Consider the following 112,650-nt stretch of genomic DNA (forward strand, 5'->3'; position numbering starts at 1 on the left):
CCCGATCACGCCGCCGAGGTCGGAGGCGGCCTGGAACACCGAGACCGGCTTGCCCCCGCGCTCGCCCGCCGCGTCGCCGACCAGCGCGCCCGGGGCCGTGCCCATGAAGGCGGCCGCCGCTCCGTAGACGCACAGCAGCACGACGAGCAGCCACAGCTCCGAGACGAACGGCATCGCCACCGCCGCGACGGAGAACCCGCCGATCAGCGCCGGGCGCCGGCCGACCGTGTCGACGAAGCGGCCGGCCGGAGCGAGCGCGATCGTCTGCACCACCGCGGCGATCGCGAAGGCGATGCCCGTCCAGGCGGGCTGCCCGCCCAGGCCCTCGACGACCAGCACGGGCACGAGCGTCGCGCGGACTCCCATCGCCGACCAGCCGAGGGCGAAGTTCGCCAGTACCGCGCTCTGGTAGCGGCGGTCGCGGGCGACCTCGCGCAGCGGCTTCGTCCTCGCCGCGGCGGACGGCGCCGCGTCGCGCTCCGGCCGCTGCAGCAGGATCAGCCCGACGAGCCCCGCGATCGCGAGCGTGCCGGCGTAGAAGAAGAAGGGTGCCGTGAGTGAGATCGCCGTGAGCACGCCGCCCACCGCGGGGCCCGCCATGCCGCCGAGCAGGAAGCCGCCCTGGTAGAAGCCGATCGAGCGGCCGCGCCGCTCCGGGCTCGCGGTGCGCAGGAGGAGCGTCATCGCGGCGACGGAGAACATCGCGGAGCCGATGCCGCCGGCTCCGCGCAGCAGCAGGAGGTGCGGGTAGTCGGAGGCGAAGCCGACCAGCGCCGAGGAGAGCGCGACGATGCCGATGCCGACGGCGAGGACGACCCGCTCGCCGAACCGGTCGACCAGCGGCCCCACGAACGGGTTCGCGACCAGCCGCATCAGCGCGAACGCCGAGACGACCGCGCCGACCGCCGTGTAGTCGACACCGAAGCTGCGCACGTAGGTCGGCAGCACCGGCACGACCACGCCGAAGCCGAGCATCACGAAGAAGGCGACGACCCCCAGCACGAGCACGTCCCGCGGCAGTCGCTCGCTGTCTCGGGAACGCCACGGGAATCGCACCTGTCGACGCTACCCCCTGCCGGGGGCCCCACCCGACGCTGGGCGGGAACCCGTCGGGCAGCACGCCGGACGCGCCGGGCGGACCCGTTCCGCGCCGCGTGCCCGGTCGGCGAGCCCGGGCCGGTTACGGTCCTCGGATCCACTGCGGAGGAACCCGGCGGACCCGGGAGCGGACCGCCTCCGGGACCGGCCCTCGACCGACGGGAGACCCGTGAGACGCACCACCGCCGTGCCGGCCCTGCTGGCGACCACGCTCCTCCTCACCGGGTGCGGGGAGCCGGGCGGCGTGCAGGATCCCGCCCCGTGCCATCCGCTCGAGGACGCCTGGAACGCGTACGCGACGGAGTTCGATCCCGGACTCCGCGACACGTTCCGCGAGGCCCTCCTCCGCTTCGACGACGGCTCCTCGACCAGCACGGCGGCCCACGCAGCAGGCCTCGCCACCGTGAACCTCCTGCAGGCGATCTCCGGTGATCGACGCGCGAGCGAGTACTTCTGGAACGCGCTCGACCTGATCGGCCGGGAGTGCGCCGAGGCGGGAGCGCCGCTGTCGTTCGACCACCACGGCGAGCAGCTGACGACGGGGAGCGGCGCCGACCACGGCCGGTCGCCCTGGGTCGTCGACGCCCCCGATCAGCCGGCGAGCGGCACGATCGAGCCGACGATCCCCGGGTAGCTGACGTAGTAGAGGACGCCGTCGCGGTGGAGGACGCCGCGGCCGGGGTAGCTCTCGTCCGGTCCGTCGGGTCCGTCGAGGAAGCCCGGAGCCGCGGCGTCGTCGGCGGTGAAGCCGTCGGCGAGGAGCGCGGCGCTCCGGTCCGGCCACTCCGCGTCAGGGACCGCCAGCTGCCCGACCACGACCGACACGTCGCCCTGGCCGGTCCACCGGCAGAGCACCCCGTCCTCGGCGATCTCCTGCACGACGGGGTAGTCGAAGTCGTAGGCCGTCGCCTCGGGCGCGAGGGCGAGACCGTCGTCGGCGAGCGACGCCTGCTCGTCGGCGGTGAGCAGGTCCTCGCAGGGGAGCAGGGCGGTGGCCGGGGTCGCCGTGGGCAGCGGGGTCGCGCTGCCGGCGCTCGCGGTCGGCACGGCACTGCTCGTCGCCGGAGCGCTCGAGACCTGCGGTGGAGCGCTCGACGCGGGCGCCGGGGCCGTCTCGCCGGCGCTCCCGGTGCAGCCGCTCAGCGCGAGCAGCCCCGCCGTGCAGGCGAGGAGCGCACCGGCTCCCCTCGTGGTCGTCGTCCGGATCATCGCGAGCCCCCTCGTCCGCGGCGGCCGCGTCGCCGCCCCCTCGATCCTCTCCTCCGCTCTCGCCGGCTGTCCACCGCCCCCGGCGGGTGCGGAGGCGACCACCGCTTCGGCCCGGCGCCGATGGCACGACCCGCGGCGGCACGGCGCCGTTGACCGCGTGGTCGCCGACGATCCGCGCCGTGAACACCCCAGGGGTTGTGGCTCGCGGCCGTGCGGGCGTTGCGCCAGTGCCGGTCGAGGCTCTTCGGGGAGCTCACTCCGGAGGCGCTCAGCGCGCGGCCGCCGAGACCTGCCCCACCACCTGCAGGATCTGCGGATCCGCCGCGAACGACTCGGCGTTCCCGTGCGAGAAGATCCGCGTCCGCGCCCGCACCTCGCGTGACGCCCGGGGTCCCTCCGTGACCTCCGGGGTCCCTCCGTGACGCCCGGATCGGGGAATGCCTCGCGCCCGGGGCTGTTGGCCCAGGGGATGTCCTCCACCACTCCCGTCCCCCCGTCCGACTCCCGCAGCGCCCTCGTCGTCGGTGCGACCGGCATCGGCGGCTCCGCCCTCGTCGACCTGCTCACCGCGCAGGGGTGGCCGGTGACCGCCCTCTCCCGCCGCCCGATCGACGCGCGCCCCGGCGTCGCTCCGCTCGCCGCCGACCTGCGCTCGGCCGAGGACCTGGCGCGCGTGCTCGCCGACCATCGCCCCACCCACGTCTTCTTCACCGCCTGGTCGCGCCAGGCGACGGAGGAGGAGAACATCGCGGTCAACGGCGGCATGGTCCGCGACCTCCTCGCGGCCCTCGCGCACGCTCCCGTCGAGCACGTCGCGCTGGTGACCGGCCTCAAGCACTACCTCGGGCCGTTCGAGGCGTACGGGCAGGGCGCGATGCCCGACACCCCGTTCCACGAGGAGGAGGAGCGCCTGGACGCCCCGAACTTCTACTACGCGCAGGAGGACGAGCTCTTCGCCGCGGCCGAGCGCGCCGGGTTCACCTGGTCGGTGCACCGCTCGCACACGGTCATCGGGCACGCCGTCGGCAACGCGATGAACATGGGGCTGACCCTCGCGGTCGCGGCGTCGATCCACCGTGCCGAGGGCACCCCGTTCGTCTTCCCCGGCTCGCTCACGCAGTGGAACGGCCTCACCGACATGACCGACGCGACGATCCTCGCCGAGCAGATGCTCTGGGCGTCGACGTCGGAGGCGGGCCGCGACCAGGCCTTCAACGTGGTCAACGGCGACGTCTTCCGCTGGCGCTGGATGTGGACCCGGATCGCGGAGTACTTCGGAGTCGAGCCGGTCGGCCCGGGGGAGGAGCCGCAGCCGCTCGAGCAGCAGATGGCGGGGGCCGAGCCGGTCTGGCGGCGCCTCGTCGACGAGCGCGGGCTGATCGAGCCCGATCTCTCCCGAGTGGCCTCCTGGTGGCACACCGACGCAGACCTCGGCCGGAACCTCGAGGTCGTCACCGACATCGGCAAGTCCCGCCTCGCGGGCTTCACGGCGTTCCACCGGACGGTCGACTCGTTCACGGCGCTCTTCGACCGCTACCGCGCGGAGCGCCTGATCCCCTAGCCCGTCGGCGCTCATCCGTCGCCGCTCCGTCGTCCGCCGGACACCCGGCCGACACCCCTCGTCTCCCCGCCGTGCCTAGCGTCACGGCATGGTGGCGAGCGGATGATCGAGCGGGTGGACCCGTTCCTGGGCACGGAGGCGACCGCGCTCCCGGAGCCGACCGGGCTCGCTGCGACGTGGTGGTCGCCGAAGCCGCAGATCGGCAACACGCACCCCGGAGCCACCTACCCCCTCGGCATGGTGTCCGCGTGCTCGTACTCCGGCGCCTACCCCACGGGCTACGGCCGCTACGACCTCGCGCTCGAGGGAGTCCCGCCGACGCTCCACGACGGCCTCGAGGCGAGCGGGTTCACCCACTTCCAGCAGTCGGGCACCGGGGCGATCCGCAAGTACTACAACTACCTGCGGGTCACCCCGATGCTCGAGCCGCTCGACGAGCTCGGACGCAGCTGGGCACTCGAGGACGAGGTGGCGGAGCCCGGCTACTACGCGGCGACCCTGTCCTCCGGCGTGCGGGCCGAGCTCACCGTCGGTCCCGCCTCCGTCGTCCACCGCTACACCTTCCCCGAGCACCGCAGCGCCCGCGTCGTCGTCGATCTCTCCCTCGGCGGCCTGGCGATCCCGAGCGGAGCGACCGTGCCCCTCCGCGCCCGGCTGCACTCGATCTCGCCCGGGGTCGCCGCGGGTGAGGTCGTGATGGAGGGCGCTCCGCTCGCCGTGCACCTCGAGTGCGACGCCCTGCAGTGGCGGCAGATGCTCTGGTACGACCGCCGGCTGATGCCGGGCGGCACCCGGCTCGACTTCGACCACATCCGCCCGACCACGCTCCGCCCCTTCGGGCTGATGTGGGCGGGGCCCAGCACGGCCGGTCGGACCGTCGAGCTCCGGATGGGCTTCTCGCTGCGGGGCACCGACCGCGCCCGCGAGAACCTGCACCGCGACGTCCCTCCGGCGGGCACCGGGTTCGACCAGCGCCGCGATCGCACCCGCAAGACGTGGCGGAAGCGCCTGCGCACGATCGCCGTCGACACCCCGTCCGCCGAGCGCGAGACGGTCTTCTCGACCGCGCTCTACCACTCGCTGATCAAGCCGTGCCTCGCCCCCTCCGAGAGCCCGTTCTGGCCGACGGACGGACCCTTCGTCTTCGACATCAGCACGATGTGGGACATCTACCGCACTCAGCTCCCGTTGCTCACGATGCTCCTGCCCGACCGGGCGGTCGAGATCGCGGCGGCGCTCCTCACCATCTGCGAGGAGGAGGGCAACTTCCCGATCGGCTACCGGATGGCCAAGGGCAGCGACCGCTTCTCGCGCCAGGGCAGCGCCCTCGCGCACACCTTCCTCGCCGACCTCTGCCGGCTGGGGCTGCCCGGGATCGACTGGGACGCCGCTCTCGTGCACATGAGCGAGGACCTCAAGCGGATGTACGGCGAGGAGTTCCTCGCCGCGGGGGAGGCGCACCCGATCAGCCACACGCTCGACCTGGCGCACGGCTACTGGTGCACAGCGGTCGTGGCCCGCCACGTCGGGGACCTCGAGCTCGCCGAGCAGCTCGAGGAGCGCGCCGCGCAGTGGGTGAACGCGTTCGACCTCCGCTCCGGCCTGCTCAAGGACTCGACGTACTACGAGGGCACCCGGCACAACTACTCCTTCCGGCTGCTGCACGACATGGCCGGGCGCATCGCCCTCAGCGGAGGGGACGAGGGCTTCGTCGCCCAGCTGGACGAGTTCTTCGGCTTCGGAGCCGAGGCGGTCGTCCAGCCCGGGCTGCGCCCCGAGCGGAGCGAGATGCTCGCGGGAGCCGAGCTCGGGCGCTTCGAGGGGCTCAACAACGAGCCCGACATGGACTCGCCGTGGGCGTACCACTACGCGGGACGGCCCGACCGGACCGCCGAGATCGTGCACGGCGTGCTGCACCAGCGGTTCGGAGCGGACCGGGGCGGCCTGCCCGGGAACGACGACTCCGGGGGCCTCAGCTCCTGGTACGTGTGGGCGAGCCTCGGGCTGTTCCCCGTCGCCGGGCAGGGCCTGGTGCTGGTCAACGCGCCGAGCTTCGCGCGCGCGTCGGTGGCGATCGGAGGGGCCGACCTCGAGATCCGGACCACCGGCTTCGTCGAGCCCGAGCCGGGCGGGCCGGTCCAGTACGTGCAGTCGGCCGAGTTCGACGGCGCGCCTCTCCTGGCGAGCGTCCTGACCGCAGCCGCCCTCCATCGCGGCGGCGAGCTGCTCCTGCACCTCGGTCCGGAGCCCTCCGTCTGGGGGACCCTGCCCGAGCACCGCCCGCCCTCATGGCCGGCGCGACGGCGCTGACCCCGCTCGCCCTCGCTCCCGCCACCACCGACCCCCCGCGTCCGGCTCCGCCGCCGCACCCGACCGACGACCCCTGAAGGAGACCCATGGACCAGAGCACGCACGCGAACACCGTGCAGAACAGACTCGTGATCGTCGTCCGCGCCGATCCGGTGATCTGCGGGCACTCCGTCGAGGCGCGCAATCTCGCCGAAACCGCCCGCGAGCGCGGGTTCGACGAGGTCCGGATCGTCACGTGGCCGATCGACCGGCTCGAGGCCGCGGGCCTCCCGCTCAAGCCGCTCGACGCCGTGCTGCCCTACAGCGACGGCATCGTCGTGGAGCGGCCGGAGCCCGTGGGCGACTACAAGGTCCCGGACGGCCGCTGGCTGGCCGGGATGACCGGACGCCTGATCGAGCTGTTCACCGACGGCGTCCCGACCGTCTGCCTCTCGCTCTACCTGAGCCCGCACACGCTCGTCGTGGCCGACGCCCTCCGCGCCGCCTGGAGCACCGGCCTTCCCGTCGAGGTCACCACGATCGCCGAGGCCGTCGGCTCGGACGTCACCAACGTGGTCCGCCGGGCGGTGGAGGAGGGCAGGCTGGGCGCCGCCGCGCACATCCTCTCCTCCTACCTCTCGCAGGACCACTGCGTCGCGGTGTCGGAGTACACCCGCGACCTGATCATCGAGGAGGCGGAGCGCGTCGACGCCGCGCACGGGACGCGCTTCGCCCCGCAGTGCCGGGAGCGCATCGCGGTCTCCTACCCGGCGATCGACGCGGACGCCTACCTCGACCTCGACGCCGGAGTCGTCGAGGAGGTCGTGCGGGCCCGCGGACTGCGGACCGACGGCTACGTCCTCTTCCTCTCCCGCCTGACCGAGGCGAAGGGCGTGGAGGACCTCATCACCGGCTACGAGCGCAGTGCCGTCCACGAGCACCACGAGCTCGTCATCGCGGGTCGCGGTCCGCAGGAGGCGGAGCTGCGCCGGATCGCGGCAGCGTCGCCGCTGGCGCACCGCATCCGCTTCCTCGACGACGTCGGCGATGCGGAGAAGCCCTACCTGATGGCGGGCTGCGCGGCGTTCGTGCTCCCGAGCAAGCCGCGGCCCGAGTTCGTCGAGACCTTCGGCATCGCGCTGGCCGAGAAGATGCTCGCCGGAGGCGGGCCGATCATCACCACGCTGACCGGCGGCATCGGAGAGGCGATCGGCCGGCACGCCTTCGTGACCCCGGTCGACAGCCCGGACACGATCGCCGCGCTCCTCGACCACGCCGTCCTCGAGCTCAGCGCCGACGATCGCGCACGCCGCGCGGCGGCCGCCCGGGAGTACGCCCTGCAGTTCGATCGGCGGGTCGTGTTCGACCGCCTCTTCGCCCGTCTGGCGCGGCCCGCCGTGGCGACGGCGGCGCTCTAGCGGCGGGATTCCGGAGAGGCCGCCGCCGCGGCGCCCCTCGCGATGAGCACATCGGGCGAGAGCTGGTGGCGCACGAAGCGGAGGGTGAAGCTGCGGCGGTCTCCTCCGGAGACCCGCTCGGCGAGGACGCGGATGCCGAGGACGGCGACGACGCGCCACTGCTCCGTCTCGTGGGCGACGACGGCGCAGAAGAGGTCGCCCGGGCGCACCTCGTCGACGGTGGTGAGGCTGTTCGTGCCGTGGGTCATCTGGCCGCTCCTGGTTCCGGCGGACCTCGCGGACGGCGCTTCGGGTGCACCGCGCAGCCGTCCGCCGGTCGCTCGAGAGGGGGGCCCGAGCGGCCGGCGGCCGGTCATGCGTGCGGCAGCAGGGACGAGCCCGCCGGAACGACCCCGTGCCGCAGGAGCAGTGTAGGACTGCGACCCTGACCGTGGCGCGGAATGTCAACCACGTGCGAGCGCGCTCCCGGGGTTCTCAGACCCGGAGACGACGGAACCCGCCTCCCGGGCGGGGAGGCGGGTCGGGTCGGTGGTGCGGCGGCGGAGCCTGATCGGGGGCGGCTCCGGCGCGGAGGGTCAGGCTGCGGGCTCGGCGCGGCGCAGCGGGACGGCGGCGTTGCTCGTCGGCTCGGGCACGATGCGGAGGCCGGCGCCGCTGTTGGCGCGCTCCATGAGGGCCTCGACCCACTCCGGGTTGATCGTGGGCTGGCGGCTGCCCTTGAACTCGAACTGGATCGGGATGGTCGGGTGCATCCACACGCCGCGGCGGCCGGTGCCGGCCTGGGGGCTCGCGTCGAGGGTGAGCAGGAAGCGCTCGTCGCGGCGGAACTTGTTGATGATGACGATCTGGAGGTGGGCGAGGGCGCGGTCCTCGACCTCGATGGCGGCGGGGGGAGTGCCGTACAGGATGTTGCCCATGGTGTGCTCCGATCTGACGTGCGAGTGGCTGACGTCCGTCACTCTATATCGCTAGAAAGGCTTCCTACTAGTTGAGCTAGCTACTTACGTCGCGGAGTGCGTTTTCTGTCCATCACCGTGCGACGGCTCGATTGTGCGCCCGATCGGGGGCGCGGCAGAAGACCCTCGGAGTGAACTCTCGGGGAAGCACGGCCCGGGCCGAGGGGACGCCGGTCAGGCGCGGCGCTGCTCCCGCACGCCGTCGGCGTACTCGCCGATCGGCTCGCCCGCGAGCTCCTGCGCGGCGTCGACAGTCTCGGAACCGGCCGGGCGCTCGACGATATCGCGCATCGTCTGCAGGAAGCGGATGACGGTCCCGGCCTCGGAGGGGTTGAGCGTCTCGGCGGCCTCGAGCATGCGGCGGTGCATCTCGTCGAGCGTCTCGCGCACCTCGCGGTGGGAGGTCGGGGTGGCGACGATGCGGATGGCGCGCCGGTCGCTCGGGTGCGGCTCCCGGACGACGTGGCCGCTCTTGACCAGGCGGTCGATGAGCACAGTCGTGGAGGCGGAGGAGATGCCGAGGTAGGAGGCCAGGTCCTTCGGGCTGACGTGCACGCCCTTCTGCTGGCGACGCATGAGGAACTGCACGGCCAGCAGGTCGTTCTCACCCATGCCCATGGATCCACGGGTGCGGCGGCGCATCGCGGCCTCCGCCGTGCGGAAGGCGCGCATCGCGGCGAGGACCTCCACCGCTCCGGGCTCGGTCGCCTCGCCCGAGTACCAGAAGGCCCCGGGTCGCTGCAGCGTGACCTCATCCATGCCGAACAGTCTAGACAGTCTCGTAGCAAGAACATCTAGTTAAGCCAACCTCCCTCCGGACGGTTGCCGGAGTGGGTGACCGACCACTACGAAGGAACTACTAGCTAGACGAGCTAGAGACTCGATCGCGAAGGGAGCTGCCCGTGCTGGACGAACTCGACCGCCTGCGGCCGTTCCCCGCCGCCGTCGTGGATCCGCTGGTCGGCTCCACCCTGGCCGGCCGCTACCTCGTGCTCGAGAGGGTGGGGGAGGGCGGCAGTGCCACCGTCTACCGCGCCCGCGACCTCCGCCTCGCGCGCCAGGTCGCCGTCAAGGTCCACCGCGACGTCCCGGACACCCCCAACGAGCGGGCGCGCCGCGAGCGCGAGATCCGCTTCCTGATCGACTCGCGTCACGCCTCCGTGGTCGACGTCCTCGACCAGGGCGAGATCGCCGGCGAGGAGGGCGCCCTCGCGTTCCTCGTCCTCGAGTACTTCGACCGCGGCGACCCGGCGGCCGCCTGGTTCGGCTCCGGCGACCAGCGGCTCATCGCGGAGGTCGGAGCCCAGGTGGCCGATGCTCTCGGGCACCTGCACGCGCAGGGCGTCCTCCACCGCGACGTGAAGCCCGAGAACGTCCTCGTCCGCTCGCGCGCCACCGCGTCCGGCTTCTCGGCGCACGAGGCCAAGCTCAGCGACTTCGGGATCGCCCGCTCGATCGACGACGCCCGGCTCACCCGCTCCGACGTGCTGGTGGGCACCGCCGCGTACCTCAGCCCCGAGAGCCTCGGCTCCGGCCCGGTCGGACCGGCCTCCGACGTCTACTCGCTCGGGCTGGTCCTGCTCGAGGCCGTCTCGGGCCGCAGGGCGTACACCGGCACGACGCTCGAGATCTCCATCCAGCGCCTCCACCACGCGCCCGTCGTCCCCGAGTCGGTCCCGGCGGAGTGGCGCGGGCTGCTGACAGCGATGACCGCTCTCGACCCCGCCGACCGCCCCTCCGCCGAGGAGGTGGCACGCCGGCTCTGGGCCCGCCTCGCCGGCGGTCCTGCGGCCGCCCCCTCCCGCAGCGGAGTCACGGGCACGATCGCCCTCGTCGTCGCGGGCCTGGTCGGCGCGGTGTCTGCCCTGTCGCTCACGGGTTGGCCCGCATGAGCGCCCTGAGCGGCCCCCGTCCGCTCAGCTTCCTCGCGAGCGTCCTCCCGTAGGCTCCGGGCGACCCTCGACCGACCCCGAGCCGCGTCGCCGCGGACCGAACGGAGCCGATCCCATGAGCCCGCGCCGCCTCTTCCGCCTGCTGTCGATCGTCGAGGCGGTGACCTGGACGCTCCTGATCGTCGGGATGCTGCTGAAGTACGCGGCCGGAGCCGGCGACTGGCCGGTGAGCGTCGCCGGTCCGATCCACGGGTTCGCGTTCCTCGCCTACGGAGCCGCGGCTCTGGTGCTCGCGGTCAACCAGCGGTGGTCGGCGGGCGCGACGGCGCTCGCGGTCGTCAGCGCGGTCGTGCCCTACGCGACGGTCCCGCTGGAGCGCGGCTTCGAGCGCCGCGGTCTGCTGGAGGGGCCCTGGCGGACGCACGCCACGGACGACCCTCGCGACCGGCGCGTGACGAGCCGGCTCCTCCGCTGGGCGCTCGCGCGGCCCGTGCTCGCCGGGGCGCTGGTGCTGGCGCTGGTCGCCGTGGTCTTCGCGGCGCTGCTGGTGGTCGGCCCGCCCGGGGGCGGTGAGGCCTGATCCTTCGCGCGAGGCGCCTCAGACGGGGCGCGTCTCCGCATCGATGAGGATCTCGGCGGCGCGGCGCGCGTGCAGGGCGGCCTCGGGTGTTCCGGCGATGGCCGCGGTGGTCTGGGCGCCCTCGGCGAGGATCGCCAGCTGCGCGGCGAGCTCGGCACCGCCTCCCGCCTCCTCCGCGAGGGTCGCGAGGAAGCGCTGGAACGTCTCCTTGTGGTCGCGCGCCATCTCGGCGACCATCGGGTTCGACGAGCCGAGCTCCCCGAAGGCGTTGATGAAGCCGCAGCCGCGGAACGAGTCCTCGGAGAACCAGTCGAAGAGGAAGTCGTAGATCGCGAGCAGCTTGCCGCGAGGTCCGTCCGCCGCGGAGACCCGGGTGGTCACGCCGAGGGTCCACTGCTCGTGCCGGCCGTGCAGGACGGCGACCACCACCGACTCCTTGCTCGGGAACTCCGAGTAGAGGCGCTTCAGCGAGACGCCCGCGGCCGTGCGGAGCTCGTCCATCCCCACGGACTGGATGCCGCGCTCGTAGTAGAGCCGGTCGGCGGCCGCGAGGATCGCCTCGCGGGGAGGGCGCTCGTCGAGGATCGGGGACATCCCTCCATGGTAGGCGGTACCAGAACGGGCGTTCTCGGTCGGCTGCCGCGCTCGCCGCAGGGGGTCCGGGGGTCGGACGCTGCTGCTAGCGTCGCGCTCGGGTGCGCAGGCGCCCGGGGACGGGAGGCGGACGCATGGTCGTCGCGATGCAGGCCGAGGGATTCGACGGGCCGGAGGCGCTGCGCGCCGTCGAGGTCGATCCGGGGGAGCCGACGCCCGGCAGGGTGCGGATCGCGGTACGCGCCGCGGGCGTGAACCCGGCCGATGCGAAGCTCCTGCGCGGGATGTTCGGGCGCGGACGGGTGCCGGTCCGGCCGGGCAGCGAGGTCTCCGGAGTCGTGACCGCGGTCGGCGAGGGGGCCGAGGGGCCGCTCGGCCCGATCCGGGTGGGCGACGAGGTCGTGGCGTTCCGGGTCTCCGGCGGCTACTCCGCCGAGCTGGTCGCGCCCGCGAGCGCGGTCCTGCCCAAGCCCGCCGGGCTCGGCTGGGCGGCGGCCGCGGGCCTGCTGCTGGCCGGGACGACCGCCGAGCACCTCGTCGAGGCCACCCGCGTCTCCTCCGGGGACACCGTCCTGGTGCACGGGGCGAGCGGGGCCGTCGGCTCGCTCGCGGTGCAGCTCGCGGTCGCCCGCGGAGCACGGGTGCTGGGCACCACGAGCGAGCGCGGCGAGGAGGTCGTCCGTCGCTTCGGCGCGGAGCCGGTCCGCTACGGCGCCGGGCTGGAGGAGCGCGTGCGCGCCCTGGCCCCCGGCGGCGTCGACGTCGCGCTGGACACGGCGGGCACCGACGAGGCGCTGGACGCCTCGGTGGCTCTCGTCGCCGACCGCTCGCGCATCGCCACCGTCGCCGGCTTCGAGCACGCCGCCCGCCTCGGCGGGATCCTGCTGCTCGGCGGCGGACCGGGAGCCGATCCCGGAACCGCCCTCCGCGACGCCGCCCGGCCCGGCCTCCTCGAGCGCGCCGGTCGCGGGGAGCTCGAGGTCGTGCTCGGGCCCTCCTTCCCGCTGACCGAGGCGGCGGCCGCGCTCGCCCTCGTCGAGTCGGGCCGCGCGCGCGGCAAGACGGTGCTGCTCCCCTGAACGAGACGTCCTCCCTCGACCTGCCGGCCCTCGGGCCCTTCGACTCCGCCGGTGCCGCGAGCCTCCTCCGCAACCACGCCCTCCCCGGGGTGGAGCGGGTCTCGGCCGACGGCCGCCGACTGGAGCGACTGCTCACCCTCGACGGGACGCCGCGGCCGATCGCGCTCGAGGTGACGGAGACCGGGCTGCGAGTGGAGGCGGAGCCGGACGCGCTGACGCCGGCGGCCGAGGTCGTCCGCGCCTGGTTCGACCTCGACTCCGACGTGGTGGCGATCGGCGCCGAGCTCTCTCGGGATCCGCTGCTCGCCCGCTCCGTCGCGGCCCGGCCGGGGCTGCGCGCGACGCAGTACCCGGAGGCGTTCGAGGCGGCGGTGATGGCGGTCCTCGGCCAGCAGGTGTCCGTCGCCGCGGCCCGGACCTTCGGCGGGCGCACCGCTTCCGCCTTCGGCTCCCCCGGCGAGCGCGGTCTGCTGGCGTTCCCGGCACCCGCCGCCCTGCTCGCCCCGGAGTTCGAAGCGCTGCGCTCGGCGATCGGGATCACCAACGCCCGGGCGCGGACGGTCCGGGCCGTCGCCGAGGCCTTCGCCGCGGGCCCCGTGCTCGACCGCGCGGGCGACCTGCCGGAGCAGCGCCGGGCGCTCCTCGCGATCCCGGGCATCGGGCCGTGGACGGCCGACTACCTCGCGCTCCGGTTCCTCGGCGATCCGGACGCGTTCCCCGCCGGCGACCTGGTGCTGCGGAAGGCGCTCGGCCGCGTGAGCACGGCGGAGGCCGAGGCCGCGTCTCAGGCGTGGCGGCCGCACCGGGCGCACGCGGCGTTCCACCTGTGGGCGAGCACCGGGGCGGTCTGAGGGAGAAGGACGACCGGAGCCGGGAGGCCGCGCCGATCCCCGCGGCCGCGACCGGTCGCGGACGGATCAGGTCAGGTACTCGACGTCGTCGTACAGGATCGGCGCGTCCTCGGCGTCCGGATCCTCGAGCGGGACGTCCTCGTGCTCGAGGATGACCGCGACGCCCGGGGAGACCAGCACGCAGACCTCGCGATCGCCGGCGACCGTGAAGCTGACCATGTCGCCGCGGTTGCGCACGGCCTCGACCAGGCGCTTCTCGAGCTCCTCGGTGTCGAGCGAGACGGCGAGGAGGAAGCGGCGGCCGTCGATGCTGAGCGTGGTGCGCCGCATCGTGGCCTCTGGCTCGGGAGGCGTGCCGCGTCCGCCGCGGCCCGGCGTGACCGCCTTGACCCGCAGCGACGAGGCGTGCATCCGGATGACGGCGTTCACGAGCCCGCCTCCGGGCGCGACTCGTGGTGGCGGCGGCCGCCGGAGCGGCGGTCCTCCTTCATCTCGGACTCGAAGAGGTGGCGGCGTCCACCGGCGAGCTCGTCGCGCGCGGCGCGCTCCTGCTCGCGGAACGCGGCGTAGTAGGTGTCGTCGTAGTCCTCGACGATCTGGAAGGTCCAGCGCCCCTCGATGACGTTGCGGCCGACGAGCTCGGCCTCGATCCGCTCGGCGGTCGCGGCGTGGCCGGCCTCGCGCAGCAATTCGACGGCCTCGCCCAGAGCGAGGTCGGCCGCGCCGGTGAGCCGGTGGAAGCCGTAGAGCAGACCGCGGGCGTGCTCGACCGTCTCGAGCGCCTCCGAGAGCTTCCCTAGCGCCGCCACGGTGGCGTCGTCGAGACCCTCCGGGCGCAGGTGCGCGGAGTCGGGGTGGTCGTGTGAGCTGCTCATCCAGGTGAGCTTAGGCCGACCTAAATGCTCTGTGACCCCCTTGCGCCGCCGCCGGGAATGGTTCGTGCCCGGAGCGGCAGGGCGGTCAGGCGCACGTCGCGGAGCACTCCGTCGTCGGCGACGGCGGTCAGGAACGTGCAGGCCGGCTGGCGCCTCCGATCCGTGGGAGAGCCGGGGTTGAGCAGGCGGAGACCCGCCGGGGAGACGGTGTCCCAGGGGATGTGGCTGTGCCCGAAGACGAGCACGTCGGCGCCCGGGTGGGCGGTGTCGGCGCGGGTCCCGCGGCCGGTCGCCGCTCCGGTCTCGTGCACCACGCGGACGTCGAGGCCGGCGATGCGCGCGCGCGCGACCTCGGGCAGACGGGCGCGCAGCGGCTCCGGATCGTTGTTGCCCCACACGGCGAGCAGGAGCGCCGCCCGCTCCTCGAGCGCGTCCAGCGTCGCCTCGTCGACCCAGTCGCCCGCGTGCACGACCAGGTCGGCCTCGTCGACCGCGCGCCACACCTCGTCCGGGAGGGCCTTCGCCCTCTTCGGGAGGTGCGTGTCGGCGAGCAGGAGGAGGCGGACCGGACCGTCGACCTCGGGCGGAGCGCCGTCGGGGCCGGGCTGGAGCAGGGGCATCAGCGGGCGGGGCCGGGCGTCGGCTCCACTCCGCCGTCGGCGCCGGGCTCGGTCGCGGTGCCGGAGCTGCGGAGGCGGGCGTCGAGCGCCTCGAGGTCGGCGGCGAACCAGAGGTGGTCGCCGCGGTTCGACTCGACGACGAAGGCCTGCAGCGCGCTCGACTCCGCGACCGGCCCGCTGACGTCGCCGAGGATCACCAGGCGCTTGCCGTACGAGACGAACTTCTGCACGAACTCCCCGGCGATGCCGGAGCGCAGGCGGAGGAACTCGGGGTCGAGCCGGCCGACGGGCACCACGATCGTCTCGACGTCGCCGCCGTAGGTCTCGCCGATCAGCGCGATCGCGTCGTCCGGGGTCGAGAGCGCGCCTCCGTCGTCGTCGACGAGCAGGAGGGGGACGCCCTGGCGGGTCTGGGTTCTCATCGGGCCAGCCAATCACGTCGGCCGGGGAGAGGCGAGCGGTGCCGTCCCGGGCTCCGCTGAGGCCGCCCCCTCCTAGGCTGGCCCGCGTGAGCCCCGCTATGCCGCCCCGTCCGCCGGTCGGGATCGCCCGGATCGCTGTCGGCGCTGCCGCGCTCGCGGTGATCGGGTACGCCTACGGCCTGAGCATCGCGGCCGGCGACCCGAATCCGTTCGACTACTTCGGCTACTTCACGAACCAGACCGGCCTCCTCGCGAGCGCGGTGCTGATCGTCGCCGGATCCCTCGCTCTCACCCGCCGCCCGCCCCCCTCCTGGCTCGGGTACCTGCGGGGCACCGTGACCGCGTACCTGATCGTCGTCGCCGTGATCTACAACACCCTCGTGCCCGGCACCGGCTCGGCTCCGCCCTGGGTCAGCGCCTTCCTGCACGGCGTGCTGCCGGTGCTCGTCCTCCTCGACTGGGCGGTCCTGGGGGAGCGCGCACCGCTCGCCTGGCGGCGGCTGTGGGTGGTCCTGCCCTACCCGGTCGTCTGGGTCGTGGTGGTGCTCGTACGCGGAGCGACGGACGGGTGGGTGCCGTACGGCTTCCTGCTGCCGGAGAACGGGACGCTGTCGCTCGTCCTGCACGTCGTCGGGCTGACCTGCGCGGTCGTCCTCGCGGGTGCGACCGCGTGGGCGCTGAGCCGACGCCGCCGGAGGGCCGCGCCGGACCGGACCGCCGCGACCTGACCGTCGGCGTCGCGCGGCGGTCCAGCGGACCCGTGTCCGCGCTACCGTCGGGCCATGGATCGAGCGCCGCACCCCGTTCCCGCCGTCACAGCCGAGGAGTGGGCGGAGCTGCGCGAGCGCGTGCGGCGGACGCGGTGGGCGACGGAGTGGCCGCTCGAGGGCTGGGACGCCGGCACCGATCAGGCGCTGCTGCGGCGGCTCGCTCGGAGGTGGGCGGAGGAGTTCGACTGGCCGGCCGAGGAACGGCGGATGCGCGAGCTGCCCTGGGCGCAGGCCGATCTCGACGGGACGCCGCTGGCGTACCTCCGCTTCGAGGCGGAGGCTCCCGGCCGCCTGCCGATCGTGCTGACGAACGGCTGGCCGAGCTCCGCGCTCGAGCTGGTGGCGCTCGCCGAGCGGCTCGCCGTCCCGTCGCGCTCCGGCGGCGACCCGGCGGACGCGGCGACCGTGATCGTCCCTGCGCTCCCCGGCTTCCCGTTCTCGCCGCAGCGGCCCCGGCTCGGCGAGCAGACCCACGAGCTCTGGCACCGCCTGATGACGGAGGAGCTCGGCTTCTCCCGCTACGCCGCGCACGGCGGCGATCTGGGCGCGGGCATCACCTCGCGTCTCGCCGAGAGCCACCCGGAGGCGGTCGCCGGCATCCACCTGCTCGCCGTCTCCTCGCCCCGGCAGTGGGACGAGGGGACGCTCTCGGCGGAGGAGCGCGCGCACCTCGAGGAGCAGCGGACCTGGTTCCAGGACGAGGGCGCCTACGAGCACCAGCAGCAGACGCGTCCGCTGACCCTCACTCCGGCGCTCTCCGACTCCCCGGTCGGACTGCTCGCATGGATCCTCGAGAAGCACCGCGCCTGGAGCGACTGCGGGGGAGACGTGTCGACCCGCTTCGCCGCCGACGACCTCCTGACCCTCGCCTCGCTCTACTGGTTCACGGACTCGATCTCCACGTCGTTCCGCCCCTACTGGGAGTACGCGACCGGGCGCACGACACCCGTCGGGCGCGTCGACGTCCCGACCGCCGTCGCCGTCTTCCCGTTCGACCTGGTCCACCCGCCGCGCAGCTGGGCGGAGCGCAGCTACGACGTGGTCCGCTACACCCGCATGCCGCGCGGCGGCCACTTCGCCCCGCACGAGGAGCCGGACCTGCTCGCCGCCGACATCCGGGAGCTGCTGCGGCTCGTGCAGTGAGACGGGGCTACGACTCGACCGAGGCCAGCCACGCGCGCGGGGACACGCCGACCCGCTGCGAGAAGGCGCGGGAGAAGGCCGGAGCGCTGGCGTAGCCGAGCCGTGACGCGGTGAGGCCGACCGGCGCGCCCGTGCGGAGCATGCTCTGCGCGAGAGTCACCCGCCACTGCGTGAGGTACTCGACGGGAGGCACCCCGACCACCGCGGCGAAGCGGGAGGCGAACGTGCTGCGCGACAGCCGTGCCGCCGCCGCGAGGGAGCCGAGCGACCACGGCTCCCCGGGCGCCTCGTGCACCGCCACGAGCGCTCGGGCGAGCGCCGGGTCCGCCAGGCCGGTGAGCAGGCCCGCGGGCAGCCCCACCCGGCCGGGGTGGTCGAGGATCCAGCGGAAGAGCTGCATGAGCACCACCTCGAACAGGCGGTCGACGATCACCCGCTGACCGCAGCGCGCGGCGTCGACCTCCGAGAAGAGCAGGTCCAGTGCGGGCCCGAGGGTCGGCACCGACTCGAGCGGAACGATCACCACGGGCGGCAGGGCCGTGAAGAGCGGATGCGTCGCTCCGTCCTCGACGTCGAGGGTCGCGCAGGCGAAGTCGGACTCCTCCGTCGGGGCGTTGTGGAAGGAGTGCTCGAGGGGGCGGGGGTAGAAGAGCAGGGTCGGCCGGTCGATGCGGAGGGTGACGGGCCTGCCGTCGGCTCCCTGGTGGCTCACGGTCATCGCGCCCTCGCGGAGGACGTGGAGGAAGCCGCGCCCCGGTGCCGCGGCGAAGGATGTGACGCCGCAGAGCGGTCCGGCATGGAACAGCCGGGCGCGGACGCGGAACCGGTCGAGCAGGGCGGAGAGGCGGTCGACCGGGTCCATGGCCCCACTGTGCCGGACGATCTGCACCGAAGTCCAGACGTCTCGCACCGAATCGTCCGAGTGCTCGATCGACGATGGAGGCGTGCCCGGAGGAACCGGGCGCGTGATCAGAACAGGAGCCTCCCATGGCACTCATCCCCCTCGTCGACCCCGACGCCGCGACCGGACGCACGAAGGAGCAGCTCGACGAGATCCGCGCCGCCTTCGGCACGGTCCCCGCCATGTTCCGGACGGTCGCCCAGTCGCCGGCCGCGCTGACGAGCATGTGGACCGCGTTCGGCGCCTTCGGCTCCAGCAGCGCGCTCGGGGCTGCGGTCGGCGAGCAGATCGCCGTCGCCGTCGCGAACCGCAACTCGTGCGAGTACTGCCTCGCCGCCCACTCCGCCCTCGGACGCAGGGCGGGCGTCAGCCGCGAGGCGATGGCCGCCGCCCAGACGGGCCGCTCCGACGATCCGATCATCGCCGCGATCCTCGCCTTCGCCCTGAAGCTCGTCGAGGAGCGGGGGAGCATCGGGCCGTCGGACGTCGAGGAGCTGCGGGCCCACGGCGTGACGGACGAGCAGATCGTCGAGATCGTGGCGCAGGTCGCCCTCAACCTGTTCACGAACTACCTGAACGTCGCTCTCGACGTCCCGGTCGACTTCCCGACCGTCCCGCTCCGCCGGAAGGCCTGAGCCGTGACCGCGATCCTCGACTCCGGCGCCTTCGTCCTCGACGTCTCCGAGTGGATCGGCGGCACGGCTCCGGCCGACGCGGAGCTCCGGGGGAGGGTCGTGGTGATCGAGGCCTTCCAGATGCTGTGCCCCGGGTGCGTCGCCCACGGACTTCCGCTGGCCCGGCGCATCCGGCGCGCCTTCGATCCCGACGAGGTGGTGGTGCTCGGCCTCCACACCGTGTTCGAGCACCACGCCGTCATGGGCCGGGACGCCCTCGAGGTGTTCCTCGCGGAGTACCGGATCGACTTCCCCGTCGCCGTCGACCGCCCGGTCCCGGGGCGGTCCGTCCCCGCCACGATGGACCGCTACCGCTTCCCCGGAACCCCCTCGACCCTCGTCGTCGGCCGCGACGGCGTGCTCCGGAGCACGTTCTTCGGCGCTGTCGACGACCTCGAGATCGGGGCGCTCCTCGGGCGGCTCCTCGCTGAGCCGCGCCCTTCCGAGCCGCACCCCGTGACCGCCGCGGAAGCGGCCGCGGCGCCCCTCCCTACGTCGTCGGGCGCCTCCGCGGCGGCCGTCTGCCGGATCGACGGATCCTGCTCCTGACGCGCCGGCGCCCGCCCGACCACGACTCTCCTCCCGCCTCTCTCCACAGAAAGCAGACCGACCATGACCGCTACCTGGCTCCCCACCCTCCTGACCGACACCCCGGAGGAGGGCTACTCCCTCGCCATGAGACTGTCGCGGACCGGTGTCAAGCTCACCCAGCCCGACGCCGCTGTCCGCGAGCGCCTGCGTGCCGCGTACGCGGAGAACGCGGACAGCCTGATGGGCGCCTCCCAGGTCATCGCCCTCGACTTCCAGACCGTCGCCGCGGCGAACGGCTACTGGCGGTGACGGCGGCGGAGGGGCGGAGTGCCGATCCCGCGGCGGCGCAGATGCCCGCCGGGGTGTCGGAGATCCGCGGCGGAGCCCGGTCGCGGCCACTCAGCAGCGCTCCGGCAGCACGCGGCTGAGAGCGGCCGGAGGGTCCTGGCGCCCGGTCCGCACGTCCACGCGCCGCGTGCCGCAGTCGGCGCACCGGACGTACACGACGACGCCCTCGCTGGTCCGGTGGGACGACTCGGTCGTCCAGCCGTGCTCGTGCGGATCGACGGCGGAGGCGAGCGACTCGGAGGGGTGCGGGGAGGGTGATGAGGTGCGCATGGGAGCCACTGTGCTGTCATGGTCTTATGCAGCTCAACCCTTACGGCGAGTACGCGGTCCTGCTCGCCGCCTCCCTCGCGAACGAGTGGCCGTCCGACCGCGCGGGCATCGAGGCGCGCACGCGGGAGTTCGGCATGACGATGGCCTTCGAGTCCGGCCCGGACGACCACGCCCGGACGCGCGACGTGATCGTCGAGTGGCTGGAGGTGGTCGACGCGCCGACTCCGAGCGACCGGGCGACGTCGCTGAACCGCCAGATGGCGGCGATCGCCGCGTACCCGCGCTTGACCGATCACGACGACGAGGGCTGGCACCTGCACTACCGCGACCAGGACCAGTCCCTGGCGCACGTCCTCCACGCCGTCATCTCGGTGGGCACGGCGCTGCACCTGACGACCCGGGGGATGAGCCGCCTGCTGCGCTGCGAGGCCGGTCGGGAACCGGGCGACCACTGCAGGAACGTCGTCGTCGACGTGACGCGGAACGGCCGGCAGCGGTACTGCTCCGTCCGCTGCGCGAACCGGGCCGCGGTCCGGCGGCACCGCCGGCGGCACGCGGGGTGAGTCCGCGCGGCCCCGTCACTCCGCCGCGTCGGCGCCCGGCTTCATCCAGAACGGGGAGTAGTGGTAGCCGTCGAGGTCGTCGAACTGGCGCTGGTACAGGAACGGGTAGTCGTCCGTGTCGCCGATCCGGCCGCCCGCGGCGGCGGCCCGCTCGACGAGCTCGTCGACGGCCTCGCGGCTGTCGAGGTCGAACGAGACGGTCACCTTCGAGGGGGTGCCGGGGGAGCCGATCAGCTCCTCGGTGGCGCCGACGCTCTCGTACATCGCGCGGCTCGCGAGCATGACGGACGTGTCGGGACCGATGCCGAAGCAGGAGACGTCCTCGCGGGACATCCCCTCGTTCAGCGTCCAGCCGAGCGCGGTGTAGAAGGCGGTGGCGCGCTCGACGTCGTCGACCGGGCAGGTGATGAAGAGGCTCATGCGCTCACCCTCGCCACCCGCGGGCGGGCCGTCAAGAGCTCCGCGGGGGAACTCCGGACGGCCCGCCGGGAGTCAGCGGAACGACCGCAGCCGCAGGCTGTTCAGCACCACGAAGACGCTCGAGAAGGCCATCGCGGCGCCGGCCACGAGCGGCCCCAGGAGCCCGGCCATCGCGAGCGGGATCGCGGCCACGTTGTAGGCGAAGGCCCAGAAGAGGTTGCCCCGGATGACCGCGAGAGTGCGGCGCCCGAGGCGCAGCGCGTCGGGCACCCGGCCGAGGTCGTCGCCGACGAGCGTGATGTCGCTCGCCTCGATCGCCGCATCCGATCCGGCGCCCATCGCGATCCCCACGTCGGCAGCGGCCAGGGCGGCGGCGTCGTTCACGCCGTCGCCGACGAAGGCGACGTGGCGGCCCTCCGCGCGCAGCCGCTCGATCACGGCGAGCTTCTCCTCCGGCAGCACCTCGGCGACGACCTCGTCGATACCGACGGCCGAGGCGACGGCCTGCGCCGCCCGCGGGTTGTCGCCGGTCAGCACCATCACCCTCAGGCCCCGCTCGCGCAGAGCGCGGACGGTGCGGGATGCCTCCGGCCTCGGCTCGTCGCGGAGGACCGCGAAGCCGCGGAGCGCGCCCTCCCAGCCGACGCCGACGACGGTGCCGCCCTCGGCGGTCGCGCGCTCGGCGCGCTCGGCGAGACCGCCCGGCGCAAAGCCCCACTGCTCCTCCAGCCAGCGCAGCCTGCCGGCGACGACCAGGCGGCCCTCGACCCGGGCGCGCACGCCGAACCCGGTGCTGGAGCGGAATCCGGTCGCCTCGGGGACGTCGAGGTGCGCGGCCCCGGCCACGATCGCCGCGGCGAGCGGATGCTCCGACCCGCGCTCGACGGCGGCGAGCATCCTCAGGCTCTCGTCGTCGCTGGACTCGACGACCTGGAAGGCGCCGGTGGTGAGCGTGCCGGTCTTGTCGAGCACGACCGTGTCGATGCGGCGCCCGGCCTCGAGCACCTCCGGCCCGCGGAGGAGGATCCCGAGCTGGGAGCCGCGGCCGGTGCCGACGAGGACGGCGGTCGGGGTGGCCAGGCCCAGCGCGCACGGGCAGGCGACGACCAGGACGGCGACGGCGGGAGAGACGGCGGCGGCGAGGTCGGCGCCGGCGATCAGCCAGCCGAGGAGGGTGGCCAGAGCGAGCACTACGACGACCGGCACGAAGACGGAGGAGACGCGGTCGGCGAGCCGCTGGACGCGCGCCTTGCCGGCCTGGGCGTCCGAGACGAGGCGGCCCATCCGCGCGAGCGTGGTCTCGGAGCCGACGCGGTCGACGCGGACGGTGAGCAGGCCGTGGGCGTTGAGCACCCCGCCGGTCACGGTCGAGCCCGGGCCGACCTCGACCGGCACGCTCTCGCCGGTGAGCATGCTCGCGTCGATCGCGCTCGAGCCCTCGAGCACGGTGCCGTCGGCGGCGACGGTCTCGCCGGGGCGCACGCGGAGGAGGTCGCCGACGGCGAGCGAGGACGCGGGAACCCGCTCCTCCTGCCCGTCGGCGGCGACGCGCACGGCGTCCTTCGCGCCGAGGCGGAGGAGCGCCCGGAGCGCCGCACCGGCGTCGCGCTTCGACCGCGCCTCCAGGTAGCGGCCGGCCAGCACGAGGACCGGGACGGCGGCGGCGACCTCGAGGTAGATCTCGTCGTGGCCGGAGCGGCTGCCCAGCAGCTCGAAGGGCATGCTCATGCCGGGCCGCCCGGCGTCGCCGAGGAACAGCGCCCAGACCGACCAGGCGAAGGCGGCGCTGACGCCGAGGCTGATCAGCGTGTCCATGGTGGTGGAGCCGTGCCGCAGCGCCCGCCAGGCGTTGCGATGGAAGGGGAGCGCGCCCCAGACCGCCACGGGTGAGGCGAGGGCGAGGCACAGCCACTGCCAGTTCGCGAACTGGAGCGGCGGGATCATCGAGAGCAGGACCACCGGCACGGCGAGCAGGGCGGAGACGCGGAGCCGGGTGCGCAGGGCGCGGCGCTCGCGGTCGTCGTCGCTCTCCTCCTCCTGCTCCTCCGCGGGAGCCGCCCCGCCGGTGGAGGGGACCGTCGCGCTGTAGCCCGCGGCCTCGACGGCGGCGATCGCGTCGGCGGGAGTCGTGCCGGGCGGGAGGGTCAGCGTCGCGCGCTCGAGAGCGAGGTTGACGCTCGCGTGCACGCCGGGGAGCGCGTCGAGGCGCTTCTCGACCCGCGCGACGCACGAGGCGCAGGTCATCCCCCCGATGGCGAGCTCGAGCGGAGTGCCGGTGGTCTCGGCCATGTCAGCTCAGGGGAGCGAGGCGGTAGCCCGCGTCGGCGACGGCGGCTGCGATCTCCTCGCGGCCGAGCGGTCGGGAGGAGCCGACCGTGACGGTCGAGACCCCGTCGGGGGCGAGCGACACGTCGACGGCCGAGACCTCGGGGTAGGCGGCGAGCTCCTCGGTGACGCTGCGGACGCAGTGCTCGCAGGTCATGCCCGCGACGCCGAAGCTCTGGACGGACGCGGCCGGCAGGGAGCCCTGAGCGGCGTGGCCGACGTCGGAGCGGCTCGCGCCGCCGTGGCCGCCGCACGCGCAGGCGCCGCCTCCGCCGCAGCCGCAGCCTCCCGTCGATCCGCTCGCGGTCAGGCCGAGGTCGATCCTGGTGCTCATGGGTCCTCCTGTGTCGTGCGTCCGGTCCGATCCGGTCGATCGGCCCGGTGGGCGTCCGGTCGGCACGCCTGATCCGGCATACCCCCGGGGGGTACTCCATGGTAGGCCCGCCGGGCCCTCTCGGCAAGGCGGGAGGGCGGAGGAGGGATGATCTCAGAGGCGGCTCGGAGCCGCGCGAGGAGGGAGGGGCGCATGGATCCCGCATCGACGCCGCACTGGGGCGAGCCCCCGCCGCGCACGCCGCCGGTCGTCCCGCTGCCCCCGCGCACGCGGTTCGAGCCGACCGCGCTGCTCGCCGCCCCCCTGCCCGCCCCGGCGGCCGTCCGGGCCCGGGTCCGCCAGGCCGCCCCGGAGCGTCAGCGCCGGCTGGCGGCGCTCGCCGCCGTCACCGAGGGGTTCGCCGTCCTGCGCACTCCCGAGCTCGACCGGGCGCTGCGCCGGATCGCGGCACCCGCTTCCGCTGCTCCGGCCGCCGCGGCTGCCGTGCTGGCCGTCGGCCGCGACGGACTCGAGCTCGCCGCCGAGCGCGCGGACGCCCTGCGCATCGCCGAGTGGGACCGGATCGTCTCGGTGGGCGTCGGCACCTCGCCCTCGGGTGCCCACCGGGTCCGCGCGCTGGTGCTGGCGGTCCTCGCGCCGCCGCCCGCCTCCGCGGTCCTCCGCGCAGCGAGGCGGCGCCCGCGCACGGTGCTCGTGCCCCTGGTCGTCGCCGCACCGGCCGCTCTGGGCTGGCGCGTGGCCGACGACCGCACGTTCCTCCTCGCTCTCGACCGCCTCCAGCGCGCCCTCGAGGAGTGTGCCCGGTGAGGGCGCGGCTCCGCTTCGCCCTCGCAGCCGTCGCCGTGCTCGGCCTGGGCCTGGCGCTGCGGTTCGTGCTCACGGGGCTGCTCGCGGACCTCGCCGGCGGGGTCGCCTACGTCGTGCTGGTGGCGCTGCTGATCGCGGTGCTCCTGCCGCGGATCCCGGGCGTCACCGCGGCCGGGATCGCGCTGGCCTGGTCGATCGCGATGGAGCAGCTGCAGGCGATCGGAGTCGCGGCGAGCCTGGTCGAGCTGTGGGCGCCGCTCCGCCTCGTCGTCGGCACCACCTTCTCCTGGCTCGACATCGCGGCCTACGTCCTCGGCGCGGTCGTGGCCGCGGCCGTGCACCTCGCCGTCGCCCCGCGCGAGCAGTCCGCCTGACTCGCGTCTCCGGCGCGGCGCGAGCCTCCCGGGCCGCCGCCGAGACGTCCCTCCGTCGGCGAGGCGCCGCCGTCGCCGCGGTGCCTCGCCGACGGAGGCGGCGTCTGGGCAGACGAGCGCGACGCCGACCGCCGGAGGGGCGCGGTCTCTCCGCCCCCGCGCCCCTGATTAGGGTGAAGCCATGACCGAGCCGGCACTCCCCGAGACGACGGCCCCGCGGGCCTCGGCCCCGCACGACCACCGCCGCGACCGGCGCATCCCCGAGCCGGTCGACCGGTTCGCCACCGGCGAGGAGTACCCCGAGTACCGCGTCGACCTCGAGCGGATCCGCTTCTCGCCCTACTTCGCACGCCTCTCCGCGGTGACCCAGGTCATCTCACCCTCGGGCGTCGGCCAGGTCGTGCACAACCGGCTCACGCACTCGATCAAGGTCACCGCGGTCGCCCGGGCGATCGCGATGCAGCTGACCACCACCGATCCCGCGCAGCGCGAGCTGGTCGAGCGGCTCGGCGGCTGCGACCCGGTGGTCGTGCAGGCCGCGGCCAGCGCGCACGACCTGGGCCACCCTCCCTTCGGCCACCTCGGCGAGCAGGCGCTCGACCGGCTCGCGCGCGAGCGGCTGGGGCTCGCGGAGGGATTCGAGGGCAACGCGCAGTCGTTCCGGATCCTCTCCGAGCTCGACGTCTGCGAGACGGTGGAGGTGGGGCTGAACCTCACCGCCGCCTCCCGAGCGGCCGTGCTCAAGTACCCGTGGGGGCGGACGGTCCACCGCCCCGGCATCGACTCCGCCGACCCGACCGAGCTGCCCCGCGGCTCGACCGCCAGCCGCTGGGAGACAGCGCCGCCGAAGTTCTCGGCGTACACGCTCGACCTCGACGACCTGCTCGACGCCCGCTCCGGCTTCGCCGCGATCGCCCCCTGGCAGCAGACCCTCGAGTGCTCGGTGATGGACGTCGCCGACGACATCGCCTACTCGCTGCACGATCTCGACGACTTCTACCGCGCAGGAGTGCTGCAGCAGGCGGCCGTCGCCGTGGAGTTCCGCGCCTTCCTCCGCGAGCAGAACGCGCTCGCCGCCCTCGACGCCGAGGAGCTGTGGGCGCGGGCGCCCGGGCACTCGCTCGAGATGCTGCGCCGGAGGCTCGTGGCCCGCGACCCGTGGATCGCGAGCGACGAGCACTTCCGCGCCTCCGTGGAGCGGGTGTCGACCGAACTCGTCGAGGGGCTCCTCGCGCTCCCGTTCGACGGATCGACGCGCACCGAGCGCGCGATCGAGTCCTTCGTCTCCTCCTGGATCGGCCGCCTGCAGCGCTCCGTGGTGGTGCTCGCCGAGCCGAACGTCCGCTCGGGCCACCTCTCCCTCCTCCCCGACGCCTGGCACGACGTGGCCGTGCTCAAGTTCGTGCACACCCGCTTCGTGATCGACCGGCCCGACTTCGCCACCTACCAGCGCGGCCAGTCGCAGGTGCTCGAGACGCTGGTGACCCACCTCGACGCCTGGCTGGAGGATCCCCGCGACGGCTCGCGGGCTCCGCAGAAGCTGCTCGACCTGATCGAGCTCGCGACCGACGGCTACTTCCGCCTGCGCGCCGATCATCCCGACTGGCTCCCCGCCGACGACCGCGGCCGGCCGACCTCCGACCCGGCACTGCTGCAGCGGCTCGGCCGGGGACGCGGAGTGGTCGACTACGTCGCGACCCTGACCGACGAGCAGGCGATGGCGCTCGCCGCCCGTCTCCGCGGCGATCGCGAGCCGTGGGCGATGGGGACCTGACGGCCCGGCGGGTGGGTTGACACCGCGCGTCCCGTGTGGCCTGATCGGCTCCTCGCGCGCGGTTCCGGGGGAGGAACCGCCGCAGAGCCGCCGGGGACGCGTTCCGCGACCGCCCAGCGTTCATTCAGGAAGCGATGCCTGAACGACAGCGTAAAATCGCGGAGGCACATGCCAGGATCGACAACTCGACAGGGAGTTCCGTTGGACGGAAACGCAACGACCACGCACCGCAACGTCGCACTGCTGTCCGTCGCGACCACGCTGGCTCCGCGCGTGACCACCTCGGCCGAGATCGAGGCGCGGCTCGCCCCGGCGCTCAAGCGCCTCCGGCTCCCCAGCGGGCTCCTCCAGCGGGTCGCCGGCGTGCATGAGCGCCGCAACTGGGGTGCCGAGCAGGGCTTCGACGGAGCGGCGATCGACGCCGGCAAGCGCGCTCTCGCCGAGGCCGGCGTCCGCGCCGACCAGATCGGCCTGATCATCAACACGTCGGTGACCCGCAAGCACCTCGAGCCCTCCGTCGCCGTGCGCCTGCACCACGGGCTCGGCCTGCCCTCGTCGGCCATCAACTTCGACATCGCGAACGCGTGCCTCGGCTTCGTCAACGGCATGACCCTCGCCGCCCAGCTGATCGACTCCGGCCAGATCCGATACGCGCTCATCATCGACGGCGAGGACGCCGACGAGATCCAGGTCAACACGATCGAGCGCCTCAGCCGCGAGGGCGTGAAGCGCAAGGACTTCATGAGCGAGTTCGCGAGCCTGACGCTCGGCTCCGGCGCCGCGGCGGCCGTCCTCGGCCCGGCCGACGAGCACCCCAAGGGCCACCGCATCCTCGGCGGCATCACCCGTGCGGCCACCCAGTTCAACGAGCTCTGCGTCGGCAGCGTCGACGGCATGTTCACGGATGCGAAGGCGCTGCTCAAGGGCGGCATGGAGCTCGTGCTCTCGGCGTGGAAGGAGGCCACCCGCGACTGGAACTGGAGCGGGATGGACCGCTACATCACGCACCAGGTGTCGGACGTGCACACCGACGCCCTGGTGAAGGCCGTCGGCATCGACCGCAGCCGCGTCCCCACGACCTACCCCACCCTCGGCAACGTCGGCCCGGCGTCCATCCCGATCACCCTGGCCCAGGAGGCCGAGACCCTGCAGCCCGGCAACAGGGTGCTGCTCATCGGAGTGGGCTCGGGCATCAACACCGCGATGCTCGAGATCGCCTGGTGACCGCGCCCCACCCGGCCGAGCGGATCCGCGGAGCGCTCGGCTCCACGGCCGCAGCGCAGCTGCCCCCAGCCGGGCTCGACGGGCTCGACCCCGCGTGGTCGCGCCTCGTCGACGCTCCCGACGCCCAGGGCGTTCAGCGCCGCTGGCATCTGCTCGACACGGGCGAGGCCCTCGGCACGGAGCCGGTCGGCACCGTCCTCTGCGTGCACGGCAACCCCACCTGGTCCTACCTCTGGCGCCGCCTCGCGGCCGCCACGCTCGAGTCGGCCCGCCGCGGAGGCCCCGCCTGGCGGGTGGTCGCGGTCGACCAGCTCGAGATGGGCTTCTCCGAGCGGACCGGCGCCCTGCACACGCTCGCCGACCGCGTCCGCGAGCTCTCGAACCTCACCGACGTGCTCGGCCTCGACGACGTGGTCACCCTCGGCCACGACTGGGGCGGAGTCGTCTCGCTGGGCTGGGCGGTCGACCACCCGGAGCAGCTGCGCGCCACGATGCTCCTGAACACCGCGATCCACCAGAGCGCCGACGAGCTGATCCCGGCCCCGCTCCGGCTCGCCCTCGCCTCGGGCGTGCTCGGCGCCTCGACGGTCGGCACGCCGGCCTTCCTCGAGACGACCCTCGCGCTCGGGCACCCGGCGCTGCCCTCGGCGGTGAAGGAGGGGTACCGCGCGCCCTACCGGTCAGGGTCGCGCCGCGGCGGAGTGGGCGGCTTCGTCGCCGACATCCCGGTCGACTCCGCGCACCCGAGCGACCCGGAGCTCCAGCGCATCGCCGAGGGCGTCAGCGCCCTGACGACGCCGGCCCTGATGCTCTGGGGCCCGCTGGACCCGATCTTCTCCGACCGCTACCTCGACGACCTCGTCGACCGCCTCCCGCACGCGCAGGTCCACCGCTACGAGGGAGCCGGCCACCTGGTGGCCGAGGACGTCGACTACGCGTCCGCCGTCCTCACCTGGCTGGGCGACCTCTCCGACGGCGACGAGCCCTTCGGCGGCGACCCGGCCCCCGATGTCCGGCGCCCGACCGCACCGGTCGAGCCGCTCTGGGCGCACCTCGACCGCAACGCGCAGGACGACTCGCTCGCCCTGGTCGAGATGGCGCCTCCCGGAGGCGGCGGCCCCCGCTCCGTCTCGTGGCGCCTGCTCTCGCAGCGGGTCCGCGAGCTCGCCGCAGGTCTGCGCGCCTCGGGCGTCTCCCCGGGCGACCGCGTCTCGCTCCTCGTGCCGCCCGGCGCCGATCTGACCGCGCTGCTCTACGCGTGCCTGCGCATCGGAGCCGTCGTGGTCGTCGCCGACGCGGGCCTGGGCCTGCGCGGTCTCACCCGCGCGGTCCGCGGCGCCTGGCCGGATCTGGTGGTCGGCGCCCTGCCCGGCCTCACCGTCGCGCGGGCCCTCCGCTGGCCCGGCGGCCGGGTCTCGACGCAGACCCTGCCCCGCGCCTCCGCCGCCGCCCTCGGGGTCGACACCTCGCTCGGGCAGCTGATCGAGCTCGGCCGCGCCGAGCTGGCCGCGGACCCGGAGGCGCTGGGTGAGCCGCCTGCCGCCGACGCCGTGGCCGCGATCCTGTTCACCTCCGGCTCGACCGGCCCCGCCAAGGGCGTCGTCTACACGCACCGCCAGCTCGCGGGCGTCCGGGACGCGCTCGCCCGCCAGTACGGGATCGGGCCGGGCACCGGCCTCGTCGCGGGCTTCGCGCCGTTCGCCCTGCTCGGCCCCGCGCTGGGCACGCGCTCCGCCACTCCGGACATGGACGTCACCGCGCCCCGGACGCTCACCGCGTCCGCCGTCGCCGCGGCCGCCGACCGGGTCGACGCGACGGTGCTGTTCCTGTCGCCGGCCGCGCTGGCCAACGTCGTGGCCACCGCCGGCGCGCTCGACGCCGACGACCACCGCGCCCTCGCCGGCGTGCGCACCTTCCTCTCGGCCGGCGCGCCCGTCTCGGCAGGACTTCTCGGCGAGGCGCAGGCGCTCATGCCGAACGCCTCCGCCCGCACCCCCTACGGCATGACCGAGGGGCTGCTGCTCACCGACGCGTCGCTGGAGGGCATCCGCGAGGCCGCCTCGGACGACGATCCGCGCGGGGGCGTCTGCGTGGGCGTGCCCGCCGCGGGCGTCCGGCTGCGGATCGCCCCGCTCGACGCCGACGGCCGCGCCGCGGACGAGCCGGAGGAGATCACCGGCACGACCGGCGAGATCGTCGTCTCGGCCGGTCACGTCGAGGACCACTACGAGCGCCTCTGGCTCACCGACCGCGCCGCCCGCATCGGCGCCGTCGCGGGCGAGCGCTGGCACCGCACCGGGGACGTCGGCCGGATCGACTCCGCCGGCCGCCTCTGGGTCGAGGGCCGGATGCCGCACGTCGTCGTCACGCCCGACGGCGTGGTCACGCCGGTGGGGCCGGAGCAGCGGATCGAGGCGCGCGTCGCCTCGGTCGCCCGCGCCGCGATCGTCGGGGCCGGGCCGCGCGGAGTCGCGCAGCTGGTCGCCGTGGTCGAGCTGCGCTCGGGCGCGCGCCGCGTGGCGCTGGCCGAGGATGCCCTCGCCGCCGAGGTGCGCGCGGCCGTGGGCCGGCCCGTCGCCGCGGTGCTCGTCGTCCCGGCGCTGCCCACCGACATCCGCCACAACTCCAAGATCGACCGGGCCGCGCTCTCGCGCTGGGCCGAGGGCGTGCTCGCCGGCGGCCGGATGGTGGCGCCGTGAGGGTCCTGGTCACCGGCGCGAGCGGCCTGCTCGGCGGCGCGGTGGCCGCGGGCCTCGTCGCCGACGGGCACGAGGTCCGCACCTTCCAGCGCCGGCCCTCCGGGGTCGCGGGCGTCGAGGAGGCGCGGGGCTCGCTGACCGATCCGCGCGCGGTCGAGGAGGCCGTCGACGCGGCCGAGGGCGTCGTGCACCTCGCCGCGAAGGTCTCGCTCGCCGGCGATCCGGGCGACTTCGACCGCGTGAACGTCGACGGCACCCGGCGCCTGCTCGCCGCCGCCTCCCGCGTCGGGGTGCGCCGCTTCGTCCAGATCTCGTCGCCCTCGGTAGCCCACTCCGGCTCCTCGATCACCGGCGACGACGCCGAGCCCGCCGATCCGGACCGGGCCCGCGGCGACTACGCGCGCACCAAGGCCCGCGCCGAGCTGCTGGCCCTCGCGGCGGACGCCCCCGGATTCGCGGTGGTCGCCGTGCGCCCGCACCTGGTCTGGGGTCCGGGCGACACTCAGCTCGTCGCCCGCATCGTCGAGCGGGCGCGCGCCGGCCGGCTGCCGCTCCTCGGGCACGGCCAGGCGCTGATCGACTCCACCTACATCGACAACGCCGCCTCGGCGATCGTCGCCGCTCTCGGGCGGGCGGAGGAGGTGCACGGCCGCTCCTACGTCGTCACCAACGGCGAGCCGCGCCCGGTTGCCGAGCTGCTCGCCGGGATCTGCCGCGCCTCGGGCGTCGAGCCGCCGCGCTGGTCCGTCCCCGCCTCCGTCGCCCGCGCCGCGGGCTCGCTCGTCGAGCGCGTGTGGGCCGTGCGGCCCGGTGCCGACGAGCCGCCGATGACGCGCTTCCTCGCCGAGCAGCTCTCGACCGCGCACTGGTTCGACCAGCGCCGCACGCGCGCCGACCTGCAGTGGAGCCCCTCGGTCACCCTCGACGAGGGCCTGCGCCGCCTCGCCGCCACCCCCTGACCCCTGACCCCTGACACGTCGCGAAATTTCGCGACATCCCGCAGCCCGGTCGAGATGCTCGTCCGTGCAGGACCATCTCGACCGGCTCGCGCGATCTCACGGCTCGTGGTCGGGAACCGTACGAGTCCGGCGCCTGCCGTGAGCGCGAGATGCGGCAGAACGGACGAGATCCCCCGCCGCGGCAGGGGATCTCGTCCGTTCAAGGGCACCTCGCGAAATTTCGCGGGAGGGGGAGAGGGGGAGGGGTCAGTCGGCGAGGATGAGGTACAGGGCGCGACGGGTCTCGTCGAGCTTGGCGGAGGCGGCGGCGCGCTGCGCCTCGGTCGCTCCGCGGAACTGCTGCACGACGCCCATCAGCTTGCCGACGTTCTCCATGAAGGCACGGTCGGCGTCGCTCGCGCCGGGAGTGGCCTCCCAGGCCGCGTCGAGCTCGTCGGCGTGCTCGCGCACGTAGGTGCCGCCCGCGTCCGTGAGCTGGTACTCGGTGCCGCGACCCTCGCCGACGGCCGTGATGAGGCCCTCGTCGACGAGCTGCTGGAGGGTGGGGTAGACGGAGCCGGGGCTGGGGCGCCACGATCCGTTCGTCTTCTCGGCGATGGCCTTGATCAGGCCGTAGCCGTTCGAGGACTTCTCGGAGAGGAGGGAGAGGAGGGCCGCGCGGACGTCGCCGCGTCGGGCGCGTCCTCCGCCGCGGCCGAAGGGGCCGCCGAAGCCGGGGCCGAAGCCGAAGCCGGGCCCGAAGCCGCGGCCGTGACCGCCGGGTCCGCGGCGCTGTCCGCGGCCGGGGTGCTCGTGGCGGGTGGAGTGGTCGCCGTCGCAGGAGTCGCGGCGGTCATCGGAGAAGAAGGTCCTGGAGTTCATGGGTGTGCTGCTCTCTGTCGTGAGGGGATCCCTTTCGATCGGATCCGGTCGCCCGTCGGGAGCGGCTGCTTCCGATCTGTCGGCGATGTAGTAACGATATATCGGCGACTGATCGGATGTCAACACCCGGTTTCCCCATAGCCTGGGAGCTCCCCGTCGATCGAGAGGTCCCGCATGCCGCTGCCCGACTCCGAGCTCGAGGCGTACCTCGACTCCTCCCTCCTCGCCGGGGACGTCCTCACCGGCCGCGCGAGCAACCTCGGCAACCTCCGCCGGCTCGCCGCCCGCGAGCCCGCGCACCTCTACGGGGTGGACGTGGCCGAGCACTGGACGCTCGAGAGCCTGCTCGCCCTGATGGGGGAGCGCGTGGGGATCAGCACCGACCCCTCCTTCGAGAGCGGGCAGGACCGGATCGACGCCCGCCTGACGGTCGCGGGCCTCGCCCGCTACCGCGACCGGTTCGCCGCCGCCGTCCGCGAGGGGGCGCTGCTCCTGTTCGCCACCGCGCACCCCGCGACCCTGATGGACGTCTACCGCCGCTTCGCCGCCGCCGCGACGGAGCGGGGCGCTCGCGTGATCGACGTGAACGCGCTCCCGTTCGCCGCCCCGGACGGCATCCGCGTGCCTCTCGCGGACGAGCACCAGGCCCTGTGGTGCACCGGCGGGGTCACCTGCGTCTACCGCGGGGGAGGGCTGCAGCACACGCACTCGCCGGAGCCGATGGACGCGCTGCTCGACGGCCTCGACGAGCTCGGCATCCGCCCCGACCTGGTCGTCGCCGACCACGGCTTCGCGGGTGCGGCCGGCCGGCGGGGGCTGCCGGTGATCGCGATCGCCGACTGCAACGACCCGGCGGTGTTCGTCGCCGAGGCGCAGGGCTCGATCGAGGTGGTGGTCCCGATCGACGACGGGCTGGCCGTCCACCTCTACGAGCCGGTCGTCGACTTCGTCCTCCGCGCCGTCTCGGAGCCCGCGCGCACCTGACGGCTCGTAGAATCGCCTTCGGCTCGTCGCGATCCCGGATCCGACGGGCCGACCGCTCTCCCGAGTCCCCGCACTCGCCACCACAGCAGACGGAGCATCCGTGACCCAGCCCCAGGACGGCCTCCTCCCGCGCTTCGCCGTCGGCGTCGACATCGGGGGGACGTCGATCAAGGCGTCCCTCGTCGACGTCACCACCGGCGAGCGGGCGGCCCGGCGCTTCGCGGTCGCGAACCCGCTGGGCAAGGAGCCCGAGGACTTCGCCGAGGCCATCGCCGGCATCGTCCGCGACGTCTCGCCGATCGCGGGCACTCCCGTCGGGGTCGGCTTCCCCGGCATCGTCCGCGGCGGCGTCGTCCGCCAGACCACCCACGTCTCGCAGCGCTGGGTCGGGCTCGACGCGCAGGCCCTCCTCTCGGAGGCGACCGGGGTCGACGTCGTCGTCGTCAACGACGCGGACGCGGCGGGGGTCGCCGAGCGCGAGTTCGGCGCGATGCGCGGCCGCGAGGGCCTCCTCCTGCTGACCACCCTCGGAACCGGCATCGGGACGGCGCTCGTCCACGAGGGCGTGGTGATCCCCAACTCCGAGCTCGGGCACCTGCACATCGACGGTCCCGACTTCGAGCCGCAGGTCGGCTTCTCGGCGGTCCGCCGCGAGGGCATCACCCTCGAGGAGTGGGCGGGGCGCCTCAGCGTCTACTACCGGCACCTCGAGATGCTGCTCTCGCCGCAGCTGTTCGTGATCGGCGGTGCGGCGGCGCACGTCTTCGACGAGTTCGCCCGCTTCCTCGACATCGGCACCGAGATCGTCCCCGCCCGCTTCGGCAACGACGCCGGATTCACGGGCGCCGCGATGGTCGCCGTCTCGCCCGACCGCCTCGCGCCCTGGTACCGCTCCACGCGCGGCGCCCGCCTCGACCCCGGCGCCCCCGCCATCGCCGACTGACCCCCTCCTTCCCTCCACCTGCCGAGCCCTCCCCCTGCCGAGGGAACCCCGGACCGTCGAGGGAACCCGGAGGAGCCGGCTCCCTCGACGGTCCGGAGTTCCCTCAGCGGGCCAGCAGGCTGCGGTAGACGGCGTCCATCCGGGCGGCGGCGGCCGGCCAGGAGTGGGCGGCCGCCCAGTCGACGCCGCCGCGGCCGAGGCGCGCCAGCTCTCCGGGCGAGCCCAGCAGGGACAGGATCGCCTCGGCCCAGACCGCAGGGGAGTCGGAGTCGAGCAGCAGGCCGCTCCCGCCGTCGCGCACCGCGTCCACCAGGCCGGTCGTCCGGCGCGCGAGCACCGGAGTGCCGCTGCCGGCGGCCTCGAGCGCGATCAGCCCGAAGGTCTCGGCCGCCGAGGGCACGAGCGCCAGCTGCGCACCCCGGAGCCGCTCCGCCACCCGGTCGCGGTCGGCGGCCCCCTCGATCAGCACGCGGTCGCTCAGCGGAGCCGCCGCGGCGCGCACCGCGTCGAGGTACGACTCCCGGCCCGGGGCCGCCCCGCCCACCAGCCGCAGCACCGGCCGCTCCGCCGGCGCCATTGCCGCAAGCGCCTCCACCGCGAGCAGCTGGCCCTTGAGCGGCTGCACCCGGCCGACCAGGACGACTCCGGAGCGCTCGCCGCCCCCCGGACGGAACCGCGCGTCGACTCCGGGCGGCACCACGACCACCCGGTCCGGATCCGCGCCGTACCCGCGGACGACGTCCTCCCGCTCCGAGGCGCCCGCCACCACGATCGCGTCGGCGGAGGCGAGCACGGAGCGCTCCGCGTCGATCCGCTGCTGCGGCTCCGGGACGTCGCCCGGGGCGAGGCGAGCGTTCTTGGCGAGGGAGCTCGAGTGCATCGAGTGCACGTGCGGCCTGCCGGTGAGCGCCCCCGCGAGGCCCGACACCCAGTAGTGCGAGTGCACGACATCGGCTCCCGCCGCGGCGCGCGCGAACTCCGGCGCCGCGGACGCCAGCGCGTACTTGTCGCCCGCCGGCACCGGCACGCCGACCACCCGCACACCCGGCGCGAGAGTGCGGACGCCCTCGCCACGGGTCAGCACCTCGATCTCCCAGCCGAGCGCCGCCAGCTCCGGCAGCACCGCCGCGAGGTACACGTTCATCCCGCCCGCCTCGCCCGTCGACGGCTGCTCGAGCGGGGAGGTGTGCGCCGAGACGACGGCCAGACGGGGCATCCCTCCATCGTAGGGACGGCCGTGCGTCCTCCGCGGATCCCGGCCCGCGGCTCGCAGCGCCTCCGGAATCGGGTTGAATAGACGGATGCGCTCGTTCGAGCGCGGAGAGCGTGAGGTCCATGGCCCGCCAGAGTCCCCCCGGTGAGGTGCTGCCGTCGGCCGCACCCGGGCCGGTGACCGCCGGCCACGAGCCCTTCTCCGAGCAGGACATCCGCGCCCTCGTCGGAACCGCCGCCTTCGAGAAGGGCACCGCGTACGCGGACGAGGGCCGGGTCCGAGAGCTGCAGTGGTTCGGCGGCCGCACCCGCCTCTTCGGCCAGGTCCGCGGATCCGGGCGCTCGCCGTACGCCGTGAGCGTGCAGCTCCGCGACGAGGGCGAGCACTGGACCCTCCTCGGCGGCGCCTGCAGCTGCCCGGTCAAGCACGAGTGCAAGCACGTCGCCGCCGTCCTGGTCGAGGCCCTGCGCCGCGAGCGCGAGGGCGGAGTGGCCGGTCCCTTCCCCGGCGAGGCCGCCGTCGACGCCGTCCCGGAGTGGCGCAGCGCGCTCGCCCCGCTGCTCGCCGGCGCCGAGCGCTCCCACACCGGCATCCCGCTCGGCCTGCAGTTCGAGCTGCTGCCCGGCGAGCCCGTGCGCCGCCCGCCCGGCCGCTACAACTCCTACCGGCCGCCGCCCGAGCCGCGCCCGCGACTGGGCGTGCGCCCGGTGCGGATGGGCGACCGCGACCGCTGGGTCCGCACCGGCACCAGCTGGCGCGATCTCGGCTACCTGCACTACAGCCACGACTACGACGAGCGCCAGATCGACGTGATCCGCGAGATGCAGGGCCTGCTCTCCGGGCACAGTGCCTCCAGCTACTACTCGCCGGACACCTGGCTCTACCTCGACCAGTGCCGGAGCGAGGCGATCTGGGCGGCCCTGCACGGCGCCGTCCGCGCGGGCATCGGCCTGGTGATGGGCGACCGCGATCAGACTCCGCTGAAGATCCTCGACACCACGGCCACCGCCTCCATCGACGTGACGCGCACCGCCGCCGGCCTCGAGCTGCGCTCGCTCGTCGCGATCGGCGACCACCCGGCCCCCGAGGAGTTCGGCTTCATCGGCGACCCGGCCGTCGGGCTCTACACGTGGGAGGGCGGCGACGAGATGCGCGCCCGCCCGGTCACGCTCATCCCGTTCGCCGCACCGCTGCTGTCCTCGGCGCGCACGTTCCTCTGGAGCCGCGAGGCCATCCGCATCCCGGTGGCCGAGGAGTCGGCGTTCCTCACCGAGCACTACCAGCGGCTGCACCGGCTGTTCGACATCGTCTCCCGCGACGGCTCCTTCGAGGCGCCGGCGGTTCCCGAGCCGCGCCTCGGCCTCACCCTCGAGCACACCGACGGCGCGGGCCTGCGCGGCTCGTGGTGGTGGCGCTACGGAGTGGAGGGAGCGCGCGGCGGCGTGGACGCCGAGCGGCTCCCGCTGCGGGTCGGCGAGGACGCGGGCTACCGCGACCCCGAGGCCGAGCAGCGGATCCTCGACTCCCTCGTCGGAGCCGGCCTGGACCCGGAGTCGACGCCGGCACTGGTGTCCCCGTCGAGCAGGCGCCTCCGCCCCACCTTCGACCTGCGCGGCATGCAGACCGTCGGCTTCCTCACCGGCGAGGTCGAGCGGCTCCGCGAGCTGGGCACCGTCGAGATCGAGGAGATCGGCGAGCGTGTCGAGTACCGGGAGGCGCAGACCGCGCCCGTGGTCGCCGTGCAGACCGTCGCCCAGCCCGACAGCCGCGACTGGTTCAACCTCGAGATCTCCGTCACCGTCAACGACGAGGCGGTCCCGCTCGCCGAGATCTTCCTCGCGCTCGCCCGCGGCGACGAGTACATGGTGCTGCCGAGCGGCGTCTACTTCGCCCTCGACGACGAGCGGTTCGGCCGCCTCCGCGAGCTCATCGCCGAGGCCCGCGAGCTCTCGGACGACCCCGGGGAGACCCTGCGGATCAGCCGCTTCCAGTCCTCCCTCTGGGACGAGCTGGTCGAGCTGGGCGTCGTGGAGGCGCAGGCCGCTGCATGGCGCCGCTCCGTGGAGGGGCTCTCCGGCTTCACGGCGACCGGCGCCCTGGAGTCGCGCGCCCTGCCCGAGGGGTTCGTCGTGGAGCTGCGGCCCTACCAGCAGCTCGGCTACGACTGGCTCTCGTTCCTCTACGACAACCAGCTCGGCGGCGTGCTCGCCGACGACATGGGCCTGGGCAAGACCGTGCAGTCCCTCGCCCTGGTCACCCGGGTGATGCAGGAGCAGCGCGCCGCGGCTGCGGAGGCGGGTACGTCGCCGCGTCCGTTCCTCGTCGTCGCGCCCACCAGCGTCGTGCCCAACTGGGTCGGCGAGGCCAAGCGCTTCGCCCCGGACCTGCGCGTCGTCGGCATCGACGAGACGTCGAAGAAGAAGCGGAAGGCGCTCTCGAGCGTCATCGGCGAGGCCGAGCTGGTCGTGACCTCCTACGCCCTGTTCCGGCTCGACTACGAGTCGTACTCGGGGATCCAGTGGTCGGGGCTCCTCCTCGACGAGGCGCAGTTCGTCAAGAACCGCCAGTCGGCGACGCACCAGCTCGCGCGCCGGCTCGACGTGCCCTTCAAGCTCGCCATCACGGGCACGCCGATGGAGAACAACGTGATGGAGCTGTGGTCGCTGCTGTCGATCGTCGCTCCGGGCCTGTTCCCCTCGCCCGCCGGGTTCGTCGAGTTCTACCAGAAGCCGATCGAGCGCGAGGCCGACAGCGAGAAGCTCTCGCAGCTGCGGCGGCGCATCCGCCCGCTGATGCTCCGGCGCACCAAGGAGCTCGTCGCCAAGGAGCTGCCGCCCAAGCAGGAGCAGACCCTCGAGGTCGAGCTCGGCCCGAAGCAGCGCAAGGTCTACGACACGTACCTGGCGCGGGAGCGCCAGCGCGTGCTGGGGCTCATCGGCGACTTCGAGAAGAACCGCTTCGCGATCTTCCGCGCGTTGACCGTGCTGCGCCAGGTCGCGCTCGATGCCGCACTGGTGGACGAGGCGCACGAGAGCGTGCCGTCCACCAAGCTCGACCTCCTCGACGAGCTGCTGGGCGACGCCCTCGGCGAGGGGCACCGCGTGCTGGTGTTCAGCCAGTTCACGCGGTTCCTCGGCCGGGTCCGCGGCAGGCTGGATGCGGCGGGAATCGAGTACGCCTACCTCGACGGAGCGACGAAGAAGCGCGACGAGGTCATCGAGCGGTTCCGCTCGGGCGAGGCGGGCGTGTTCCTGATCTCGCTCAAGGCCGGGGGCTTCGGGCTCAACCTCACCGAGGCCGACTACTGCATCCTGCTCGACCCGTGGTGGAACCCCGCCACCGAGTCGCAGGCGGTCGACCGCGCGCACCGCATCGGCCAGACCCGCTCGGTCATGGTCTACCGCCTGGTCGCGAAGGACACGATCGAGGAGAAGGTGATGGCCCTCAAGGAGGCGAAGGCCGCGCTCTTCGCCGCGGTCATGTCGGACGACGGCGCGGCGGCCACCGGCGGGATCACCGCCGAGGACGTGCGCGAGCTGCTGGGCTGATCGCCGCCGCTACTCGCGCACCTGCTCCAGCAGGGTCGTGACGGCGGCGCGGGTGTCGGCGGCGAGCCGTCCGAGGCGGTGCGCGGCGCGGATCGACGCCGGCCGGTACGGGTGCACGAGCCGCCGGGCCGCCGTGCAGGGCAGCGCGAACGCCGCGACGACGCCCGCGTCGATCCCGTCGAGTCCGCCGTCGTCCCGGCCGAACACGAGCTCCCGGCCCTCGCGGGCGAGAGCCTCCGGCAGGTCGGCCTCGCCGATCGGGAGGCGCAGCACGGCGAGCAGGCCCGCCGCCTGCACCCGGCGCAGCAGCGGTCGGCCCAGGCGTCCCGCCGCGTGCACCGTGAAGAAGTCGGCCTGCCGCTCGAGGATGCCCGTCACCGTCTCGGCGAGGCGCTCCATCTCGGGGTGCAGCGAGAGGCGGGCGAGCCGGCGGTAGCCGTGCACCGCGACCCGGGCGTCCACCGCGAGGGCCAGCGCGACCGGACCGGCGAGCGAGGCCGCGGCGCGGTCGAGGAGCGGGCGCGACACGACCGTCGGCTCCGGCGGGCGGACGTCGATGCCGCGGATCTGCGGCGAGGCCGCGAGCACCTCGCCCAGGGCGTCGGCGATGCGGTGCCGCTCGGCGGCCCAGACGGTCGCGAATGCGCGGACCTGCTCATCGGGGTGGGCGCGCGCGACGGGCAGCACCCGGGCGACGGCGGCGTGCTCGATCGCCCGCAGGTACGCCGTGGCGACGATGGCCTCGCGGTCCAGCGGCACCTCCTCGAACTCGCGCACCGAGAAGTGCTCGCGCAGGGCGCCGTGCGCGCTGCGGTGGTGGTCCTCGAGATCGAACGGTTCCGCGATGCCCACGTCGTGCTCCTCCGCTAGTCCGGTCCCTCCATCCTGGGCCCCCGGTGCGAGAGGCGGAAGAGCACGCGCCCATCCCTGGGACACTGGGAGCCGGTCATCAGGCGGCCGGGGGAGCGGGGCGGGATGAGCGGGGCGCGGACCTCGGCGATCGGCGCCGTCCTCCTCGCCGCCGTCTGCTTCGGCACGACGGGGACAGCTCAGGCACTCGGAGCGGCGGGGGTGGATCCGCTCCTCCTCGGGGCGGCGCGCATCGTCCTCGGCGGTGCTCTGCTGGCCGCGCTCCTCGGAGTGGAGGCGCTGCGCCGGCGGAGCCGCTCCCGCCCGACCCGGGCTGTCGTGCTGCTCGTCGTGCTCGGCGCGGTCGGGGTCGCCGCGTACCAGCCCGCCTTCTTCACCGGCACCGCGCAGAACGGAGTCGCGGTCGGCACGATCGTCGCCCTCGGCTCCGCCCCCGCCTTCACCGGCCTGCTGGAGTGGCTCGTCCTGCGGACGACGCCGAGCCCGCGCTGGTTCGCCTCGACCGCGCTCGCCGCGGTCGGAGTGGTGCTCCTGAGCGGAGGCGGATCCGGCGGCGTGACGCTCCCCGGGCTCGCCGCCTCGGCCGGCGCCGGCGCCTCCTACGCGCTCTACGCCGTCTGCGGCAAGCTGCTGCTCAAGCGCGGGCTGAGCCCCGTCGCCGCCATGGGAGCCACGTTCGGAGCCGCGGCGCTGCTCTCGCTCCCGTTGCTGCTGCTGGGCGATCCGACGCGGCTCTCCGGCTCGATCCCGGCCGTGCTCTGGCTCGGAGTGGTCACGGTCGCCGTGGCCTACACCTTCTTCGCGCGCGGTCTGCGAGTGCTCCCCGCGGCGACCGTCTCGACGCTCACCCTCCTGGAGCCGGCGACCGCGACCCTCCTCGGCGTGGCGGTGCTGGGGGAGCGGCTGACCGCGGGAGCCGTCCTGGGCGTCGCGGTGCTGGTGGCGGCGGTGCTGCTGCTGGCGGTGCGGAGGCGCGGCCGTTCCGGGGCGCGGAGAGAGGCGCGGTCGCCCTCCGCGGAGTAGCGTCGACTCCCACCGATCCGACGACGAGGCGGAGCGCATGACCAACCCGTGGCTGGCTCGCCCTGGCAGCGGTCGGCGGCGCGCGCTGGTCGAGGAGTCGTGGGAGCGCGCGCGGCGGCGGCGGCTCGATCCGGACCGGCTGACGGCGCCGCTCTCGTTCTCGGGCGACGACCTCCGCGAGTACCGCACCGGGCATCCGCTCGCCTCGGTCCTCCCGGTCATCCGCCGCCTTCTGGTGCGCGACGCCGACGAGGACAGCGGCGTGCTCGTCGCGGTGGGCGACGCGCTCGGGCGGCTGCTCTGGATCGACGGGGACCAGCACCTCAAGAGCCTCGCCGAGGGGATGTCGTTCGTCGAGGGCGCCGCGTGGGCGGAGCCCGACGTCGGGACGTCCGCGCCGGGGACCGCCCTCGTGCTCGATCACGGCGTGCAGATCCACGGCGCCGAGCACTTCGCCTCGCTCGTGCACCCGTGGAGCTGCACCGCGGTCCCCGTGCACGATCCGGAGACGCACGAGATCCTCGGAGTGATCGACATCACCGGCGGCGCCGACGTCGTCGCCCCGCAGACCCTCCCGCTGATGGAGGCGACCGCCGCCGCCGTCGAGAGCGAGCTGATGGTGCAGCGGCTGCTCCGCCCGCGCCGGCCCGCCGCACGGAGCACGGCGGCGGCCCGGGCACCGAGCCTGCGGGTCCTGGGCCGCGAGACGGGCCTGGTGACGGCCGCCGGAGCGGCGCTCGAGCTCAGCACCCGGCACGCCGAGATCCTGACTCTGCTCGCCTGGCACCGGGCCGGGCTCTCGGCCGAGCAGCTCGCCCTCCTGCTCCACGGGCGGGACGACGCGGTGATCACCGTCCGCGCCGAGATGGTGCGGCTGCGCCGCGCGCTCGAGCCGACCCTCCCGCGCCTGGTGCCCCTCTCGCGCCCCTACCGCCTGGCGAGCCCGGTCGACCTCGACGCCCGCCAGGTGCTGGGCCTGCTCGACCGCGGCTCCCACCGACTCGCCCTGGACGCCTACCGGGGCGCACCGCTGCCCTCGTCCGAGGCGCCGGGGATCCGGGCGATCGCCGACGAGCTGCGCCTGCGGGTGCGGGCGAGCGTCCTCGCCGACGCGGCGCCCGCGACCCTCCTCGCCTGGGCGGAGGGCCCGGACGGCCGCGACGACGCGGAGGTGTGGCGGGAGCTCCTCCGCGTCCTCCCGCCCCGCTCGCCCCGGCGCGCCGGCGTCGCCGCGCACCTCGAGACGCTCGAGGCGGAGCAGCGCTGAGCCGTCCCGGTCGCTTCAGGGACTCCCGCCGGAGCCGTCCGGGAACGGAGCCGCCTCGCTAGCCTCGACGCATGAGCACCCTCGCACCACCTCCCCGGGCCCTCGCGAGCGGAGTCGCGGGAGGCCTGCTCCTGATGGCGGTCTTCACGATGTGGTGGGCGAGCGACACCACGGTCGGCTGGCCGGCGCCGGCCGCGACGACCGCCGTGACCGTCTGCGCGCTCGCGGCGGTGGTCTTCGCCGTGCAGGCCGTCCGCCTCCTCCTCGCCCGGCGGAGGATGGCTGTGGAGCTCACCGACGCCGACCGCGCGGCGAATCCGAACGGCCTGCTCTTCGGGGCGGTCTTCGCCGCGGAGGGCGTGCTGATCGGCGTCGCGGTCGGAGTCCTCACCGGCACCGGGCTCGAGCGGTTCCTCGTGCCGGCCATCGCCGTGATCGTGGGCCTGCACTTCTACCCGATGGCGAGGATCTTCGGCCGCACCCTCGACCTCTGGCTCGCGACCTGGACGACCCTGGTCGGCGCGATCGGAGTCGTCGTGGTCCTCGTCGACGGCTCCGCCTGGCCGCAGGTGTGGTCCTGGGTGGGAGCGGGTGCCGCAGCGGCCACGGTGACCTACGGCGTGTACATGAGCCGGATCGCCCAGCGCCTGCTTGCGAGCGTCTGAGGGTCGGGGGCCGCGGCCGGGCCTCCTCGCCCGGGCGTTCCCTCCTCGCCCGGCCGTGCCTCGTCCCTGCCGCGCCAGCCACCGTCCTCGCCGCTCCTGCGCGCGCCCGTGCCTCGGCCGCCCCGTGCAACGTCCTGCAACCCCCCGCGACGTAGCGTCAGGACCGGGCGCCCACCCCGCGCCCACGACAACGACGTCGATGGAGGTCCACATGACGCTGTACGCCGACCAGGTCGCCGAGCAGGCACCGCAGGAGCCGGGTTCCACGGTCTACGCGAATCCGGGCACGGAGGGATCCGTCGCCTCCTTCCGCTCGCGCTACGACCACTACATCGGAGGCGAGTACGTCGCCCCCGCGAGCGGCCAGTACTTCGAGAACATCACCCCGATCACCGGGAAGCCCTTCTGCGAGATCGCCCGCGGCACCGCCGCCGACGTCGACCGCGCGGTCGAGGCGGGCTGGAGGGCGTTCGCGAGCTGGGGGAAGACCAGCCCCGCCGAGCGCTCGAACATGCTCCTGAAGATCGCCGACCGCATGGAGGCGAACCTCGAGCTGCTCGCGGTCGCCGAGACGTGGGAGAACGGCAAGCCGGTGCGCGAGACCCTCGCCGCCGACATCCCCCTCGCGATCGACCACTTCCGCTACTTCGCCGGAGCGATCCGCGCGCAGGAGGGGGGTGTCTCCGAGATCGACCACGACACGATCGCGTACCACTTCCACGAGCCGCTGGGCGTGGTGGGGCAGATCATCCCCTGGAACTTCCCGATCCTGATGGCCGTGTGGAAGCTCGCGCCGGCGCTCGCCGCGGGGAACTGCGTGGTGCTGAAGCCGGCCGAGCAGACGCCGGCGTCCATCCACGTGCTGCTCGACCTGATCGGCGACCTCATCCCCGCCGGCGTGCTGAACGTCGTCAACGGATTCGGGTTCGAAGCGGGCGCACCGCTCGCCTCCCACCCGCGCATCCGCAAGATCGCCTTCACCGGAGAGACGACCACCGGCCGCCTGATCATGCAGTACGCCAGCGAGAACCTCATCCCGGTGACGCTGGAGCTCGGCGGCAAGAGCCCCAACGTGTTCTTCGCCGACGTCGCCGCCGAGCGCGACTCCTTCTACGACAAGGCGCTCGAGGGCTTCTCGTTCTTCGCCCTCAACCAGGGCGAGGTCTGCACCTGCCCGTCGCGTGCGCTCGTGCAGCGCTCGATCTACGACGACTTCGTCGGCGACGGCCTCGAGCGGGTCAAGCGGATCAAGCAGGGCAACCCGCTCGACACCGCCACGATGATCGGCGCCCAGGCCTCGAACGACCAGCTGGAGAAGATCCTGTCCTACATGGACATCGGCAAGCAGGAGGGAGCGAAGCTGCTCATCGGCGGCGACCGCGCCGACCTCGGCGGCGAGCTCAGCGGCGGCTACTACGTCAACCCGACGGTGTTCGAGGGCCGCAACTCGATGCGCATCTTCCAGGAGGAGATCTTCGGCCCCGTCCTCGCCCTCACCTCCTTCGACGACTTCGACGACGCGATCGGCATCGCCAACGACACCCTCTACGGCCTCGGCGCCGGAGTGTGGAGCCGCAACGGCGCCCAGCTCTACCGCGCCGGCCGGGCCATCGAAGCCGGCCGCGTCTGGTCGAACACGTACCACCAGTACCCCGCGCACGCGGCGTTCGGCGGCTATAAGCAGTCGGGCATCGGACGCGAGAACCACAAGGTGATGCTCGACCACTACCAGCAGACGAAGAACCTCCTCGTCTCCTACGCGGAAGGGCCGATGGGCTTCTTCTGAGTTGATGTGCACGAGCTCCTCGTTCCTCGTCGCTCGTGCCGCGGTCGGCTCGCCGAGGTGGCCGGGTGGGGAGGAGCGGGGAGCGTCCGCACCGAGACGGATCCGCTGGCACGCGGATCCGCCGTTCGGTGCTCGTGTGCACGAGCTCCTCGTTCCTCGTCGCTCGTGCCGCGGTCGGCTCGCCGAGGTGGCCGGGTGGGGGGGGAGCGGGGAGCGTTCGCACCGAGACGGATCCGCTGGCACGCGGATCCGCCGTTCGGTGCTCGGCCCTGCGGGCGAGGCACCTGACGACGAGCGTACGGACGGTGCTCGGCCCTGCGGGCGAGGCACCTGACGAACGGCGGACGGACGGTGCTCGGCCCTGCGGGCGAGGCACCTGACGAACGGCGTTCGGCGCTCGGCCCTGCGAGCGAGGCACTTGACGAACAGCCGTCGGTGGTCGGCACTGCGGGCGAGGCGTCCGACGACGGGCCGGCGCTTCATGCTGATCGAGTAGCCCGCGCAGCGGGCGGATCGAGATCCTGCCCGGACGAGCGTCCGCCATCAGCGGTCGGGCGTTCCCCCGACACCCCGCACCACGAGCGAAGGAGCACCACCCATGACCTCCACGAGGGTCGACGTCACTGCGGAGGCGGCCGGCATGCTCCGCCGGATGACGGCGCTGCACGGGCCGCTGATGTTCCACCAGTCGGGCGGATGCTGCGACGGCAGCTCCCCGATGTGCTTCCCTGCCGGGATGTTCCGCACCGGCGCCTCGGACGTGCTCGTCGAGTCGCTCCGGCTCGACGGCCTCGACCCGATCGACTTCTGGATGTCCCGCTCCCAGTTCGAGTACTGGAAGCACACCCACCTCACCGTCGACCTCGTCGACGGGCGGGGCAGCGGATTCAGCGTCGAAGCCCCCGAGGGCAAGCGCTTCATGATCCGCAGCCGACTGCTCACCGACGACGAGCTCGTCGAGTTCGGGCTCCTCCCCGCCGGAGCCGTCGGCCCCTGACCCGTTCCCCCCGACCCGTTCCCGTCGCCGACCCGCGACGGCGGGGACCGGCGGTGTCAGCCGGCCGGAGCGGGAGCGGGCGGCGCCTTCCCCGTGCTCAACTGCACGCCCACCACCGATCCCTTGTCCACGCGCGTGCCCGCGGCGGGAACGGTGCCGGCCACCGAGTTCATCGGCTGCGTCGAGTCGACCTGCGACGTCGCTCCGGGAGTGAGCCCTGCTGCGGTCAGCGCCTGCGCGGCGGAGTCGCTGGTCCGGCCCGACAGGTCCGGCACAGTCACCTGCGGCGCCGCGATGAGCGACTGGTCGGCCTGCGGGAAGTCGGAGCCGCCGTAGCGGGAGTCGATCGCCGTCATCAGCGGCTTCCAGATCCGGTGGCGTGCCGAGGGCGCCCAGCCGCTGTCGAAGTCGATCGAGTCGAGGTTCACCCTCGAGCCGTCCTCCCGTGCCGAGATGCTGCCGACCCAGACCGCGAGGGAGGTCTCGGTCGAGGCCCCGATCGCCCAGGTGTCGGCGGAGTTGTCGGTGGTGCCCGTCTTGGTGATGTGCTGGATGCCGTTCTTCGGATCGTCCTCGACGCCCGTGCCCTCGGCGGTCACCTTGAGCATCGTGTACTGCATCGCCGAGGCGACCTTCGACGACACCGCCCGGGTGCAGGTCGTCTCCGCCGGCTCGATCCCGCGGCCGTCGGCTCCGACGATCGCCGTGATCGCGACGGGGGTGCAGGTCGTGCCGTTCTCGGCGATGCCGGAGTAGGCGGTCGCCATGGTGAGCGGCGCGATCTCGTTGGTGCCGAGGACCGCTCCCGGCGACTGCACGAGCGCGGTCCCGTCCGCGCGGTGCACTCCGAAGGCCTCGGCCTGCTTGCGGATCTCGCACTGGTCGAGCAGGTGCGACATCCCGGTGAAGCCCGTGTTCAAGGAGTAGATGGTCGAGTAGAGCGCCGTCTGGGTGTCGGTGTAGCCGCCGTCGCCGGCGTTCTTGGGGTTGTAGGAGTCGTAGTCCCAGGTGCCCTCGCAGCTGTCGGCGAAGCCGGTCCAGTTCTTCTGCTTCGAGTCGAACTGCTCGAGCAGGGTGTGCCCGCGGTCGAGCCACTCGGCCAGCGTGAACACCTTGTAGGCGGATCCGGTCTGGAAGCCGTTGCCGCCGCCCGCGGACGCGTCGACGTTGAGGTTGATCGCCGAGAACTCCGGCCCGCTCGCGATGACGTCCGGATCCTGGCTGTAGCGCTTGTTCTGCACCATCGTGAGGATGCGCCCGGTGCCGTTCTGGACGGCGACCGCGGTCGCCCCGACGTCGAAGCGCGGGTCGGAGGAGGGGACCTGCTCGTCCATCAGCTCCTGCGCGGTCCTCTGCAGGTCGAGGTCGATCGTCGTGTAGACCTTGATCCCGCCCTGCTTGATCGCCGCGTAGCGCTCGTCGTCGGTCGCTCCGAGCGCCGGGTCGTCGCGGAGGACGTGGGTCACGTAGTCGCAGAAGTAGGCCGCGCTGCCGGCCGTCTGGCAGCCGGTGGAGGGCGGGGTGATGTCGGGGGTGATCGCCTCGGCGGAGGCGGCGTCGTGCGCGGCCTGATCGATGCTCCCCGTCTCGAGCATCCGGTCGAGGATGTAGTCGCGCCGCTCCCGGGTCTGCGCGTAGCCGTTCGCGTCGCCGTTGGCCGTGTCGTCCGGCCTGTCGAAGCGGAACTTCTCGGGGTTGTTCACGATCGCCAGGAGCGAGGCGGACTGCGCGAGGGAGAGATCGGCCGCCGGGATGCCGTAGTAGTACTCCGCCGCGGCCTCGATGCCGTAGACGGTGCCTCCGAACAGGGCGATGTTGAGGTAGCCGAGGAGGATGTCGTCCTTCGAGGACACCTTCTCGAGCCCGATCGCGAGCCGCATCTCCTTGAGCTTGCGCTCGGCCGTGGTCGCCGTCGCCTCCGCGTACGCGCGGTCGCGGTCCGCCTCGTCCGGGATCGACTCGGCCTTCTGCACCAGCACGTTCTTCACGTACTGCTGCGTGATCGACGAGCCGCCCTGGGTGTCGCCGTCGAGGAGGTAGGTGCTGGCGATGGCGCGGAGGGTGCCCTGCAGGTCGATCCCGCCGTGGTCGTAGAAGCGCGGGTCCTCGCTCGCGACGAGCGCGTCCTTCACGGAGTCGGCGATCCGGTCGGCCGGCACCTCGATCCGGTTCTGGTCGTAGAAGGAGGCCAGCAGGGTCGGATCGTCGGGGTCGCCCGCGTAGACGTCGCTCTTCTGCATCAGGCGCCCGACCTCGAGGTAGCTCGGGAGGGACTGGAACGCCGAGATGGTGCCGGAGGTCGCCGCGCCGGTGAGCGCGGCGGCGGGGGCGACGACGAGCGAGGCGAGCAGACCCGCGAGGACGCTGACGATCACGAATCCGAACAGCGCGCCGAGAGCCCCGTGGACGGTTCGACGGGGCTGGAAGACGGGGACGTTCGGTCGCTTCAGGATGGATCCTCTCGCTGCACCAGCACCCTAGGCGAGGCCTGCGACATCCCCGAGAGGCGCGCCACGGCCGTGCCGGACGCCTGTCTGCCCGGAGTCGGCGCGACGGCGCCCGCGCCGGCTCGGCCCCTGCGACAGCAGAAGGGGCCGACCCCGGCGGGATCAGCCCCTTCGCGGGACGGGCGACGTCTCTACTCGATCAGGTCGCCGTTCAGGTCCGAGATGTCGTTCGGATTGGCCGGAGCCTTGCCCGTGCTCACCTGCAGGGGGATCACTCCGCCGGCGACCGCCGTCTCCTCCGCACTCGGCGTCGTCGACACGACGGAGCCCTCCGGGATCGTCGTCGAGTCGACCGACTCGAGCATCCCGACCACGAATCCGGCGGCGGTGAGGATCGCCGTGGCGTCCGCGACGGTCTCGCCCGTGACGTCGGGGACCTCGGAGTTCGCCGCCGATCGGGGCGAGTAGGCGAGCATCGAGGCCGGCGGCGCCGTGAAGTCGTCGCCGCCGTACTTCTCGTCGAGCGCCGTCATGATCGGCTTGAAGATCGCGTGCCGGGCGTTGGAGGCGCGGATGGTGCCCTTCTCGCCCGTCAGGCTGATGAAGCGCAGGTTCTGCTTGGTGTTGTCGGCGAAGCCGTTGATGCTGCCGACCCAGACGGCGAGGGAGGCCGCCTTGCTGGCGCCGGCCGTCCACACGTCGGCGGCCTCGTCGGTGGTGCCCGTCTTGCCGATGTGCTCGATCCCGTCGAAGGGGTTCGAGGCGTAGGCCGTTCCGGAGGTCATCACCCGCTGCATCGCGTACTGCATCCCTCGGGCGACCTCGGGCGACACGGAGGGGGTGCACGCCGACGCCGGGGCGGCGACGGCGTTGCCCTCGCTGTCGGTGATCCGGTCGATGACGATCGCCGAGCAGGTCGTGCCGTCGTTCGCGATCCCCGCGTAGGCGTTGGCCACCGTCAGGGGCGCGATCTCGTTCGTCCCGAGGACGGAGGCCGGGCCGTTGGCGAGCTCGCGGCCGTCGGCGCGGTGCATGCCGAAGGACTCGGCGGTGGTGCGGATGTCGCAGAGGTCGAGCTGCTGCGCCATGCCCATGAAGCCGGTGTTGATCGAGTTCGTGGTCGCGCCGAGCGCGCTCATCGAGCTCGCGTCCTCCGACGGGTCGTCGTTGCGGGGCGAGAACTTGCCGTAGTAGCCGCCGTCGCCCGCGACGTTGCACTTCTGGGGGTAGGAGCTGAAGCCGGACGTGGGGGAGGCGAACGACTCGTTGACGGTGTGCCCCGCCTTCAGCCACTGCGCCAGCGTGAACACCTTGTAGGTCGATCCGGTCTGGACGCCGGAGCCGCCGCCCATGCTGAGGTCGACGTTGAGGTTGATCGCGCTGTAGCCGGGGTTGGCGGCGAGGAACTGCTCGTCCTGGCTGTACTGCGTGTTCTGCACCATGGAGAGCACGCGGCCCGTCCTCGCCTCGACGGAGGCGGCCGTCGCGCCGACCTGGAAGCGCGGGTCGACGGAGGGGATGTAGGCGTTGAGCGCCGCCTGCGAGACCTGCTGGATATCGAGGTCGAGGGTCGTCACGACGTCGAAGCCGCCCTGGCGGATGCGCTGGTAGCGCTCGTCGTCGGTGGCCCCGAAGACGGGGTCGTTGCGGAGGACGTTCAGCACGTAGTCGCAGAAGTACGCGGCGTTGCCGGCGGTGGTGCAGCCGGTCGAGGGCTCCGTGATGTTCGGCGTGATCGGCTCGGCGACGGCGGCGTCGTGCGCGGCCTGGTCGATCCGGCCGTGCTTGAGCTCCTCCGAGAGGATGTAGTCGCGGCGCTCCTTGGTGGCGGCGTAGCCGTTGGCGGCGCCGTTCGCCTCGTCGCCCGGGTTGTCGAAGCGGAACTTCGCCGGGTTGTTCACGATCGCGAGCAGCGCGGCCGCCTGCGAGGTCGAGAGCTGGCTCGCGGGGATGCCGTAGTAGTAGTTCGCCGCGGCCTCGATGCCGTAGACGGTGCCTCCGAAGAGGGCGATGTTCAGGTAGCCGAGCAGGATGTCGTCCTTCGACGCCTCCTTCTCGAGGCCGATCGCGAGGCGCATCTCCTTGAGCTTGCGCTCGGGGGTCGGGTCGGTCGCCTCCTGGTAGGCCTTGTCGCGCGCGGCCTCGTCGGTGATCGACTCCGCCTTCTGCACCAGGACGTTCTTGACGTACTGCTGGGTGATCGACGACCCGCCCTGCAGGTCGTCGCCCGTCAGCGTGACGGCGATGGCCCGGAGCGTGCCCTGGAGGTCGATGCCGCCGTGCTCGTAGAAGCGCGGGTCCTCGCCGGCGACCGCGGCGTCCTTCGCGGACTGCGCGACGTCGTCCCAGCCGACCTCGACGCGGTTCTGGTCGTAGACGGAGGCGAGCAGGGTCGTGCCGTCGCTCGCGTAGACGTTCGTGCGCTGCATGAGCTGGCCCACGTCGAGGTAGCCCGGCAGGTTCTGGAACATGCCGATCGTGTTGCTCGTCGCCAGGCCCGTCAGCGCGAGGGCCGGGGTGACGCCGACCGTGATCAGGACGCCCGCCACGGCGCTCATCCCGATGAACCCCATGACCGCCCGCAGCGACATCCCGAGCGGCCGGACGGAGCGGCGGGATGCAGTGGGAAGTGCCATGGAGCGGTCGTCCTTTCGACGCGGCGCGGGGCCGCGGAGATCTGAGGGCGGGTGGCGAGAAGCCTCGCGAGCAGTCGCGCGATCCCCCGGGTTCATGGTACGTGACGGGTGCGCCCGCAGGGCGTCCTCCTCCCGGTGGAGATGAGGACCTGGCGGGGGATGCGCAGGAGCGGGCGCGTCCGGGGTGCTGACCTCGGGTCGATGCATCCGTATCGTGGGGGGAGCGCCGCTCCGAAGGGCGCTGCAGCACCCGCTCCACCCACCGCTCCGGGGCCCCGGGCGGCCGGCCCCGGCAGAAAGCGCACACCATGGCACGCATCCACGACGACGTGACCCAGCTCGTCGGCAGGACCCCTCTCGTCCGCATCAACCGGCTGGAGGGGGCCGACCAGGCGACGGTCCTCGCCAAGCTCGAGTTCTACAACCCCGCGAACAGCGTGAAGGACCGCATCGGCGTCGCCATCATCGACGCGGCCGAGGCGTCCGGCGAGCTGCTCCCCGGCGGGACGATCGTCGAGGGCACGAGCGGCAACACCGGAATCGCGCTCGCGATGGTGGGCGCCGCCCGCGGCTACAAGGTCGTCCTCACGATGCCCGAGACGATGTCCGTCGAGCGCCGGGTCCTCCTGCGCGCCTACGGAGCCGAGATCGTGCTGACCCCCGGCAGCGAGGGCATGCGCGGAGCGGTCGAGCGCGCCCGTGCGATCGTCGACGAGACCCCCGGCGCGATCCTCGCCCGCCAGTTCGAGAACGCCGCGAACCCCGAGGTGCACCGCCGCACCACCGCCGAGGAGGTCTGGGAGGACACCGACGGCGAGGTCGACGTCTTCGTGGCCGGCATCGGCACCGGCGGCACCATCACCGGAGTCGGCCAGGTGCTCAAGGAGCGCAAGCCCGGCGTCCGGATCGTCGGAGTGGAGCCGATCGACTCCCCGCTCCTCACCCGGGGCACCGCCGGTCCGCACAAGATCCAGGGCATCGGCGCCAACTTCGTCCCCGCGATCCTCGACCGCGAGGTCTACGACGAGATCATCGACGTGACGCTCGACGACTCCGTGCGGGTGGCCCGCGAGATGGCCGCGCAGGAGGGCATCCTCGGCGGCATCTCCTCCGGCTCGATCATGTGGGCCGCTCTCGAGGTCGCGAAGCGCCCCGAGAACGCCGGGAAGACCATCGTCGCCATCGTCTGCGACTTCGGCGAGCGGTACATCTCGACCGTCCTGTACGAGGACCTCCGCAGCTGAGCCCCTCGAGACGAGACGGGGCGCCCCGCTCCGGACGCGACGGCCGGTCGGAGCGCCGCGTCCCGTCCGGACCGGAGCGTCCCGGGCTCCTCGCGCTGCTCCGCGAGGACGTCCGCACCGCCCGGGAGCGCGACCCCGCCGCCCGGAGCGCGGCGGAGGTCGTCCTGTCCTACCCGGGAGTGCACGCGGTCTGGGTGCACCGCGTCGCGCACGCCTGGTGGCGGCGCGGCCTCCGCCTGCCCGCCCGGCTGCTCAGCCAGGCGGCGCGCGCGGCGACCGGAGTGGAGATCCACCCCGGTGCGACCATCGGCCGGCGCCTGTTCATCGACCACGGCATGGGCGTCGTCATCGGCGAGACCGCGCGGATCGGCGACGACTGCATGCTCTACCACTCCGTCACGCTGGGCGGGAAGTCCGCCCGGCGCGAGCGGCGGCATCCCACGCTCGGCGACCGGGTGGTCGTCGGTGCCGGCGCGGTCGTCCTGGGCCCGCTCGTGCTCGGGTCCGACGTCAGCGTGGGCGCGAACGCCGTCGTGGTGAAGGACGCGCCCGACGGAGCGGTGCTCGTCGGCATCCCGGCCCGCGATCTGCGCGATCAGGGCGGGGAGGAGGACCCGCTCGCCGAGCCCGGCCTCTCCACCGGGCCGGTGGGACGCCTCTAGCCGGTGCCGCTCAGTCGTCGCCCCGCGGCGTGATGTCGCGCGGAGCGCTCTTGATCTGCGCGAAGGCCTCCAGCGCGTGGGCCCGCGTCTCCTTGAGGTCGACGATCGGCGCCGGGTAGGCCTCCGCGCCGCCCGTCAGCGTGTCCTCGAGCGTCCACGGCTCGTGCACGGCCGCCCCCTCGACCTCGCCCAGCTCGGGCACGTTGTGGCGGATGTACTCGCCGGCGGGGTCGAACTTCTTCGACTGCGTGACGGGGTTGAACACCCGGAAGAACGGCGACGCGTCGGCCCCGGAGCCCGCGACCCACTGCCAGTTCGCGGCGTTGCTCGCGGGATCCGCGTCGACCAGGGTGTCCCAGAACCAGTCCTCGCCCACGCGCCAATCGACCAGCAGGTTCTTGATCAGGAACGACGCGGTCACCATCCGGACCCGGTTGTGCATGTAGCCGGTGTTCCAGAGCTCGCGCATGCCGGCGTCCACCAGCGGGTAGCCGGTGCGGCCCTGGTGCCAGGCGTCGATCGCCTTCTGACCGGGCCGGCCCCACGGGAAGGAGTCGAACCGGGTGTCGAAGTTCGCGGTCGCCAGATCCGGCCAGTGGAACAGCAGGTGGTAGCAGAACTCGCGCCAGAGGACCTCGGAGAGGAACCGGTCGCTGCCGTCGCCGCGGTGCAGGCCCTTCGCGTGCGCCTCCTCCAGTGCGTGCCACACCTGGAAGGGGCTGACCTCGCCCCACCGCAGATGCGCCGAGAGGTTCGAGGTGGCGTCCTCCGCCGGCCGGTCACGGCCGTCGGCGTAGTCGTCGAGCTGCTCCGCGAGGAACGCGCGCAGCCGGTCGGCCGCCGCCTTCTCGCCGGGGATCCACCGCTCGCGCAGTCCCGCGGCCCAGTCGGGGTGCGTGGGCAGCAGCTCCCAGTCGTCGAGGGAGTCGGAGGCGATGTGGCCGGTAACGCCGTCGAGCGAGCGGGGGCGGGGGAGCGGTGCGCGCGGCGTCGGCTTGGCACGGCAGGCGCGCGCGAACGGGGTGTAGACGGAGTAGGGGCCGCCGGCGCCGGTCTGCACGGTCCACGGCTCGAACAGGAGCGAGCCCTGGTGGCTCTCGGCCTCGAGGCCGCGGTCGCGGAGCGACTCCTTCACCGCCGCGTCGACGGTGCGCTCGGCCCTCCCGTAGCGGCGGTTCCAGTGCACGGCTCCGGCGCCGATCTCCTCGGCGAGCTGGAGGACGACGGCCTCGGCCGGCCCGCGGCGCAGGATCAGAGGGGCGCCGTGCTCGCGCAGATCGGAGGCGAGGGCGGTGAGGCTGCCGTGCAGCCACCAGCGGGAGGCGCCCCCGAGCGGACGGATCCCCGCCGACTCCTCGTCGAGCACGTAGCAGACCGCGACGGGGCCGCCGCGCTCGATCGCGGCGCGCAGGGCGGGGTTGTCGCCGAGGCGCAGGTCGTCGCGGAGCCAGACGAGGGTGGGGGAGGTGTCACTCATGGTGACCTCCATGATCCGCGAGTCCCGCGCCCCGGCGAAGACCTGGCCGGTCGCTCCGGCCCGTGCTAACGGGGACGGATCAGGAGGAGGCGACGCCGTCGCGGAGCTTGTCGCAGAGCGCGGTCAGCTGCTTCAGCTCGTCCTCGTCGAGGACGCCGCCGACCTGCTCCGAGATGGTCGTCATGTGGGTCAGCGCGACGCGGCGGAAGAGCGCGTAGCCCTCGTCGGTGATCGCGATGATCGTGCCGCGGGCGTCCGCCGGGTCCTCGCTCTTCTCGACGCAGCCACGAGCGGCGAGCCGATCGATCAGCCTGCTGACGCTGGGCTGCGTGAGGAGGACGTGCCGGTTCAGGTCGCGCAGCCGTGCACGCCGGCCCGGCTGCCGGGTGAGGTTGAAGAGCACGTCGTACTCGTTCATCGAGATCTCCCGTGAGGGGAACTCGGTGCTCAGGGCGCGCATCACCTGGACCTGGGCGCGGAAGAGCGACTCCCAGGCGGCGACGGCCTCTCTCGACCCCACTGGTCCTCCTTCTCGGCGCTCAGGAAGCGGTTCCCTGTCATCCAGACGCCGCACAGCCTACGCCGGGGTGCTGGGAGGAGGGGAGCCGGAGGAGGAGGGCCGGGGGAACGACAGAAGGCCGGCCGCTGAGGCGAGCGGCCGGCCTTCTTTCCCTTGCACCAAGAGTGTCCTGCAATCACTTCTCGCGCTTCCCGCCACAGCAAACGGTCGACGCACTTGAACTATATAACGACCCGGTAACGGCGCAACCCTCTCTTTCCTGACACTCCGCTGAACTGCAGGCGGGCCCGCTCGAGGCGCTCGATCGGGCCTCCGCGGCTCTCGCGGCAGCCGTCAGCCTCGGCGCGGCCGCGCGCGGGACCCGACGCCTCGACCGCCTCGCAACCGGCATCCGCGCCACGTCGACGTCGTCGATCTCGACGCGTGAGTCACCGCTCTCAGATCCGGTCGGTGATCTCAGGGCGGGGGTGTGCGCCCGGTCCGGGGTAGCTGACGGGGGCGCCCTGGCCGACTGTCGGCAGAGGGCTCAGCGGCCGGATCGGATGAGGGGGGACCACCGCGAGGGCTGTGTGAGTCGCCATGACCAGCGCGTGGCTGATGCGCTCTCCCGCTCGGGAGAGCGCCGGGACGTCCGTGCCGAGGACGAGGAGGCCGGCGTCGCTCGCCGAGGCGAGGAGGTTGTGCACCGTGTCGCCGTGGGTGAAGCGCAGTTCCACTCGGAGGTGGGGAAAGCGTTCGCGAGCCGGAGCGAGAGCGTCGAGGGTTCTGAGTCGTCGGTTCTCAGGGATGAAGTCGGTCCGGCTCGAGGGCACGTCGGCGGAGTCCTCTTCGATTCCCGTGAGCTGCCAGCTGCGGATCACGAGAAGGGTCTCCGAGCAGCGATCGGCTTCCGCGGCGGCGAACTCGAGTGCGGCGAGCGACGCGGAGGATCCGTCGACACCGACTGCGATGTGGGCTGCGCCGTGCTTCGCGTCGACGGGGACGATGACCGCGGTGATCCTGCCGCGCTGTGTGATCGCCATGCCGAGGGAGTGCTCGAACCGCCGGGGGTGCTCGTTGCGGGTGTCGGTTCCGAGGACGAGGAGGGTGCCGTCGAGGAGGCACCGGCGTTCGAGCTGTTCAGCCGGGTCGCCGTGCAGCAGTTCCGCGGTGAAGCGGATGCCCGTGCGGTCCTGCTGCAGCGTCGCGGCGAGATCCTCGAGTGCGGCTCTCGAGATCGGACGCTCGTCGGCGGGGGCCGCGACGTGGCAGAGGATGACGTGACGGTCGAGCAGGTACTCGCGGGCGATGGCCCAGTCGAGGGCGCTGCGGGCGGCGGTGGTGCGGGTCCAGGCGACGAGGGTGGTCATTGGAGTGTCCTTCGTGGTCGTCGGATCAGTGGGCGGAGAGCGCGTCGACGGCGGCGGTGGCTCGTGCGGTGCAGCCGAGGAGCGCGCCCCAGGCGCGGGCTCGGTCGAGTTCGGTGTGCTCGAGGTCGTTGTGGGTGTCGACGAGGAAGCTCATCGGAGTGATGACGGGGCGCAGGCCATGACCGGCGAGGCGGTGGTCGAGGTGACCGGCGGCGGCCCCGCTGAGGATCCGGGGGATGTCGGTGCGGGTGTCGAACGACGCGGCCATCCCGGTGAAGGGCGGCAGGGCGTCGAGCCACTCGCGGATGCCGATGCCGCCCGCGTCGTCGTCGAGTCGCAGGCCTCGGCGTGCGTCGGCCGCCCGCTCGGGAGTCTCGGCGCGAGCGCGCGGGGTCGAGAGGGTGTGCACCTGCGTGGGTCCACCGACCACGAGCAGATCGACTCCCTCGAGACCGGGAGCGGCATGGACGCCGACCACGTCGACCTCGACGGTGTCCGCCAGCCCGCGACCGATCGCCTCGGCGATGCAGTGAGTGTTCCCGAACGGGGATTCGTAGACGACGAGCGCGCGCACGGGGTGCCTTTCCGATGAGGGGCGGCGAGGGCCGTCGTCTCCAGACTGCGCGAGCACTGTGCAGGGGAACAGGGCCGTTGGTCCTTCGACGCCGGAAGCTCCGCGATCCTGCGGCGGCGACGTACGCTCGCCCGATGACGAGCCCGCACCGCACGCCCCTCCACGGCACCTGGCATCAGCAGCACAGCCGGTCGCTGACGTTCGGCGAGCGCGCAGCGGATGTGCTGCGCAACTCGATGGGCAGCTGGCGCTTCGTCTTCGGCTTCATCGCCTTCATGCTCGTCTGGGCGGTGATCAACTCCTTCTCGAGCGGGTGGGACGCGTATCCGTTCATCCTGCTCAACCTGTTCCTGAGCATGCTGGCCGGGCTACAGGGCGCGATCCTGCTGATCGCGGCGAAGCGGCAGGACGGCATCGCGGCGGCACTGTCCCAGCACGACTTCGACACCGACGTCACGGCACGAGCGGACATCGAAGTGCTGCTGGAGATCAACCGCGGCCAGGCGGTGCTGCTCGATGAGATGTGCGCGATCCTGCGCCGACTGGACGTCGAGCCTTCCGTGCGGTCCGTCGGTCCTGCGTAGGGCCGGAGTCCTCGGGACCGGAGCGTCCACCCGCCGGTCGCGTGCCGGGGGGACCTTCGGCCCTGTCCGCCGATCCCCGCGGGGGCGACTCTGGAGGGAGCCGGATCCGGCTGCCAGCAAGGGATGCCTGATGAATGCACAGCTCGTCGTCGGATGGGACGGGTCCGCTTCGGCGCGACGCGCACTCGAGTGGGCACTGGCGCAGAAGGCCGAGTCGGTCCTCCTCGTGGAGGTCGTCGACGGTCTCGACCGGTTCAGCGGCGACGACCTCAGCGCGGATCCGCGGGCAGACGGTGCGGTCTCGGTCGAGTCCGCGGCCGCCGACGCGGAGCGGGCGGATCCCGGTGCCGTGGTGCACACCCGCGTGCTCACCGGGCACCCGGTCGAGCAGCTCGCGAGCCTGTCCGGGCCGAACACTCTGCTCGTCGTCGGCGACCGCCGGCGCACCCTCCTCCCGCTGCGGGGCGGCTGGAGCGTCGGTGCCCGACTCGTGCGGAAGGCCGCCGGTCCCGTCGCGATCATCACCGAGGACGCGGCCGGTGACGGGACCGGCGTGCTCGTCGGGATCGACGACTCCGACGACGCCCGCGCAGCGCTCGAGTTCGCCGCATCCTGGGCCGCCCGCACTCAGCAGACGCTGCACATCCTGCACGCCTGGCGCACTCCCTACCTCTGGAACGACCGCGTCCCGCCGGGCGTCCTCCTCGAGGAGATCGCGACCCAGCACGCCGAGCTCCTCGCCGACGCCGTCGCCGAGGCCCACCGCCTGCATCCCTCCCTCGCCGTCGAGAGCTGCGAGGTCGACGGAGTCGCTGCCCGATTCCTCATCGACGCCGCACCCGGTCGCGCGCTTCTCGTGGTCGGTGACGGGGGCGTCTCCGGTCTCGAGCGGATGCTGATCGGCTCCGTCGGCCACGACGTCCTCGTGAACCTCGCCGTCCCCACGGTGATCATCGGCCGGCGCCACCCCGCCCGCGAGCCGAAGCCGAAGCCGAAGCCGAGGCCGGTCCTCGCGGCCCCCGCCCCGCAGCAGGCGCCCACCCGGACCGTCGTCGCGTGGGGCGGCGACCTCCCGTCCCGGTCCGCTGTCGAGTGGGCTCTCCTCCGCGAGACGTCCGGGCGCCTCGACGTGGTCATGATCGCGGACGAGTCCGCGATCATCCCCGACTCGATCGCCGCCGCCGAGCAGGTCGCGCTGGATGATCGTGAGCTCTCCCGGATGCTCGGGCAGGTCACCTCCCTCGCACCCGCCGTGACCCTCGAGGGCCGTGTCGTCCGCGGGTTCGTGCTGCACACCCTCGCCGGCCTGACCAGCCCCGACACCCTCCTGGTCGTGGGCACGGAGGACCGCGAAGGTCCGCGGCTGCGCTTCGGGCTCTCCGTCGGCGCCCACCTCCCGGCGCTGGCCCGCGGGCCGGTCGCGATCATCCCGCGAACGTTCGACGCGACGTCGACGGGAGTAGCGGTCGGAGTCGACGGGTCGGCGGCGTCGAACGCCGCGATCGTCGTCGCCGCTGCCGAAGCGGCCCGACGCGACCAGACCCTGCACCTGGTGCACGCGTGGACCGAGCCGACCCTCTACGACAGCACCTTCCTCCTCGACGGCGAGTTCCTCCGCTCGCTCGAGGCCGACCACCACGCGATCCTGCACGCTGCGGAGCAGACCGCGCTGACGAGCGGGTTCGACGTGCGCATCGAGACGCACCTGGTCAGCGGCGACCCGGCCCACGCCCTCGCCCACCTCTCGCCCCCGGCGGCGACGATCGTGATCGGCACCCGCGGGCTCTCGGGCTGGCGCCGCCTGGTGCTCGGCTCGGTCAGTCACGACCTGATCCTCAACCTCGACGTCCCCCTCATCGTCGTCGGCCACCCCGATGCGCAGCCTCACGAGGACGCCGCCCTCGACCAGCCCGAGGCGGTCTCCGCATGAGCATCCTCGATCTCCTCGAGACCGCCCCGCCGGCCCGATGGCCGTCCCGGACACCGCAGCCCCTCGACGAGCGCTCCCTCGACGAGCTCGACGCCTGGTGGCGGGCCGCGAACTACCTCTCGATCGGGCAGATCTATCTCCTCGACAACCCTCTCCTGCGCGAACCGCTCGAAGCGCGGCACATCAAGCCGCGCCTCCTGGGGCACTGGGGGACGACTCCGGGGCTGAACTTCGTCTACGCGCACCTCAACCGGGTGATCCGCGAGCGCGACCTGAACGCGATCTTCGTCACCGGCCCCGGGCACGGCGGTCCGGGGATGGTCGCGAACACCTACCTCGACGGCACGTACAGCGAGGTCTACGACGACATCGACCGCAGTACCGACGGGATGCGGAAGCTGTTCCGTCAGTTCTCGTTCCCCGGCGGGATCCCCAGCCACGTCGCTCCCGAGACCCCCGGGTCGATCCACGAGGGCGGCGAGCTCGGCTACTCGCTCTCGCACGCCTACGGCGCCGTGTTCGACAACCCCGACCTGCTGGTCGCGGCGGTCGTCGGCGACGGGGAGGCCGAGACCGGGCCGCTGGCGACGAGCTGGCACGGCAACAAGTTCGTCGACCCGCTGCACGACGGGGTCGTCCTGCCGATCCTGCACCTCAACGGGTACAAGATCGCCAACCCGACCGTCCTCGCCCGCATCCCCGAGCGCGAGCTCGAGCAGCTCATGCGTGGCTACGGACACACCCCCTACCTCGTCTCCGGAGGCTTCGACGGAGAGGACCCCCGCGACGTGCACCGCCGTCTCGCCACCGCGATGGACCTGGCGCTGAACCAGATCGCCGAGATCAAGGCCGACGCGCTGTCAGGGCGACTCGACGGACGGCCCGCCTGGCCGATGATCATCCTCCGCACTCCGAAGGGCTGGACCTGTCCCGCCGTCATCGACGGCCTACCGGCTGAGAACAGCTGGCGCTCGCACCAGGTGCCGCTGGCGAACGTGCGCGAGCGGCCCGAGCACATCTCCGTCCTCGAGCAGTGGATGCGCTCCTACCGGCCCGAAGAGCTCTTCGACGAGTCCGGCGTCCCCGTGCCGCTCGTCACCGCCCTCGCGCCGGTCGGTGACCGCCGGATGAGCGCGAACCCCGTCGCGAACGGCGGCCTGCTGCGTCGGCCGCTCCGACTCCCGGATTTCCGCGACTACGCCGTCGACGTGCCCTCACCCGGAGCGACGACCAGCTCGGCGACGACCGTCCTCGGCACGTGGCTGCGCGACGTCATCGTCGCCAACCCGCACGACTTCCGCATCTTCGGGCCCGACGAGACGGCGTCGAACCGGCTGCAGGCCGTCTTCGAGGTCACCGACAAGCAGTGGGACGCCCAGGTGCGCGTCGCCGACTTCGACAACCACCTCGCCCGCTCGGGCCGGGTCGTCGAGATGCTGAGCGAGCACCAGTGCCAGGGCTGGCTCGAGGGCTACCTCCTCACCGGCCGGCACGGGCTGATCAACTCCTACGAGGCGTTCGTCCACATCGTCGACTCGATGGTCAACCAGCACGCGAAGTGGTTGAAGTCCTCCCGGGCGATCGCGTGGCGCCGGCCCGTGTCCTCGCTGAACTACCTGCTCAGCTCGCACGTCTGGCGCCAGGATCACAACGGCACCTCGCACCAGGACCCCGGCTTCATCGACCACGTGATGAACAAGAAGGCCGGCATCGTCCGGGTCTATCTGCCCTTCGACGCGAACACCCTGCTCTCGACGTACGACCACTGCCTCCGCTCGGTCGACTGCATCAACGTCGTCGTCGCCGGCAAGCAGCAGGAGGCGGACTGGCTGTCGATGCCGCAGGCGATCGAGCACTGCACGCGCGGCCTGGGTGTCTTCGACTGGGCGGGGTCCGAGGTCGCGGGGGAGGAGCCGGACGTGGTCCTGGCCTGCGCCGGCGATGTCCCGACGCTCGAGGTCCTCGCCGCTGCGGCCCTGCTGCGCGCCGAGGTCCCGACTCTGAAGGTGCGGGTCGTGAACGTCGTCGACCTGATGCGCCTGCAGAGCGAGGGCGAGCATCCGCACGGGCTGAGCGACGCCGACTACGACGCTCTCTTCACCGTCGACAAGCCCGTGGTCTTCGCCTACCACGGCTATCCCTGGCTGATCCACCGGCTCGCCTACCGCCGGCACGGGCACGCGAACCTCCACGTTCGCGGCTTCATCGAGGAGGGGACCACGACCACGCCGTTCGACATGGTCATGCTCAACGATCTCGACCGCTACCGGCTCGTCCTCGACGTCCTCGACCGCGTCCCCGGTCTCGCCGCACGCGAGGCGGCGTTCCGGCAGCGGATGCAGGACGCGCGCCTCGAGGCCCGCGCCTGGACACGCGAGCACGGGGAGGACATCCCGGTCGTCGCCCAGTGGAGCTGGACCGGGAGCGGCCCGCAGGGCGCGACCTACCGCCGTGCCGAGACGCGCTCTCACGAGCACGACGCGGCGGCGCGAGCGGCGACGCTGCAGTAGCCGCTCGGCAGCGCACGGCGAAGGGCCCGGCGCACCTCGCCGGACCCTTCGCCGTCTCCGCCGCGGCCTCGTCCCCGGCGTCCTCCGCTCCGGTCAGGCGGGAACGACGACCGTCGGCCCGGCGAGGTTCATCAGCACGTCGTGGGTCGTCCGCCCCAGCGCCCCGGGGGACCCCCGGCCGCTCGAGGCCGCGAGGACCAGGAGGACGGTCGCGGGGGCGGCGTCCGCGAGCGCCACCGCCGCGAGGCGCGGCACCGGGCGGAGGCGGACCGTCAGAGCGGGCGCGATGGTCAGTGCGAGATCGCGGGCGGCCACGAGCAGGAGTGCGGAACGGGACGCCGCGTCGACAGGGGGATCGGCGGCCGCTGCGCTCGGATCACCGTGGATCAGGAGCAGCTCCTCACCGAGTGCCGCCGCCTCCCTCGCCGCGAAGCGCACCGCCCCGTCGCTCGACGGGGAGTCGCTCACGCCGACGGCGACACCGCGCCGGACCCGGCCCGAGGGCTCGGGGACGATCGCGATCGGGCAGGTGGCGCCGGCCACCAGCCGGAGGCTCCTCGATCCGAACACCCGCCCGCGGAGGAACCCCGTCTTGTGGCTGCCCACGACGACGATGCCGGCGCCGGCGGAGGCGGCGAGGAGCTGCTCCATCGCCTCGCCCCGGACGGACAGACCGGTCACCGCCCCGACACCGGGGCGGGAACGGAGCTCGACGACGAGCCCGTCGAGGAGCGACCGTTCCGTGGCACCCGGCTCGCGCGGAGCGGCGACGGGGGAGTCGGAGGCCTGCAGCAGGACCAGGTCGAGGCCGAGTCGCATCGCGCGCTCGACCGCCCACTCCACGGCCGCGTCGCTCGGACTCGAACCGTCGACACCGACGAGGACCCGTTCCGGCATCTCATCACCTCCGCCTCCCAGCCTGACCGGGGCGCGGGCCGAGCCCCAGGGCCGAACGTCCCCGAGGGGCGGGATGCGCGGGACGCGCTGCTGGGAGAGTGCGACCGCGGGTATCGCGGGCGCCTCCCGAAGGAGGAGGGTAGGGGGCGGTCGGCCGACCGACGACGGAGCGGAGTCCTCATGCCCCAGCTCGACCCCGCGCCCTCGACCGGTCGCGACGGCGATCCCCGTGAGGACGGGGTCTCCGGTCAGCTCCGGGCTCTCCTGCACGCCAACCAGGCGGTCGTCGAGGATCTCGACCTGCCGGCGGTGCTGCGCCGGATCGTGGAGGCGGCCGTCGAGCTCGTCGACGCCGAGTACGGCGCCGTCGGAGTCCTCGGCGGTGACGGGGCGCTCGCCGAGTTCATCCACGTCGGCATGGACTCGGCGCGGATCGACGCGATCGGGCACCTCCCGGAGGGCCTCGGTCTCCTGGGCGCTCTCATCAGCGAGCCCCGCCCCGCCCGAGTCGACGATCTCGCCCTCGACGCCCGCGCGCACGGCTTCCCGAGCGGCCACCCGCCGATGCACTCCTTCCTCGGAGTCCCCATCCGGGTGCGCGACCGGGTGTTCGGCAATCTCTACCTCACGGACTCCCGCTCGGGCTCCTTCTCCTCGAACGACGAGCACCTCGTGGTCGCGCTCGCGGCGACCGCGGGCGTGGCGATCGACAACGCCCGCCTCTACACCGAGACCCGACTCCGGCAGAGGTGGGCGCAGGCGGCCGCCGAGACGACCTCGGCGATCCTCGCCACCGACGGCGACGACGTCATCGGCCTCGTCGCCACGCGCATCCTCGATCTCGCGGACGCCGATCTCGTGGGCATCGTCTTCCCGACCGGCGACCCCGAGCAGCTGCGCATCGGCGTCGCCCGCGGAGTGGGAGCCGAGGCGTTCGAAGGCCGGACGATCCCGGCTCGCGACTCGATCTCGGGCAGCGTCCTCTCGGGGGGTCAGCCGCGGGTCCTCGATCGGATCCCGGCGTCCACGAGTGGAGGCACACCCACCTCCGGAGGTCCGGTCCTCGCAGTCCCCCTGCTCGCCGCCTCCCGCTCGCTCGGCGTGCTCGTCGTGACGCGCCGCCCGGGACGTCCCGTCTTCACGGCCGCGGACGTCGACATGGTGTCCGACTTCGCCGCCTACGTCAGCGTCGCGATGGAGCTCTCGGCCGCGCGAGCGGATCAGCAGCGGATGGCGCTGCTCGAGGACCGCGGTCGCATCGCGCGCGACCTGCACGACCACATCATCCAGGAGCTGTTCGCCACCGGCCTCGACCTGCACCAGGCGGCCGGGGCACTGCCGCCGGGACGGGCCGTGACGAGGATCGAGCGCGCGGTCGAGAGCCTGGACGAGAGCATCTCCCACATCCGCACGGTCGTCTTCGCCCTGAACGCGACCAGCGACGACACCGGAACGGTCCGGCACCGGATCCTCGACCTCGCCAACGAGCTCGCCTCCGTCCTCGTCCGCATCCCGAACATCAGCTTCGCCGGCGCCGTCGACCTGCTCGTCGTCGACGACCTCGCTGCCGACGTCCTCGCCGTGGCCCGCGAGGGGCTCACCAACATCGCTCGGCACGCGGACGCGAACATCGTCACGCTGCACCTGACGGCGGCCGACGGCGTGATCGTGCTCGAGATCAGCGACGACGGCTGCGGCTTCACCGACGACGGCCGCCGCAGCGGCCTCGCGAACCTGCAGCACCGCGCCGAGGTGCGCGGAGGGACGTTCACCGTCACGAGCCGCCCCGGCGACACCCGGGTGCGCTGGAGCGTCCCCTTCCCCTCCACGACGTCCCCGGAGATCCCATGACTCGCGTGTTCCTCCTCGACGACCACGAGATCGTCCGGCGCGGCCTCGCGGAGCTCCTCGGCTCCGAGCCCGACCTCGAGATCGTCGGCCAGACCGGCACCGCCGCCTCCGGGCTCCGGGAGATCCTCGCGCTGCAGCCGGACGTCGCCGTCCTCGACGTCCGGCTGCCCGACGGCAGCGGGATCGACGTGTGCCGAGACGTGCGCTCCCGGGACCCGCGCATCCGCTGCCTGATCCTCACCGCCTACGACGACGACAAGGCGCTCTACGCCGCGGTCATCGCGGGCGCGTCCGGCTACGTGCTCAAGGACATCCGCGGCAAGGGCCTCATCGACGCCGTCCGGTCGGCCGCGGCGGGCGACATCCTCCTCGAACCGGCGATCGTCGCCGCCGTCACGGCACGCCTGCGCGGTGAGCACGCGGTCGACCCGCGCCTCGCGGGCCTCAGCGGGCGCGAGCGGCAGATCCTCGCGCTGATCGCCGATGGCATGACGAACAGGCAGATCGGAGTCGAGCTGTCCCTCGCCGAGAAGACCATCAAGAACTACGTCTCCAGCGTCCTCAGCAAGCTCGGCCTCGAGCGGCGCACTCAGGCGGCTGTCCTGCAGACAGAGCTGCGCCCTCCCGCCCCGCAGTAGGGGGCAGGGAGAGCGCAGTGGTGGCGCCGTCCGGCTGAGGTCAGGCGGTGGGCTCGGACTCGGCGGCCTTGTCGGTGGGGAGGACGATGTCGTTGACGCGCACGTTCACCGCGGTGACTTCGAGGCCGACGATGGTCTCGACGGCGAGGATGATCGCGGAGCGGACGTCGGAGGCGACCTTCTGCAGGCTCATCGGGTACTCGGCGATGAACGTCACGTCGACGCTCACCGTCTGCTCGGTCACGGTGACGCTGACGCCCTGGTGGTGGTTGACGTTGTTCAGGGCGCCTCGGACGACTCCGAAGGCACGTGTCGCGGCGCCGCCGAGCTCGTGCACTCCGGTGACCTCGGAGGCGGCGAGGCCGGCGACGGTCGCGACGACGTCCTGGTCGATGGTCGTGGTGCCGAGCTCGCCGTCGGTGCCGGTGCTCGAGACGATGGGGTCGGTGGTGGTCGTGGCAGCCATGACGGCTCCTTGTCCGCCCGTCACCGGGCATCACGGAGGCGGCTCACGATCGCGTGTCTGCGATCCTGCCGCCGCTCCTGCCGTCGACGCTACGGGGCTCGTCCAGCCCGCCGTAGGGCCGAACGTCCCGTCTCGGACGGGACCGGTTCAGGCTCGGAGACCACCGGGATCCGCCGCGGGCGCGTCGGGGTCGTCGAGGACGAGCACCGTCCCGAGCAGGTCGACGGAGAAGGCGGCGGGGGTGACTGGTGCGGTGGTCATGATGGTCTCCTCGAAGGGGTCAGCGGGCTCGGCGTGCGGAGTCGGGTGGCGGCGATCACGAGGCATCGCCGGTCTGCGGCCGCACCAGGATCTTCACGGCGGTCTCCTTGTGGTCGATGAGGGTGTCGAAGCCGCCGTCGATCAGGCGGTCCAGCGGGATGCGCGCGGTGATGAAGGGCTCGAGGTCGACCTTCCCCGACTGGACGAGCGCGATCGTCGCGGGGTGGTCGTCGACGTAGGCGATGGTGCCGCGGAGGTCGATCTCCTTGAGCACCAGCTTCTGCATGTCGATGCTCGCCCGGGTGCCCCAGATCGAGACGTTGACGATCACGCCCGCAGGCTTCACGGCGTCGATGAGCTGGTCGAGGACGGCGTTGACGCTCGTGCACTCGAAGGCGACGTCCACGCCGTGCCCGTCGGTCAGCTCGTGCACGCGGGCGAGGAGGTCCTCGGTCATCGGATCGATGACGACGTCGGCGACTCCGGTCTCGCGCGCCATCGCCTGCCGGGCGGCGCCGGGCTCGGAGATGATCACGCGGACGCCCTCGGCGGTGAGGACCGCGGCGAGGAGGAGCCCGATGGGCCCCGCTCCTCCGATGAGCGCGGTGTCTCCGCGCTGGGCGCCGCTGCGGGTGAAGGCGTGATGGCCGACGGCGAGCGGTTCGATCAGCGCCGCCTGGTCGAGCGGGATGTCGCCGATCGAATGCACCCAGCGCCGGTCGACGACGACCTTCTCGCTGAGCCCGCCGCCGCCTCCCGCGAGCCCGATGAAGCCCATGCTGGTGCAGAGGTTGTAGTGCCCCGCGAGGCACGGTGCGCAGTGCCCGCAGACGGAGTACGGCTCCACGACGACGTTCGCGCCGATCTCGAGGTCGGTCACTCCGTCGCCCAGGGCGGTGACGGTGCCGCTGAACTCGTGCCCCATCGTGACCGGCACCTGCTCGTGCGTCAGCGGGTGCGGGTGCCCGGCGGGCGGGATGAAGATCGGCCCCTCGAGGTACTCGTGCAGGTCGGTGCCGCAGATGCCGCACCACGCGACGTCGATTGCGACGGCTCCTGGGCGGAGCTTCGGCTCGGGGACGTCGTCGATGCGGATGTCGTGCGGGCCGTGGAAGCGTGCGGCTCTCATGAGCGTCTCGATTCGGGTCGTGGGATGAAGAGCCGAGAAACGGGCCGGGCTCAGGAGGAGGAGGCGACGAGGCCGTTCTGCGGGTGCGTGACGCTCGGGGAGCATCAGGCGGCGCGCTCGGCGGCACGGCGCTCGGGCCGGCTGCTCACCGTCCCGCTGCGGATGCGCTCCTGACACCGACGCTAGGCACCGCCCACCAGCGGGCCCAGGGCCGAAGGTCCCTGGCCGGCGACCGCGGCCGGTCGGGACGTTCGCCTCTACCTCCCCGCCGCTCGCCGGTGGAGGCTCGACGGAGGACCTCACCGCCGCACCGCGCGGCACCGGGGCGGAATCGAGCGTCATGAACGCGCCCATCGTCGTCGGCCTCTCCGACTCCTCCCACAGCCGCGCCGCCCTCGACTGGGCTCTGCGCCGAGCGCGGCTCTCCGGCACCCCGGTCCTGGCCGTCTTCGTCTCCGACACGGACGCCGCCGCCGGGCATCCCGGCGCGGCGAGCCTCCAGGCCGCCCACGGCGAGGTCGTCCTCGCCCGCGACGCCTTCGGGTCCGCGTCCAAAGCCCCCGACATCGCGGTCACCACCGCGCTTCGCCGGGGTCGCCCTGTCGATGCGCTCACCCAGGACGCCCGCGGCGCCCGGATGATCGTCGTCGGAACCCACGACGACCGGGACGGAGCAGAGCCCAGCGCCCGGCACTCGCCGGCCGTGGATCTCGCCGCGCTCTCAACAGCCCCGGTCGCGGTCATCCCGACCCCGCAATCCGGGCACCACGGAGGCGTCCTCGTCGGCATCGACGGTTCACCCGCCGCCCGAGCGGCCGTCCTGTTCGCCGCGAGAGACGCGGCCGATCTCGACGAGCAGCTGACCATCGTCCACGTGTGGACACCGCTGCAGGCCTGGGTCGCCGGCTTCGTCCCCGATCAGGGCTTCTACGACCTGCTCCGCTTCGCCAGCCTCGACCTGCTCACCCTCGAGGTCGCCGTCGTGCGGGAGCGGTTCCCGGACCTCGACGTGAGGTGCGCCTCCGAGACCGGCGACCCCGCGACCGTCCTCACTCGCCTCGGGAAGGACGCCCTCGAGATCGTCGTCGGCGCCACCTCCCGGCACGGCCTCCAGCGCCTGCTCCTCGGCTCCGTCGCGCACGACACTCTCCGCGGCGCCTCCCGGCCCGTCATCGTCGTCCCCGATCCCGCCGTCTCCGAGTGACGCCGACCCGCACGACCCCGACCCGCCCGGCCCGGAAGGACCTCATGACCACCGACTCCAACACGACCCTCCGCGAGATCACCTCCGAGGAGTGCTGGCGGCTGGCGCGGACGACCGACGTCGGGCGTCTCGCGGTCATCGACCACCGCCCCTCCACCCGCGGCCCCAGTGCCGCGATCGTGCCGGTCAATTTCCTGGTGCATGACGGCGCGATCTTCTTCCGCAGCGGCCCGGGCGCCAAGATGATGGACATCACCCAGCATCCGCGCGTCGCGTTCGAGTTCGACGGGCACCGGGGCCGGCGCTTCTGGAGCGTCGTCGTCCACGGCGACGCGCACCGTCTGAACTCCGACATCGACATCGAGAACTCCGGAATCCAGCAGCTCGAGGCGTTCCACGACGACGACAAGAACAACTTCGTCCGCATCGACGTCGAGTCGATCACCGGCCGCTCCTTCTTCCGCTGGCCCGTCTACCGGCTCCGCCGGGCGCTGCGCGCGCTCAGGGCCCGCCGCCCCGACCCGACCAGCTTGCGCACCACGGAATAGGCCCGCGACCGCTCGGCGCTGCAGCGACGGCGACGCTCGAGATCCTCGACGTCGCCGTTCTCCGTGTCCGCGACCGCGCGCGGGCCGGTCCGTCTCCACGACGGTCGGAAGGATCACCGAGTCCTCGACCGCGAGCAGAGAGTGCACGCCCTCGGGGACGATCACGAGGTCCCAGACCGAGCCGTTCCACGACAGGTCGCCCCGGACGGGAGCACGCGTCCGTCGAGGATCTGCACGGGGCCTCGCCGGGGTTCTGATGCTCGGCGAGCCTCTCCTCAGCGCTCAGCGCTCAGCGCTCAGCGCTCAGCGCGACCACGGTCCGGGGAGGCGGTGCTCGTGGAACCCGACCGCGGCGAGAGGAGCGCTCGCGATCCTCTCCTGATCCGACTCAGAACAGATCGGGCGACGGCGTCGACGCGTAGCGGATGGCGACGTCGGCGTGGCGGTCGAAGCGGTAGCCGACTCCGCGGACGGTGCGCACGATCTCCTCGTAGCGGCCGAGCTTGGCGCGGAGGCGGCGGACGTGGACGTCGATGGTGCGCTCGTTCGGCGCGTCGTCGTCGGCGGCGCCCCAGAGCGAGGCGATGAGCTCGGCGCGCTCGATGGTGCGGCCCTCGCGGAGCACGAGGTACTGGAGGAGCTCGAACTCCTTGTAGGTGAGGGGGGTGGTCTCGTCGTCGAGGATGACGCGCTTGCGGGAGATGTCGATGACGACGCCGCCGGGTGCGCGGTCGAGGTCGGGCTCGGCGTCGGAGCGGCGCTTGGCGACCGCGGCCGGGTCCTGCAGTGCGAGGCGGACCACGTCGACGTCGCGGCCGCCGGCGCCCTGCGGGGCGAGGGCGACGGAGGCGTACGTCTCGGCGTCGGGGGCGAGCTGCGCCGTGACGCGCTTGAGCTCCTCGACCAGGCGGCCGAGGTCGACTCCGGCGGCGCGGGCCTTGGCCTCGTCGATGCCGACGTAGAGGGCGAAGCCGCGGGCCTCGGTGCCCTGCGGGACGGCGCGGAGGCGGGGCGCTGCGGGCGCGGCGTCGGCGACCGGCTGGAGGCGGGGCGCCTCAGTGGCGGCGGCGGGAACGGTGCGGGAGTGGAGGAGGGTCATGACGAGTCCTTGGCTGGTCGGATCCGGGACGAGTGTCCGAGGGAGCGGATCCGGGTGTGCGCGATCGAGCCGGCCCGCGGTGCGCGGTGGCGGCAGAGACGGATGCGGGGCATCCAGGGGATCGTCCGCGCCTCGGACGCTCAGCCGATCGAGACGATCAGTGGGCGGAGGCGGTGCGGGGATCCGGCGAGGTCAGTTCCTCATGCACACATTCGACAGCACATGACGGGGCCACCGGCCATCATCATGCCGGCATTCCCGATGGCCTCGAGGGAGGTCAGGGCGTGCAGGGTGTCAGTCATGTCCGTCAGTAAAGCGGAGGCCGGTGCGGTGCGTCAACACTTCCGTGGGGATGGACGGCGCGTCGGGGTGGTTTCGGATCTCGGGAGGAGGTGCGGGCCCTGACGGGGGGATCTCGATACGCCCGCTGTGCGGGCTGCTCGATCGGCGCGGCTCAGCGGGGCGCCCTGTCCGCGGGCACGACGCGAGGTCCGTTCATCCGGGGGCCGGGCGGCTCAGCCCGCGAGGCCGTAGAGGCGGTCGCCCGCGTCGCCGAGGCCGGGGACGATGTAGCCGAGCTCGTTGAGCTTCTCGTCGAGGGAGCCGAGGACGATGGTCACGTCGCGGTCTCCGAAGGCCTTCTCGACGGCGGCCAGGCCCTCGGGGGCGGCGAGCAGGCAGACGGCCGTGACGTCGACCGCTCCCCGGTCGAAGAGGAACTGGATGGCCGCGACGAGCGAGCCGCCGGTCGCGAGCATCGGGTCGAGGACGAAGCACTGGCGGTTCGACAGGTCGTCGGGGAGGCGCTCCGCGTACGTGGTCGGCTCGAGCGTCTCCTCGTTCCGCGCCATGCCCAGGAAGCCGACCTCAGCGGTCGGGATGAGCTTGACCATGCCCTCGAGCATCCCGAGGCCGGCCCGGAGGATCGGGACGACCAGCGGCTGCGGGTCGCTGAGCGCGAGGCCGGTGGTCTGCGTCACGGGGGTCTCGATGGTGACGGTGCGGGTGCGGACGCCGCGTGTCGCCTCGTAGGCGAGGAGCGTCATCAGCTCCTCGGCGAGCTGCCGGAAGGTGGGGGAGGGGGTGCGCTTGTCACGCAGCACGGTGAGCTTGTGGGTGATCAGCGGGTGGTCGGCTACGTGGACGCGCATAAGCTCAATCTACTGGCCGCAGCGGCGCCCCACCGGCCGCAGCGGGCCGCGGCAGGAGGGGGAGCGATGCTCGACAGCGATCTCCGCGTCCCTCGCCGCTCGGAGGAGTGGATGGGCCTGGCGCTGGACGAGGCGCGTCGGGCCGCGAGCTGGGGCGACGTGCCCGTGGGAGCGGTGGTCCTCGACTCCGAGGGCGCGGTCCTCGGGCTCGGGCGCAACGAGCGCGAGCTGCGCCGGGATCCGACGGCGCACGCCGAGGTGGTGGCGATCCGCGCGGCGGCCGAGGCCCGCGGCGACTGGCATCTCGAGGGCTGCACGCTGGTGGTCACGCTCGAGCCGTGCGTGCTCTGCGCCGGGGCGATCCTGGCGGCGCGGATCGACCGCGTCGTCTTCGGCGCGTGGGACGAGAAGGCGGGCGCCTCCGGATCCGTGCACGACCTCCTCCGCGACCGCCGGCACAACCACGTCGTCGAGGTGTACCCCGGGGTCCGCGCCGCGGAGAGCTCGCGGCTCCTGCTCGACTTCTTCGCCGACCGCCGCTGACGCCGACGTCCTCTGACGGCGACCGGCTTCGACTCCGACCGGCTCTGACGCCGACCGCCGCTGACGGCGACAACCTCAGCTCGGAGCGCCCAGCCACTCCGTCAGCGCGAGCCGCGTCGCCGCGTGCATCCGCTCGAAGCGCTCCGCCGCGACGTCGTCGGCGAGCACGGCGGCGTCGTACCCCGCCGCTCCCGCCCACTCCCCGTCGCCCTCGAGCCACTGCGCGGCCATCGGGCCGGTCAGCTCGGGGTGGAACTGCACGCCGAGGAGCCAGTCGTCCACCGCGAACGCCTGCACCTCGCCCGCCGGCGACGACGCCAGCAGCACCGCTCCGCTCGGCAGTGCGAAGGTGTCGCCGTGCCACTGCATCACGTCGACGCCGGCGAGGTGCCGGAGCGGGGACCGGGCGCCCTCCTCGGAGAGCGCGACCGGGCGGAAGCCGACCTCGCGCGCCGATCCGGGATGGACGGACTCGCGCAGAGCGGCCGCGATCAGCTGCGCGCCGAAGCAGACGCCGAGCGTCGGACGGCGGTGGTGCATCCGGTCCTGCAGGAGCGCGATCTCGGGGCTGATGAAGGGGTGCCGCGAGGTCTCGTAGACGCCGGCGCTGGAGCCGAGCGTGACGACGAGGTCGGGGGCGAGGATGTCGATCGCGTCGAGGTCCGTCCCCGCGACGGCGTCGACGGCGAACCCCTGCTCGGTCAGCATCGGCTCGAGCGCGCCGAGCCCGGCACCGCGCTCGTTGACGATCGCCAGGGCCCGGCGCATCTCAGGCGCTCCCGTGCGGCGCGGCCGGCGCGGAGGAGGCGGGCGGAGCGGCGGCGGGCGGAGCGGTCGCAGCGTTCGTCTCTCCCGCCTCCGTCACGGCCGGACGGGCCGCCGTCGATCCCGCGCGTCCGCGGTCGACGTCGGGCTCGAGGTAGATCGTGGTGGCGGCGGGAACGGCCTCGCGGACCCGCTGCTCCGCCGCGTCGATCCCGGCGGCCACGTGCTCGAGGGTCTCGGCGGCCGGGAAGGCGAGCTTCGCGGCCACGAGGATCTCGTCCGGTCCGAGGTAGAGGGTGCGCATGTGGATGACGCGCTCGACGTCGCGCCCGTCCTCGAGCGCGGCGCGGATCGAGGCGGCGTCGGCGGGAGTCGCCCCCTCGCCGACCAGCAGGCTTTTCGTCTCGACGCCCAGGACGACGGCCACCACGATCAGCAGCGTGCCGATCATGATCGTGCCGATCGCGTCGTAGACCGAGTCGCCGGTGATCACGGTCAGCCCGACTCCGAGCAGCGCGAACGTCAGGCCGGTGAGCGCGGCGACGTCCTCGAGCAGCACGACCGGCAGCTCCGGCGCCTTCGCGCGGCGGATGAACTGGAACCACGACTGCGAGCCGCGGACCCGGTTCGACTCCTTCACTCCGGTGCGCAGCGAGTAGCCCTCGAGGCAGATCGAGATCACGAGCACCAGGATCGGCAGCCAGGCGTTCTCGAGCTCGTGCGGCTCGGCGATCTTCTCGATGCCCTCGTAGAGCGAGAAGACGCCGCCGACCGAGAACAGGATGATCGACACCACGAAGGCGTAGACGTAGCGCTCGCGTCCGTAGCCGAACGGGTGCTCCTCGTCGGCTGCCTTCCGCGACTTGCGGCCGCCGAGCAGCAGGAGCAGCTGGTTGCCGGAGTCGGCGAGCGAGTGCACGCCCTCGGCGAGCATGGAGGCGGATCCGGAGAAGAACCAGGCGACGAACTTCGTCAGGGCGATGCCGAGGTTGGCCGCGAGCGCCGCGATGATCGCGGTGCCGCCTCCGGATGCGCTCACGTGGTCTCCTCGGGCTCGCCGCTGGATGGTCGGGCCATCCTACGAGGCGCCGGACCGGCCCCGGACCCCCTTGCCGCGGGCTCTTCGTAGGATGAGCGGCGTGACCGATGCGCCCGTCCTGCTCCCGTCCATCGCCGTCCTCGGCCTCGGCTCGATGGGGGGCGCGATCCTCCAGGGCCTGCTGGCTCCCGGCGTGCGCGTCGAGGGGGGCGTGCGGGTGACCAACCGCGACTCCGCGAAGGCCGCCGCGTGGGACGGCCACCCGGTGGTCACCGCCTTCGCCACCGCGGACGACCCCGAGGCCAACCAGCGCGCGGTCGAGGGCGCGGCGATCGTGCTCGTGGCCGTCAAGCCGCACATGGTGCCGGACCTGCTCGACGAGATCGCCGACGCGCTCGCCCCGGGCGCGGTCGTCGTCTCCGTCGCCGCCGGCGTGACCGCGGCCACGTTCGAGCGGCACCTGCCGGCGTCCGTCGCCGTGCTCCGCTCGATGCCGAACACTCCCGCGGTCGTGGGCCGTGCCGTCACCGGACTCAGCGCGGGCACGCGGTCCGGCGACGAGGACCTGGCGCTCGTGCGGCGCCTGTTCGAGACGGTCGGCGAGGTGGTCGAGGTGCCGGAGTCGCAGCTCGACGCGCTCTCGACGATCTCCGGCTCAGGGCCCGCCTACGTGTTCCTGCTGATCGAGGAGCTGATCGCAGCCGCCGTCGCGAAGGGCTTCACTCCGGAGCAGGCGTCGACGATGGTGGTCGGCACCTTCCGCGGCGCGGCCGAGCTGCTCGCCCACTCCGGCGAGGAGCCCGCGGAGCTGCGCCGCCGGGTCACCAGCCCGAAGGGCACCACCGAGCGGGCCGTCGCGGTCCTGCAGGAGGCCGACCTCGCCGCGCTCTTCGCGCGGGCGACCGACGCCGCGCTGGCGCGCGCCCGCGAGCTCGCCGCCTCCTGACCCGCCCTCACTCTCCGCGAGATGCCGCTCCGGCACGCGACACGCCGGAGCGCGCGTACCCGAGTGGCATCTCGCGGAAGCGGAAGCGGAAGAGGGAGGGCGCGGGTCAGGAGCCGAGGGCCGCGAAGCGCTCGATGTCGCTGGGGGTGCCGCTGACCACGATGAGGTCGTGGTTCGACACGACGGTCTGCTCGGTCGCGTAGGTGAACGGCTTGCCCGGGCTCTTGACGCCGACGACGGTCACGCGGTGCTTGCGGCGCACGCCGGACTCCGTGAGGGTCAGCCCCCGGATCGGCTTGGGCGGGTACATCTTCGCGAGCACGAAGTCGTCGTCGAACTCGATGAAGTCGAGCATGCGGCCCGAGACCAGGTGCGCGACGCGCTCGCCCGCCTCCGCCTCGGGGTAGATCACGTGGTTCGCGCCGATCCGCTCGAGGATCTTGCCGTGCGAGCGCGAGATCGCCTTCGCCCAGATCTGCGGGATCTTGAGGTCGACGAGGTTCGCCGTGATGAGCACGGACGCCTCGATGGAGGAGCCGACCGCGACGACGGCGACCTGGAAGTCCTGCGCGCCGATCTGCGCGAGGGCGTCGAGCGAGCGGGCGTCGGCCTGCACCGCGTGGGTGACCCGCTCCGACCACTTCTGCACGAGACCGGCGTCGGCGTCGATGGCGAGGACCTCGCGGTCGAGGCGGTCGAGCTGGCCGGCCGTGGCGGCACCGAAGCGCCCGAGGCCGATCACCAGCACCGGGGCGTCGTACCTGATGCGGTCAACCAACGATGGGCCTCTCTTCCGGTCGTCTGAACAACTGCCTCCGCTGGCTCGCGGCGAGCGCGGCGGCGAGAGTCACGGTACCAACGCGGCCCATGAACATCGTCAGCGCGAGGATGTAGACCCCGGACGGCGGCAGCTCCGCGGTGAGCCCCGTCGAGAGCCCGGAGGTCGCGAAGGCCGAGATCACGTCGAAGAGCACGTGGTCGAGCGAGGCCTTGGTGATGTGCAGGATCAGGACCGACGACACGGCGACCGTCGTCGCTCCCCACAGCACGACCGAGACGGCCAGGCGCAGGACGTCGTTCGGGATCCGGCGGCCGAACGCCTCCATGTCGTTGTTGCCGCGGGCCTCGGCGAAGGCGGCCAGGAACAGGATCGCGAGGGTCGTGACCTTGATCCCGCCCGCGGTGGAGGCCGACCCTCCGCCGATGAACATCAGCATGTCCGTCACGAGCAGGCTCGAGCCGTTGAGGTCGGGGACCGAGATCGTCGAGAAGCCGCCCGATCGCGTCATCGTCGAGAGGAAGAAGGACTGGAAGACGGTGTCTCCCGCATCGAGGCTGCCGAAGGTCTTCGGATTGTCGAACTCGAGCACGATGTAGAGGACGGCCCCGGCGACGAGCAGGATCACGGAGGTGACCAGCGTCAGCTTCACGTGCACCGACCACTTCCGCGGGCGCCGCCAGCCGCGCGAGAAGGCGTAGATGACGGGGAAGCCGATCGAGCCGAGGAAGACGCCGAGCATCAGGATGCCGAGGAACCAGTAGTCGTCCTCGAACGGCGTGAGACCCGCGGCGTTCGGGGCGAATCCGGTGTTCGTGAACGCCATCGCGGAGTAGTAGAAGGAGTGCCAGACGGCCTCGCCGATCGGGATCCCGTCGATCAGCATCCGCGGGAACAGCAGCAGCGCGACGATGATCTCGATCGCGGCGGCGCTGATCGCGACGGTGGCGAGCAGCCCGCCGATCTCGCCCAGGCGCACGGCCTGGCCCTCGGCGACGGGACCGGAGTGGATCCGCAGCGGGTTCGAGTCGCTGGCGACCATGAGCTTCGCCCGGAGGCCGAGGCGGCGCGAGATCGCCAGGCCCATGATCGAGGCGAGCGTCAGCACTCCCAGAGCGCCGATGTTCACGCCGATGAAGATGATCGAGTGGCCGAACGCCGACCAGTGCGTCGCCATGTCCACCGTCGCCAGGCCGGTCACGCAGATCACCGACATCGCGGTGAAGAAGGCGTCGTGCAGCGGAGTGACGGTGCCCGTGGTGCTCGACACCGGCAGCGAGAACAGCAGGGTGAAGACGAGCACGAGCGCCGAGAAGATGAGGATCGCGAAGCGGGACGGCGAGCGTCCGGCGAAGTCGTCGATGAGGTCGCGGGCCCGCTCGAACCCCGACCAGGGGGAGACGGGCGAGACGCCCACGGGGCTGCGGAACTGCTGGCGAACCACCACGGCGGATCCTCCACTCGATCGCGGCCATGCTACCCGCTCGGTGCCGGGCCCCCGGGGCGCTGACTAGCCTGGGCGCATGGCTGACATCTTCGGGGTGATCGCGGACGGGACCCGCCGCGACATCCTCGTCCTGCTGCTCGAGCAGCGGCGGGACGGCTCGGCCGAGGGCATGAGCGTGTCGCGGATCGTGGCGCGCCTCGAGCTGAGCCAGCCGACCGTGTCCAAGCACCTCAAGGTGCTGCGCGAGACCGGGCTCGTCACGGTGCGCGAGAGCGGACAGCGCCGCTTCTACGCGCTCGAGTACGCGCCGCTGGCGGAGGTCGAGGACTGGCTGCTGCCCTTCCTCGCCGAGGACGAGGCGGCCGGCGCCCTGCTCGACGCTCCGACCGCGGCCCGGGCGGAGTCGCTGGGCCGGGCCCTCGCCGAGCGCACGCACCAGGTCAGCACGGTGGTGCAGGACATCCAGCGGGGCGTCAGCGAGGGGGCGACGAAGGTCGCGGAGGCGCTGCGCATCCGCAAGTGAGGGGCGCCGAGGAGCCGGAACCGGTGGAGCCCCGGGTCGTGTAAGCTCGCGGGAGCCAGTTTTTCGTAAGCGGCCGCCCGTCGGGCGGTCGACCCCCTGAACGTTGTGAGGTCTTCGTGGGTTCTGTCATCAAGAAGCGTCGCAAGCGTATGGCGAAGAAGAAGCACCGCAAGCTGCTTCGCAAGACTCGCCACCAGCGTCGCAACAAGAAGTAGGCTCGCGCCTCTTCCCACTCGAGCGTCCGCCCTTCCGGGGTCGGGCGCTCGTCTGCGTTCACGGGCCGCTTCGGACGGCGCTCGCCGGCTCGGCGCCCGTCGCCGCGGCCGCCGTACACTGACCGCATGGTGGACGTGGAGTTGACGCTCGTGGGCAAGCCGGGCTGTCATCTCTGCGACGACGCGCGGACCGTGGTCGAGCAGGTGGTCGCCGATCTGGGCGGCGAGGCGTCGGTCACCGTCTCGGAGGTGTCGATCCTCGACGATCCCGAGCTGCACGAGCGCTTCGTCGAGGAGATCCCGGTGGTGCTGATCGACGGGCGCGTGCACACCTTCTGGCGGGTCGATCCCGCGCGGCTGCGCCGGGCCCTCCTGACTCGCAGGTGAGACTGCACCGAGTGGAGCGGATGGAAGCGCGGCTATGACGTCCCTCTGACGGGGGACAGGACGGCTAGCGATGGCTCGTCTCCGGCCCGTACCCTCGTGAGGGGGGAGTGCACTCCTCCGTGCGCGGACGCAGATCGTCGCCCGTGGAGGAAGGAACCGCCATGCCGTCATCCCGCCGACTCGCCCTGCCCGCCGCCGCTCTCGCGGCGCTCGTGCTCGGCCTGGCCCTCCCCGGAGCGGCCGTCGCGGCCCCCTCCGCCTCGACGGTCTCGACCACGGTCGAGCAGCCTGCCGCCACGACCGTCCCCGGTGTGCCGGAGGATCCCGAGCAGCCGGGCGACGGCGGCTCCGACCCCGTTCCCGGCGTCCCCGAGGAGCCCTCCGTCCCCGGCGTGCCCGAGGTGCCGACGGAGCCCGAGCAGCCCGCTCCCGTCGATCCCGCGCCCGACCCCGCGCCGGTGGACCCCGCGCCGGTCGATCCGGCACCGGTCGACCCCGCGCCCCAGCAGCCGAGCCAGCCCTCCACCGGCGGCGGATCGTCCGGCGGCGGCCAGCAGGGCGGCTCCGGCGGCGGCCAGGGAGGGTCCGGCGGCGGATCGTCCTCGGGCGGCTCCGGCTCCGGCTCCGGCGGCGGCACCTCCTCCGGCGGGGGCACGTCCGGCGGCACGTCCGGCGGCGGCACCTCCTCCGGTACCACCACCTCCGGCACCACCGGCTCCTCCGGAGCGGGCGCCGTCACTCCGGCGGCGTCGGCCCCCGGACGCACCGAGCTCGGCACCTCGACCGAGGGCGCGAAGCCGGCGGCGGGCACCGCGACCGCGGACGTCTTCCTCACCCGCGAGCTCGCCGTCCAGCCGGAGGCGCTCACCGTCGAGCTCGCCCGCTTCTACGGCGTCGGCTTCTCGTACACCGGCTTCGCGAGCGGCGAGGCCGTCTCGGCGGTCCTCCGCGACCCGAACGGCACCAAGACCCCGCTGACCCTCGAGGCGGGGAGCGGCACGGCGACCGTGCCGACCGCGCTGATCACCAAGTCGGGCGCCTTCACGGTCGACCTCACGGGCGACCGGGGCTCCGCCGCCAAGGTCGTCTTCCGGCTCGCTCCCTCCACCGGCAACGGCCTCCTGCTCGAGCCGCGCGAGCTCGGCGACGGCAGCACCGAGGCGCCCCGCGGCGCCGTCTGGGGCTTCGAGGCCGACGAGGAGGTCGCCGTGGGCGCCTTCGAGACCTCCGGGACCCGCGCCGACCTGGCCGCCGGAGACGTCGCCGTCCAGTCCGACGCCATCGGCTGGGCAGAGCTGGCGCTGGGCGACGCGGTCGTCGCCGACCCCGACCCCTCCGTCTACTGCGTGGTCGCCTTCGGCCGCGAGTCGCACCGCACGGCGGCCGTGACCGTCTCCTACCGCGACAGCGACACCACGGCCGCGCCGTGGGAGGCGCAGCAGGTCTGCGGCACCGCGATCAGCGCCGCGCGCACCGCCTTCATCAGCACGGCGGCCTCGGCGGGACCGGCCGGCATCACTCCGGCCACCGCGCTGATGATCGGCGGCGGGGCCGTCGCCGCGTCGCTCGTTGCCTGCGCGGCCGTCCTGGTCGTGATGCGACGCCGGCGCATGAACACGGACCTCTTCATCGGCGGGCCGCTGCCGCGCACGCAGAGCGACTGACCCGTCCCGAGGACGACGGAAGGCCCGCGGGACGCGATCCCGCGGGCCTTCCGTCGTCCTCCCGGTGCTCAGCCGGCAGCGGTGAAGCGGAGCAGGATCGTCCGCGCCTCCGGCCGCAGCTGGAAGTCGGGCCACACGTCCGGACCGCACGCGCGCGAGCCCAGGCCGTGCTGGGCGGCGTCGATCACGAGGACCGAGCGCTCCGACTCCGGCAGCTCGTGGGGGTGCGCGGCGGCCGTGATCTCCTGCGGCGTGTGCCGCGCCAGGGTGAAGCCGGGGAGGCGCCCGTGCAGGTCGCGCGCGGCCTCTATGCGGAGCCGGGGCGAGCCCGCCTCCGTCAGCGTCAGCTCGCGCATGCTGCTGCGGTGACCGCTCTCCTGCGGGCGGGCGTACGGAGTCGTCAGCCGGTCCATCCCCGCCGTGAAGCGCCCCACTCGCGCGGCCCGCAGGCTGTCGGGGTAGGACTCGAGCGGGCCGGTGCCGAACCACTCCGCGCCGTCGATCGACGCGGGCAGGTCGATCCGGACGCCCAGGCGCGGCCAGACGGAGTCCCAGCCCCGGGTCGGCACGAGGTCGACGCGGAGGACCGTGCTCTCGCCGTCGACGCTCCAGCGCTCCTCCATCAGGAGTCCCGCGTCGAGGTCCGCGGCCGAGAAGCGGGTCACGCGGCGGAGCCCGGCGGAGGCGTCCACCTCCTGCACACGGCCGACCAGGCGGTCGAGTCCGGCCTCGCGCCACCGAGCAGCGGAGGAGGGGGCCGGAGTCCCGCGGCCGTCGCCGTCGGAGGGGTCGCCGGCGACGTAGCCGGGGAAGCCCTCGCCCTCGTCGTTGTCGGTCGGGGCGCGCCAGAGCTCGGCGCGCGGTCCGTCGACGGGGAGGCCGGCGAGGGAGGAGAGCCTGCCCTCGCGGAACCTCGCGACTCCGAGCGCTCCGCCCTCGAGGGGCGGGGCGGAGCGGACGGCGCGGGTCCACGCGGGCACCGCCGACGGCGCGGCGAGGAGGTGCTGGCCGGTGGAGAGCACGTGGCCCTCCTCCGCCCAGGCGGTCGCGGCGTCGAGCACCGCGTCGACGGTCAGCCAGGTCTCGCTGCCGGGGCGCACCTCGAGCGGAGGGAGCTCCACGTGCACGGCGTCGCCGGCCACGATCACCGGGGCGTCGAGCACTCCCTCCGCGGTGATCCGCCCGTCCCGCTCGATCCGCCAGGCGAAGCGCAGATCGGCGGTGGAGGCGTCGTGCCGGCGGTTCTCGATGACGACGCCGTCGCCGCGGACCGTGAGGCGCACCGGAGAGACGATCTGCTTCCACTCGAACAGGCCCGGGCTGGGCGTGCTGTCGGAGAGCACCATGCCGTCCATCACGAAGTTGCCGTCGTGCACCACCTCGCCGAAGTCGCCGCCGTACGCGTAGTACTCGACGCCCTCCGGAGTGCGCGCCCGCAGGCCGTGGTCGCGCCACTCCCAGACGAAGCCGCCGTGCAGCCGCGGGAAGCGGTCGACGAGGTCCTCGTACTGGTCGATCGCTCCCGGGCCGTTGCCCATCGCGTGCACGTACTCGCAGAGCAGGAAGGGCTTGGAGCGCTGCCGCGCGGACTCGCCGGGGGTGCACCCGAGCAGCGGAGTGAGCGAACCGTCGGTGCCGATCCGCTCGGTCTCGGGGATCGAGGAGTACATCCGCGAGTACACGTCGGTGTAGGCGCCGGTGTAGTCGCCCTCGTAGTGGACGGGACGCTCCGGGTCGCGGCCGTGCACCCAGGCGGACATCGCGGCGAGGTTCGCGCCGGTGCCCGCCTCGTTGCCGAGGGACCAGAGCACGATGCTCGGGTGGTTCTTGTCGCGCTCGACGGTGCGCTCGATGCGGTCGAGGTAGGCCTCACGCCAAGCGGGGTCGTCGCTGGGGTTGCCCGCCCAGCCGAAGCGCTCGAAGCCGTGGGTCTCGAGGTCGCACTCGAGGATCACCCAGAAGCCGAGCTCGTCGGCGAGGTCGAGCAGACGCGGGTGCGGGGGGTAGTGGCTGGTGCGGATGGCGTTCACATTGAAGCGCTTCATCATCGCGAGGTCCTCGCGGGCGGAGTGCTCGTCGAACGCGCGCCCGCGATCGGGGTGCGTCTCGTGGCGGTTGACGCCGTGGAAGACGACGCGCTCGCCGTTGACCAGGAAGCGGTCGCCGCGGATCTCGACCGTGCGGAAGCCGAGCCGGAGCGAGACCGTCTCGCCGGTGGAGGCGAGCGTCGCGTCGTAGAGGCGCGGCACCTCCGCCGACCACGGCTCGACCTCGGGGACCTCGATCGCGGCGATCTCCTCCGCCGAGGCCCAGACCGTCTCGATCCCGAGCTCGGGCACGCGCAGCGTCAGCGGGAAGGCGTCGGCCGCGGCGGTCACCTCCGCCTCGATGCGGCCCGCGCCGGCGGCGAAGGAGGAGCGCAGCCACACGTCCTCGATCCCGCCGGCGGGGCGCCCGAGCAGGTGCACCGAGCGGAAGATCCCCGGCAGCCACCACTGGTCCTGGTCCTCCACGTAGCTCGAGGCCGACCACTGGTGCACGCGGACCACGACGAGGTTCTCGCCCGGGCGGACGACGCCGGTGACGTCGAACTCCTGCGCGAGGCGGCTGCCGGAGCCGATGCCGATCTCGACGCCGTTGACCCAGACGCGGTAGCGCGACTCGACCCCGTCGAAGCGCAGCACGACCGCCTCGGCCCGGTCCCACTCCTCCGGGACCACGACGGTGCGGCGGTAGTCGCCCGTCGGGTTCGCGTCCGGCACGAACGGCGGCTCGGTCGGGAACGGGAACTGCACGTTCGTGTAGGCCGGCAGTCCGTAGCGCCCGTCGCCCTGCAGCACCCAGTGCGAGGGCACCGGCAGCATGTCCCAGCAGGAGTCGTCGAACGACTCGTCCCCGACGGCGTCCACGCCCTCGCCCTCGGGCAGCACGCCGGCTCCGCCCGGGGTCCCCGGAGCGGCGGGGAGCAGGCGGAAGCGCCACTCCCCGTCCAGCGGGAGCGCCGGGGCGTCGGTGTGCAGCCACGAGCGGGCGGCCCGGCGGCGGCCCGAGCCCGGTCCGGTGTCCGTCAGGTAGTGGGAGGTCGTCGGGGGAGTCGTCACTTCACGGAGCCTTCCGTCAGGCCGCCGCGCCAGAAGCGCTGCAGCACGATCATGGCGATGCCGAGCGGGATGATCGACAGCAGGACGCCGCCGGTCGTCAGCTCGTAGAACTCGGGCAGGCGGTCGACCTGTCCGAGCCAGTTGTTCAGTCCCAGTGTGATCGGGAACAGGTTCGTGTCCGAGAGCATCACCAGCGGGAGGAAGTAGTTGTTCCAGATCCCGACCAGCTGGAAGAGGAACACGGTGACCAGCGCGGGGGTCAGGATGCGCAGTCCCAGCGTGTGGAAGATCCGCAGCTCGCCGGCGCCGTCGATGCGCGCCGCCTCGATGATCGCGGTGTCCACCGTCGCCTGCGCGTAGATCCGGCAGAGGAACAGCCCGAACGGCGAGACGAGCGAGGGGATCAGCACGCTCCAGTAGGTGTTCGCGATGCCCATCTGGCTGAAGAGCAGGAACAGCGGCAGAGCGGTCGCGGTGCCCGGCACCAGGACGCCCGCGAGGATCGTCCCGAACACCAGCCTGCTGCCGCGGAACTCGTACTTGGCCAGCGCGTAGCCGCCGGCCGCGGCGAGGTAGGTCGCGAGCAGAGCGCCCACTCCGGCGTAGAGGACGGAGTTGAGGAACCAGCGGACGAAGACGCCGTCACCGTAGGTCAGCACCTGCGTCAGGTTGTCCCAGAGCGCGAAGGTCGGGGCGAACCAGAAGCCGTAGGTGGCGAAGAGGTCCTCGGTGGTCTTGGTCGCCGCGACGACGACCCAGTACACCGGGATGAGGAAGTAGACCGCCACGACGACCAGGATCGCGGTGACGATGATGGTCGAGGCGCGGCTGCGGCCGGCCGAGCGGTCGGGCCCGCGCCCGGCCTTCACGGGGCGGTCGGCGGTGACGACTCCTGTGGTCGTGGTCGGCGGGGTCTCGGTGCGGCTCACGACGACCTCCTGTTCGAGATCGAGAGGAACGTGAAGGAGAGCAGGAACGCGACCAGCGCGATCAGGACGGCCTGGGCCGCGGCGACGTTGTAGTCGTTGTAGGCGAAGGCCGTGGTGTACGCGCTGAGGTTCGGCGTGTACTGGCTGTCGATCGCCGGAGCGACCGTCTTCAGCACCTGCGCCTCCGCGAACAGCTGGAGCGTGCCGATGATCGAGAAGATCGTCGTCAGCACCAGCGCGGGGCGGATGAGCGGCAGCTGGATGCTGCGGGCGACGCGCCAGGTGGAGGCGCCGTCGACCTTCGCGGCCTCGTAGAGCTCGACCGGGATCGCCTTGAGCTGGGCGACGATGATCAGCATGTTGTAGCCGGTGTAGCTCCAGAGCGAGATGTTCGCGATCGACCAGAGCACCGTGTCGGCGCCGAGGAAGTCGGGCTGGAGCCCGACCACGTTCGCCGCGTCGATGAGCGGGCTGAGACCGGGCACGTAGAGGAACGACCAGAGGATCGTCGCGATCACTCCGGGCACGCCGTAGGGGAGGAAGTAGGCGGCCCGGAAGAAGCCGGGGAACTTCGCCGACGCCGACTCGAGCATCAGCGCGAGGACCGTGCAGAGGGCGATCATCACCGGCACCTGGACGATGCCGAAGAGGAACATCCGCCCGATGGAGGCGATGAAGTTGCCGTCGGCGAGCGCCTGCGCGTAGTTGTCGAAGCCGGCGAACCCGCTCGTCACGCCGGCCTCGCCGAAGAGGCCGGAGCGCGTGACCTTCGTGAAGCTGGAGCCTATGGCCACCACGATCGGGACGATGAACGTGAGGACGAACAGGGCGAGGAAGGGGCCGAGGAGGATCCACGGGGCGCGGGCGACCGCGCGGCTCCGCCTCGGCGCGCCCGGCGTCCGCGTGGTGGCCGCGACCGCGGCGGCGGCGGGAGAGGTCGTGGTGGTCATGCGGAGGCCCTCCTGATGCTCAGGCCCTTGTTCTCGAAGACCGTGATGATCTGCTGCTCGGCCTCGGCGACCGCGTCCACGAGCGAGAGCCCGGACGCCTTCTTCCGGAAGCCGTCGCTGAGGATGTTGAAGGACTGCTGCGTGACGGGCCACCAGGACCAGTCGGGGTTCTGCTCCTTCGACGCGGGCACGAGGACGTCCTCGTTGTAGTTCTGCCCGCTGAAGAAGTCGCTCGGACCCTTGCGGGCCGTGCCGATCTCGCCGACCGCGGGCGACCAGCCAATGCCGCTGTTGGCGATCATCGCGTCGATGCCCTCCTGCGTGGTGGTCATCCAGACGGCGAACTCGATCGCCTCCTCCGGGTGCTTGCTGCTCGAGAACACCGCCGCGGTCGATCCGCCGAGGAAGCTCGAGCCGAACCCGGTGCCGCCCCAGACGGGCAGGGGAGCCGCGCGCCACTTGCCCGCGCCTCCGCTGACCCCCTCGATCAGGGCGTCGCCCCAGCTGCCGGTGGCGCAGGAGGCGATGCCGCCCTTCGCCGCAGCCGCGAACCATGCGGGGGAGTAGGCGCCGTAGCCGGTCTGCACCAGGTCCTGGTCGATGGCCGTGTCGAAGAAGGAGGCGACGCGCGTCGTGGCGTCGTCGGTCATGTCGATGACCCAGCCGTCCTCCTCCGGGCGCAGCCACTGCGCACCGGCCTGCGTCGCGAACGCAGCGAAGACCGAGGCGTCGGCGAGCGGGAAGCAGTCGATGTAGGAGCCGGCTCCGCGCAGCTCCGTCGCCACCGCGGCCCAGTCGTCCCAGGTCGTCGGCGGCTCCGCGCCCACCTTCCCGAACACCTCGGGCTGGTAGAAGAGCGCCATCGGGCCGCTGTCCTGCGGGATCCCGTAGACGCCGCCGGTGTAGCTGACCTGGCCCCAGAGCGTGGGGTCGTACAGGTCGCGGTACTGCTCGACGCCGTACCGGGTGAGGTCGACCAGGCCGTTGACGAGCATGAACTCGGGGACGGAGCGGATCTCGACCTGGCCGAGGTCCGGCCCGCCGCCCGCAGCGAGGGCCGAGTAGAGCTTCTGGTACCCGCCCGCGTTGCCGCCGGGGATCCAGACGGCCTCGACCTGGATCTCGGGGTGCGAGGCGTTCCAGACGTCGCAGACCTTCTGCAGGTCCTTCAGCCAGCCCCAGTACTGCAGGCGGACCGGGCCGGTGGCCGGGGCGATCGTCGGCGCCGTGTTGACCGAGACGGTGCCCGGTGTCGCGCAGGCCGTCAGGCTCCCGAGTGCCGCGGTGCCGAGACCGGCGGCGATGAGCTGTCTCCGGGTGAACGGATGCATCTTCCCTCACTTCGTCGTGGTGGAGAGCCGGGGAGTCTCACCCGGCGATGATCGGGACGCTACCACGAATTCGAGTAGGTACTCGAAATTGGCGGCACTGCTCCTCCGCCGCCGCTACGCTGGCCGTTCGAGGGGCACGGCGAGGCGCCCGGGAGCGTGAGGAGCGGCCGATGGCGGAGGCGACGAGACGGCGCGGCCCCTACGCGAAGTCCGCCGAGCGCCGACGCACGATCATCGAGGCGGCGCACCAGGTCTTCGCGGCCCGCGGCTACGCGCGCGGCTCGCTGCAGGAGGTGGCGGACACGGTCGGCCTGAGCCAGACCAGCCTGCTCCACTACTTCCCGTCGAAGACCGATCTGCTCTTCGCCGTGCTCGAGCACCGCGACTTGATCACGGGCGACGGCTCCTCTCCTCCGGACCCGGAGGAGGGGCTGGTCGACGGCATCCTGCGGCAGACCCGCTACAACGAGACGGCGCCCGGGGTCATCGAGCTGTACGCCGTGCTCTGCGGCGAGTCGACGACGCAGGAGCACCCGGGGCGCGACTTCTTCGCCGCGCGGTTCCGCCGGCTCCGGAGCGAGTACGCGGCCGAGCTGCGCGAGCTCCAGGCCGCCGGGCGCCTGCGCGAGGGGTCGGACCCGGAGCGGGTGGCGGCGTCGATCATCGCGCTCTGGGACGGCGTGCAGCTGCAGTGGCTGCTCGAGCGCGACGCGGTGGACATGGTGGCGTGCCTGGCCGACTACCTCGACCTCGTGGTGCTGCCGGCTCCCTAGCCGGTGACGCGAGGGAACCCCGGCCCGTCGAGGGAACCCGCCGTTCGCGGCGGTCTCGACGGTCCGGGGTTCCCTCGGCCGGGGGTCTGCTCCTACGGCAGCAGGCGGGTCGGGCCGCGGAAGAGGTAGGTGACCTCGCGGAGGTTCGCCTGGTTCAGCATCAGCATGATCACGCGCGAGAGGCCCATGCCGAAGCCGCCGTGCGGCGGGACGCCGTAGCGGAAGAAGTCGAGGTAGAACTCGAGCTCCTCCGGCTCCAGGCCCTTCTCGCGGGCCTGCTCGACGAGGACGTCGACGCGGTGCTCGCGCTGCGCTCCCGTGGAGATCTCGACGCCGTTGTAGATGAGGTCGTAGCTGTTGGTGATCGTCCCGTCGCCCTCGCGGCGCATGTGGTAGAACGGCCGGATGCTCGACGCGTAGTCGGTGAGGAACACGAAGTCGTGCCCGAACTCCTCCTGCACGTAGGCCGCGATGCGGCGCTCGCCCTCGGGGTCCATGTCGTCGTCGGCGCGAGGCACCTCGTAGCCGCGCTCGGCGACGATGCGCTTGGCCTCGGCGAGCGGGATCCGCGGGAACGGCGTGGTCGGGACGGTCAGGTCGATGTCGAAGAGCGCCTTCACCTCGGCGCCGTGCTTCTCGACGACGGCGGTGAGGCCGGCGACCATCAGCTGCTCGTGCAGCTCCATGACGTCCTCGTGCGAGTCGATCCAGGAGACCTCGGCGTCGACGCTCGTGAACTCGGTCGCGTGACGCGAGGTGAAGCTCGGGTCGGCGCGGAAGGCGGGGCCGACCTCGAAGACCTTGCCGAACCCGGCGGGCTGCGCCATCTGCTTGAAGAACTGCGGGCTCTGCGCCAGGTAGGCCTTCGTCTCGAAGTACTCGACCTCGAAGAGCTCGGCCCGCGACTCCGAGGCGCTCGCCATGAGCTTCGGGGTGTGGATCTCGATGAAGTCGTGCTCGATCCAGTACGTGCGCAGCGCGTGCTCGAACGTGGTCTGCACGCGGGCGATGAGGTTCTGCTCGGGACGGCGCAGGTCGAGGAAGCGCCAGTCCATGCGCTTGTCGATGCCGGAGTCGGGAGCGATCGGCGCCTCCGGGATCGACGCGGCGACGACCTCGAGCGTCTCGAGCTTGACCTCGATGCCGCCGAGCTTCACGCGCTCGTCGTGCTTGAGCGCGCCGGTGACGGTGATGAAGGAGCCCTGGGCGAGGCCGGAGATCTCCTCGGTGATCGCGAAGCGCGCGGCCGACGCGTCGTCGCCCTCGACGGCCTCGCGGACGGCCGGGTTCACCAGCTGCACGGCGCCGGACTCGTCGCGCAGGACGACGAACTGCACCTTCTTCTGGTCGCGCACGGTCTCGACCCAGCCGGACACGCGGACGGGTCCGTCCTCGAGCGCGGCGAGCTTCTTGACGGTGGTTCGGGGGAGGCGGGTCTCGTCGGTCACGGTAGGGGAGTCTACTCGGGGGCCGCCGGGCGGCGTCGGGCGCTGTCCGCCTCCGATGCGCCGTCTGCAGGGGCTCGTGCGATGTGCAGGTGCGATCTGCAGGGGCTTGTGCGATGTGTCGGTGCGATCTGCAGGGGCTTGTGCGATGTGGAGGTCCGATCTGCAGGGGCTTGTGGGACGTGCAGGTGCGATCTGCAGGGGTTTCGGCGCCGATCGTCGACCCAGCCGCGCGAGAGGCGCCAGCGGAGCAGGATCTCCTGCACAGGGCACTTCCCCCTGCGGATCGCACCTCCTCCTGCGGATCGCACCTCCTCCTGCGGATCGCACCTCCTCCTGCACATCGCACCTCCTCCTGCGGATCGGGCGGCGACGGGTAGCGTCGGAGCATGAGCACCGCACTGATCACCGGCGCGTCCTCGGGCATCGGCTTCGCCTTCGCGCGGGCGTTCGCGCGCCGCGGCTGGAGTCTCGTCCTCGTCGCCCGCAGCGAGCAGCGCCTCCAGGAGGCGGCGGCCGGTCTGCGCGATCTCGGCGCCGCAGCGGTCGAGGTGCTGCCCGCCGACCTCGGCGACCGCGAGCAGGTCGAGCGCGTGCGCGCGCGGCTCGTCGATCCGGCCCGGCCCGTCCGCGTCCTGGTCAACAACGCCGGCTTCGGGATCGACGGGACCTTCGCCGAGCCGGACGTCGCCGCGCAGGACCACGCCTTCGAGGTGATGGTGCGCTCGGTGGCCGTGCTCTCGGGTGCGGCGGCGGAGGCGATGACCGCCCGCGGCCGCGGCGCGATCCTCACCGTGTCGAGCGTCGCGGGCTTCGTGCACCTCGGCCCCTACTCCGCGGTGAAGGCGTGGGCGACCGCGTTCGCGCAGTCGCTGGCGGTCGAGCTGGGCGGCACCGGCGTCCGCTCGGCGGCACTCTGCCCGGGCTGGGTGCGCACCGAGTTCCACGAGCGGGCGGCGATGGACACCTCCTCCATCCCCTCCTTCCTCTGGCTCGACGCGGACGCGGTGGTGGAGGAGTTCCTCCGCGACGTCGCGCGCGGCTCCGTGGTCTCGGTGCCGTCGGTGCGCTTCGGGGTCCCGATGGCGGTGGTGCGGCACCTGCCCGGACCGCTCGTGCGGCGGCTCTCGGCGGCGGTCTCGGCGCGCCGCTGAGGCTCCGCTCAGGTCCGGCTCAGGCGACCCTTTCCCGGCGTTCCCCCACGCCGCGTTCCGTACACTTGACGCTCGTGGTTGCCGATCAGATCCATCTCGTGCGGCACGGCGAGGTGTTCAACCCCGACCGGGTCCTCTACGGACGACTCCCGAACTTCCGGCTGTCGGATCTGGGCCACCGCATGGCCCGCTCCGCCGCCGACGACCTGCTCGAGCGCCGGCGCCACGTCACGGCGCTGATCGCCTCGCCGCTCCAGCGCACGCAGGAGTCGGCGCAGCCGATCTCGCAGGCGTTCGAGCTCGAGATCCGCACGGACGAGCGGGTGATCGAGCCGAGCAACCGCTTCGAGGGGAAGTCCCTCGCCGCACGCAGCTCCGCCCTGCGGAACCCCAAGCACTGGCCGTGGCTCCGCAATCCCTTCGAGCCCAGCTGGGGCGAGCCCTACCTCTCCATCTCGGCGCGGATGTACGCGGCGATCGAGTCGGCCTGGGAGAGCACCGAGGAGGGCGACGCCGCGATCGTCAGCCACCAGCTCCCCATCTGGACGGTCCACCGCGCCCTCGCCGGCGAGCGCCTCTTCCACGATCCGCGCAAGCGCCGCTGCGCCCTCTCGAGCATCACGACCCTCGAGCGCCGCGGCGACGGCTTCGTCGAGGTCGGCTACTCCGACCCGGCCGCCGGCCTGCAGGGCCTGGCCACCGACGTGGGAGCGGTCTGATGCGCCGGACGGGGCGGCTCCGCGGCGCGGGCGCCCTCGCGCTGGCCGCCGCGCTCGCGCTGACCGGCTGCTCCGAGGATCCGCTCGCCGACCAGTACCGCAACGGCAGCAACAAGGGCTACATCTCGGGGGACGGCACCGTCACCGAGATCGCAGCCCCCGACAGGGACGACCCCATCGTCTTCTCCGGCACCGACGAGACCGGCGCGACCATCGACTCGGCTGATCTCGCGGGGCAGGTCGTGGTCGTCAACTTCTGGTACGCCAGCTGCGCCCCGTGCCGCGCCGAGGCAGCGGACCTCGAGACGGTGAACACGGAGTTCGCCGACAAGGGAGTCTCGTTCGTCGGCGTCAACGTGCGCGACCAGGCACCCACCGCGGCCGCCTTCGCCGAGACCTTCGGGCTCGGCTACCCCTCCATCGTCGACACCGACTCGTCGGTGCAGCTCGCCTTCACCGGCACCGTCCCGCCGAACGCCGTGCCCACGACGCTCGTCCTCGACAAGGAGGGGCGCGTCGCGTCGCGCATCCTCGGCCAGCTCCAGGAGGCGTCGATCCTCTCGACCCTCGTGGGCGACACGCTCGCCGAGGGGGAGTAGCGGCGTGGGCGACATCGTCGTCAGCGGTCAGCTCCTGCTGGCGGTGCCGATCGCGCTCCTGGCCGGTCTGGTGTCCTTCGCATCGCCCTGCGTGCTCCCGCTGGTGCCCGGCTACCTCGCCTACGTCGGCGGATTCACCGACGCCGACGAGCGGGCGGCTCGCGGCCGCCGCAGGGTCGTGCTGGGCGTGCTCCTGTTCGTGCTCGGGTTCTCGCTGGTGTTCGTCCTCTACGGGGCGGCGGCCGGCACGGTCGGCTTCTGGCTGCGCCAGTACACCGACCTGATCACGCGCGTCCTCGGGCTCGTCGTGATCGCGATGGGGCTCGTCTTCATCGGGCAGTTCTCGTTCCTGCAGCGCACGCTCCGGCCCGGGATCCGTCCCGCCACCGGGCTCATCGGGGCGCCGCTGCTGGGCATCGTCTTCGGCGTCGGCTGGACGCCCTGCCTCGGCCCGACGCTGAGCTCGATCCTCGCCCTCAGCTACGGCGTCGGCTCGCCCTGGCGCGGGGCGCTCCTCGCCCTGGTCTACTGCCTCGGCCTCGGCATCCCCTTCCTCCTCGTCGCCTTCGGCTTCAGCTGGGTGACCAGCACGCTCGCCTTCGTGAAGCGCCACATCCGCGTGGTCAACATCCTCGGCGGCGCCGCCCTCGTCCTGATCGGAGTCCTGATGGTCACGGGCATCTGGAACACCCTCGTCTACGGATCCCTCTCGGCGGTGATCGATGGCTTCCAGCCGGCGATCTGAGCCAGGGGAGAGCACGCGCCGCCCCGACGAGGCCGCGCAGCGGAGGACGGACGCCTCCTTCCGCCCCGCCGACCACTACGACTCCGACGGCACCGTCACGCAGCCGGCGCTCGGGTTCACCGGCTGGCTCCGGTGGATGTGGCGCCAGCTCACCAGCATGCGCACGGCGCTGTTCCTGCTGCTGCTGCTGGCGATCGCGGCGGTCCCCGGATCGCTCGTGCCGCAGCGCTCCTCCGACCCCAACGGCGTGACCCAGTACTTCGTCGACAACCCCGATCTGGCGCCCCTGCTCGACAAGGTGCAGGCGTTCGACACCTACACCTCCGCCTGGTTCTCGAGCATCTACCTGCTGCTGTTCATCTCCCTGATCGGCTGCATCGTCCCGCGCACGCGCCACCACTTCCAGGCGATGCGGTCGCGGCCGCCGCGCACCCCGGCACGCCTGCAGCGCCTCGCCGGCTACACCGTCCGCGAGGTCGAGGGCGCGACGGAGGAGGAGGCCGTCGCCTCCGCCCACTCCGTCCTGCGCCGGGCCGGCTACCGCGTCGAGCGCTACGACGACCCGCGCGGCCGCTGGTCGAGCGTCTCGGCCGAGCGCGGCTACCTCCGCGAGACCGGCAACCTGGTCTTCCACTCCGCCCTGGTCGGCATCCTCGTCGCCGTCGGCGTGGGAGGCGGGTTCGGCTACAGCGGGCAGCGCGTGCTGGTCGAGGGCTCCCAGGGGTTCGCGAACAACCTCGCGGCCTACGACTCCTTCAACCCCGGCCGCTTCTTCGACAGCAGCCAGCTCGACCCGTACCAGCTCACGCTCGACAGCCTCGACGTGAAGTACGAGGAGCAGAACCAGTCGGCGCTCGGCCAGCCCGTCGACTTCACCGCGAACGTCACGACCTCCGAGCGCGGCGGGGGCACCGAGGACCGCACGATCAAGGTCAACGACCCGCTGGCGATCGGCGGCACGAACGTCTACCTCCTCGGCAACGGCTACGCCCCGACGATCACGGTCCGCGACCCCTCGGGCCGGGCGATCTTCACCGACTCGGTGCCGTTCCTGCCGCAGGACGCGAACCTGACCTCCGTCGGCGTCGTGAAGGTTCCGGACGGGCTCTCGGAGCAGCTGGGCCTCACCGGCTTCTTCTACCCGACGCAGGACACGCTGGCCTCCGGGGCGTCGACCTCGATCTTCCCCGACCTGCAGTACCCCGTGCTCTCGCTGAACGTCTTCGCGGGCGACCTCGGCCTCGACGGGGGAGTGCCCACGTCCGTCTATGTGCTCAACACCGACTCGCTGACCCGCCTCACCGGCGGCACCACCGGCGTCGCGCCGATCACCCTGAAGCCCGGCGACACGGCCGAGCTCCCGAACGGGCTCGGCAGCGTGACCTTCGACAACACTGGTGCCGACCCGACGCGGATCGGCACCGACAGCGTCAAGCGCTTCGCCTCGTTCGACATCCACCACGACGCGACCCAGGGCTGGGTGCTGCTCTTCGCGATCCTCGTGCTCGCCGGTCTCCTCACCTCGCTGTTCGTCCCGCGGCGCCGCGTGTGGGTGAAGGCGACCGCCCAGGACGACGGCGGCCTGCTCCTCGAGTACGCGGGACTCGCCCGCGGCGAGGACCCGCAGCTGGTGCGCGCGGTGCGGACGATCGCCGACCGGCACGCCCCGCTCGACTGACCCGCCTCCCGGACGCACCGGAGGTCCCTCCACAGCCGTCGCCCGGCTGGGCAGGGGCCGAGTCTGTGCAACCGCGAAGGGGCGGGCGGAGCGGCGAGCGATTACCCTGAGGAGGTGATCGCGACCCTCTCGCAGTACTCGGTGCTGTGCCTCTCCTCCGCCATGGGCATCTACGCCATGGCGTTCGTCTTCTTCGCGATCGACCTCGCCCGCCGCGCCTCCCTGGCCGACGGCGAGTCGATCGAGGTCGTGCAGGAGGCGGAGCGCGTCGCCTCCGCGGCCGCCGCCGACCGCGCGGCCAGCGGCAAGGCCACCGTCGCCGCCGCCGGCTCCGGACGCACCGCGACCCTCTCCCGCATCGGCAGCCGCGTCGAGGACGAGGTCTATCGCGCCCCAGCCCGCTCGAAGACCATGCGCATCGGGTTCTCGCTCACGCTCCTCGGCTTCGTGCTGCACCTCGCCGCGACCGTCCTCCGCGGCGTCGCCGCCGGCCGCGTCCCCTGGGCGAACATGTACGAGTTCTCGATGACCGGGACGCTCATCATCATCGGCGTCTTCCTCGCCGTCCAGCTGCGCTGGGACCTCCGCTTCCTCGGAGCGTTCATCACCGGCCTCGTCCTGGTGCTCCTCGGCATCGCGACGGTCAACTACTACGTCGCCGTCGTCCCGCTCCCGCCGGCACTCCAGTCCTACTGGCTGGTCATCCACGTGCTCGTCGCGATCCTAGGCACCGCGTTCTTCGCGCTCGGCTTCGCGCTCTCGGTCACCCAGCTCCTCCAGGCCCGCCGCGAATCCTCCGGCGACAGCCCCCGCTCGGTCCTCCGCTTCCTGCGCACCCTGCCCAGCTCCCTCACCCTCGAGAACCTCGCCTACCGCGTCACGATCCTCGGCTTCATCCTCTGGACCTTCACCCTCATCGCCGGCGCCGTCTGGGCCGAGAAGGCCTGGGGCCGCTACTGGGGCTGGGACACCAAGGAGGTCTGGACCTTCATCATCTGGACCATCTACGCCGGCTACATCCACGCCCGCGCCACCCGCGGCTGGCGCGGCACCCCCTCCGCCTGGCTCGCCATCGTCGGCTTCGCCGCCGTCATGTTCAACTTCGGCGTCGTCAACGTGTTCTTCAAGGGGCTCCACGCCTACTCCGGCCTCGACACCGGCATGTGATCGGCGGGGCCTGGTGGGGCCGCTCGCGGCGTTGTCGGCGACGAACGTAGCTCCGCTACGCCCGACGCCTCCGCCTTGCGATCGACCCCACCAGGCCCCGCCGACCCCACAGGGGAGTGCACTCCGCGGAGGGGAGGGCTCCGCCGCGCGGTCGCGCTGGGGTGGGCTCCGCTTCGCGGTCGGCTTGGGGAGGGCTCCGCTTCGCGGTCGGCTTCGGGAGGGCTCCGCTACGCGGTCGCGCTGGGAGGGCTCCGCTTCGCGGTCGACTTCGGGAGGGCTGCGCTTCGCGGTCGGGCTCGAGATGGCTCCGCTTCGCGGTCGCGCTTCGGGTGGGCTCCGCTTCGCGGTCGGGCTCGGGTGGGCTCCGCTTCGCGGTCGGGCGTAGGGAGGGATCCGCTTCGCGGTCGGGCTCGAGGAGCGGTCGACCGCCGGGGCATGCTGATCGAGGAGCCCGCGCAGCGGGCGTATCGAGATCCCGGGACGCGGGCACGCGGGGAGACTGACCGTTCCGATAGGGCAGCCCGCGCGGCGGGGGTCTCGAGAGCCGGCGGAGCGGGCGCGGGTCAGACGGCGGTGACGACGTCGATCAGGTGGGGGGCGAAGGGGGCGTCGAGGGCGAGGACCACGCGGGTGCGGGCGTCGGAGGGGTGGACGCCGCGGTAGATGCCGCGGAGGTCGGCGACGGTCTGGCCGCGGCCGGGGCCGTGGGTGGCGTCGACAGTGACGTGGACCCGCGGAGCGGAGGTGAGGGCGACGGCGTCGACGGCGATCGCGGCGGCCATGGGGTCGTGCATGGCAGCGGTGCGCTCGCCGAAGTGGCCGACGTAGAAGTCGAAGTAGAAGTCGAGCGCCTGCCCGATGGCCTGCGCGAGCGGATCGGGCGACGCGAGCAGCACGGCGCGGTCCTCCTCCGTCAGCAGGTGCCGCATGGTCACGTCGAGGGGCACGAGCGTGAGGTCCCAGTCGGCCGCGACGACCTCGGCGGCCGCCGCCGGGTCGTGCCAGATGTTGGCCTCCGCCACAGCGGTCACGTTGCCGGGGACCAGCGCGGCTCCGCCCATCACGGTCACCGAGTGGACGAGGGAAGCGATCTCCGGGTGCGCGCGGAGGGCGAGAGCGAGATTCGTCAGCGGGCCGATCGCGACCAGCCGCAGCTCGCCCTCGTGCTCCCGTGCGAGACGGAGGAGCAGATCGGCCGGATCCTCGTCGACCGGCTCGCCGCCCGCGGGCAGCGCGACCCCGCCGATGCCGTCGTCGCCGTGCACGTGCGGGGATCCGCCGGCGTAGTCCTCCTCGAGGAAGTGGTGCGCCCCCACGGCGACCGGCACGTCGTCGCGCCCGGCCAGCGCGAGCAGGCCGAGGCTGTTGACCGCTGCCTGACGAGCGTCGGTGTTGCCGCTGACCGTGCTGATCCCGACGAGGTGGGCCTGCGGCGAGCGGAGGAGGTACGCCAGGGCGAGCGAGTCGTCGATGCCGGTGTCGCAGTCGAGGAAGACGGGGACGGTCGATGCGCTCACGGGGCTCCGATGCTCGAGGGTGGGGGACGCGTCGGGCACCGGCGGCCGACGCTCCATTCTGCCGGTCGGCCGACGCGGCGCCCGCCGCCGACGGTCAGAGCAGCGCGTACGAGTCGCGGAGCCGCGCACGCCACCAGGCGAGCCGCTCAGGCGACACCGCGTGGCGGGACAGGAGCTCCTCCGAGACCTCCACGCGGCCGACGGGGATGCTGCCGTCGACCGGCCGCAGCGGCCGCTCCGTGACGTCCGCGGCGAGGAGGGACGCGGTACCGAGACCGCAGTCGAACGGCAGCTCGGGGAGCGCCGCGGCCAGGGCGGCGCCCATGGCGAGTCCGACCGAGCTGTCGATCGCGCTCGAGACCACCGCCGGCAGCCCCGCCTCGGCGACGAGGGCCAGCGCCCGGCGCGTCCCGCCGAGCGGCTGGGCCTTCACGACCAGCAGGTCCGCGGCTCCGGCCCGGGCGACGGCGAGCGGATCGGCGGCCTTGCGGACGCTCTCGTCGGCGGCGATCGGGATGCCCATGTACTTCACCCGGTAGCGCAGCTCCGCCAGGTCGTCGACGCTCGCGCACGGCTGCTCGACGTACTCGAGGTCGGACTCCGCGAGGGCGTGGACGGCGTGCTCGGCCTCGTCGAGGTTCCAGCCGCCGTTCGCGTCCACGCGGATCCGGCCCTCCGGACCGAGCAGGCGGCGGACCTCGACGACCCGTGCCACGTCGTCGGCCAGTGTCTGGCCGCGCTCGGCGACCTTCACCTTCGCCGTGCGGCAGCCGTGGTAGCTCGCGAGCACCGCGGCGACCTCGTGCGGCGCGACGGCCGGGATCGTCGCGTTCACCGGGATGCGGTCGCGCAGCGGTGCCGGCTGCTCGCTCCAGCCGTAGTCGATCGCCGCGCGGAGCCACGCCGCCGACTCCTCCGCGCCGTACTCGAGGAAGGGCGAGAACTCGGTCCAGCCCTCGGGGCCGCGCACCAGCGCGATCTCTCGGTGGTCGACGCCGCGGAAGCGGGTGCGCAGCGGCAGAGCGACGACGCGGAGGCCCGCGTCGATCTCGCCGAGAGAGGGGAGCGGGGAGGCGGGCACGACGTCGTCCATCCGGCCATTGTCCACCGGCCGGGGCGGCGCGACGGCCACCCGGGCGCAGGAGGTCGGCGACGGGCGCGCAAGCCCCCGGGGTCCCTCCTCCGAGGGCCCGTCGAGGTGCCAGACTGACGAGGCTGCCGTTGGAGTCCGGAGGAGTGCGATGAGCCAGATGCCGATGAGCCCGCCGCCCGCGCCCGCCCCGGGCCCGACGCAGGGCTCCGCCCCCTCCCACCGCCCGCTCGGGAGAGGCGCGTGGATCGCGCTCGGCACGAGCCTCCTCGTGGGCGTCGTCTACACCGGCGTGCTCGGCACGGTCGTCGCCGTCGGAGTGGGCGGCGCGCTCGACTCCGCCGCCGGCAGCGCCTCCACGAGCGCCCCCGCCGAGCCGTTCGGCGACCCGACGGACGACCCGTTCGGCAGCGGCGACCCGTCCGATCCGCTCTACGACTACCCCGGCTACCAGGACGGCGACGCCGCGACGATCCTCGGCCAGCCCTCCGCCGAGGACGTGCGCGCGAGTGCCGAGCAGGCCGTCGCGGCCGTCGAGAGTGCCGTCCCCGAGGAGTGGACCTCGGCCGACGACGAGTACTACGAGCAGTCGCAGAACGCCTACGGCGGGCCCTCGCTCCTCTACGACTACATCTCGGCGACCGAGTACGCCGCCGCCGACGTCTCGACCGACGCCGACAGGCAGGCGGCGGTCGACAGCTTCACCGCGGCGCTCGCGCCCCTCGGCTTCGACGACGTCGAGGTGGCCGACACCCCTGAGGAGTGGTCGGACGCGGGCTACGAGCTCGACGGCGACCTCTCGGACGAGGAGGCCTCGGCCGCGCTCTGGATCGTCACCGCGCGCTCCTCCGCCGATCTCGTTCCCGCGATCGAGCTGGGCCTCGTGGACCTCGACGCCGATCCGACCGGCCTGGTCGCCGACATGCTCGACGGAGTCGGCCTCTCGCCGGACCCGCAGGGTGCGTTCCTGGCGGGGTACGCGAACGGGGTCCTCCAGGACGAGGACCGCGGCGAGTTCACCGACCGCCTCGAGGAGTACGGCGGAGTCGCCACCACCTGACCGGGCGCTACAAGCATGCCCGTCCGTCCGCAAGCCCGCATCGGCGCACCGCCCGCGCTCTACGGTGAGGGGATGGCTGCATCCCGCTCGACCAGGCCCCTGCGCGACTACGCCGCGATCGGAGACGGTCGCACGGTCGCCCTGATCGCGAAGGACGGCAGCGTCGACTGGATGCCCGTCCCGGACCTCGGCTCCACCCCCGCCTTCGCCGCCCTGATCGACGCCGAGTCCGGCGGGTGCGTCGAGCTCGCCCCCGAGGAGGCCGCCGAGGTCTCGCGGACCTACATCCGCGACACGAACGTCCTCGAGACCACCTTCACCACCGAGTCGGGCACCGTCCGCGTGACGGACGCGCTCGTCACCGGGATCGCCGGCCGCCTCCCGTGGGCCGAGCTCGCGCGCCGCGTGGACGGCGTCGACGGCGAGGTGCGGATGCGGTGGGCGGTGCGCCCGGGAACGGGTCTGGGCCGGTTCTCCCCGTGGATCCAGAACGCCGACGGCCGCTCGCTCATCCGCGCCGGCGACATCACCATCGGCGTCACCGGCCAGGAGCACGGGCCCGACGGCGACGACGCGCCCTCCGGCGCCGGCGACGAGCTGACGGGCTCCTTCGTCGTGACCGCGGGGACGGACGCTCTGCGGCACGTCCTGGTCGTGTCGGCCACGCACGACGAGCCGCTGCACTTCCCCGTCGCGAAGAACGTCGACCGCGGCATCGACCGCACCATCCGCAGCTGGCAGGACTGGTCAGAGGAGTTCTCCTACGACGGCCCGTGGTCCGAGGCCGTCCAGCGCAGCGCCCTCGCGCTCAAGCTGCTGATCTACTCGCCCACTGGAGCCATCGCAGCGGCGGCGACCACGTCGCTCCCGGAGTCGCCCAACGGCGGCAAGAACTGGGACTACCGCTTCGCCTGGGTACGCGACGCCGCGTACACGATGCACGCGCTGGTGCGCTTCGGCCTGCGCGAGGAGACGCACGCCGCGCTGTCCTGGCTCCTGCGCACGATCAAGGAGCACGGGCCGGACCTGCACATCTTCTACGGACTCGACGGCTCCATGCCGACCGTGCTGGAGGAGTTCGACGTCCCGGGCTACGCCGGCATCGGCCCGGTCGTCGCCGGCAACGGAGCGCAGAGCCAGCTGCAGCTGGGCGTCTTCGGCGACCTCTTCGACATCTGCCGCATCTACGTCGACGAGGGCAACGTCCTCGACATCCAGACCGGCCGGCTCCTCGCCCGCGTCGCCGACACGACCTGCGACCTGTGGCGCAACCGCGATGCGGGCATGTGGGAGCTGGAGGAGGAGCAGCACTACACCTCCTCGAAGATGGGCTGCTGGCAGGCGCTCGACGCGGCCGTGCACCTGGCGGAGCTCGGCCAGGTCGCGGGCAGCCCCGACCGCTGGCGCTTCGAGCGCGACCGCATCCGCGAGTGGATCGAGGAGCACTGCTGGTCCGAGGAGCTCGGCTCCTACGTGATGTACCCGGGCAGCGAGGAGCTGGACGCCTCAGTGCTCCTGCATGCTCCGAGCGGCTACGAGCGCGGCGAGCGGATGATCTCGACCATCGACGCTCTGGTGAAGGAGCTGGGCCGCGGCGCCCTCCTGTTCCGCTACTCCGGCATGGAGGGCGAGGAGCACCCGTTCGTCGCCTGCTCGTTCTGGCTCGCCTCCGCCCTCGCCTGCGTCGGACGGCACGAGGAGTCGGTCGCCCTGATGGACGAGCTCGTCGCCACGGTCCCGAACGACGTCGGGATCATGTCCGAGATGATCGCGGTCGACGACCTGGCCTTCTGGGGCAACCTGCCGCAGGGGCTCAGCCATCTGGCGCTGATCAACGCGGCGATCACGATCGAGGAGCTGGCGCCGGAGAAGATCGGCCGCGCGTAACCCCGCCCACGGCGTCCGCGCAACCCGTTGAGGGCCGGTCCGGAGAAGCGTAGACCGGTACCACCCCCTCGCACCGCACTCACAAGGAGCACCTCAGCATGGACCTCGGAATCACCGGCCGCACCGCCCTCGTCACGGGAGGCGACTCCGGCATCGGCCGAGCCACGGCGCAGCTCCTCCTCGCAGAGGGCGCGACCGTCGTGATCACCGACAAGGACCAGACCGAGCTCGAGCGGGCCGCGGCCGGGCTCGACGCTCCGGAGGGCCGCCTGCACGCCTTCGCCGCCGACGTCACCAGCACGGAGCAGCTCGCCGAGCTGCACCGCCGGGTGGCCGGTGCGGTCGGCGGGATCGACATCCTCGTGCAGTGCGCCGGAGTCACGGGGGCGCAGGGCCTCTTCCACGAGATCGACGACGAGGGCTGGACCAGCACCCTCGAGGTCGACCTGCTCGGGCCCGTCCGGCTCGTGCGCGAGTTCCTGCCCGACCTCCGCTCCGGAGGCTGGGGCCGACTGGTCCTCACCGCCTCCGAGGACGCTGTGCAGCCCTACGACGACGAACTGCCCTACTGCGCCGCGAAGGCGGGCGTCCTCGCCTTCGCCAAGGGCCTCTCGCGCTCCTACGCGCAGGAGGGCCTGCTGGTGAACACGGTCTCGCCCGCGTTCATCCGCACTCCGATGACCGACGCGATGATGCAGAAGCGCGCCGATCAGCGGGGCACCTCGGTCGACGAGGCGATCTCGTCCTTCCTCGACGAGGAGCGGCCGTACATGGAGCTGAAGCGCCGGGGCGAGGCGGAGGAGGTCGCGGCCGTGATCGCCTTCCTCTGCTCCGACCGCGCCTCCTTCGTGAACGGCTCGAACTACCGCGTCGACTCCGGATCCGTCGCCACGATCTGATCCCCCGAACCACGGGCCACGCCCAGCGCGCGCACCCCGCGCGTGCGGGCGCCGTCCAGCCGAAGAAGCCAGACTCGGGGCGGGACACCGCACCCGGCACTGCAAGAGAAAGGAACGGTCCATGACCACCACCCTCGAACGCCACGTCGAAGCCCCCGCGGGCTCCGGTGCCAAGACCAGCCGCCGCCAGAACGCCGAGAAGGGCTTCAAGGCCTCCAAGGAGCTGCTCGACAGCCTCCAGATCGTCCTCGTCGACCTGATCGAGCTCCACGTCCAGGGCAAGCAGGCCCACTGGAACGTCGTCGGCAAGAACTTCCGCGACCTCCACCTGCAGCTCGACGAGATCATCGAGGCCGCGCGCGAGTTCAGCGACGACATCGCCGAGCGCATGCGCGCCCTCCACGGGATCCCGGACGGCCGCAGCGACACCGTCGCCGCGACCACCACGCTCCCCGAGTACCCGCACGGCGAGATCGACACGGCCGAGACCGTCGACCTGGTCACGATCCGCCTCGAGAACACCGCCGCCACCATGCGCGAGGTCCACGACCAGGTGGACGAGGAGGACCCGACCAGCGCGGACCTCCTCCACGCGATCATCCAGAGCCTCGAGCAGTACGCCTGGATGGTGTCGGCCGAGAACCGCACCACCTCCACCGCCAAGTAGCGGCGAGCACCGGAAGGGGACTCCGCGCGAGCGGGGTCCCCTTCCGTGCGTCCGGCGGTGTCGAGTCGCCGTGCAGTCCGGATCAGTAGGGTCAAGGGATGAGCACGCAGGTCTCCGAACTGTTCGACGCGCACCGCTGGGCGGCCGTCGACGGTTTCGACGCACTCGAGGACATCACCTACCACCACGACCGCTCCGGCCGCATCGCGCGGGTCGCGTTCGACCGGCCCGAGGTCCGCAACGCGTTCCGGCCGCGCACGGTCGACGAGCTGTTCCGCGCCCTCGAGGATGCCCGGACGAACCCGCGCATCGGCGTCGTCATCCTCACCGGCAACGGCCCGAGCCCGCGCGACGGAGGCTGGGCGTTCTGCTCCGGGGGAGACCAGCGGATCCGCGGCCGCGACGGCTACCGGTACTCCGACGGCGAGACCGCCGAGGGCATCGACTCCGCCCGGAACGGTCGCCTGCACATCCTCGAGGTCCAGCGCCTCATCCGCTTCATGCCGAAGGTCGTCATCGCGGCCGTCCCCGGCTGGGCCGCGGGAGGCGGGCACTCGCTGCACGTGGTCTGCGACCTCACCCTCGCCTCGGCCGAGCACGGGCGCTTCAAGCAGACGGACGCCGACGTCGGCTCCTTCGACGCCGGCTACGGCTCCGCGTACTTCGCCCGCCAGATCGGGCAGAAGGCCGCGCGAGAGGTGTTCTTCCTCGCTCGGGAGTACTCCGCGCAGCGCGCCTACGAGATGGGCGCCGTGAACGCGGTCGTCCCGCACGCCGAGCTCGAGACGACCGCGGTGGAGTGGGCCGAGACGATCCTCACCAAGTCGCCCACGGCCATCCGGATGCTGAAGTACGCGTTCAACGCCGTCGACGACGGCCTCGTGGGCCAGCAGCTCTTCGCGGGCGAGACCACGCGCCTCGCCTACGGCACCGACGAGGCCGTCGAGGGACGCGATTCCTTCCTCGAGAAGCGCGAGCCCGACTGGTCGCCGTTCCCATGGCAGTTCTGAGCCGGACGGCGCCGAGGTGACCCGTCCGCTCGCCGGTGTCGACGCCACGGTCGAGGCCGTCCTCGTCGCTCTGCGCGCGGCCCTGGACGGCAGCGGCCCGGCGATCCGCGTCTCCGCCCCCGGCGCGGCGACGGCCTCCGAGGACGCCGTCGTGCCGCAGCGCGTCGCCGTCGTCGTCGAGACCTCGGGCTCGTCGGGGCCGCCCAAGCGGGTCGCTCTCTCGACTGCGGCCCTGCTCACCAGCGCCTCCGCGACCCTCGCCGAGCTGGGCGGGCCGGGGCGCTGGCTGCTCTGCCTGCCGACGCACTACGTCGCGGGAGTGCAGGTGCTCGTCCGGTCGCTGACCGCGGAGGCGGACCCGGTCGTCCTCCCCGTCGGCGGCTTCGACGCGGCGGACTTCCTCGCTCTCGCCCGGACGATGCCGGCGGGGGAGCGGCGGTACTCCTCGCTGGTCCCCGTGCAGCTCGCGCGGCTGGTGGACCTCGCCGAGCGCGATCCGGTCGCGGCCGAGGCTCTCCGCTCGTTCGACGCCCTCCTGATCGGCGGACAGGCGACGCCGCAGTCGCTGCGGGACCGCGCCGCCGCCCTCGGCGTGCGCATCCGCCTGACCTACGGATCGAGCGAGACGTCCGGCGGCTGCGTGTACGACGGCGTCCCGCTCCACGACGTGCGGATGCGCGTCGAGGACGGGCAGGTGCTGCTCGGCGGCCCGACCCTCGCGGAGGGCTATCTCGACGCCCACGGCGCGATCGACCGCGAGCGCAGCGCCTCCGCCTTCCTCGAGCTCGACGGGGAGCGCTGGTACCGCACCGGCGACGCGGGCTCGATCGTCGACGGGCGCCTCCGGGTGACCGGCCGGCTCGACCGCGTGATCGTGTCGGGCGGGGAGAAGGTCTCGCTCGACGCGGTCGAGGCCGTGCTCCGCGAGGGGACCGTCCCCGACGCGGTTGTCGTGCGGCGGGCGGACGAGCAGTGGGGCGAGGTCCCGGTCATCGTCACGGCGGAGGAGGCTCCCGCGCTCGCGGCCCTGCGCGCCCTGATCGCCGACCGCCTCGGGCGTGCCGCCGCTCCCGCCGCCCTGCTGCCGGTCGCCCGCATCCCCCTCCTCGCCTCCGGGAAGCCCGACCGCCGCGCCCTCGAGGTGCTCGCCGAGCAGGGCTGACCGGCTCCGAGCGCCGACGGGCCGATGGGTAGGATTCCCTCCGTGTCGAGTACGAGTCGCAAGAAGAAGTCCTCCAGCGGCCGCCCCGGGGGCAGCCCGCGAGCGGTCGTCGTGAAGCCCGCCGGTCCCCGCGAGTGGATCGCCGGCGCCCGCCTCCGCACCCTCCCGCTGGCCGTCGCTCCCGTGCTCATCGGCACCGGAGCGACCCAGGTCGTCGACGAGGGCTGGCACTGGGTGCGCGCGCTGCTCTGCCTGGCCGTCTCGCTCGCCCTGCAGATCGCCGTCAACTACGCCAACGACTACTCCGACGGCGTGCGCGGCACCGACGCCAACCGCGTCGGACCCTCGCGGCTGACCGGCTCCGGCGCGGCGAAGCCCCGTCAGGTGCTCACCGTCGCCCTGGTCTTCTTCGGGATCGCGGCCGTCGCCGGGCTCGTGCTCACCGCCCTCTCGGGCCAGTGGTGGTTCCTGATCGTCGGCGCGGCGGCGATCGCGGCCGGCTGGTTCTACACCGGCGGACGCCGCCCCTACGGCTACCTCGGGCTCGGCGAGCTCTTCGTCTTCGTGTTCTTCGGCCTGGTCGCCACCGTCGGCACCACCTTCGTGCAGATCGGCCGCACCAACCAGGAGTCGTGGCTCGGCGCCGTGGCGGCGGGCCTGTTCGCCTGCGCCGTGCTCATGGTCAACAACATCCGCGACATCCCGACCGACCGCCTCTCGGGCAAGCGGACCCTCGCGGTCCTGGCCGGACCGGCCGTGTCCCGGGCGATCTACACCGGCTTCGTGCTGATCCCGTTCGGCATCGCGGTGATCCTCGCGCTGTTCTACCCGCTGGCGTGGCTGACGCTCTTCGTGCTGCTGATGATCCTGCCGGCCATCCTGATCACCCTGACGGCGAAGACGGCGAAGGAGCTCATCCTGGCGCTGCAGCTGACCAGCCTTGGCGGGCTCGCCTACGCGGTCGTCCTCGGGGCGGCGCTGGCGTTCTAGAGCGGCGGCTCGGGCGGGGCGTGCGCGGGCAGGACGGGCTCGTGCGGGCCGGGCCCAGGGCGGACGCGCTGCTGCGGGCCGGGCCCGGTGCGGGCGGGCTCACCGCGCTCGAGCGGCGTCCTCGCCGAGGGGAGCGGCCGGCTCAGCGCTCGTCGCGGGTCGCGTCGACCGCGGCGTCCTCGACGTCGTCGTCGGTCGGGGCGCGCGGGACGTCCTTGCGGCGCTCGTAGATCGCCTCCGCGATGCGCTCGCGGGGCTTCCTCAGCAGGATGTACGAGAGGGACAGGCTCGCGATCGCGGCGACGAAGCCCGCGGTGACCGCGGCCGTCAGCTCCGAGTCGACGAAGGTGCGCGCCGGCAGGTACACCAGCACGAAGACGCCGGCGAACATGGCCAGGCGCAGGAGCGAGTAGACGACGACCGCGCGGCTCAGTTTCACCGGGACAGTGTACGTCGGCCCCTGCACGCGCTTCCGTGAGCACCGTGGGAGCCTCCTGTCCAGCGTCCGTGCGGACCCTCCCCGACGGGGGTGCCGGACGTAGACTTGTGTCCATGATCCGCCTCGTCATCGGCCTGCTCGTGGCCCTCGCCGTCTTCACGGTCTACACCGTGATCGACGTCGCGATGAGCAACCGTCACGCCGTGCGGGCGATCCCGAAGTGGTCCTGGCTCCTGGTGGTGCTCATCCTCCCCGTCATCGGTGCGGGCCTGTGGTTCTGGATCGGCCGGCCCCGCAAGCAGCGCGCCGCCGGCCGCCGCTACACGGCGCCGGACGACGACCCCGACTTCCTCGGCACCCTCCGCACCGAGCGCGACCCCGAGGAGGAGCGCCTGCAGGCCGAGCGCATCGCCCAGCTCGAGCGCGACCTCGCCGACATGGACGAGCAGGGCGAGGCCGACGGCCCCGGCCGCCGGGATGCCTGAGCACCGGCCGGTCGCCCCCTCCACCCGATTCGCGGTCGACCTCCTCACCCGTTTCGTCGCGCTCGGCGTCCGCGACGTCGTCGTCGCTCCGGGCTCCCGCTCGCAGGCGCTCGCCCTGGTGGCGGCGGGGCTCGAGACCCGCGGCGACATCCGGCTCCATGTGCGGATCGACGAGCGCTCCGCCGGGTTCCTGGCGCTGGGCCTCGCCCTCGAATCCCGGATGCCAGCCCTCGTGATCACGACCTCCGGCACGGCGACCGCGAACCTGCACCCGGCCGTGCTCGAAGCGGACGCCTCGGACGTGCCGATGATCGTCCTCACCGCCGACCGGCCCGACGAGCTGCGCGGCATCCGCTCGAACCAGACGGCCGAGCAGCGCGAGCTGTACGGCCGCGCCGTGCGGCTGTTCGAGGACGTCGCGGCTCCGGACGACGCCTCCCGGCCCGAGGACGCGCGGGCGCTCGCCGATCGGGCCGTCGCCGCCGCGCGACGCGGGCCGGTCCACCTCAACCTCTCCTTCCGCGATCCGCTCTCCTCCGCTCTGCCGGACCTCGGTCGGATCGAGCCGGTCGAGGTGCCCGCCGTCGTGTCCGGGATCGCGCGTGCCGTCGTGACCGCCGGTCCGGATGAGCCGCTCACGGTGGTCGTCGCCGGGGACAAGGCGGGCGCCGAGGCCGAGGAGGTCGCCCGCGCCGGCGACTGGCCGCTGTTGGCCGAGGTGTCCTCCGGGGCCCGCTTCGGGCCGCAGCTCGTGATCGCCTGGCGGCGCCTGCTCGGCGAGCCGGACTTCGGCGGACGCATCCGGCGGGCGATCGTGCTCGGCCACCCGACGCTCTCCCGCGAGGTCCCCGAGCTGCTGCGGCGCGAGGACGTCGAGGTGATCGTCGTGGACGCCGTGCGCGAGCAGTTCTACAACCCCGGCCGGCGCGCCCGCCGCGTCGGAGGCGTCGACGTGGTTCGGGCCGAGGGCTCGCCGCGTCCCGATCGGGGCGAGCGCGCCTGGGCCGGATCCTGGGTGTCCGCGAGCCGTGGCCTGACGGTCGATCCCGACGAGCTGGACGAGGTCCCCGATGCGGGGTCGATGTCGGTCGAGGACCGCCGCGGCTACGCGCGCAACGCCCTCGCCGCGATCAGGGCACCGCTCACCCGGGAGTTCGTCGTCGCCGCGGTCTGGAAGGTCACCTGGCCGCACGACCGGCTGCTGTTCGGAGCCTCGCGGTTGATCCGCGTCGCCGACGGGACCCTGCTGGGCAAGCGGATATCCGTCCTGGCGAACCGCGGCCTCGCCGGCATCGACGGCACGATCTCGACCGCTCTGGGCATCGCGGTGGCCTCGCAGGCCACCGAGCAGGGAGCGGGCGGCGTCACCCGCGCGGTCCTCGGCGACCTCACTCTCCTCCACGAGGCCGGCGGCCTCCTCCTCCCGCCCGGAGAACGACGCCCGCGCGTGCAGCTCGTCGTCGTCAACGACGGGGGAGGCACGATCTTCGACGGGCTCGAGGTCGCGTCGAGCTCGCATCCCGATGCGTTCGACCGGGTGCAGTTCACCCCGCAGAACGCCGATCTGGAGGCTCTCGCGCACGCCTACGGGTGGGGCCACCGCCGAGCGGCGACACGCGGCGAGCTGGAGCAGGCGCTGACCTCGCCGGGCGACGGGCCGGGCGTCGTGGAGATCCGGCTCGAGCGCTGAGCCGGCGCGGGTCCGGTCGGACGGTCCTCCACAGGTCGTCGTCGGACGCCGTTCTCCCCGGGACGTCTCCTTCGAGCTCCGGAGCCCGTCTGCTGCTGCTTCGCTGGAGGCATGGCTGATGCGGAGACCGTGCGAGGAGAGGTCCTCGCCCTCGGCGACCGGGCGGCGTCGCTCGCGAGGAGCGCCTCCCCGGTGCTCCTGTCCGCGGCGGAGGCGCTCCACGCGGGACACCGCACGGCGCTGACCTGTCCCGACGCGTTCGCCCGAGGCTCCTCGACGCGCAGCGAGGATGCGACGGACCTCGTCGACCGGTCGATCCGAGCGGAGTTCGCCGTCGCCCTCGGGGTCTCCGAGCGCACCGCCGCCAGAGAGCTGCTGCACGCCTCGCTCCTGATGGAGGAGCTGCCGCGGACCCGCGCCGCGCTCGCCGCCGCCAGGATGCGCTGGGAGGCCGGCCAGCTCATCTGCTCCGTCGCGGCGACCCTCCCCTCGGCGGCGCGCACGGCCTACGACGACCGGGCCGTCGATCTGGCGGAGACGCTGACTCCGGGGCAGCTGCGCCACGCCCTCGCGCGGGTGCGGGAGGAGCTGCACGACGAGCCCCTCGCGGAACGCCACGCTCGCGCGCGAGAGGACCGCCGGGTGTGGCTGACACCCGGGATGGACGGCATGGCGACGGTCTGCGCGCACGTCCCCGCGCCGGAGGCCGTCGGAGCGCTCGCCCGGCTCGACCGCATCGCGAGGGATCTGCGCGCCGGCGCCGCAGGGGACCGCGATCTGCGCACGCTGGCGCAGCTCCGCGCCGACGCATGGGCCGACCTGCTCTGCCACGGGGACGTGACGGGGACCACCCCGGAGGGAGCCGCGGCGCCCTCGACCGGGCTGCGGGCCGAGGTGAGGGTCACCGTGGCGGCGAGCACCGCCGCGGGTGACGACGAGGCCGCCGCCGAGCTCGACGGCTACGGGCCGATCCCCGCCGAGGCGGTGCAAGCGCTGATCGACGACGACGCCGCCTTCACCCCGGTGCTGACCGACGAGGAGACCGGCGCGGTCGTCTCCGTCGGGCGCCGCCACCGCCTCCCGCCGCCGAGGATGAGGCTGCTGGTCCGCCTCCGCGATCAGACGTGCCGCTTCCCGGGCTGCACCCGACCGGCGTCCTCGACGGAGACGGACCACAGCGTCGAATGGCGCAACGGGGGAGAGACCGCTCCCGAGAATCTCGCCTCCCTGTGCGTCGCCCACCACCACGTGCGCCACGGCGACCGGTGGACGTACCTGCTTCATCCGGACGGCACAGCGGACTGGACCACACCGACAGGCCGACGTGTGACGACCCGGCCGCCGGCGCTGCCAGGGCGTCCGCCGGCGGGCGCAGCACGACGGCCGGGGGTGCCCCGGCTCGACGGCGACCCGGCGGGAGAGAAGGACGCGAGCCGGCGGCGCGCCGACGGCGGCTAGGTCGGGAAGCCGACGGCCTCAGTATGTTCTGATGCGGGTCATGCCAGCGCGTCGGTGATCGGCCGGAACTTCATCCGGGTTTCGGCGAGCTCGGACTCGGGAACGCTGTCGGCCACGATGCCGGCACCCGCCCAGGCCGTGACCACGCCCTCGGCCGTGACCTCCGCGCTGCGGAGGCCGACGGCCCACTCGCCGTCGCCGTTGCCGTCGATCCAGCCGACGGGTCCTGCGTACCGACCGCGGTCGAAGGGCTCCAGGTGCTCGATGAGCGCGAGGGCGTCGGCGGTCGGAGTGCCGGCCACTGCTGCGGTCGGGTGAAGAGCGTCGACGAGATCGAGCGCGCTGGAGGAGTCGTCCAGAATCCCTTGCACGTCCGTCGCGAGGTGCCAGAGGTTCGGCAGGCGGAGCGTGAACGGGGCGGCGCCGGCCGTCAGCTCCCGAGTGTGGGGCTGGAGCTCCCGGACCAGACTGGCGAGAGCGAAAGCGTGCTCCGAGCGGTCCTTCGGGCTCGCGAGCAGAGCAGCCTCCACCTCGGCGTCGGCGAGCGGATCCTCTCCGCGTGCAGCGGTCCCCGCCAGCACCCTCGCCGAGATCTCGCCCCGATCGACCGCGACCAGCGTCTCCGGACTGGCGCCGAGGAATCCGTCCACGGCGAAGCCCCAGCAGTCCGGGTACCGCTCGGTGAGGGCGCCCAGCATCCGACGCAGGTCCGCGCCCGGAGGAAGCCGCCCCTGCAGATCGCGCGCGATCACGACCTTGGACAGCTCGCCCGCCCGGATCGTCTCCACCGCGGCGCCGACCGCCTCGGTGTATCCGTCCGCCGACAGAGCACCCTGAGAGAGCGGCACGTGGTACTCCGCTCCCAGAGGCTCCTTGTCCGGCGCATCCGGTCGATCCGTCTCGCCGATCGTGATCCGCGTCAGCCACGACCGTCCGTCGCGCGTCCCGATGACGGTCCGCGGCACGATCAGCACGCTCGTCGCCTCGGATCGGCTCGAGAACGTGAAGGTCCCGAACGCGAGCAGCCCCGTTCCGGGCAGTCCGACCCGGTCCTCGACCGTCGCCGCGTCGCAGAGCCGACGCCATGCCGCCGCCGCATCCCGCAGCCGTCCCGGGCCCGAGAACTCGAGGCGCAGGGCCTCGCCGCGTCCGCTGACGCCGGCGCCGTCTCGCTGCCAGAGGAGGGGTCGTCTCGGGTCGGAGTGGGAGAGGAGCGACTGCGGAGAGTCCAGAGGAGTCGTCTCCGCACGCAGCAGGGGGGTTCCAGCGCCGATGAGCGTCACCTCAGCAGGGTACGCCCGCGCCAGAAGGTGGGACGTCCCATGCCGCGGGGCTCGGAGCGCAGGCCTCCGTTGCTACCGTGATCCGGTCCGGGGCCGCCGCGCGAGGCGGAGCGGGGCGGTCCCGGCGCTTCCCCGAGGGGGAGCGCGCGACCGGGCGCGGGACGGCGGATGCACAGCCGCCGTCCCGCGTCTCGCCGTAGACTTGCGGATCGTGACGAAGGCAGACCTCACCAAACGGCCCGACGAGGTCGCCTCGATGTTCGACACCGTGGCTCCCGCCTACGACCTGGTGAACGGACTCCTCTCGGTGGGGAACGACCGGCTCTGGCGGATCGCGACGACTCGCGCCGTCAACCCTGCTCCCGGTGAGCGCATCCTCGACATCGCGGCCGGCACCGGCACGTCGAGCGCGTCGCTGGCGCGATCGGGCGCCCAGGTCGTCGCAGCCGACTTCTCCCCGGGGATGATCGCTGTCGGCCGTCGCCGTCAGGCGGGCAACGACCGGATCGAGTTCGTCCAGGCCGACGCGATGGACCTCCCGTTCGACGACGAGTCGTTCGACGCCGTGACCATCTCGTTCGGTCTGCGCAACGTGGCCGAGCCGAGGACGGCGCTCGCCGAGTTCCTGCGTGTGCTGAAGCCGGGCGGCCGGGTCGTGATCTGCGAGTTCTCGACTCCGCCGATCGCTCCGCTGGCCGCCGCGTACGACTTCTACCTGTCGACCGTCATGCCCGCCGTCGTGCGGCTCGCGTCGTCGAACAATCCCGCGTACGACTATCTCGGCGATTCCATCCGGGCCTGGCCGGAGCAGAGTGTCGTCGCCGCCTGGCTCCGCGCCGCAGGCTTCGAGCGCGTCGCCTACCGCGATCTGACCGCGGGCATCGTGGCGCTGCACCGCGGCGTCAAGCCGATCGCGGCGACCCGATGACGACCGGGGTCCGCACAGGCCGAGACGTTAGGGTTTCCCTGTGAACGCCACTGCGCCCGTCGCCCGTCGCAGCCCGTCCCTGACGGCGCAGCTCGGCCTCTCCGAGCGCATCTTCTCCTCCTCGTCGGACCGGGCTCTCGCCCGCACGATCGACGCGGGTCTGGAGCAGGTCGAGGAGGGTCTCGTCCGGCAGCTGTCCTTCGCGGACGCCGTGGCGGACGTCTCCACCCGGTACCTCCTCGAGGCGGGCGGCAAGCGCGTACGCCCGATGCTCACCCTTCTGGCCGCGTCGCTCGGCCGCGGCAACACGCCGCAGGTCCTGCTCGGCGCGCAGGCGATCGAGATCACGCATCTCGCGTCGCTGTACCACGACGACGTCATGGACGAGGCGGAGAAGCGCCGCGGCGTCCCGTCGGCGCAGACCGTGTGGGGCAACAACGTGGCCATCCTGACGGGAGATCTGCTCTTCGCCCGCGCGAACCAGCTGATGGTCGAGCTCGGCGACAAGGCGATCCGGCTCCAGGCCGACACGTTCGAGCGGCTCGTCCTCGGGCAGCTGCACGAGACGGTCGGCCCGACCGACGGCGAGGACCCGGTCGAGCACTACCTCTCCGTCCTGGCCGACAAGACCGGCTCGTTGATCGCTGCGGCGGGCCGCACCGGAGTCGCGTTCTCGGAGGCGCCGGAGGAGTACGAGGAGGCCATGCGCGTCTTCGGCGAGAAGATCGGCGTCGCCTTCCAGATCGTCGACGACGTCATCGACCTCTCGCCCCAGCCGGAGGAGACCGGCAAGAACCCCGGCACGGACATCCGCGCCGGCGTATCGACGCTGCCGATCCTGCGCCTGCGCGAGCGCGCCTCCTCCGACAGGGAGGCCGCGGCTCTCCTCGCCCGCATCGAGAGCTACGTGAGCCGCTCGAACGACGCCATCGCGCACACGGAGGAGCAGAGCGCCGACATCTCGGACGCCATCGCTCAGCTGCGCGACCACGACGTCACCGCGCAGACCCTCGCCGAGGCCCACCGGTGGGCCGACGAGGCCGTCGCCGCCCTCGCTCCGCTGCCCGACGGCTCCGTGCGCAAGGCGCTGACGCGCTTCGCCGACACCGTCGTCGAGCGCAACGGCTGACCCCGATCGTCGCGGCGCGCCCTGCGCCGCAGGAATGAGACCGGTTGTGCGCTGCGGCGCCCCGGCAGGAGGAACGCAATGACCAAGCTCAGGCTGGCCATCGTCGGCGCGGGTCCCGCGGGCATCTACGCCGCCGACCTCATGATCAAGGCCGAGAAGAAGTACGACGTCTCGATCGATCTGTTCGAGCACCTGCCCGCGCCCTACGGCCTGGTCCGCTACGGAGTCGCACCCGATCACCCGCGCATCAAGGGGATCATCACCGCGCTGCGGGAGGTGCTCGACCGGGGCGACATCCGCATCTTCGGCAACGTGCACTTCGGGACCGACATCACGCTCGAGGATCTCAAGCGGCACTACCACGCCGTGATCTTCGCGACCGGCGCCGTCCGCGACGCTCCGCTCGACGTCCCCGGCGTCGAGCTCGAGGGCTCCTACGGTGCGGCCGACTTCGTCAGCTGGTTCGACGGCCACCCCGACGTGTCGCGCACCTGGCCGCTGGAGGCCTCCTCCGTCGCCGTCATCGGCAACGGCAACGTGGCGCTCGACGTCTCGCGGATGCTGGCGAAGCACGCCGAGGACCTCCTCCCCACCGAGGTCCCGCCGAACGTCTACGAGGGGCTGAAGGCGTCTCCCGTCACAGACGTGCACGTCTTCGGGCGCCGCGGTCCCGCTCAGGTGAAGTTCACCCCGCTGGAGCTGCGCGAGCTGGGCGAGCTGCGCGACGTCGACATGATCGTCGCCGACGAGGACTTCGACCTCGATCCCGCTTCCGAGGCCGCCATCGCGACCAACAAGCAGGTCATGGTCATCAACCGGGTGCTCAACCAGTGGCGCACCCGCGAGGTCGGGGGCGCCTCACGCCGTCTCCACCTGCACTTCTGGGCGAAGCCGCTCGAGTTCGTGGACGACGGATCCGGCCGGGTCGGCGCGATCCGGTACGAGCGCACCGAGCCGGACGGCGAGGGCGGCGTGCGCGGCACGGGCGAGATCCGCGAGGTCCCGGTGCAGGCCGTGTACCGCGCGGTCGGCTACTTCGGCTCGCCGCTGGACGGCCTCCCGTTCGACGAGATGCGCGGCGTGATCCCGAACCGCGAGGGCCAGGTCCTGGACGACGAGGACCAGCAGGTCCACGGCGTCTACGCGACCGGCTGGATCAAGCGA

General features: G+C 73.0%; 105 protein-coding genes (2 of these 105 only partly in view). 63 read left to right on the top strand and 42 right to left on the bottom strand.

Features of this window, described 5'->3' with window-relative positions; genetic code table 11:
* Positions 1–1,056 carry the 5' portion of an MFS transporter gene (locus GSU45_RS03310; protein WP_244248196.1) on the bottom strand. Its footprint begins 123 nt before the window's first position, so the window shows 1,056 of its 1,179 coding nt (coding positions 1–1,056); its start codon is at positions 1,054–1,056; its stop codon lies off the left edge, out of view.
* Between the two features lie 211 nt (positions 1,057–1,267).
* Here GSU45_RS03310 and GSU45_RS03315 point away from each other — a divergent pair, with 211 nt between their 5' ends.
* Entirely contained in the window at positions 1,268–1,732 is a 465-nt protein-coding gene (locus GSU45_RS03315) for a hypothetical protein (protein WP_159912706.1), read from the top strand.
* Here the strand turns inward: GSU45_RS03315 and GSU45_RS03320 are convergent.
* Entirely contained in the window at positions 1,690–2,307 is a 618-nt protein-coding gene (locus GSU45_RS03320; protein WP_159912708.1) for a hypothetical protein, read from the bottom strand. The genes GSU45_RS03315 and GSU45_RS03320 overlap by 43 nt on opposite strands.
* A gap of 469 nt (positions 2,308–2,776) precedes the next feature.
* Between GSU45_RS03320 and GSU45_RS03325 the strand changes: the two genes are divergently transcribed.
* From GSU45_RS03325 to GSU45_RS03335, 3 genes are all read left to right on the top strand, one after another.
* Positions 2,777–3,868 (top strand): SDR family oxidoreductase, encoded by a 1,092-nt coding sequence (locus GSU45_RS03325; protein WP_159912710.1) that lies wholly within the window; start codon positions 2,777–2,779, stop codon positions 3,866–3,868.
* A gap of 114 nt (positions 3,869–3,982) precedes the next feature.
* On the top strand, positions 3,983–6,178 hold the full coding sequence (locus tag GSU45_RS03330) for a glycoside hydrolase domain-containing protein (RefSeq protein ID WP_244248197.1): 2,196 nt from the start codon (positions 3,983–3,985) through the stop codon (positions 6,176–6,178).
* Positions 6,179–6,264: 86 nt separating this feature from the next.
* Positions 6,265–7,575, top strand: coding sequence for a glycosyltransferase (locus GSU45_RS03335; protein ID WP_159912714.1), 1,311 nt, complete (start codon positions 6,265–6,267; stop codon positions 7,573–7,575).
* On the opposite strand, the gene GSU45_RS03340 is transcribed toward GSU45_RS03335, so the two are convergent.
* From GSU45_RS03340 to GSU45_RS03350, 3 genes are all read right to left on the bottom strand, one after another.
* Positions 7,572–7,823, bottom strand: coding sequence for a hypothetical protein (locus tag GSU45_RS03340; protein ID WP_159912716.1), 252 nt, complete (start codon positions 7,821–7,823; stop codon positions 7,572–7,574). The genes GSU45_RS03335 and GSU45_RS03340 overlap by 4 nt on opposite strands.
* A gap of 327 nt (positions 7,824–8,150) precedes the next feature.
* Positions 8,151–8,492 (bottom strand): ATP-dependent DNA ligase, encoded by a 342-nt coding sequence (locus GSU45_RS03345; RefSeq protein ID WP_104224199.1) that lies wholly within the window; start codon positions 8,490–8,492, stop codon positions 8,151–8,153.
* A 213-nt stretch (positions 8,493–8,705) separates the two neighbouring features.
* Positions 8,706–9,290, bottom strand: coding sequence for a MarR family transcriptional regulator (locus GSU45_RS03350; RefSeq protein ID WP_159912718.1), 585 nt, complete (start codon positions 9,288–9,290; stop codon positions 8,706–8,708).
* Positions 9,291–9,433: 143 nt separating this feature from the next.
* On the opposite strand from GSU45_RS03350, the gene GSU45_RS03355 reads away from it, so the two are divergent.
* Entirely contained in the window at positions 9,434–10,423 is a 990-nt protein-coding gene (locus GSU45_RS03355; RefSeq protein ID WP_159912720.1) for a serine/threonine-protein kinase, read from the top strand.
* Positions 10,424–10,538: 115 nt separating this feature from the next.
* Complete coding sequence (locus GSU45_RS03360) at positions 10,539–11,003, top strand: DUF3817 domain-containing protein (protein WP_104225947.1); 465 nt, start codon at positions 10,539–10,541, stop codon at positions 11,001–11,003.
* An 18-nt stretch (positions 11,004–11,021) separates the two neighbouring features.
* On the opposite strand, the gene GSU45_RS03365 is transcribed toward GSU45_RS03360, so the two are convergent.
* A complete protein-coding gene (locus GSU45_RS03365; protein ID WP_159912722.1) occupies positions 11,022–11,597 on the bottom strand; it encodes a TetR/AcrR family transcriptional regulator in 576 nt (191 codons plus the stop codon).
* 134 nt (positions 11,598–11,731) lie between these two features.
* Between GSU45_RS03365 and GSU45_RS03370 the strand changes: the two genes are divergently transcribed.
* Positions 11,732–12,676 carry an NADP-dependent oxidoreductase gene (locus GSU45_RS03370; protein WP_244248198.1) on the top strand — a complete coding sequence of 315 codons (945 nt, stop codon included), beginning with the start codon at positions 11,732–11,734 and terminating at the stop codon, positions 12,674–12,676.
* 20 nt (positions 12,677–12,696) lie between these two features.
* A complete protein-coding gene (locus tag GSU45_RS03375) occupies positions 12,697–13,527 on the top strand; it encodes an AlkA N-terminal domain-containing protein (RefSeq protein ID WP_244248272.1) in 831 nt (276 codons plus the stop codon).
* A 66-nt stretch (positions 13,528–13,593) separates the two neighbouring features.
* On the opposite strand, the gene GSU45_RS03380 is transcribed toward GSU45_RS03375, so the two are convergent.
* From GSU45_RS03380 to GSU45_RS03395, 4 genes are read right to left on the bottom strand one after another with little or no spacing between them, the layout of a single operon-like run.
* Positions 13,594–13,956, bottom strand: coding sequence for a hypothetical protein (locus GSU45_RS03380; RefSeq protein WP_159912726.1), 363 nt, complete (start codon positions 13,954–13,956; stop codon positions 13,594–13,596).
* On the bottom strand, positions 13,953–14,402 hold the full coding sequence (locus tag GSU45_RS03385; protein WP_159912728.1) for a hypothetical protein: 450 nt from the start codon (positions 14,400–14,402) through the stop codon (positions 13,953–13,955). Before GSU45_RS03385 ends, GSU45_RS03380 begins: the two co-directional genes overlap by 4 nt.
* 20 nt (positions 14,403–14,422) lie before the next feature.
* A complete protein-coding gene (locus tag GSU45_RS03390) occupies positions 14,423–15,022 on the bottom strand; it encodes a metallophosphoesterase (protein WP_159912730.1) in 600 nt (199 codons plus the stop codon).
* A complete protein-coding gene (locus tag GSU45_RS03395) occupies positions 15,022–15,444 on the bottom strand; it encodes a DUF4180 domain-containing protein (RefSeq protein WP_159912732.1) in 423 nt (140 codons plus the stop codon). The genes GSU45_RS03390 and GSU45_RS03395 overlap by 1 nt, the downstream gene beginning before the upstream one ends.
* A gap of 86 nt (positions 15,445–15,530) precedes the next feature.
* On the opposite strand from GSU45_RS03395, the gene GSU45_RS03400 reads away from it, so the two are divergent.
* On the top strand, positions 15,531–16,172 hold the full coding sequence (locus tag GSU45_RS03400; protein ID WP_244248199.1) for a Pr6Pr family membrane protein: 642 nt from the start codon (positions 15,531–15,533) through the stop codon (positions 16,170–16,172).
* A 54-nt stretch (positions 16,173–16,226) separates the two neighbouring features.
* Positions 16,227–17,357, top strand: a complete 1,131-nt coding sequence (locus tag GSU45_RS03405; protein ID WP_159912734.1) for an epoxide hydrolase family protein — start codon at positions 16,227–16,229, stop codon at positions 17,355–17,357.
* Between the two features lie 7 nt (positions 17,358–17,364).
* Here the strand turns inward: GSU45_RS03405 and GSU45_RS03410 are convergent, their stop codons facing one another.
* Positions 17,365–18,219, bottom strand: a complete 855-nt coding sequence (locus GSU45_RS03410; RefSeq protein WP_159912736.1) for an AraC family transcriptional regulator — start codon at positions 18,217–18,219, stop codon at positions 17,365–17,367.
* 125 nt (positions 18,220–18,344) lie between these two features.
* Here GSU45_RS03410 and GSU45_RS03415 point away from each other — a divergent pair, with 125 nt between their 5' ends.
* The 3 genes from GSU45_RS03415 (at position 18,345) to GSU45_RS03425 (ending at position 19,772) form a co-directional block, all read left to right on the top strand.
* Complete coding sequence (locus GSU45_RS03415; protein WP_159912738.1) at positions 18,345–18,893, top strand: peroxidase-related enzyme; 549 nt, start codon at positions 18,345–18,347, stop codon at positions 18,891–18,893.
* 3 nt (positions 18,894–18,896) lie between these two features.
* Positions 18,897–19,481, top strand: coding sequence for a TlpA disulfide reductase family protein (locus tag GSU45_RS03420; RefSeq protein ID WP_208543486.1), 585 nt, complete (start codon positions 18,897–18,899; stop codon positions 19,479–19,481).
* Between the two features lie 63 nt (positions 19,482–19,544).
* The gene (locus GSU45_RS03425) at positions 19,545–19,772 is read left to right on the top strand and encodes a hexameric tyrosine-coordinated heme protein (RefSeq protein ID WP_159912740.1); all 228 of its coding nucleotides are present in this window, start codon (positions 19,545–19,547) and stop codon (positions 19,770–19,772) included.
* Between the two features lie 90 nt (positions 19,773–19,862).
* Here GSU45_RS03425 and GSU45_RS03430 read toward each other — a convergent pair whose 3' ends face one another.
* Positions 19,863–20,081: a hypothetical protein gene (locus GSU45_RS03430; RefSeq protein ID WP_159912742.1), complete on the bottom strand. Its 219-nt coding sequence runs from the start codon at positions 20,079–20,081 to the stop codon at positions 19,863–19,865.
* Between the two features lie 26 nt (positions 20,082–20,107).
* Between GSU45_RS03430 and GSU45_RS03435 the strand changes: the two genes are divergently transcribed.
* Positions 20,108–20,644 (top strand): CGNR zinc finger domain-containing protein, encoded by a 537-nt coding sequence (locus tag GSU45_RS03435; RefSeq protein WP_159912744.1) that lies wholly within the window; start codon positions 20,108–20,110, stop codon positions 20,642–20,644.
* 15 nt (positions 20,645–20,659) lie between these two features.
* On the opposite strand, the gene GSU45_RS03440 is transcribed toward GSU45_RS03435, so the two are convergent.
* The 3 genes from GSU45_RS03440 to GSU45_RS17435 all read right to left on the bottom strand — a co-directional run bounded on the left by GSU45_RS03440 (position 20,660) and on the right by GSU45_RS17435 (position 23,723).
* The gene (locus GSU45_RS03440) at positions 20,660–21,064 is read right to left on the bottom strand and encodes a VOC family protein (RefSeq protein WP_159912746.1); all 405 of its coding nucleotides are present in this window, start codon (positions 21,062–21,064) and stop codon (positions 20,660–20,662) included.
* A 72-nt stretch (positions 21,065–21,136) separates the two neighbouring features.
* Entirely contained in the window at positions 21,137–23,353 is a 2,217-nt protein-coding gene (locus GSU45_RS03445; protein WP_159912748.1) for a heavy metal translocating P-type ATPase, read from the bottom strand.
* A 1-nt stretch (position 23,354) separates the two neighbouring features.
* Positions 23,355–23,723 carry a heavy-metal-associated domain-containing protein gene (locus tag GSU45_RS17435; protein WP_348271959.1) on the bottom strand — a complete coding sequence of 123 codons (369 nt, stop codon included), beginning with the start codon at positions 23,721–23,723 and terminating at the stop codon, positions 23,355–23,357.
* 192 nt (positions 23,724–23,915) lie between these two features.
* On the opposite strand from GSU45_RS17435, the gene GSU45_RS03455 reads away from it, so the two are divergent.
* From GSU45_RS03455 to GSU45_RS03480, 6 genes are all read left to right on the top strand, one after another.
* Positions 23,916–24,530 (top strand): hypothetical protein, encoded by a 615-nt coding sequence (locus GSU45_RS03455; protein WP_159912750.1) that lies wholly within the window; start codon positions 23,916–23,918, stop codon positions 24,528–24,530.
* On the top strand, positions 24,527–24,904 hold the full coding sequence (locus GSU45_RS03460) for a DUF2809 domain-containing protein (protein WP_159912752.1): 378 nt from the start codon (positions 24,527–24,529) through the stop codon (positions 24,902–24,904). The genes GSU45_RS03455 and GSU45_RS03460 overlap by 4 nt, the downstream gene beginning before the upstream one ends.
* 181 nt (positions 24,905–25,085) lie before the next feature.
* Entirely contained in the window at positions 25,086–26,678 is a 1,593-nt protein-coding gene (gene dgt / locus GSU45_RS03465; protein ID WP_159912754.1) for a dGTP triphosphohydrolase, read from the top strand.
* Positions 26,679–26,846: 168 nt separating this feature from the next.
* Positions 26,847–27,902, top strand: a complete 1,056-nt coding sequence (locus GSU45_RS03470; RefSeq protein ID WP_159912756.1) for a 3-oxoacyl-ACP synthase III — start codon at positions 26,847–26,849, stop codon at positions 27,900–27,902.
* Positions 27,899–30,601 (top strand): alpha/beta fold hydrolase, encoded by a 2,703-nt coding sequence (locus tag GSU45_RS03475; protein WP_244248200.1) that lies wholly within the window; start codon positions 27,899–27,901, stop codon positions 30,599–30,601. The genes GSU45_RS03470 and GSU45_RS03475 overlap by 4 nt, the downstream gene beginning before the upstream one ends.
* A complete protein-coding gene (locus GSU45_RS03480; RefSeq protein ID WP_159912758.1) occupies positions 30,598–31,560 on the top strand; it encodes an NAD-dependent epimerase/dehydratase family protein in 963 nt (320 codons plus the stop codon). Before GSU45_RS03475 ends, GSU45_RS03480 begins: the two co-directional genes overlap by 4 nt.
* 246 nt (positions 31,561–31,806) lie before the next feature.
* Here the strand turns inward: GSU45_RS03480 and GSU45_RS03485 are convergent, their stop codons facing one another.
* Entirely contained in the window at positions 31,807–32,421 is a 615-nt protein-coding gene (locus GSU45_RS03485) for a PadR family transcriptional regulator (protein ID WP_159912760.1), read from the bottom strand.
* 174 nt (positions 32,422–32,595) lie between these two features.
* Between GSU45_RS03485 and GSU45_RS03490 the strand changes: the two genes are divergently transcribed.
* Together GSU45_RS03490 and GSU45_RS03495 are read left to right on the top strand one after the other, a co-directional pair.
* Positions 32,596–33,405: a phosphatase gene (locus GSU45_RS03490; protein WP_159912762.1), complete on the top strand. Its 810-nt coding sequence runs from the start codon at positions 32,596–32,598 to the stop codon at positions 33,403–33,405.
* 100 nt (positions 33,406–33,505) lie between these two features.
* On the top strand, positions 33,506–34,348 hold the full coding sequence (locus tag GSU45_RS03495) for an ROK family protein (RefSeq protein WP_244248201.1): 843 nt from the start codon (positions 33,506–33,508) through the stop codon (positions 34,346–34,348).
* A 103-nt stretch (positions 34,349–34,451) separates the two neighbouring features.
* Here GSU45_RS03495 and GSU45_RS03500 read toward each other — a convergent pair whose 3' ends face one another.
* A complete protein-coding gene (locus GSU45_RS03500; protein ID WP_159912764.1) occupies positions 34,452–35,564 on the bottom strand; it encodes a glycosyltransferase in 1,113 nt (370 codons plus the stop codon).
* A gap of 119 nt (positions 35,565–35,683) precedes the next feature.
* Between GSU45_RS03500 and GSU45_RS03505 the strand changes: the two genes are divergently transcribed.
* Entirely contained in the window at positions 35,684–39,109 is a 3,426-nt protein-coding gene (locus tag GSU45_RS03505) for a DEAD/DEAH box helicase (RefSeq protein WP_159912766.1), read from the top strand.
* 9 nt (positions 39,110–39,118) lie between these two features.
* On the opposite strand, the gene GSU45_RS03510 is transcribed toward GSU45_RS03505, so the two are convergent.
* Complete coding sequence (locus GSU45_RS03510) at positions 39,119–39,961, bottom strand: hypothetical protein (RefSeq protein ID WP_159912768.1); 843 nt, start codon at positions 39,959–39,961, stop codon at positions 39,119–39,121.
* Between the two features lie 123 nt (positions 39,962–40,084).
* Between GSU45_RS03510 and GSU45_RS03515 the strand changes: the two genes are divergently transcribed.
* The 5 genes from GSU45_RS03515 (at position 40,085) to GSU45_RS03535 (ending at position 45,717) form a co-directional block, all read left to right on the top strand.
* A complete protein-coding gene (locus GSU45_RS03515) occupies positions 40,085–41,002 on the top strand; it encodes an EamA family transporter (protein WP_159912770.1) in 918 nt (305 codons plus the stop codon).
* 37 nt (positions 41,003–41,039) lie between these two features.
* Positions 41,040–42,269, top strand: coding sequence for a GAF domain-containing protein (locus tag GSU45_RS03520; RefSeq protein ID WP_159912772.1), 1,230 nt, complete (start codon positions 41,040–41,042; stop codon positions 42,267–42,269).
* A gap of 71 nt (positions 42,270–42,340) precedes the next feature.
* A complete protein-coding gene (locus GSU45_RS03525) occupies positions 42,341–42,934 on the top strand; it encodes a hypothetical protein (RefSeq protein WP_159912774.1) in 594 nt (197 codons plus the stop codon).
* Between the two features lie 211 nt (positions 42,935–43,145).
* The gene (locus GSU45_RS03530; RefSeq protein WP_159912776.1) at positions 43,146–44,720 is read left to right on the top strand and encodes an aldehyde dehydrogenase family protein; all 1,575 of its coding nucleotides are present in this window, start codon (positions 43,146–43,148) and stop codon (positions 44,718–44,720) included.
* A 598-nt stretch (positions 44,721–45,318) separates the two neighbouring features.
* Entirely contained in the window at positions 45,319–45,717 is a 399-nt protein-coding gene (locus tag GSU45_RS03535) for a DUF779 domain-containing protein (protein ID WP_104247017.1), read from the top strand.
* A gap of 56 nt (positions 45,718–45,773) precedes the next feature.
* On the opposite strand, the gene GSU45_RS03540 is transcribed toward GSU45_RS03535, so the two are convergent.
* Entirely contained in the window at positions 45,774–48,092 is a 2,319-nt protein-coding gene (locus GSU45_RS03540) for a transglycosylase domain-containing protein (RefSeq protein ID WP_159912777.1), read from the bottom strand.
* A 263-nt stretch (positions 48,093–48,355) separates the two neighbouring features.
* Positions 48,356–50,800: a penicillin-binding protein gene (locus GSU45_RS03545; protein WP_159912779.1), complete on the bottom strand. Its 2,445-nt coding sequence runs from the start codon at positions 50,798–50,800 to the stop codon at positions 48,356–48,358.
* A 308-nt stretch (positions 50,801–51,108) separates the two neighbouring features.
* On the opposite strand from GSU45_RS03545, the gene cysK reads away from it, so the two are divergent.
* Both cysK and epsC read left to right on the top strand, forming a co-directional pair.
* Positions 51,109–52,044 (top strand): cysteine synthase A, encoded by a 936-nt coding sequence (gene cysK, locus GSU45_RS03550; protein ID WP_159912781.1) that lies wholly within the window; start codon positions 51,109–51,111, stop codon positions 52,042–52,044.
* A 95-nt stretch (positions 52,045–52,139) separates the two neighbouring features.
* Positions 52,140–52,706, top strand: coding sequence for a serine O-acetyltransferase EpsC (epsC, locus tag GSU45_RS03555; protein ID WP_159916835.1), 567 nt, complete (start codon positions 52,140–52,142; stop codon positions 52,704–52,706).
* Between the two features lie 10 nt (positions 52,707–52,716).
* Here epsC and GSU45_RS03560 read toward each other — a convergent pair whose 3' ends face one another.
* The 4 genes from GSU45_RS03560 to GSU45_RS03575 all read right to left on the bottom strand — a co-directional run bounded on the left by GSU45_RS03560 (position 52,717) and on the right by GSU45_RS03575 (position 56,626).
* A complete protein-coding gene (locus GSU45_RS03560) occupies positions 52,717–54,183 on the bottom strand; it encodes a deoxyribodipyrimidine photo-lyase (protein WP_159912783.1) in 1,467 nt (488 codons plus the stop codon).
* Between the two features lie 79 nt (positions 54,184–54,262).
* Positions 54,263–54,643 (bottom strand): MarR family winged helix-turn-helix transcriptional regulator, encoded by a 381-nt coding sequence (locus tag GSU45_RS03565; protein ID WP_159916837.1) that lies wholly within the window; start codon positions 54,641–54,643, stop codon positions 54,263–54,265.
* A gap of 497 nt (positions 54,644–55,140) precedes the next feature.
* Positions 55,141–56,052, bottom strand: a complete 912-nt coding sequence (locus GSU45_RS03570) for a universal stress protein (RefSeq protein ID WP_159912785.1) — start codon at positions 56,050–56,052, stop codon at positions 55,141–55,143.
* Positions 56,053–56,077: 25 nt separating this feature from the next.
* The gene (locus GSU45_RS03575) at positions 56,078–56,626 is read right to left on the bottom strand and encodes a flavodoxin (RefSeq protein WP_159912787.1); all 549 of its coding nucleotides are present in this window, start codon (positions 56,624–56,626) and stop codon (positions 56,078–56,080) included.
* A gap of 134 nt (positions 56,627–56,760) precedes the next feature.
* On the opposite strand from GSU45_RS03575, the gene GSU45_RS03580 reads away from it, so the two are divergent.
* The 3 genes from GSU45_RS03580 to GSU45_RS03590 all read left to right on the top strand — a co-directional run bounded on the left by GSU45_RS03580 (position 56,761) and on the right by GSU45_RS03590 (position 61,650).
* On the top strand, positions 56,761–57,210 hold the full coding sequence (locus tag GSU45_RS03580) for a DUF1003 domain-containing protein (protein WP_244248202.1): 450 nt from the start codon (positions 56,761–56,763) through the stop codon (positions 57,208–57,210).
* 130 nt (positions 57,211–57,340) lie between these two features.
* Positions 57,341–59,140: a universal stress protein gene (locus GSU45_RS03585; protein ID WP_159912789.1), complete on the top strand. Its 1,800-nt coding sequence runs from the start codon at positions 57,341–57,343 to the stop codon at positions 59,138–59,140.
* Positions 59,137–61,650 (top strand): phosphoketolase family protein, encoded by a 2,514-nt coding sequence (locus GSU45_RS03590; protein WP_159912791.1) that lies wholly within the window; start codon positions 59,137–59,139, stop codon positions 61,648–61,650. Before GSU45_RS03585 ends, GSU45_RS03590 begins: the two co-directional genes overlap by 4 nt.
* Before the next feature lie 93 nt (positions 61,651–61,743).
* Here GSU45_RS03590 and GSU45_RS03595 read toward each other — a convergent pair whose 3' ends face one another.
* Positions 61,744–62,547, bottom strand: coding sequence for a universal stress protein (locus GSU45_RS03595; protein WP_159912793.1), 804 nt, complete (start codon positions 62,545–62,547; stop codon positions 61,744–61,746).
* 180 nt (positions 62,548–62,727) lie between these two features.
* Here GSU45_RS03595 and GSU45_RS03600 point away from each other — a divergent pair, with 180 nt between their 5' ends.
* Complete coding sequence (locus tag GSU45_RS03600; RefSeq protein WP_159912795.1) at positions 62,728–64,398, top strand: GAF domain-containing protein; 1,671 nt, start codon at positions 62,728–62,730, stop codon at positions 64,396–64,398.
* A complete protein-coding gene (locus tag GSU45_RS03605) occupies positions 64,395–65,036 on the top strand; it encodes a response regulator transcription factor (protein ID WP_159912797.1) in 642 nt (213 codons plus the stop codon). Before GSU45_RS03600 ends, GSU45_RS03605 begins: the two co-directional genes overlap by 4 nt.
* Positions 65,037–65,076: 40 nt before the next feature.
* On the opposite strand, the gene GSU45_RS03610 is transcribed toward GSU45_RS03605, so the two are convergent.
* Together GSU45_RS03610 and GSU45_RS03615 are read right to left on the bottom strand one after the other, a co-directional pair.
* Complete coding sequence (locus tag GSU45_RS03610) at positions 65,077–65,502, bottom strand: Asp23/Gls24 family envelope stress response protein (RefSeq protein ID WP_159912799.1); 426 nt, start codon at positions 65,500–65,502, stop codon at positions 65,077–65,079.
* Between the two features lie 316 nt (positions 65,503–65,818).
* Positions 65,819–66,892 (bottom strand): 2,3-butanediol dehydrogenase, encoded by a 1,074-nt coding sequence (locus GSU45_RS03615; RefSeq protein WP_159912801.1) that lies wholly within the window; start codon positions 66,890–66,892, stop codon positions 65,819–65,821.
* Between the two features lie 340 nt (positions 66,893–67,232).
* On the opposite strand from GSU45_RS03615, the gene GSU45_RS03620 reads away from it, so the two are divergent.
* Both GSU45_RS03620 and GSU45_RS03625 read left to right on the top strand, forming a co-directional pair.
* Positions 67,233–68,096: a universal stress protein gene (locus tag GSU45_RS03620; protein ID WP_159912803.1), complete on the top strand. Its 864-nt coding sequence runs from the start codon at positions 67,233–67,235 to the stop codon at positions 68,094–68,096.
* Between the two features lie 44 nt (positions 68,097–68,140).
* Positions 68,141–68,644: a pyridoxamine 5'-phosphate oxidase family protein gene (locus GSU45_RS03625; protein WP_159912805.1), complete on the top strand. Its 504-nt coding sequence runs from the start codon at positions 68,141–68,143 to the stop codon at positions 68,642–68,644.
* Positions 68,645–69,032: 388 nt separating this feature from the next.
* Here GSU45_RS03625 and GSU45_RS03630 read toward each other — a convergent pair whose 3' ends face one another.
* Positions 69,033–69,743, bottom strand: coding sequence for a winged helix-turn-helix domain-containing protein (locus tag GSU45_RS03630; protein ID WP_159912807.1), 711 nt, complete (start codon positions 69,741–69,743; stop codon positions 69,033–69,035).
* A gap of 515 nt (positions 69,744–70,258) precedes the next feature.
* Positions 70,259–70,894 carry a uracil phosphoribosyltransferase gene (gene upp, locus GSU45_RS03635; RefSeq protein ID WP_104224850.1) on the bottom strand — a complete coding sequence of 212 codons (636 nt, stop codon included), beginning with the start codon at positions 70,892–70,894 and terminating at the stop codon, positions 70,259–70,261.
* A 66-nt stretch (positions 70,895–70,960) separates the two neighbouring features.
* Here upp and GSU45_RS03640 point away from each other — a divergent pair, with 66 nt between their 5' ends.
* Positions 70,961–71,437 (top strand): nucleoside deaminase, encoded by a 477-nt coding sequence (locus GSU45_RS03640; protein ID WP_208543487.1) that lies wholly within the window; start codon positions 70,961–70,963, stop codon positions 71,435–71,437.
* Positions 71,438–71,512: 75 nt separating this feature from the next.
* On the opposite strand, the gene GSU45_RS03645 is transcribed toward GSU45_RS03640, so the two are convergent.
* Positions 71,513–72,205 carry a gamma-glutamyl-gamma-aminobutyrate hydrolase family protein gene (locus GSU45_RS03645; RefSeq protein WP_159912809.1) on the bottom strand — a complete coding sequence of 231 codons (693 nt, stop codon included), beginning with the start codon at positions 72,203–72,205 and terminating at the stop codon, positions 71,513–71,515.
* A 1-nt stretch (position 72,206) separates the two neighbouring features.
* Positions 72,207–73,241, bottom strand: coding sequence for a cation diffusion facilitator family transporter (locus GSU45_RS03650; RefSeq protein WP_159912811.1), 1,035 nt, complete (start codon positions 73,239–73,241; stop codon positions 72,207–72,209).
* Positions 73,242–73,341: 100 nt separating this feature from the next.
* Here GSU45_RS03650 and proC point away from each other — a divergent pair, with 100 nt between their 5' ends.
* Positions 73,342–74,187, top strand: a complete 846-nt coding sequence (gene proC, locus GSU45_RS03655) for a pyrroline-5-carboxylate reductase (protein WP_279631107.1) — start codon at positions 73,342–73,344, stop codon at positions 74,185–74,187.
* A gap of 106 nt (positions 74,188–74,293) precedes the next feature.
* Here the strand turns inward: proC and GSU45_RS03660 are convergent, their stop codons facing one another.
* Both GSU45_RS03660 and GSU45_RS03665 read right to left on the bottom strand, forming a co-directional pair.
* Positions 74,294–74,965, bottom strand: a complete 672-nt coding sequence (locus GSU45_RS03660; RefSeq protein WP_068255410.1) for a TrkA family potassium uptake protein — start codon at positions 74,963–74,965, stop codon at positions 74,294–74,296.
* The gene (locus GSU45_RS03665; protein WP_244248274.1) at positions 74,958–76,328 is read right to left on the bottom strand and encodes a potassium transporter TrkG; all 1,371 of its coding nucleotides are present in this window, start codon (positions 76,326–76,328) and stop codon (positions 74,958–74,960) included. Before GSU45_RS03665 ends, GSU45_RS03660 begins: the two co-directional genes overlap by 8 nt.
* Before the next feature lie 160 nt (positions 76,329–76,488).
* Between GSU45_RS03665 and GSU45_RS03670 the strand changes: the two genes are divergently transcribed.
* The 4 genes from GSU45_RS03670 to GSU45_RS03685 all read left to right on the top strand — a co-directional run bounded on the left by GSU45_RS03670 (position 76,489) and on the right by GSU45_RS03685 (position 79,201).
* The gene (locus GSU45_RS03670; RefSeq protein ID WP_159912815.1) at positions 76,489–76,935 is read left to right on the top strand and encodes a metalloregulator ArsR/SmtB family transcription factor; all 447 of its coding nucleotides are present in this window, start codon (positions 76,489–76,491) and stop codon (positions 76,933–76,935) included.
* A gap of 116 nt (positions 76,936–77,051) precedes the next feature.
* A complete protein-coding gene (locus tag GSU45_RS03675) occupies positions 77,052–77,150 on the top strand; it encodes an AURKAIP1/COX24 domain-containing protein (RefSeq protein WP_003792170.1) in 99 nt (32 codons plus the stop codon).
* A 126-nt stretch (positions 77,151–77,276) separates the two neighbouring features.
* A complete protein-coding gene (locus GSU45_RS03680; protein WP_159912817.1) occupies positions 77,277–77,537 on the top strand; it encodes a glutaredoxin family protein in 261 nt (86 codons plus the stop codon).
* 161 nt (positions 77,538–77,698) lie between these two features.
* Positions 77,699–79,201, top strand: coding sequence for a hypothetical protein (locus tag GSU45_RS03685; protein WP_159912819.1), 1,503 nt, complete (start codon positions 77,699–77,701; stop codon positions 79,199–79,201).
* 68 nt (positions 79,202–79,269) lie between these two features.
* Here the strand turns inward: GSU45_RS03685 and GSU45_RS03690 are convergent, their stop codons facing one another.
* The 4 genes from GSU45_RS03690 to GSU45_RS03705 are packed head-to-tail and all read right to left on the bottom strand — an operon-like array spanning position 79,270 to position 85,512.
* Positions 79,270–82,302: a glycoside hydrolase family 2 TIM barrel-domain containing protein gene (locus GSU45_RS03690; protein WP_208543488.1), complete on the bottom strand. Its 3,033-nt coding sequence runs from the start codon at positions 82,300–82,302 to the stop codon at positions 79,270–79,272.
* Positions 82,299–83,171, bottom strand: coding sequence for a carbohydrate ABC transporter permease (locus GSU45_RS03695; RefSeq protein ID WP_244248275.1), 873 nt, complete (start codon positions 83,169–83,171; stop codon positions 82,299–82,301). The genes GSU45_RS03690 and GSU45_RS03695 overlap by 4 nt, the downstream gene beginning before the upstream one ends.
* 56 nt (positions 83,172–83,227) lie before the next feature.
* Positions 83,228–84,181, bottom strand: coding sequence for a sugar ABC transporter permease (locus tag GSU45_RS03700; RefSeq protein ID WP_159912823.1), 954 nt, complete (start codon positions 84,179–84,181; stop codon positions 83,228–83,230).
* The gene (locus GSU45_RS03705) at positions 84,178–85,512 is read right to left on the bottom strand and encodes an extracellular solute-binding protein (protein ID WP_159912825.1); all 1,335 of its coding nucleotides are present in this window, start codon (positions 85,510–85,512) and stop codon (positions 84,178–84,180) included. Before GSU45_RS03705 ends, GSU45_RS03700 begins: the two co-directional genes overlap by 4 nt.
* A 170-nt stretch (positions 85,513–85,682) precedes the next feature.
* Here GSU45_RS03705 and GSU45_RS03710 point away from each other — a divergent pair, with 170 nt between their 5' ends.
* Positions 85,683–86,285 carry a TetR/AcrR family transcriptional regulator gene (locus GSU45_RS03710; RefSeq protein ID WP_244248203.1) on the top strand — a complete coding sequence of 201 codons (603 nt, stop codon included), beginning with the start codon at positions 85,683–85,685 and terminating at the stop codon, positions 86,283–86,285.
* Between the two features lie 92 nt (positions 86,286–86,377).
* On the opposite strand, the gene aspS is transcribed toward GSU45_RS03710, so the two are convergent.
* Positions 86,378–87,733 carry an aspartate--tRNA(Asn) ligase gene (gene aspS, locus GSU45_RS03715; RefSeq protein WP_159912829.1) on the bottom strand — a complete coding sequence of 452 codons (1,356 nt, stop codon included), beginning with the start codon at positions 87,731–87,733 and terminating at the stop codon, positions 86,378–86,380.
* A gap of 386 nt (positions 87,734–88,119) precedes the next feature.
* On the opposite strand from aspS, the gene GSU45_RS03720 reads away from it, so the two are divergent.
* The 6 genes from GSU45_RS03720 to ccsB all read left to right on the top strand — a co-directional run bounded on the left by GSU45_RS03720 (position 88,120) and on the right by ccsB (position 93,792).
* On the top strand, positions 88,120–88,884 hold the full coding sequence (locus tag GSU45_RS03720) for an SDR family NAD(P)-dependent oxidoreductase (RefSeq protein ID WP_159912831.1): 765 nt from the start codon (positions 88,120–88,122) through the stop codon (positions 88,882–88,884).
* 74 nt (positions 88,885–88,958) lie between these two features.
* Complete coding sequence (locus GSU45_RS03725; protein WP_104224864.1) at positions 88,959–89,603, top strand: histidine phosphatase family protein; 645 nt, start codon at positions 88,959–88,961, stop codon at positions 89,601–89,603.
* The gene (locus GSU45_RS03730) at positions 89,603–90,202 is read left to right on the top strand and encodes a TlpA disulfide reductase family protein (RefSeq protein ID WP_159912833.1); all 600 of its coding nucleotides are present in this window, start codon (positions 89,603–89,605) and stop codon (positions 90,200–90,202) included. Before GSU45_RS03725 ends, GSU45_RS03730 begins: the two co-directional genes overlap by 1 nt.
* A 4-nt stretch (positions 90,203–90,206) precedes the next feature.
* Positions 90,207–90,947 carry a cytochrome c biogenesis protein CcdA gene (locus tag GSU45_RS03735; protein WP_244230512.1) on the top strand — a complete coding sequence of 247 codons (741 nt, stop codon included), beginning with the start codon at positions 90,207–90,209 and terminating at the stop codon, positions 90,945–90,947.
* Positions 90,925–92,625, top strand: coding sequence for a cytochrome c biogenesis protein ResB (locus GSU45_RS03740; protein ID WP_159912835.1), 1,701 nt, complete (start codon positions 90,925–90,927; stop codon positions 92,623–92,625). Before GSU45_RS03735 ends, GSU45_RS03740 begins: the two co-directional genes overlap by 23 nt.
* Positions 92,626–92,787: 162 nt before the next feature.
* The gene (gene ccsB / locus GSU45_RS03745; protein WP_104249832.1) at positions 92,788–93,792 is read left to right on the top strand and encodes a c-type cytochrome biogenesis protein CcsB; all 1,005 of its coding nucleotides are present in this window, start codon (positions 92,788–92,790) and stop codon (positions 93,790–93,792) included.
* Between the two features lie 563 nt (positions 93,793–94,355).
* Here the strand turns inward: ccsB and GSU45_RS03750 are convergent.
* Together GSU45_RS03750 and GSU45_RS03755 are read right to left on the bottom strand one after the other, a co-directional pair.
* Positions 94,356–95,309, bottom strand: a complete 954-nt coding sequence (locus GSU45_RS03750; RefSeq protein WP_244248204.1) for a nucleoside hydrolase — start codon at positions 95,307–95,309, stop codon at positions 94,356–94,358.
* Positions 95,310–95,403: 94 nt separating this feature from the next.
* The gene (locus GSU45_RS03755; RefSeq protein ID WP_159912839.1) at positions 95,404–96,402 is read right to left on the bottom strand and encodes an o-succinylbenzoate synthase; all 999 of its coding nucleotides are present in this window, start codon (positions 96,400–96,402) and stop codon (positions 95,404–95,406) included.
* Positions 96,403–96,550: 148 nt separating this feature from the next.
* Here GSU45_RS03755 and GSU45_RS03760 point away from each other — a divergent pair, with 148 nt between their 5' ends.
* From GSU45_RS03760 to GSU45_RS03790, 7 genes are all read left to right on the top strand, one after another.
* Positions 96,551–97,459, top strand: coding sequence for a hypothetical protein (locus GSU45_RS03760; RefSeq protein WP_159912841.1), 909 nt, complete (start codon positions 96,551–96,553; stop codon positions 97,457–97,459).
* A 72-nt stretch (positions 97,460–97,531) separates the two neighbouring features.
* Entirely contained in the window at positions 97,532–99,346 is a 1,815-nt protein-coding gene (locus tag GSU45_RS03765) for a glycoside hydrolase family 15 protein (protein WP_159912843.1), read from the top strand.
* Between the two features lie 98 nt (positions 99,347–99,444).
* Positions 99,445–100,245, top strand: a complete 801-nt coding sequence (locus GSU45_RS03770) for an SDR family oxidoreductase (RefSeq protein ID WP_159912845.1) — start codon at positions 99,445–99,447, stop codon at positions 100,243–100,245.
* A 121-nt stretch (positions 100,246–100,366) separates the two neighbouring features.
* A complete protein-coding gene (locus GSU45_RS03775) occupies positions 100,367–100,912 on the top strand; it encodes a DNA starvation/stationary phase protection protein (RefSeq protein WP_159912847.1) in 546 nt (181 codons plus the stop codon).
* A 98-nt stretch (positions 100,913–101,010) separates the two neighbouring features.
* Entirely contained in the window at positions 101,011–101,922 is a 912-nt protein-coding gene (locus GSU45_RS03780; protein ID WP_068255374.1) for a 1,4-dihydroxy-2-naphthoyl-CoA synthase, read from the top strand.
* A gap of 16 nt (positions 101,923–101,938) precedes the next feature.
* The gene (locus tag GSU45_RS03785) at positions 101,939–103,084 is read left to right on the top strand and encodes an AMP-binding protein (RefSeq protein ID WP_159912849.1); all 1,146 of its coding nucleotides are present in this window, start codon (positions 101,939–101,941) and stop codon (positions 103,082–103,084) included.
* 111 nt (positions 103,085–103,195) lie between these two features.
* The gene (locus GSU45_RS03790) at positions 103,196–104,074 is read left to right on the top strand and encodes a 1,4-dihydroxy-2-naphthoate polyprenyltransferase (protein WP_104280999.1); all 879 of its coding nucleotides are present in this window, start codon (positions 103,196–103,198) and stop codon (positions 104,072–104,074) included.
* A gap of 142 nt (positions 104,075–104,216) precedes the next feature.
* Here the strand turns inward: GSU45_RS03790 and GSU45_RS03795 are convergent, their stop codons facing one another.
* A complete protein-coding gene (locus GSU45_RS03795) occupies positions 104,217–104,513 on the bottom strand; it encodes a DUF4229 domain-containing protein (RefSeq protein WP_104304572.1) in 297 nt (98 codons plus the stop codon).
* A 113-nt stretch (positions 104,514–104,626) separates the two neighbouring features.
* On the opposite strand from GSU45_RS03795, the gene GSU45_RS03800 reads away from it, so the two are divergent.
* The 3 genes from GSU45_RS03800 (at position 104,627) to GSU45_RS03810 (ending at position 108,146) form a co-directional block, all read left to right on the top strand.
* Entirely contained in the window at positions 104,627–104,998 is a 372-nt protein-coding gene (locus tag GSU45_RS03800) for a PLD nuclease N-terminal domain-containing protein (protein WP_104225908.1), read from the top strand.
* Positions 104,991–106,688 (top strand): 2-succinyl-5-enolpyruvyl-6-hydroxy-3-cyclohexene-1-carboxylic-acid synthase, encoded by a 1,698-nt coding sequence (gene menD, locus GSU45_RS03805; RefSeq protein WP_159912853.1) that lies wholly within the window; start codon positions 104,991–104,993, stop codon positions 106,686–106,688. Before GSU45_RS03800 ends, menD begins: the two co-directional genes overlap by 8 nt.
* A 111-nt stretch (positions 106,689–106,799) precedes the next feature.
* Positions 106,800–108,146 carry an HNH endonuclease signature motif containing protein gene (locus GSU45_RS03810; protein ID WP_159912855.1) on the top strand — a complete coding sequence of 449 codons (1,347 nt, stop codon included), beginning with the start codon at positions 106,800–106,802 and terminating at the stop codon, positions 108,144–108,146.
* A 38-nt stretch (positions 108,147–108,184) separates the two neighbouring features.
* On the opposite strand, the gene GSU45_RS03815 is transcribed toward GSU45_RS03810, so the two are convergent.
* Complete coding sequence (locus tag GSU45_RS03815; RefSeq protein WP_348272087.1) at positions 108,185–109,429, bottom strand: isochorismate synthase; 1,245 nt, start codon at positions 109,427–109,429, stop codon at positions 108,185–108,187.
* 211 nt (positions 109,430–109,640) lie between these two features.
* Between GSU45_RS03815 and ubiE the strand changes: the two genes are divergently transcribed.
* The 3 genes from ubiE to GSU45_RS03830 form a co-directional block, all read left to right on the top strand.
* Positions 109,641–110,357 carry a bifunctional demethylmenaquinone methyltransferase/2-methoxy-6-polyprenyl-1,4-benzoquinol methylase UbiE gene (gene ubiE, locus GSU45_RS03820; protein WP_159912857.1) on the top strand — a complete coding sequence of 239 codons (717 nt, stop codon included), beginning with the start codon at positions 109,641–109,643 and terminating at the stop codon, positions 110,355–110,357.
* 40 nt (positions 110,358–110,397) lie between these two features.
* Complete coding sequence (locus tag GSU45_RS03825) at positions 110,398–111,486, top strand: polyprenyl synthetase family protein (RefSeq protein WP_104249782.1); 1,089 nt, start codon at positions 110,398–110,400, stop codon at positions 111,484–111,486.
* Between the two features lie 78 nt (positions 111,487–111,564).
* Positions 111,565–112,650 carry the 5' portion of an FAD-dependent oxidoreductase gene (locus tag GSU45_RS03830; RefSeq protein ID WP_159912859.1) on the top strand. Its footprint extends 282 nt past the window's final position, so the window shows 1,086 of its 1,368 coding nt (coding positions 1–1,086); it begins with the start codon at positions 111,565–111,567; its stop codon lies off the right edge, out of view.

Origin of the sequence: Rathayibacter sp. VKM Ac-2801 (genome assembly GCF_009834245.1) — a bacterium.
Taxonomy (GTDB): Bacteria; Actinomycetota; Actinomycetes; order Actinomycetales; family Microbacteriaceae; genus Rathayibacter.

Bases quoted from the DNA above. Each gene is read 5' to 3' on its own strand.
- GSU45_RS03320 (WP_159912708.1), bottom strand. From the start codon at position 2,307: ATGATCCGGACGACGACCACGAGGGGAGCCGGTGCGCTCCTCGCCTGC.
- GSU45_RS03325 (WP_159912710.1), top strand. From the start codon at position 2,777: ATGTCCTCCACCACTCCCGTCCCCCCGTCCGACTCCCGCAGCGCCCTC.
- GSU45_RS03335 (WP_159912714.1), top strand. From the start codon at position 6,265: ATGGACCAGAGCACGCACGCGAACACCGTGCAGAACAGACTCGTGATC.
- GSU45_RS03340 (WP_159912716.1), bottom strand. From the start codon at position 7,823: ATGACCCACGGCACGAACAGCCTCACCACCGTCGACGAGGTGCGCCCG.
- GSU45_RS03345 (WP_104224199.1), bottom strand. From the start codon at position 8,492: ATGGGCAACATCCTGTACGGCACTCCCCCCGCCGCCATCGAGGTCGAG.
- GSU45_RS03350 (WP_159912718.1), bottom strand. From the start codon at position 9,290: ATGGATGAGGTCACGCTGCAGCGACCCGGGGCCTTCTGGTACTCGGGC.
- GSU45_RS03360 (WP_104225947.1), top strand. From the start codon at position 10,539: ATGAGCCCGCGCCGCCTCTTCCGCCTGCTGTCGATCGTCGAGGCGGTG.
- GSU45_RS03365 (WP_159912722.1), bottom strand. From the start codon at position 11,597: ATGTCCCCGATCCTCGACGAGCGCCCTCCCCGCGAGGCGATCCTCGCG.
- GSU45_RS03370 (WP_244248198.1), top strand. From the start codon at position 11,732: ATGGTCGTCGCGATGCAGGCCGAGGGATTCGACGGGCCGGAGGCGCTG.
- GSU45_RS03385 (WP_159912728.1), bottom strand. From the start codon at position 14,402: ATGAGCAGCTCACACGACCACCCCGACTCCGCGCACCTGCGCCCGGAG.
- GSU45_RS03390 (WP_159912730.1), bottom strand. From the start codon at position 15,022: ATGCCCCTGCTCCAGCCCGGCCCCGACGGCGCTCCGCCCGAGGTCGAC.
- GSU45_RS03395 (WP_159912732.1), bottom strand. From the start codon at position 15,444: ATGAGAACCCAGACCCGCCAGGGCGTCCCCCTCCTGCTCGTCGACGAC.
- GSU45_RS03405 (WP_159912734.1), top strand. From the start codon at position 16,227: ATGGATCGAGCGCCGCACCCCGTTCCCGCCGTCACAGCCGAGGAGTGG.
- GSU45_RS03410 (WP_159912736.1), bottom strand. From the start codon at position 18,219: ATGGACCCGGTCGACCGCCTCTCCGCCCTGCTCGACCGGTTCCGCGTC.
- GSU45_RS03415 (WP_159912738.1), top strand. From the start codon at position 18,345: ATGGCACTCATCCCCCTCGTCGACCCCGACGCCGCGACCGGACGCACG.
- GSU45_RS03425 (WP_159912740.1), top strand. From the start codon at position 19,545: ATGACCGCTACCTGGCTCCCCACCCTCCTGACCGACACCCCGGAGGAG.
- GSU45_RS03430 (WP_159912742.1), bottom strand. From the start codon at position 20,081: ATGCGCACCTCATCACCCTCCCCGCACCCCTCCGAGTCGCTCGCCTCC.
- GSU45_RS03435 (WP_159912744.1), top strand. From the start codon at position 20,108: ATGCAGCTCAACCCTTACGGCGAGTACGCGGTCCTGCTCGCCGCCTCC.
- GSU45_RS03440 (WP_159912746.1), bottom strand. From the start codon at position 21,064: ATGAGCCTCTTCATCACCTGCCCGGTCGACGACGTCGAGCGCGCCACC.
- GSU45_RS03445 (WP_159912748.1), bottom strand. From the start codon at position 23,353: ATGGCCGAGACCACCGGCACTCCGCTCGAGCTCGCCATCGGGGGGATG.
- GSU45_RS17435 (WP_348271959.1), bottom strand. From the start codon at position 23,723: ATGAGCACCAGGATCGACCTCGGCCTGACCGCGAGCGGATCGACGGGA.
- GSU45_RS03455 (WP_159912750.1), top strand. From the start codon at position 23,916: ATGGATCCCGCATCGACGCCGCACTGGGGCGAGCCCCCGCCGCGCACG.
- dgt (WP_159912754.1), top strand. From the start codon at position 25,086: ATGACCGAGCCGGCACTCCCCGAGACGACGGCCCCGCGGGCCTCGGCC.
- GSU45_RS03470 (WP_159912756.1), top strand. From the start codon at position 26,847: ATGCCAGGATCGACAACTCGACAGGGAGTTCCGTTGGACGGAAACGCA.
- GSU45_RS03485 (WP_159912760.1), bottom strand. From the start codon at position 32,421: ATGAACTCCAGGACCTTCTTCTCCGATGACCGCCGCGACTCCTGCGAC.
- GSU45_RS03490 (WP_159912762.1), top strand. From the start codon at position 32,596: ATGCCGCTGCCCGACTCCGAGCTCGAGGCGTACCTCGACTCCTCCCTC.
- GSU45_RS03500 (WP_159912764.1), bottom strand. From the start codon at position 35,564: ATGCCCCGTCTGGCCGTCGTCTCGGCGCACACCTCCCCGCTCGAGCAG.
- GSU45_RS03505 (WP_159912766.1), top strand. From the start codon at position 35,684: ATGGCCCGCCAGAGTCCCCCCGGTGAGGTGCTGCCGTCGGCCGCACCC.
- GSU45_RS03515 (WP_159912770.1), top strand. From the start codon at position 40,085: ATGAGCGGGGCGCGGACCTCGGCGATCGGCGCCGTCCTCCTCGCCGCC.
- GSU45_RS03520 (WP_159912772.1), top strand. From the start codon at position 41,040: ATGACCAACCCGTGGCTGGCTCGCCCTGGCAGCGGTCGGCGGCGCGCG.
- GSU45_RS03525 (WP_159912774.1), top strand. From the start codon at position 42,341: ATGAGCACCCTCGCACCACCTCCCCGGGCCCTCGCGAGCGGAGTCGCG.
- GSU45_RS03530 (WP_159912776.1), top strand. From the start codon at position 43,146: ATGACGCTGTACGCCGACCAGGTCGCCGAGCAGGCACCGCAGGAGCCG.
- GSU45_RS03535 (WP_104247017.1), top strand. From the start codon at position 45,319: ATGACCTCCACGAGGGTCGACGTCACTGCGGAGGCGGCCGGCATGCTC.
- GSU45_RS03545 (WP_159912779.1), bottom strand. From the start codon at position 50,800: ATGGCACTTCCCACTGCATCCCGCCGCTCCGTCCGGCCGCTCGGGATG.
- cysK (WP_159912781.1), top strand. From the start codon at position 51,109: ATGGCACGCATCCACGACGACGTGACCCAGCTCGTCGGCAGGACCCCT.
- GSU45_RS03560 (WP_159912783.1), bottom strand. From the start codon at position 54,183: ATGAGTGACACCTCCCCCACCCTCGTCTGGCTCCGCGACGACCTGCGC.
- GSU45_RS03565 (WP_159916837.1), bottom strand. From the start codon at position 54,643: ATGCGCGCCCTGAGCACCGAGTTCCCCTCACGGGAGATCTCGATGAAC.
- GSU45_RS03570 (WP_159912785.1), bottom strand. From the start codon at position 56,052: ATGACCACCCTCGTCGCCTGGACCCGCACCACCGCCGCCCGCAGCGCC.
- GSU45_RS03580 (WP_244248202.1), top strand. From the start codon at position 56,761: ATGACGAGCCCGCACCGCACGCCCCTCCACGGCACCTGGCATCAGCAG.
- GSU45_RS03585 (WP_159912789.1), top strand. From the start codon at position 57,341: ATGAATGCACAGCTCGTCGTCGGATGGGACGGGTCCGCTTCGGCGCGA.
- GSU45_RS03590 (WP_159912791.1), top strand. From the start codon at position 59,137: ATGAGCATCCTCGATCTCCTCGAGACCGCCCCGCCGGCCCGATGGCCG.
- GSU45_RS03595 (WP_159912793.1), bottom strand. From the start codon at position 62,547: ATGCCGGAACGGGTCCTCGTCGGTGTCGACGGTTCGAGTCCGAGCGAC.
- GSU45_RS03600 (WP_159912795.1), top strand. From the start codon at position 62,728: ATGCCCCAGCTCGACCCCGCGCCCTCGACCGGTCGCGACGGCGATCCC.
- GSU45_RS03605 (WP_159912797.1), top strand. From the start codon at position 64,395: ATGACTCGCGTGTTCCTCCTCGACGACCACGAGATCGTCCGGCGCGGC.
- GSU45_RS03610 (WP_159912799.1), bottom strand. From the start codon at position 65,502: ATGGCTGCCACGACCACCACCGACCCCATCGTCTCGAGCACCGGCACC.
- GSU45_RS03615 (WP_159912801.1), bottom strand. From the start codon at position 66,892: ATGAGAGCCGCACGCTTCCACGGCCCGCACGACATCCGCATCGACGAC.
- GSU45_RS03620 (WP_159912803.1), top strand. From the start codon at position 67,233: ATGAACGCGCCCATCGTCGTCGGCCTCTCCGACTCCTCCCACAGCCGC.
- GSU45_RS03625 (WP_159912805.1), top strand. From the start codon at position 68,141: ATGACCACCGACTCCAACACGACCCTCCGCGAGATCACCTCCGAGGAG.
- GSU45_RS03630 (WP_159912807.1), bottom strand. From the start codon at position 69,743: ATGACCCTCCTCCACTCCCGCACCGTTCCCGCCGCCGCCACTGAGGCG.
- upp (WP_104224850.1), bottom strand. From the start codon at position 70,894: ATGCGCGTCCACGTAGCCGACCACCCGCTGATCACCCACAAGCTCACC.
- GSU45_RS03640 (WP_208543487.1), top strand. From the start codon at position 70,961: ATGCTCGACAGCGATCTCCGCGTCCCTCGCCGCTCGGAGGAGTGGATG.
- GSU45_RS03645 (WP_159912809.1), bottom strand. From the start codon at position 72,205: ATGCGCCGGGCCCTGGCGATCGTCAACGAGCGCGGTGCCGGGCTCGGC.
- GSU45_RS03670 (WP_159912815.1), top strand. From the start codon at position 76,489: ATGGCTGACATCTTCGGGGTGATCGCGGACGGGACCCGCCGCGACATC.
- GSU45_RS03680 (WP_159912817.1), top strand. From the start codon at position 77,277: ATGGTGGACGTGGAGTTGACGCTCGTGGGCAAGCCGGGCTGTCATCTC.
- GSU45_RS03685 (WP_159912819.1), top strand. From the start codon at position 77,699: ATGCCGTCATCCCGCCGACTCGCCCTGCCCGCCGCCGCTCTCGCGGCG.
- GSU45_RS03700 (WP_159912823.1), bottom strand. From the start codon at position 84,181: ATGACCACCACGACCTCTCCCGCCGCCGCCGCGGTCGCGGCCACCACG.
- GSU45_RS03705 (WP_159912825.1), bottom strand. From the start codon at position 85,512: ATGCATCCGTTCACCCGGAGACAGCTCATCGCCGCCGGTCTCGGCACC.
- GSU45_RS03710 (WP_244248203.1), top strand. From the start codon at position 85,683: ATGGCGGAGGCGACGAGACGGCGCGGCCCCTACGCGAAGTCCGCCGAG.
- GSU45_RS03720 (WP_159912831.1), top strand. From the start codon at position 88,120: ATGAGCACCGCACTGATCACCGGCGCGTCCTCGGGCATCGGCTTCGCC.
- GSU45_RS03730 (WP_159912833.1), top strand. From the start codon at position 89,603: ATGCGCCGGACGGGGCGGCTCCGCGGCGCGGGCGCCCTCGCGCTGGCC.
- GSU45_RS03740 (WP_159912835.1), top strand. From the start codon at position 90,925: ATGGCTTCCAGCCGGCGATCTGAGCCAGGGGAGAGCACGCGCCGCCCC.
- ccsB (WP_104249832.1), top strand. From the start codon at position 92,788: ATGGGCATCTACGCCATGGCGTTCGTCTTCTTCGCGATCGACCTCGCC.
- GSU45_RS03755 (WP_159912839.1), bottom strand. From the start codon at position 96,402: ATGGACGACGTCGTGCCCGCCTCCCCGCTCCCCTCTCTCGGCGAGATC.
- GSU45_RS03760 (WP_159912841.1), top strand. From the start codon at position 96,551: ATGAGCCAGATGCCGATGAGCCCGCCGCCCGCGCCCGCCCCGGGCCCG.
- GSU45_RS03765 (WP_159912843.1), top strand. From the start codon at position 97,532: ATGGCTGCATCCCGCTCGACCAGGCCCCTGCGCGACTACGCCGCGATC.
- GSU45_RS03770 (WP_159912845.1), top strand. From the start codon at position 99,445: ATGGACCTCGGAATCACCGGCCGCACCGCCCTCGTCACGGGAGGCGAC.
- GSU45_RS03775 (WP_159912847.1), top strand. From the start codon at position 100,367: ATGACCACCACCCTCGAACGCCACGTCGAAGCCCCCGCGGGCTCCGGT.
- GSU45_RS03780 (WP_068255374.1), top strand. From the start codon at position 101,011: ATGAGCACGCAGGTCTCCGAACTGTTCGACGCGCACCGCTGGGCGGCC.
- GSU45_RS03800 (WP_104225908.1), top strand. From the start codon at position 104,627: ATGATCCGCCTCGTCATCGGCCTGCTCGTGGCCCTCGCCGTCTTCACG.
- menD (WP_159912853.1), top strand. From the start codon at position 104,991: ATGCCTGAGCACCGGCCGGTCGCCCCCTCCACCCGATTCGCGGTCGAC.
- GSU45_RS03810 (WP_159912855.1), top strand. From the start codon at position 106,800: ATGGCTGATGCGGAGACCGTGCGAGGAGAGGTCCTCGCCCTCGGCGAC.